The 110,473-nt window shown below is 69.8% G+C and carries 108 protein-coding genes, 1 tRNA gene and 1 riboswitch (1 of these 110 only partly in view); of the genes, 39 read left to right on the top strand and 70 right to left on the bottom strand.

The genetic code is table 11. The annotated features are described in order from the left end of the window. Positions 1–117: 117 nt before the first annotated feature. Entirely contained in the window at positions 118–1,008 is an 891-nt protein-coding gene (locus tag RWQ91_RS14520) for a DUF817 domain-containing protein (protein ID WP_314507356.1), read from the bottom strand. 120 nt (positions 1,009–1,128) lie between these two features. On the opposite strand from RWQ91_RS14520, the gene RWQ91_RS14515 reads away from it, so the two are divergent. Next, positions 1,129–1,548: an SHOCT domain-containing protein gene (locus tag RWQ91_RS14515; RefSeq protein WP_314507353.1), complete on the top strand. Its 420-nt coding sequence runs from the start codon at positions 1,129–1,131 to the stop codon at positions 1,546–1,548. Between the two features lie 63 nt (positions 1,549–1,611). Here RWQ91_RS14515 and RWQ91_RS14510 read toward each other — a convergent pair whose 3' ends face one another. Continuing rightward, entirely contained in the window at positions 1,612–2,475 is an 864-nt protein-coding gene (locus RWQ91_RS14510; RefSeq protein ID WP_314507349.1) for a PHP domain-containing protein, read from the bottom strand. An 84-nt stretch (positions 2,476–2,559) separates the two neighbouring features. Here RWQ91_RS14510 and RWQ91_RS14505 point away from each other — a divergent pair, with 84 nt between their 5' ends. Genes RWQ91_RS14505 through RWQ91_RS14495 form a run of 3 tightly spaced genes read left to right on the top strand, consistent with a single transcriptional unit; the run spans position 2,560 to position 6,809 of the window. Beyond that, positions 2,560–3,579, top strand: a complete 1,020-nt coding sequence (locus tag RWQ91_RS14505) for an endonuclease/exonuclease/phosphatase family protein (RefSeq protein ID WP_314507347.1) — start codon at positions 2,560–2,562, stop codon at positions 3,577–3,579. Between the two features lie 27 nt (positions 3,580–3,606). Next, positions 3,607–5,037, top strand: coding sequence for an aminopeptidase P family protein (locus tag RWQ91_RS14500; protein ID WP_314507345.1), 1,431 nt, complete (start codon positions 3,607–3,609; stop codon positions 5,035–5,037). Continuing rightward, positions 5,034–6,809 carry a gamma-glutamyltransferase gene (locus tag RWQ91_RS14495; protein ID WP_314507343.1) on the top strand — a complete coding sequence of 592 codons (1,776 nt, stop codon included), beginning with the start codon at positions 5,034–5,036 and terminating at the stop codon, positions 6,807–6,809. The genes RWQ91_RS14500 and RWQ91_RS14495 overlap by 4 nt, the downstream gene beginning before the upstream one ends. 73 nt (positions 6,810–6,882) lie before the next feature. On the opposite strand, the gene RWQ91_RS14490 is transcribed toward RWQ91_RS14495, so the two are convergent. Beyond that, positions 6,883–7,563: an alpha/beta family hydrolase gene (locus RWQ91_RS14490; RefSeq protein ID WP_314507340.1), complete on the bottom strand. Its 681-nt coding sequence runs from the start codon at positions 7,561–7,563 to the stop codon at positions 6,883–6,885. After that, positions 7,560–8,252 (bottom strand): general stress protein, encoded by a 693-nt coding sequence (locus RWQ91_RS14485; protein WP_314507337.1) that lies wholly within the window; start codon positions 8,250–8,252, stop codon positions 7,560–7,562. The genes RWQ91_RS14490 and RWQ91_RS14485 overlap by 4 nt, the downstream gene beginning before the upstream one ends. Positions 8,253–8,339: 87 nt before the next feature. On the opposite strand from RWQ91_RS14485, the gene RWQ91_RS14480 reads away from it, so the two are divergent. The 3 genes from RWQ91_RS14480 to RWQ91_RS14470 are packed head-to-tail and all read left to right on the top strand — an operon-like array spanning position 8,340 to position 11,388. After that, positions 8,340–9,659 (top strand): magnesium transporter MgtE N-terminal domain-containing protein, encoded by a 1,320-nt coding sequence (locus RWQ91_RS14480; protein WP_314507336.1) that lies wholly within the window; start codon positions 8,340–8,342, stop codon positions 9,657–9,659. After that, positions 9,659–10,222, top strand: a complete 564-nt coding sequence (locus RWQ91_RS14475) for a DUF1003 domain-containing protein (protein WP_314507333.1) — start codon at positions 9,659–9,661, stop codon at positions 10,220–10,222. The genes RWQ91_RS14480 and RWQ91_RS14475 overlap by 1 nt, the downstream gene beginning before the upstream one ends. Beyond that, on the top strand, positions 10,219–11,388 hold the full coding sequence (locus tag RWQ91_RS14470; RefSeq protein ID WP_314507331.1) for an Mrp/NBP35 family ATP-binding protein: 1,170 nt from the start codon (positions 10,219–10,221) through the stop codon (positions 11,386–11,388). The genes RWQ91_RS14475 and RWQ91_RS14470 overlap by 4 nt, the downstream gene beginning before the upstream one ends. Before the next feature lie 11 nt (positions 11,389–11,399). Here the strand turns inward: RWQ91_RS14470 and RWQ91_RS14465 are convergent, their stop codons facing one another. Then, the gene (locus tag RWQ91_RS14465) at positions 11,400–11,789 is read right to left on the bottom strand and encodes a Sec-independent protein translocase TatB (protein ID WP_314507330.1); all 390 of its coding nucleotides are present in this window, start codon (positions 11,787–11,789) and stop codon (positions 11,400–11,402) included. Between the two features lie 72 nt (positions 11,790–11,861). On the opposite strand from RWQ91_RS14465, the gene RWQ91_RS14460 reads away from it, so the two are divergent. Continuing rightward, entirely contained in the window at positions 11,862–12,497 is a 636-nt protein-coding gene (locus tag RWQ91_RS14460; protein WP_314507328.1) for a class I SAM-dependent methyltransferase, read from the top strand. A gap of 74 nt (positions 12,498–12,571) precedes the next feature. Here RWQ91_RS14460 and RWQ91_RS14455 read toward each other — a convergent pair whose 3' ends face one another. The 3 genes from RWQ91_RS14455 to dapE all read right to left on the bottom strand — a co-directional run bounded on the left by RWQ91_RS14455 (position 12,572) and on the right by dapE (position 15,105). Next, positions 12,572–12,745 (bottom strand): DUF3117 domain-containing protein, encoded by a 174-nt coding sequence (locus RWQ91_RS14455; protein ID WP_314507326.1) that lies wholly within the window; start codon positions 12,743–12,745, stop codon positions 12,572–12,574. Positions 12,746–12,823: 78 nt separating this feature from the next. Next, the gene (locus RWQ91_RS14450; RefSeq protein WP_314507325.1) at positions 12,824–14,047 is read right to left on the bottom strand and encodes a hypothetical protein; all 1,224 of its coding nucleotides are present in this window, start codon (positions 14,045–14,047) and stop codon (positions 12,824–12,826) included. After that, positions 14,029–15,105 (bottom strand): succinyl-diaminopimelate desuccinylase, encoded by a 1,077-nt coding sequence (dapE, locus tag RWQ91_RS14445; RefSeq protein WP_314507323.1) that lies wholly within the window; start codon positions 15,103–15,105, stop codon positions 14,029–14,031. Before dapE ends, RWQ91_RS14450 begins: the two co-directional genes overlap by 19 nt. A 58-nt stretch (positions 15,106–15,163) precedes the next feature. Here dapE and dapD point away from each other — a divergent pair, with 58 nt between their 5' ends. Further along, positions 15,164–16,120, top strand: a complete 957-nt coding sequence (gene dapD, locus RWQ91_RS14440; protein WP_314507321.1) for a 2,3,4,5-tetrahydropyridine-2,6-dicarboxylate N-succinyltransferase — start codon at positions 15,164–15,166, stop codon at positions 16,118–16,120. Positions 16,121–16,173: 53 nt separating this feature from the next. After that, positions 16,174–17,082, top strand: coding sequence for a polyphosphate kinase 2 (gene ppk2, locus RWQ91_RS14435; protein ID WP_314507319.1), 909 nt, complete (start codon positions 16,174–16,176; stop codon positions 17,080–17,082). Between the two features lie 24 nt (positions 17,083–17,106). Here the strand turns inward: ppk2 and RWQ91_RS14430 are convergent, their stop codons facing one another. The 8 genes from RWQ91_RS14430 to RWQ91_RS14395 all read right to left on the bottom strand — a co-directional run bounded on the left by RWQ91_RS14430 (position 17,107) and on the right by RWQ91_RS14395 (position 25,419). After that, positions 17,107–18,405 (bottom strand): citrate synthase, encoded by a 1,299-nt coding sequence (locus RWQ91_RS14430; protein ID WP_314507316.1) that lies wholly within the window; start codon positions 18,403–18,405, stop codon positions 17,107–17,109. Between the two features lie 194 nt (positions 18,406–18,599). Beyond that, complete coding sequence (gene dapC, locus RWQ91_RS14425; protein WP_314507312.1) at positions 18,600–19,706, bottom strand: succinyldiaminopimelate transaminase; 1,107 nt, start codon at positions 19,704–19,706, stop codon at positions 18,600–18,602. 7 nt (positions 19,707–19,713) lie between these two features. Further along, positions 19,714–20,034 (bottom strand): ferredoxin, encoded by a 321-nt coding sequence (gene fdxA / locus RWQ91_RS14420; RefSeq protein WP_314507308.1) that lies wholly within the window; start codon positions 20,032–20,034, stop codon positions 19,714–19,716. Between the two features lie 4 nt (positions 20,035–20,038). Continuing rightward, positions 20,039–20,422, bottom strand: coding sequence for a DUF6113 family protein (locus tag RWQ91_RS14415; protein WP_314507394.1), 384 nt, complete (start codon positions 20,420–20,422; stop codon positions 20,039–20,041). Positions 20,423–20,452: 30 nt separating this feature from the next. Then, a complete protein-coding gene (locus RWQ91_RS14410) occupies positions 20,453–20,767 on the bottom strand; it encodes an AzlD domain-containing protein (protein ID WP_314507306.1) in 315 nt (104 codons plus the stop codon). A 13-nt stretch (positions 20,768–20,780) separates the two neighbouring features. Beyond that, complete coding sequence (locus RWQ91_RS14405; protein WP_314507303.1) at positions 20,781–21,530, bottom strand: AzlC family ABC transporter permease; 750 nt, start codon at positions 21,528–21,530, stop codon at positions 20,781–20,783. 66 nt (positions 21,531–21,596) lie between these two features. Next, complete coding sequence (gene typA, locus RWQ91_RS14400) at positions 21,597–23,510, bottom strand: translational GTPase TypA (RefSeq protein WP_314507300.1); 1,914 nt, start codon at positions 23,508–23,510, stop codon at positions 21,597–21,599. A 103-nt stretch (positions 23,511–23,613) separates the two neighbouring features. Then, complete coding sequence (locus tag RWQ91_RS14395) at positions 23,614–25,419, bottom strand: ABC transporter ATP-binding protein (protein ID WP_314507297.1); 1,806 nt, start codon at positions 25,417–25,419, stop codon at positions 23,614–23,616. Between the two features lie 32 nt (positions 25,420–25,451). Here RWQ91_RS14395 and RWQ91_RS14390 point away from each other — a divergent pair, with 32 nt between their 5' ends. Then, positions 25,452–26,060: a PH domain-containing protein gene (locus RWQ91_RS14390; protein ID WP_314507295.1), complete on the top strand. Its 609-nt coding sequence runs from the start codon at positions 25,452–25,454 to the stop codon at positions 26,058–26,060. 11 nt (positions 26,061–26,071) lie between these two features. On the opposite strand, the gene RWQ91_RS14385 is transcribed toward RWQ91_RS14390, so the two are convergent. The 3 genes from RWQ91_RS14385 to RWQ91_RS14375 form a co-directional block, all read right to left on the bottom strand. After that, positions 26,072–27,256 carry an ABC transporter permease gene (locus RWQ91_RS14385; RefSeq protein WP_314507292.1) on the bottom strand — a complete coding sequence of 395 codons (1,185 nt, stop codon included), beginning with the start codon at positions 27,254–27,256 and terminating at the stop codon, positions 26,072–26,074. Beyond that, on the bottom strand, positions 27,253–28,773 hold the full coding sequence (locus tag RWQ91_RS14380) for an ABC transporter permease (protein WP_314507289.1): 1,521 nt from the start codon (positions 28,771–28,773) through the stop codon (positions 27,253–27,255). The genes RWQ91_RS14385 and RWQ91_RS14380 overlap by 4 nt, the downstream gene beginning before the upstream one ends. Before the next feature lie 175 nt (positions 28,774–28,948). Then, positions 28,949–30,781, bottom strand: a complete 1,833-nt coding sequence (locus RWQ91_RS14375; protein WP_314507391.1) for an ABC transporter family substrate-binding protein — start codon at positions 30,779–30,781, stop codon at positions 28,949–28,951. Positions 30,782–30,996: 215 nt separating this feature from the next. Here RWQ91_RS14375 and RWQ91_RS14370 point away from each other — a divergent pair, with 215 nt between their 5' ends. Continuing rightward, positions 30,997–31,779 (top strand): CPBP family intramembrane glutamic endopeptidase, encoded by a 783-nt coding sequence (locus RWQ91_RS14370; RefSeq protein WP_314507285.1) that lies wholly within the window; start codon positions 30,997–30,999, stop codon positions 31,777–31,779. 183 nt (positions 31,780–31,962) lie between these two features. Further along, positions 31,963–32,955 (top strand): hypothetical protein, encoded by a 993-nt coding sequence (locus RWQ91_RS14365; RefSeq protein ID WP_314507283.1) that lies wholly within the window; start codon positions 31,963–31,965, stop codon positions 32,953–32,955. Between the two features lie 84 nt (positions 32,956–33,039). Here the strand turns inward: RWQ91_RS14365 and gcvP are convergent, their stop codons facing one another. The 4 genes from gcvP to RWQ91_RS14345 form a co-directional block, all read right to left on the bottom strand. Further along, positions 33,040–35,856: an aminomethyl-transferring glycine dehydrogenase gene (gene gcvP / locus RWQ91_RS14360; RefSeq protein ID WP_399546545.1), complete on the bottom strand. Its 2,817-nt coding sequence runs from the start codon at positions 35,854–35,856 to the stop codon at positions 33,040–33,042. Positions 35,857–35,942: 86 nt separating this feature from the next. Beyond that, entirely contained in the window at positions 35,943–36,326 is a 384-nt protein-coding gene (gcvH, locus tag RWQ91_RS14355; RefSeq protein WP_314507278.1) for a glycine cleavage system protein GcvH, read from the bottom strand. Between the two features lie 33 nt (positions 36,327–36,359). Next, positions 36,360–37,502 (bottom strand): glycine cleavage system aminomethyltransferase GcvT, encoded by a 1,143-nt coding sequence (gene gcvT / locus RWQ91_RS14350; RefSeq protein WP_314507276.1) that lies wholly within the window; start codon positions 37,500–37,502, stop codon positions 36,360–36,362. A gap of 157 nt (positions 37,503–37,659) precedes the next feature. Further along, positions 37,660–37,756: riboswitch (glycine riboswitch) on the bottom strand. A 52-nt stretch (positions 37,757–37,808) separates the two neighbouring features. Beyond that, complete coding sequence (locus tag RWQ91_RS14345; RefSeq protein WP_314507273.1) at positions 37,809–38,984, bottom strand: MarP family serine protease; 1,176 nt, start codon at positions 38,982–38,984, stop codon at positions 37,809–37,811. 147 nt (positions 38,985–39,131) lie between these two features. Between RWQ91_RS14345 and RWQ91_RS14340 the strand changes: the two genes are divergently transcribed. The 7 genes from RWQ91_RS14340 (at position 39,132) to RWQ91_RS14310 (ending at position 46,955) form a co-directional block, all read left to right on the top strand. Then, complete coding sequence (locus RWQ91_RS14340; RefSeq protein ID WP_314507270.1) at positions 39,132–39,869, top strand: NrtR DNA-binding winged helix domain-containing protein; 738 nt, start codon at positions 39,132–39,134, stop codon at positions 39,867–39,869. Positions 39,870–39,898: 29 nt separating this feature from the next. After that, on the top strand, positions 39,899–41,239 hold the full coding sequence (nadA, locus tag RWQ91_RS14335) for a quinolinate synthase NadA (RefSeq protein ID WP_314507267.1): 1,341 nt from the start codon (positions 39,899–39,901) through the stop codon (positions 41,237–41,239). After that, positions 41,236–42,897 carry an L-aspartate oxidase gene (gene nadB / locus RWQ91_RS14330; RefSeq protein ID WP_314507264.1) on the top strand — a complete coding sequence of 554 codons (1,662 nt, stop codon included), beginning with the start codon at positions 41,236–41,238 and terminating at the stop codon, positions 42,895–42,897. Before nadA ends, nadB begins: the two co-directional genes overlap by 4 nt. After that, the gene (gene nadC / locus RWQ91_RS14325; RefSeq protein ID WP_314507263.1) at positions 42,897–43,748 is read left to right on the top strand and encodes a carboxylating nicotinate-nucleotide diphosphorylase; all 852 of its coding nucleotides are present in this window, start codon (positions 42,897–42,899) and stop codon (positions 43,746–43,748) included. Before nadB ends, nadC begins: the two co-directional genes overlap by 1 nt. A gap of 16 nt (positions 43,749–43,764) precedes the next feature. Next, entirely contained in the window at positions 43,765–44,910 is a 1,146-nt protein-coding gene (locus RWQ91_RS14320) for a cysteine desulfurase family protein (protein WP_314507388.1), read from the top strand. Beyond that, entirely contained in the window at positions 44,907–45,872 is a 966-nt protein-coding gene (locus tag RWQ91_RS14315; RefSeq protein WP_314507260.1) for a glycosyltransferase family 2 protein, read from the top strand. Before RWQ91_RS14320 ends, RWQ91_RS14315 begins: the two co-directional genes overlap by 4 nt. A 174-nt stretch (positions 45,873–46,046) precedes the next feature. Further along, on the top strand, positions 46,047–46,955 hold the full coding sequence (locus tag RWQ91_RS14310; RefSeq protein ID WP_314507257.1) for a hypothetical protein: 909 nt from the start codon (positions 46,047–46,049) through the stop codon (positions 46,953–46,955). Positions 46,956–46,986: 31 nt separating this feature from the next. On the opposite strand, the gene RWQ91_RS14305 is transcribed toward RWQ91_RS14310, so the two are convergent. Next, the gene (locus tag RWQ91_RS14305) at positions 46,987–48,987 is read right to left on the bottom strand and encodes an ABC transporter ATP-binding protein (protein ID WP_314507386.1); all 2,001 of its coding nucleotides are present in this window, start codon (positions 48,985–48,987) and stop codon (positions 46,987–46,989) included. Positions 48,988–49,070: 83 nt separating this feature from the next. Continuing rightward, positions 49,071–49,712: a DUF1345 domain-containing protein gene (locus RWQ91_RS14300; RefSeq protein ID WP_314507255.1), complete on the bottom strand. Its 642-nt coding sequence runs from the start codon at positions 49,710–49,712 to the stop codon at positions 49,071–49,073. A gap of 125 nt (positions 49,713–49,837) precedes the next feature. Here RWQ91_RS14300 and RWQ91_RS14295 point away from each other — a divergent pair, with 125 nt between their 5' ends. Next, positions 49,838–51,361 carry a DHA2 family efflux MFS transporter permease subunit gene (locus tag RWQ91_RS14295; RefSeq protein WP_314507252.1) on the top strand — a complete coding sequence of 508 codons (1,524 nt, stop codon included), beginning with the start codon at positions 49,838–49,840 and terminating at the stop codon, positions 51,359–51,361. A gap of 53 nt (positions 51,362–51,414) precedes the next feature. On the opposite strand, the gene RWQ91_RS14290 is transcribed toward RWQ91_RS14295, so the two are convergent. From RWQ91_RS14290 to RWQ91_RS14245, 10 genes are all read right to left on the bottom strand, one after another. Next, positions 51,415–51,927: a hypothetical protein gene (locus RWQ91_RS14290; protein ID WP_314507250.1), complete on the bottom strand. Its 513-nt coding sequence runs from the start codon at positions 51,925–51,927 to the stop codon at positions 51,415–51,417. A gap of 72 nt (positions 51,928–51,999) precedes the next feature. Then, positions 52,000–52,125, bottom strand: a complete 126-nt coding sequence (locus RWQ91_RS14285) for a hypothetical protein (protein ID WP_314507248.1) — start codon at positions 52,123–52,125, stop codon at positions 52,000–52,002. A 43-nt stretch (positions 52,126–52,168) separates the two neighbouring features. Next, positions 52,169–53,017: a DNA-formamidopyrimidine glycosylase family protein gene (locus RWQ91_RS14280; RefSeq protein WP_314507246.1), complete on the bottom strand. Its 849-nt coding sequence runs from the start codon at positions 53,015–53,017 to the stop codon at positions 52,169–52,171. A gap of 93 nt (positions 53,018–53,110) precedes the next feature. Then, positions 53,111–53,464 carry a hypothetical protein gene (locus RWQ91_RS14275; protein ID WP_314507244.1) on the bottom strand — a complete coding sequence of 118 codons (354 nt, stop codon included), beginning with the start codon at positions 53,462–53,464 and terminating at the stop codon, positions 53,111–53,113. Between the two features lie 101 nt (positions 53,465–53,565). Beyond that, a complete protein-coding gene (locus RWQ91_RS14270; RefSeq protein ID WP_314507242.1) occupies positions 53,566–54,276 on the bottom strand; it encodes a GAF and ANTAR domain-containing protein in 711 nt (236 codons plus the stop codon). Then, positions 54,273–54,983 (bottom strand): GAF and ANTAR domain-containing protein, encoded by a 711-nt coding sequence (locus RWQ91_RS14265; protein ID WP_314507240.1) that lies wholly within the window; start codon positions 54,981–54,983, stop codon positions 54,273–54,275. The genes RWQ91_RS14270 and RWQ91_RS14265 overlap by 4 nt, the downstream gene beginning before the upstream one ends. A 42-nt stretch (positions 54,984–55,025) precedes the next feature. Further along, positions 55,026–55,520 (bottom strand): metallophosphoesterase, encoded by a 495-nt coding sequence (locus RWQ91_RS14260; protein WP_314507238.1) that lies wholly within the window; start codon positions 55,518–55,520, stop codon positions 55,026–55,028. 28 nt (positions 55,521–55,548) lie between these two features. Beyond that, positions 55,549–56,112, bottom strand: coding sequence for an alpha/beta hydrolase (locus tag RWQ91_RS14255; protein WP_314507236.1), 564 nt, complete (start codon positions 56,110–56,112; stop codon positions 55,549–55,551). 55 nt (positions 56,113–56,167) lie between these two features. Next, positions 56,168–57,241 (bottom strand): redox-regulated ATPase YchF, encoded by a 1,074-nt coding sequence (ychF, locus tag RWQ91_RS14250; protein ID WP_314507234.1) that lies wholly within the window; start codon positions 57,239–57,241, stop codon positions 56,168–56,170. Between the two features lie 42 nt (positions 57,242–57,283). Next, a complete protein-coding gene (locus RWQ91_RS14245) occupies positions 57,284–58,033 on the bottom strand; it encodes a class I SAM-dependent methyltransferase (RefSeq protein ID WP_314507233.1) in 750 nt (249 codons plus the stop codon). Positions 58,034–58,097: 64 nt separating this feature from the next. Here RWQ91_RS14245 and RWQ91_RS14240 point away from each other — a divergent pair, with 64 nt between their 5' ends. Next, positions 58,098–58,712, top strand: a complete 615-nt coding sequence (locus tag RWQ91_RS14240) for an exonuclease domain-containing protein (protein WP_314507229.1) — start codon at positions 58,098–58,100, stop codon at positions 58,710–58,712. 3 nt (positions 58,713–58,715) lie between these two features. On the opposite strand, the gene RWQ91_RS14235 is transcribed toward RWQ91_RS14240, so the two are convergent. Beyond that, positions 58,716–59,123 (bottom strand): VOC family protein, encoded by a 408-nt coding sequence (locus tag RWQ91_RS14235; protein WP_314507228.1) that lies wholly within the window; start codon positions 59,121–59,123, stop codon positions 58,716–58,718. Between the two features lie 10 nt (positions 59,124–59,133). Beyond that, the gene (locus RWQ91_RS14230) at positions 59,134–59,574 is read right to left on the bottom strand and encodes a helix-turn-helix transcriptional regulator (protein ID WP_314507226.1); all 441 of its coding nucleotides are present in this window, start codon (positions 59,572–59,574) and stop codon (positions 59,134–59,136) included. Between the two features lie 53 nt (positions 59,575–59,627). On the opposite strand from RWQ91_RS14230, the gene RWQ91_RS14225 reads away from it, so the two are divergent. Then, a complete protein-coding gene (locus RWQ91_RS14225) occupies positions 59,628–60,968 on the top strand; it encodes a DNA recombination protein RmuC (RefSeq protein WP_314507223.1) in 1,341 nt (446 codons plus the stop codon). An 11-nt stretch (positions 60,969–60,979) separates the two neighbouring features. On the opposite strand, the gene RWQ91_RS14220 is transcribed toward RWQ91_RS14225, so the two are convergent. Beyond that, positions 60,980–61,189: a UDP-N-acetylmuramyl pentapeptide phosphotransferase gene (locus RWQ91_RS14220; protein ID WP_314507222.1), complete on the bottom strand. Its 210-nt coding sequence runs from the start codon at positions 61,187–61,189 to the stop codon at positions 60,980–60,982. Between the two features lie 152 nt (positions 61,190–61,341). Then, positions 61,342–62,331: a class II fructose-bisphosphatase gene (gene glpX / locus RWQ91_RS14215; protein ID WP_314507220.1), complete on the bottom strand. Its 990-nt coding sequence runs from the start codon at positions 62,329–62,331 to the stop codon at positions 61,342–61,344. Between the two features lie 182 nt (positions 62,332–62,513). Here glpX and fbaA point away from each other — a divergent pair, with 182 nt between their 5' ends. Then, positions 62,514–63,542 (top strand): class II fructose-bisphosphate aldolase, encoded by a 1,029-nt coding sequence (fbaA, locus tag RWQ91_RS14210; RefSeq protein ID WP_314507219.1) that lies wholly within the window; start codon positions 62,514–62,516, stop codon positions 63,540–63,542. 3 nt (positions 63,543–63,545) lie between these two features. On the opposite strand, the gene RWQ91_RS14205 is transcribed toward fbaA, so the two are convergent. Genes RWQ91_RS14205 through RWQ91_RS14195 form a run of 3 tightly spaced genes read right to left on the bottom strand, consistent with a single transcriptional unit; the run spans position 63,546 to position 65,771 of the window. Continuing rightward, positions 63,546–64,097, bottom strand: coding sequence for an MOSC domain-containing protein (locus RWQ91_RS14205; RefSeq protein WP_314507216.1), 552 nt, complete (start codon positions 64,095–64,097; stop codon positions 63,546–63,548). 37 nt (positions 64,098–64,134) lie between these two features. Further along, positions 64,135–64,713, bottom strand: coding sequence for a DUF6264 family protein (locus RWQ91_RS14200; RefSeq protein ID WP_314507214.1), 579 nt, complete (start codon positions 64,711–64,713; stop codon positions 64,135–64,137). Then, positions 64,710–65,771, bottom strand: a complete 1,062-nt coding sequence (locus RWQ91_RS14195) for a 4-hydroxy-3-methylbut-2-enyl diphosphate reductase (protein ID WP_314507213.1) — start codon at positions 65,769–65,771, stop codon at positions 64,710–64,712. Before RWQ91_RS14195 ends, RWQ91_RS14200 begins: the two co-directional genes overlap by 4 nt. A 91-nt stretch (positions 65,772–65,862) precedes the next feature. Here RWQ91_RS14195 and xseA point away from each other — a divergent pair, with 91 nt between their 5' ends. The 7 genes from xseA to RWQ91_RS14160 are packed head-to-tail and all read left to right on the top strand — an operon-like array spanning position 65,863 to position 72,341. Continuing rightward, the gene (gene xseA, locus RWQ91_RS14190) at positions 65,863–67,137 is read left to right on the top strand and encodes an exodeoxyribonuclease VII large subunit (RefSeq protein WP_314507384.1); all 1,275 of its coding nucleotides are present in this window, start codon (positions 65,863–65,865) and stop codon (positions 67,135–67,137) included. A 20-nt stretch (positions 67,138–67,157) separates the two neighbouring features. Next, positions 67,158–67,397, top strand: coding sequence for an exodeoxyribonuclease VII small subunit (locus RWQ91_RS14185; protein ID WP_314507210.1), 240 nt, complete (start codon positions 67,158–67,160; stop codon positions 67,395–67,397). Further along, the gene (locus tag RWQ91_RS14180) at positions 67,397–68,053 is read left to right on the top strand and encodes a DUF4245 family protein (RefSeq protein WP_314507208.1); all 657 of its coding nucleotides are present in this window, start codon (positions 67,397–67,399) and stop codon (positions 68,051–68,053) included. The genes RWQ91_RS14185 and RWQ91_RS14180 overlap by 1 nt, the downstream gene beginning before the upstream one ends. Positions 68,054–68,085: 32 nt before the next feature. Beyond that, the gene (locus RWQ91_RS14175; RefSeq protein WP_399546544.1) at positions 68,086–68,697 is read left to right on the top strand and encodes a carbonic anhydrase; all 612 of its coding nucleotides are present in this window, start codon (positions 68,086–68,088) and stop codon (positions 68,695–68,697) included. 35 nt (positions 68,698–68,732) lie between these two features. Beyond that, complete coding sequence (locus RWQ91_RS14170; protein ID WP_314507203.1) at positions 68,733–70,127, top strand: class II fumarate hydratase; 1,395 nt, start codon at positions 68,733–68,735, stop codon at positions 70,125–70,127. Positions 70,128–70,173: 46 nt separating this feature from the next. Further along, complete coding sequence (locus RWQ91_RS14165) at positions 70,174–71,688, top strand: HAMP domain-containing sensor histidine kinase (protein WP_314507200.1); 1,515 nt, start codon at positions 70,174–70,176, stop codon at positions 71,686–71,688. Continuing rightward, positions 71,685–72,341, top strand: a complete 657-nt coding sequence (locus tag RWQ91_RS14160) for a response regulator transcription factor (RefSeq protein WP_314507199.1) — start codon at positions 71,685–71,687, stop codon at positions 72,339–72,341. The genes RWQ91_RS14165 and RWQ91_RS14160 overlap by 4 nt, the downstream gene beginning before the upstream one ends. Positions 72,342–72,429: 88 nt before the next feature. On the opposite strand, the gene RWQ91_RS14155 is transcribed toward RWQ91_RS14160, so the two are convergent. From RWQ91_RS14155 to RWQ91_RS14140, 4 genes are all read right to left on the bottom strand, one after another. Continuing rightward, on the bottom strand, positions 72,430–72,999 hold the full coding sequence (locus RWQ91_RS14155) for a hypothetical protein (RefSeq protein WP_314507198.1): 570 nt from the start codon (positions 72,997–72,999) through the stop codon (positions 72,430–72,432). 189 nt (positions 73,000–73,188) lie between these two features. After that, the gene (locus RWQ91_RS14150; protein ID WP_399546521.1) at positions 73,189–74,544 is read right to left on the bottom strand and encodes a PhoH family protein; all 1,356 of its coding nucleotides are present in this window, start codon (positions 74,542–74,544) and stop codon (positions 73,189–73,191) included. Between the two features lie 207 nt (positions 74,545–74,751). Beyond that, the gene (locus RWQ91_RS14145; RefSeq protein WP_314507380.1) at positions 74,752–75,870 is read right to left on the bottom strand and encodes an aminotransferase class V-fold PLP-dependent enzyme; all 1,119 of its coding nucleotides are present in this window, start codon (positions 75,868–75,870) and stop codon (positions 74,752–74,754) included. Between the two features lie 56 nt (positions 75,871–75,926). After that, complete coding sequence (locus tag RWQ91_RS14140; RefSeq protein ID WP_314507196.1) at positions 75,927–76,706, bottom strand: isoprenyl transferase; 780 nt, start codon at positions 76,704–76,706, stop codon at positions 75,927–75,929. A gap of 131 nt (positions 76,707–76,837) precedes the next feature. Between RWQ91_RS14140 and RWQ91_RS14135 the strand changes: the two genes are divergently transcribed. Next, positions 76,838–77,542 (top strand): hemolysin III family protein, encoded by a 705-nt coding sequence (locus tag RWQ91_RS14135; RefSeq protein WP_314507378.1) that lies wholly within the window; start codon positions 76,838–76,840, stop codon positions 77,540–77,542. 4 nt (positions 77,543–77,546) lie between these two features. Here RWQ91_RS14135 and RWQ91_RS14130 read toward each other — a convergent pair whose 3' ends face one another. Further along, a complete protein-coding gene (locus RWQ91_RS14130; RefSeq protein WP_314507195.1) occupies positions 77,547–77,849 on the bottom strand; it encodes a hypothetical protein in 303 nt (100 codons plus the stop codon). A gap of 98 nt (positions 77,850–77,947) precedes the next feature. Here RWQ91_RS14130 and RWQ91_RS14125 point away from each other — a divergent pair, with 98 nt between their 5' ends. Further along, positions 77,948–78,340, top strand: coding sequence for a DUF4307 domain-containing protein (locus RWQ91_RS14125; protein WP_314507193.1), 393 nt, complete (start codon positions 77,948–77,950; stop codon positions 78,338–78,340). 114 nt (positions 78,341–78,454) lie between these two features. Then, complete coding sequence (gene greA, locus RWQ91_RS14120; protein WP_314507191.1) at positions 78,455–78,946, top strand: transcription elongation factor GreA; 492 nt, start codon at positions 78,455–78,457, stop codon at positions 78,944–78,946. A 33-nt stretch (positions 78,947–78,979) separates the two neighbouring features. On the opposite strand, the gene ilvA is transcribed toward greA, so the two are convergent. Next, complete coding sequence (gene ilvA, locus RWQ91_RS14115) at positions 78,980–80,206, bottom strand: threonine ammonia-lyase (RefSeq protein WP_314507190.1); 1,227 nt, start codon at positions 80,204–80,206, stop codon at positions 78,980–78,982. Then, a complete protein-coding gene (locus RWQ91_RS14110) occupies positions 80,203–81,396 on the bottom strand; it encodes an AI-2E family transporter (RefSeq protein ID WP_314507189.1) in 1,194 nt (397 codons plus the stop codon). Before RWQ91_RS14110 ends, ilvA begins: the two co-directional genes overlap by 4 nt. Positions 81,397–81,502: 106 nt before the next feature. Here RWQ91_RS14110 and RWQ91_RS14105 point away from each other — a divergent pair, with 106 nt between their 5' ends. Then, complete coding sequence (locus RWQ91_RS14105; RefSeq protein ID WP_314507187.1) at positions 81,503–82,786, top strand: DNA glycosylase AlkZ-like family protein; 1,284 nt, start codon at positions 81,503–81,505, stop codon at positions 82,784–82,786. 7 nt (positions 82,787–82,793) lie between these two features. On the opposite strand, the gene RWQ91_RS14100 is transcribed toward RWQ91_RS14105, so the two are convergent. The 15 genes from RWQ91_RS14100 to nhaA form a co-directional block, all read right to left on the bottom strand. Then, positions 82,794–83,891 carry a DNA glycosylase AlkZ-like family protein gene (locus tag RWQ91_RS14100; RefSeq protein ID WP_314507185.1) on the bottom strand — a complete coding sequence of 366 codons (1,098 nt, stop codon included), beginning with the start codon at positions 83,889–83,891 and terminating at the stop codon, positions 82,794–82,796. Between the two features lie 28 nt (positions 83,892–83,919). Continuing rightward, positions 83,920–84,804: a M48 family metalloprotease gene (locus tag RWQ91_RS14095; protein WP_314507183.1), complete on the bottom strand. Its 885-nt coding sequence runs from the start codon at positions 84,802–84,804 to the stop codon at positions 83,920–83,922. Between the two features lie 14 nt (positions 84,805–84,818). Further along, complete coding sequence (locus RWQ91_RS14090) at positions 84,819–85,388, bottom strand: LemA family protein (protein WP_314507181.1); 570 nt, start codon at positions 85,386–85,388, stop codon at positions 84,819–84,821. A gap of 101 nt (positions 85,389–85,489) precedes the next feature. Next, positions 85,490–86,803 carry a D-arabinono-1,4-lactone oxidase gene (locus RWQ91_RS14085; protein ID WP_314507180.1) on the bottom strand — a complete coding sequence of 438 codons (1,314 nt, stop codon included), beginning with the start codon at positions 86,801–86,803 and terminating at the stop codon, positions 85,490–85,492. Then, on the bottom strand, positions 86,800–88,029 hold the full coding sequence (locus tag RWQ91_RS14080) for an alanine racemase (protein ID WP_314507375.1): 1,230 nt from the start codon (positions 88,027–88,029) through the stop codon (positions 86,800–86,802). The genes RWQ91_RS14085 and RWQ91_RS14080 overlap by 4 nt, the downstream gene beginning before the upstream one ends. Before the next feature lie 168 nt (positions 88,030–88,197). Beyond that, a tRNA-Leu gene (locus RWQ91_RS14075) sits at positions 88,198–88,271 on the bottom strand. A gap of 31 nt (positions 88,272–88,302) precedes the next feature. Then, on the bottom strand, positions 88,303–89,697 hold the full coding sequence (locus RWQ91_RS14070; protein ID WP_314507371.1) for an FAD-dependent oxidoreductase: 1,395 nt from the start codon (positions 89,695–89,697) through the stop codon (positions 88,303–88,305). A gap of 53 nt (positions 89,698–89,750) precedes the next feature. Beyond that, the gene (locus tag RWQ91_RS14065) at positions 89,751–91,028 is read right to left on the bottom strand and encodes a S8 family serine peptidase (protein ID WP_314507178.1); all 1,278 of its coding nucleotides are present in this window, start codon (positions 91,026–91,028) and stop codon (positions 89,751–89,753) included. After that, positions 91,025–91,543, bottom strand: coding sequence for a DUF501 domain-containing protein (locus tag RWQ91_RS14060; protein WP_314507176.1), 519 nt, complete (start codon positions 91,541–91,543; stop codon positions 91,025–91,027). The genes RWQ91_RS14065 and RWQ91_RS14060 overlap by 4 nt, the downstream gene beginning before the upstream one ends. A 59-nt stretch (positions 91,544–91,602) precedes the next feature. Beyond that, positions 91,603–92,142: a septum formation initiator family protein gene (locus RWQ91_RS14055; protein ID WP_314507174.1), complete on the bottom strand. Its 540-nt coding sequence runs from the start codon at positions 92,140–92,142 to the stop codon at positions 91,603–91,605. A gap of 27 nt (positions 92,143–92,169) precedes the next feature. Continuing rightward, positions 92,170–93,450 carry a phosphopyruvate hydratase gene (gene eno, locus RWQ91_RS14050; RefSeq protein ID WP_314507172.1) on the bottom strand — a complete coding sequence of 427 codons (1,281 nt, stop codon included), beginning with the start codon at positions 93,448–93,450 and terminating at the stop codon, positions 92,170–92,172. Positions 93,451–93,552: 102 nt separating this feature from the next. Next, positions 93,553–94,257, bottom strand: a complete 705-nt coding sequence (locus RWQ91_RS14045; protein WP_314507169.1) for an O-methyltransferase — start codon at positions 94,255–94,257, stop codon at positions 93,553–93,555. A 48-nt stretch (positions 94,258–94,305) separates the two neighbouring features. Next, positions 94,306–95,574: a histidine--tRNA ligase gene (gene hisS / locus RWQ91_RS14040; protein WP_314507369.1), complete on the bottom strand. Its 1,269-nt coding sequence runs from the start codon at positions 95,572–95,574 to the stop codon at positions 94,306–94,308. A gap of 39 nt (positions 95,575–95,613) precedes the next feature. Beyond that, complete coding sequence (locus tag RWQ91_RS14035) at positions 95,614–96,243, bottom strand: MazG family protein (RefSeq protein WP_314507168.1); 630 nt, start codon at positions 96,241–96,243, stop codon at positions 95,614–95,616. Beyond that, the gene (nhaA, locus tag RWQ91_RS14030) at positions 96,240–97,403 is read right to left on the bottom strand and encodes a Na+/H+ antiporter NhaA (protein ID WP_314507165.1); all 1,164 of its coding nucleotides are present in this window, start codon (positions 97,401–97,403) and stop codon (positions 96,240–96,242) included. The genes RWQ91_RS14035 and nhaA overlap by 4 nt, the downstream gene beginning before the upstream one ends. Positions 97,404–97,565: 162 nt before the next feature. Between nhaA and RWQ91_RS14025 the strand changes: the two genes are divergently transcribed. Next, on the top strand, positions 97,566–100,238 hold the full coding sequence (locus tag RWQ91_RS14025) for a phosphoenolpyruvate carboxylase (protein WP_314507163.1): 2,673 nt from the start codon (positions 97,566–97,568) through the stop codon (positions 100,236–100,238). Between the two features lie 12 nt (positions 100,239–100,250). Here the strand turns inward: RWQ91_RS14025 and RWQ91_RS14020 are convergent, their stop codons facing one another. The 4 genes from RWQ91_RS14020 to mfd form a co-directional block, all read right to left on the bottom strand. Next, complete coding sequence (locus RWQ91_RS14020) at positions 100,251–100,850, bottom strand: gamma carbonic anhydrase family protein (RefSeq protein ID WP_314507161.1); 600 nt, start codon at positions 100,848–100,850, stop codon at positions 100,251–100,253. A gap of 99 nt (positions 100,851–100,949) precedes the next feature. Further along, positions 100,950–101,666 carry a DUF2652 domain-containing protein gene (locus tag RWQ91_RS14015; protein ID WP_314507158.1) on the bottom strand — a complete coding sequence of 239 codons (717 nt, stop codon included), beginning with the start codon at positions 101,664–101,666 and terminating at the stop codon, positions 100,950–100,952. A 46-nt stretch (positions 101,667–101,712) separates the two neighbouring features. Next, positions 101,713–103,404, bottom strand: a complete 1,692-nt coding sequence (locus RWQ91_RS14010) for an MFS transporter (protein ID WP_314507155.1) — start codon at positions 103,402–103,404, stop codon at positions 101,713–101,715. A gap of 68 nt (positions 103,405–103,472) precedes the next feature. After that, the gene (mfd, locus tag RWQ91_RS14005) at positions 103,473–107,081 is read right to left on the bottom strand and encodes a transcription-repair coupling factor (RefSeq protein ID WP_314507153.1); all 3,609 of its coding nucleotides are present in this window, start codon (positions 107,079–107,081) and stop codon (positions 103,473–103,475) included. 82 nt (positions 107,082–107,163) lie between these two features. On the opposite strand from mfd, the gene RWQ91_RS14000 reads away from it, so the two are divergent. Next, complete coding sequence (locus RWQ91_RS14000) at positions 107,164–107,892, top strand: hypothetical protein (RefSeq protein ID WP_314507151.1); 729 nt, start codon at positions 107,164–107,166, stop codon at positions 107,890–107,892. Positions 107,893–107,895: 3 nt separating this feature from the next. On the opposite strand, the gene pth is transcribed toward RWQ91_RS14000, so the two are convergent. Together pth and RWQ91_RS13990 are read right to left on the bottom strand one after the other, a co-directional pair. Beyond that, positions 107,896–108,480: an aminoacyl-tRNA hydrolase gene (gene pth, locus RWQ91_RS13995; RefSeq protein WP_314507150.1), complete on the bottom strand. Its 585-nt coding sequence runs from the start codon at positions 108,478–108,480 to the stop codon at positions 107,896–107,898. Between the two features lie 102 nt (positions 108,481–108,582). Next, entirely contained in the window at positions 108,583–109,239 is a 657-nt protein-coding gene (locus RWQ91_RS13990; RefSeq protein ID WP_314507147.1) for a 50S ribosomal protein L25/general stress protein Ctc, read from the bottom strand. A 262-nt stretch (positions 109,240–109,501) separates the two neighbouring features. Between RWQ91_RS13990 and RWQ91_RS13985 the strand changes: the two genes are divergently transcribed. Continuing rightward, positions 109,502–109,627 carry a hypothetical protein gene (locus tag RWQ91_RS13985; protein ID WP_314507145.1) on the top strand — a complete coding sequence of 42 codons (126 nt, stop codon included), beginning with the start codon at positions 109,502–109,504 and terminating at the stop codon, positions 109,625–109,627. Positions 109,628–109,837: 210 nt separating this feature from the next. Continuing rightward, positions 109,838–110,473, top strand: the 5' portion of a protein-coding gene (gene gndA / locus RWQ91_RS13980) for an NADP-dependent phosphogluconate dehydrogenase (RefSeq protein WP_314507367.1). Its footprint extends 852 nt past the window's final position; 636 of the gene's 1,488 nt are visible here — the first part of the coding sequence; its start codon is at positions 109,838–109,840; its stop codon lies beyond the right edge, outside the window.

Here is a 110,473-nt window from a genome sequence, read left to right as displayed (position 1 = left end):
GCCGTCGCCGGCGCCGCCGCGGCGGCTCGCGCCCGAGCGGCGCCCCCGCGGGCGCCTGATCCGCGGCATCCCTCCGCTCCCCGATGAGAACAGGTGATCTCACCGGCGCAGGACGATCTAGGCAGATGCGTCCTGTGCTGGTGAGATCACCTGTTCTCGTGCGGTCGGCGGCCGCGGCGGGTACACCCAGGCCACGAGCACGACCGAGATGATCATGAGCAGGAACCACGACACGAGCTTCGTGACCGAAACCGGCTGCCACCCGTCGAGCTGATCGGGGTAGAGCCACGCGCCCGACCACGTGCCGATGTTCTCCGCGAGGTAGATGAACACCGCGACCCCGCCGAACGCCGCGAGCAGCGGCATCCGGATCACCCTCCGCCAGACGCGCGCGTACATGACCGTCCGCGACCACAGCAGCACGACGGCGAGCAGGAGCACCCACCGCAGGTCCCAGATCCAGTGGTGGGTGAAGAAGTTCGCGTAGATGGCGACCGCCACGACCGCGGTGAGCCATCGGCGCGGGTATCGGACGAATCCGAGGTCGAACAGGCGGTAGACGCGGACCAGGTATGAGCCGACCGCGGCGTACATGAAGCCGCTGAACAGCGGCACCGCTCCGAGGCGTAGGACGCCGTCCGCCTCGTACGTCCACGAGCCGACATCGGTCTTGAACAGCTCCATGGCGGTGCCGGTGAGGTGGAACAGGACGATCACCCACAGTTCCCGGCCCGACTCCAGCCGGGTGGTCACCATCACGACCTGGATCACGATCGCCGCGATGGTCAGGAAGTCGTTGCGGGCCAGCGCCGCGTCATCGGGATACCACAGGCGCGCGCCCACGATCACGAACAGCAGCGCGGCGCCGAAGATGCATGCCCAGGCCTGCTTGAGCACGAAGACGCCGACCTCGATGCACACGGCACGCACGCCGTGCGAGGGGGCACCGGCGAGGAGGCGGTGCGCGAACCCGTCGATCCGCCGTTCGAGCGGCGTGGGCTGGCGCATCTCCCGACGCTAACCGAGGAGGTCTGCCCGGCGCGGGACCCGCTTCCCGTGAGAAACCTGGGAAGGCGCTAGTCTGATCGGCGCGGCGACCGGGCCGCGTTCCTCGCATGAAAGGCAGTGATGAGAATCATCGACGCAGTGGAGTACCAGGGTTTCTGGGGCTCCTTTGGGGACTTGATCTGGTGGTTCCTGTGGGCTTTCGTCTTCTTCACCTACCTGATCGCGCTGTTCGCCGTCATCGGCGACCTTTTCCGCGACCACAAGCTCAGCGGCTGGTGGAAGGCGGTGTGGATCATCTTCCTGATCTTCGTGCCGTTCCTGACGCTGCTGGTGTACCTGATCGCGCGCGGCAAGGGCATGTCCGAGCGTGGTGCCGCACAGGCCAAGGAGTACAAGGCGGCCCAGGACCAGTACATCAAGTCCGTCGCGGGCGCGGGCGCGAGCCCGGCCGAAGAGATCGGGAAGGCCAAGTCGCTGCTGGATTCCGGCGCGATCACGCAGGCCGAGTTCGACCACATCAAGACCAAGGCGCTCGGCTGAGCCCATCCGCACGAACAGAGGGTCCCGGTGCCGCGCGCGCCGGGACCTTCTTGTCGTCCCCGGTCAGGGGTAGACGGGAGTCGTGCCCGTCCCGCGCTCGATGATGCGGGCCACCATGTCGTCGCTCGTGGTGTGCTCCCCCGGCTGATTGGGCTTGCCGAGGCCGTGGTAGTCGCTGGATCCGGTGACGATCAGGTCGCGCTCGGCGCAGATGCGCCGCAGAGTGCGGATGCCGGGCTCGAGGTTCTCGCGATGACCGAGCTCGAAGCCGGCGAGTCCGGCGTCCAGCATCCGCTCCATGAGGGGCGTCGGAAGCAGGCCGGCGCGTCCCGCGGGGTGGGCGATGATCGGCACTCCCCCGGCACCGACGACCAGGCGAACCGCCAGCACCGGGTCCGGCGCGTACAGCGAGACGTAGTAGTCGCCCCGCGGGCTCAGGATGTCCGAGAACGCCTCGGCGCGATCGCGTACGTGACCCTTCGCAATGAGCGCGTCGGCGATGTGCGGGCGCCCCACCGTCGCGCCGTCCGAGGTCTGGGCGAGGATGTCGTCCCAGTGCAGGTCGTAATCCCGCCCGATCCGGTCGGCCATCGTCCGCGCCCGATCCAAGCGCGATGAGCGGATGCGGTCGGTCATGGCCCGCAGGGCCGCGTCATCGGGGTCGATGAGGTAGGCGAGCACGTGGACGCTGCGCCACTCGTGCTTGGCCGACAGCTCCATCCCGGGAATGAAGGTCATGCCGAGGGATGCCGCGGCTTCGGCCGCATCGGCCCACCCCGACGTCGTGTCGTGGTCGGTCAGCGCGGCGGTGCGCAGACCGTGGCGGTGGGCCGCGGCCAGGACCTCGGCGGAGGATTCCGTGCCGTCGGAATGCCGGGAGTGAAGATGCAGATCGCTCGGCCCTTCGAAGCGTCGCGTATCCGGCATCCATCGAGCGTAGCGCGCGACGAAGAGCTCGCCGCAGGCCCGCCCGGGCGGCTCTCTCTCAGACTGCTGACATAGAGTCGCCGAGTGCTTCGCCTGTGGGGGATCCTGGGAACCGTGGTGTTCCTGATCGCTGCGGCGATCCTCACCTGGCCCTCGTTCTTCCGGGTCGAACGCACGTTCCCGATGGCCCAGATCGTGTCGTTCCGGGGCCTGCTGGCACTCGCTTTCGCCGCGGTCGCGGTGCTCGCACTGCTGCTGGCCCTCGCGCGTCCGCTGCGGGGTCTCGCCCTGGCTGTCGCGACGGTCGCGCTCGTCGCCGCGGTCGGAAACGCCGCGATCATCTCCTCGCGGGGCATCGGCACCGACACGCTTCCCGCGAAGACCGACCGCAGCATCCGGGTCATGACGTGGAACACCGCGGGCGACGCGACGGCACCCGACACCGTCGCCCAGATCGCCGTCGCGATGGATGCCGACATCGTCACGCTGCCCGAGACGACGATCGAGACGGGTGAGAAGGTCGCCCTGGCGATGCGCGACCTCGGGCACCCGATGTGGGCGCACTACACGGACTATCCGACCACGCAGTGGGATGCCGGCTCCACGACCCTGCTGATCTCGCCGGAGCTGGGCGACTACGCCGTCATCGAGTCCTCCCTCGACGGCTCCAGCAACACCTCGACGGTGCCGAGCGCCGTCGCGATGCCCACGAGCGGCGACGGGCCCATCGTCGTGGCCGCCCACGCGGTCGCACCGCGCCAGAGCTACATGAAGTACTGGCGCGATGACCTGCAGTGGCTGGCCGACCAGTGCGTCGATGACAACGTGATCATGGCCGGTGACTTCAACGCGACGATCGATCACATGACCAACCTCGGCGTGGATGGCGGCACCCTCGGGCGCTGCGTCGATGGCGCCGCCGAGACCGGCAACGGCGGCGTCGGCACGTGGACGGCGCAGATCCCCCCGCTGGTGGGGGCGCCGATCGACCACGTGATGGCCTCGAGCCACTGGCGACCGACCGGCTCGCTGGTGCTGCAGTCGATGGACGCGTCCGGGAGCGATCACCGTCCGCTGATCGTCCAGTTCGAACCGGTCGACTGACGCGGGTGCCGGTGCGAGACTGGAACGATGAGCAGCACAGGCGATGCCGAGACGACACAGCTGGCCCCCGAGGCCGGCGAGATCCCCACGAACAGCACGGTGAACCGCCGCCAGGGCTTCGGTGACGGCTTCCTGAGCACGATCTCGACCGGATGGGCGGACCGGCCCGAGATCCTCCCCGAACCGCGCGAGCAGGCGGCCTTCACGGCGCGCCGCCGCGCCGCGGTCTCCGCAGCTTTCCCCGGCAAGCGGCTGGTCGTGCCCGCCGGTCCGTATCGGGTGCGCAGCAACGACACCGACTACCCGTTCCGCGCGCATTCGGCCTTCGCGCACCTGACCGGGTGGGCCTCCGACGCGGTGCCCGATTCGGTGCTGGTGTTCGAGCCGCGCGAGGCGGGCGGCCACGACATCACGCTGCACTTCCGCGAGCGCGCGGACCGCACGACGGCGGAGTTCTACGCCGATCCCTCGATCGGCGAGTTCTGGATCGGGCCGCGGCCCGCGCTGGCGGGCGTCGCCGCAGACCTCGGCCTGGCGACAGCCCACATCGACGCGTTCCAGGGCTCCGACGCCGATCTCGTGGTGGATCAGGACGCCGACCTCACGCGGTTCGTATCGGAGCTGCGCCTGCGCAAGGACGAGTACGAGATCGCACAGCTGCAGCTGGCGGTCGATGTCACCGCCGACGGATTCGACGACATCGTCGCGAATCTGGCCGGCATCGTGGAGCACCCCCGCGGCGAGCGGGTGGTCGAAGGCGTCTTCCATCGCCGCGCCCGTAGCGACGGCAACGGCGAGGGCTACGACACGATCGCGGCGTCGGGACCGCATGCCTGCTACCTGCACTGGACCCGCAACGACGGAGCTGTCGCTCCCGGCGACCTCATCCTCATCGATGCCGGCGTCGAGGTCGACAGCCTGTACACCGCCGACATCACGCGCACCATCCCGGTGAACGGACGCTTCAGCGAGGTGCAGCGTCGCGTGTACGAAGCCGTGCGTCAAGCCGCCGACGCGGCCCTGGCCGCGGCGCGGCCGGGCGCGAAGTTCAGCGAGCTCAATGCCGCCGCCTGGCGGGTCATCGCCCACCGCATCGAGGAGTGGGGATTCCTTCCGGTCTCGGCGGAGGCATCGCTCGACCCGGCGACGGGCCACCACCACCGGCGGTGGATGGTGCACGGCACCAGTCACCACCTGGGATTGGACGTGCACGACTGCGCGCAGGCTCGCCGCGAGCTCTACGCGGGCGGCACGCTGGAGCCCGGCATGGTCTTCACGATCGAGCCCGGGCTGTACTTCCAGATCGATGACCTCACCGTGCCCGCGGAGTACCGCGGCATCGGCGTGCGCATCGAGGACGACATCCTGATGACCGCTGACGGGCCGGTCAATCTGTCTGCGGCCATCCCGCGCACGGCAGACGAGGTGGAGGCCTGGGTCGCACGGCTGAATCCGTGAGCTTCACGACGCCGCCGGCCTTCACGACGCGCCCGACGCTCACGGGCACGTTCGGCATGTCGGCATCCACCCACTGGCTCGCCACCGCGAGCGCGCAGGCAGTCCTCGAGCGCGGTGGCAACGCGTTCGATGCGGCAGTGGCGGGCGGGTTCGTGCTGCACATCGTCGAGCCTCACCTGAACGGTCCCGGCGGCGATCTGGTCGGCATCTTCGCGACCGCGGAGGACCCCGGCACACCGGTCGTGCTGATGGGTCAGGGCCCGGCTCCGGCCGGCGCTTCGATCGAGCACTACCGGGGCGAGGGCCTGGAGCTCGTCCCCGGCGCAGGCGGCCTGGCCGCCGCGGTGCCGGGATCGGTGGACGCCTGGCTCACGCTCCTGCACGACCACGGGACGTGGGAGATCGCCGACGTCCTCGCGTTCGCGATCGGGTACGCGCGCGACGGTCATCCGCTGCTCGCGCAGGCCGCTGCGACGATCGGGCGCGTCGCGGAGCTGTTCACCTCGCACTGGCCGACGTCGGCGGCGCTGTGGATGCCGCAAGGCCGCGTGCCCGAGGCGGGCACCATGATGCGCAATCCGGCGTACGCGGACGTGCTCGAGTCCCTCGTCGCAGCCGGGCACGCGATCCGCGACGACGGTCCGGTGGGCCGCGAGGAGCGGATTCAGGCGGCCCGCAGGGAGTGGAAGACCAGCCTGGTGGCGCAGGCGGCCTCGGAATTCCTGTCCGTCCCGCACCGCCACTCCGACGGTGCCGACCACGCGGCGGTCATCACCGCCGAGGACTTCTCGGCCTTCGACGCCGGCTACGAGCCGGCGGTCTCGATCCCGTTCCGCGGGCACACGATCGCCAAGGCGGGGGCGTGGACGCAGGGCCCGGTCCTGCTGCAGGCGCTCCGCATCCTCGACGGGTGCCCCGGCCTCGATCCCTCGACGGAAGCCGGGGCGCACGCGGTGATCGAGGCGCTCAAACTCGCGCTCGCCGACCGCGACGCCTACTACGGCGATGCGGATGTGCCGTTGGACCTTCTCCTGTCGGCGGAGTACGCCGCGACGCGACGCGCACAGATCGGCGAGTCCGCCTCCCGCGAGTGGCGGCCGGGCGAGCTCGCGGGGCATGAGCCGTTCCGCCCGCCGCTGCGCACCGCCGGAGCCGACGGAAGAGCCGGCCTCGGCGAGCCGACGCGCGGCGACACCTGTCACATCGACGTCGTCGACCGGTGGGGCAACATGATCGCGGTCACCCCGTCCGGCGGCTGGCTGCAGTCCTCCCCCACGATCCCCGAACTTGGTTTCTGCCTCGGCACGCGGCTGCAGATGATGTGGCTGGATCACGCTTCGCCGGCTGCCCTCCGCCGCGGCGGCCGCCCGCGCACCACCCTCAGCCCGACCCTGGTCCTGCGCGACGGTCGCTCCGAGATGGCGCTCGGGACGCCCGGCGGCGACCAGCAGGAGCAGTGGCAGATCCCGGTTCTCCTGCGCATGATCGCGGGCGGCTACACGGCCCAGCAGGCGATCGATGCGCCGTCCCTGCACACGACGGCCCTCGTCGACTCGTTCTGGCCCCGCGGGTGGACCCCGGCCGGAGTGGTGGTCGAGAACCGCCTGGGTGCCGAGGTCATCTCGGGGCTGCAGCGCCGCGGACACGACGTGACGGCTGCGGGCGACTGGTCGCTCGGGCGGGTGTCTGCCGTGGGCCGGGATGCCGCGACCGGCGGTGTCTGGGCGGCGGCCAATCCGCGCGGCATGCAGGGCTACGCCGCGGGACGCTGACACCCCCTCATCCGTCACCGGGGTACGCCGCGCACCGCCGTCAACGTGCACGGGTGACGGATGAACCGATGGATCAGGTCCGCGAGCGCACGAACTCGCCGACGAGGGGTGCCAGTCCCGCGCCCACCTCGGCGGGCGGGCGCGGGCGGCCCTTGACCTCGAAGGAGTGTCCGCCGCCGTCGATCCAGGCGATCGCCGCGTCCTGACACGAGGCCACCGCCTCGTCGAGCTGCGCGTGCGGATCGATGAAGGGATCGTTCGTCCCCTCGACGAACAGCTGCGGCGCGGTCACGGCCGGCAGGTGCGCGACGCGCGGCTTCGACGGTGCTCCAGGCGGATGCAGCGGGTATCCGAGGTACACGAGCCCGGCCGGATCGATCGCCCCCTCCGCCGCCGCCATCGAGGCCATCCTGCCGCCGTACGACTTCCCGGACGCCCAGATCGGGCCGTCGGCGCTCGCGGCGGCGAATGCCATCGCCCCGACCCAGGCGGCGACGGCATGCGGAGCCGGGCCGGGCATCCGCCGCCCGGCCTCCAGGTAGGGGAAGTTGAACCGCAGCGTCGCGATGCCCTGGTCGGCGAGGCCGCGGGCGAAGCCGAGGAGGAAGGGATGCCGGTACCCCGAGCCCGCACCGTGCGCGATCACGACCGTCGCCCAGCACCCCTCGGGTCGCGCGAGATCCGCCGAGACCTCGACGGACCCAGACGGCAGATCGACGGCGAACCGCTCCTGGGTCTCGGCGGTCGCTGTCACGTCCGGGGCGGTCCGGATGGGTCCGGACCGCCGGCTTCCCCGTCTGACGGCTCCTTCGCAGGGCTCTGCGGCTCGGCCGGAGGGGCGATGCGCTCGCCGTAGCGGGGCGGCGCGGCGTCGGCATCCGGAATCGGGGTCGCAGGCGCGGACACCGGAGCATCCGTGCTCGAGTGCTCCGGCGCCGTCGCGGTGCTCGGAGTCGCACGGGGCGCCGGCACGCCCGGTCGACCGAGCACCTCGCGCGCCCGCTGGACGCTCGCCGTGGCGACGGTGATCTCGTAGTGGTCCGCGACGACCTGCATCACGGAGGCGAAATCCCTGCGCCGGCGCACGAACGAGTACGTGATGATGCTCAGGAGCATCCCCAGCGCGATGCCGACGAAGATCACGCCGACGAACGCCTGAATCGGCACGGACGGCGAGCCGATCACCAGGATCGCGCTGAACAGCAGTCCCAGCAGCACCCCGTTCGTGGCGCCGGCCCGCGCGGCCGTCGCATACCCGAGTCGCCCGGTCACTTTCTCCACCGAACGCAGGCCCTGCCCGACGATCGCGATGTCGCGCGCAGGGACCTCCGCCGCCACGAGCGTGGACACCGCCTTCTGAGCGGCTTCGTAGTTCGGGAAGCTCGCCACGTTCTGTCCCAGCTCGCCGACGCTCTGCGGGAATCGTCCGCCGTTCATGCTCATGCCCCCATCCTCCCACTCGACCCGACGGACGCCATCCGGCCCCGTCGCCTCCTGCCCGGACGCGAACGCCGGACTACGCTGGAACGCGTGAGCACGCAGAGGGTCTTCGTCGCACGCCTGTCGGGGTGCTCGGTCTTCGACCCCGCCGGCGACCGCCTCGGCAAGGTCCGCGACGTCGTGGTGATCTACCGCAAAGACGACCCGCCCCGCGTGGTGGGACTCGTCGTGGAGATCCCCGGCCGGCGGCACGTCTTCGTCTCGATCGGACGCGTCACCTCGATCGCCACCGGTCAGGTGATCACCACCGGACTGATCAACGTGCGCCGCTTCCAGCAGCGCGGCGGCGAGGTGCGGGTCCTCACCGAGCTGGTCGGACGACGCGTGTTCCTCAGCGACGGATCCGGCACCGCGGTCATCGAGGACGTCGCGATCGAGCGCAACCGACTCGGCGAATGGGATGTCGGACAGCTGTTCCTGCGGCGGCCGCGCACGAGCGCGTCGCCGTTCGCGAAGGGACCCACGACGTTCGCGAATTGGTCGGAAGTGCGCGAGCAGCAGTCTCCGGGGGAATCCCAGTCCGCCGAGCAGCTCGTGGCGACCTTCGCGGATCTGCGCCCGGCCGACCTGGCCAACACGCTGCTCGACCTCTCCGACGAGCGCATGATCGAAGTCGCCGAGGAGCTCTCCGATGAGCGCCTCGCCGACGCCCTCGAGGAGATGCCCGAGGACGAGCAGGTGCACATCCTCGAACAGCTCGGCGACGAGCGCGCCGCCGACATCCTCGACGCCATGGAGCCCGACGACGCTGCCGACCTCCTCGGTCAGCTGCCCGACGCGCGCTCCGAGCAGCTGCTCGAACTGATGGAGCCCGAAGAGGCCGAAGACGTCCGTGCGCTGCTGCAGTACGGCCCCGACACCGCCGGCGGACTCATGACGAGCGAGCCGATCGTCCTGTCGGCCGATGCCACCGTCGCCGAGGCGCTCGCGCTGATCCGCCGGCACGAGCTGCACCCCGCCCTGGCGGCATCCGTGTTCATCACCCTGCCGCCGTACGAGACTCCGACGGGGCGGCTGCTGGGCACGGTGCATTTCCAGCGGATGCTGCGCTACCCGCCGCACGAGCGGCTCGGTGCCATCATCGATGACACCCTCGATCCGGTGCCGGCCACCGCGACGGCGGCGGAGGTGGCGCGCATGCTCGCAAGCTACAACCTCGTCTCGCTCCCCGTCGTCGACAAGGCCCGGCGTCTCGTGGGTGCGGTGAGCGTGGACGACGTTCTGGACTATCTGCTTCCGGACGACTGGAGATCGTACGGCGGTGAGGACGAGCCGCGATCGCCGGCGGTGCCGGTCACGACGGTCAGTGCTGCGGCGAGCAGCACGCGCAGCACAGGACGGAGGCGCTGATGGCACGCACCTCCCGCCAGCCCTCGCTGGATGCTCCGCGCGGCCGGACGGGCATGCTCAGCCGCAACCCGCAGCCCTCCCGCGACCGCTTCGGCCGGTTCTCCGAGGCGTTCGCCCGCGGCATGGGCACGTCGGGGTTCCTCATCGGCATGACGGTGTTCGTGGCGGTGTGGCTGCTGTGGAACACCTTCGCGCCGGTCCCCCTGCAGTTCGACCCGCGGGCGACCAACTTCACGCTGCTCACGCTGATCCTCTCGCTGCAGGCGTCGTATGCCGCCCCGCTCATCCTGCTCGCGCAGAACCGCCAGGATGACCGTGACCGCGTGCAGATCGAACAGGACCGACAGCGCGCCGAGCGCAACCTCGCCGACACCGAATACCTCGCCCGCGAGATCGTCGCGCTGCGGATGGTCGTCACCGACGTATCGGACGACATCGTGACCAAGGACGTCCTGCGCGCCGAGATCAAGTCCCTCCTCGAGCAGCTCGACGAGCGCAGGTCCGGGGACCATCGCGAGAGCCGTCATCTGGAGACCCGCCGCACGGACGCCGCAGAACGGTGAGCGGCTCGCCATCCTCGGCGGAGTCCAGTGCCGCCGTCCGCCACGCCGTCGGCGCGGTGATCGATCCCGAGCTGCGCCGGCCGATCGCGGAGCTCGGGATGCTGCGCGAGATCTCGGTCACCGACGGCGTGGCCTCCGTGGGAGTCGCCCTCACGATCGTGGGGTGCCCCGCGGCGGATCGGATCTCGGCCGATGTGCGCGCGGCGGCGGCATCCGTCCCCGGCGTGACCGGGGTCGCCCTTGAGATCGGCGTCATGTCGCCGGCCGAGCGTCGCGAGCTGACCGAGCGACTGCGGGGCGGAGCCGCGGCGCGCCAGATGCCGTTCACGCCCGACACGCTGACCCGCGTGATCGCGGTCACGAGCGGAAAGGGCGGTGTCGGCAAATCCACGGTCACGGCGAACCTCGCCGTCGCGCTCGCTCGCCGCGGCCTGGCGGTCGGACTCGTGGACGCCGACGTGCACGGCTTCTCCATTCCCGGCCTGCTCGGGCTGGTCGACGCCGACGGCCGCGTGCCCCAGCCCACCCGGATCGACGAGCTGATGCTTCCGCCCGTCGCCCACGGGGTCAAGGTGATCTCGATCGGCATGTTCCTGCGCCGATCCGGGACGGCCGAGCCGCTCGGCGCCGTGGCCTGGCGGGGGCCGATGCTGCACCGCACGCTGCAGCAGTTCCTGACCGACGTGTACTTCGGCGATCTCGACGTGCTCCTGCTGGACATGCCCCCGGGCACGGGCGACATCGCCATCTCGGTCGGACAGCTGCTCCCCCACGCCGAGGTCGTCGTGGTCACCACGCCGCAGTCGGCAGCCTCCGATGTCGCGGTCCGCAGCGGTCTCGTGGCACGGCAGACCGGGCAGCGGGTGGTGGGAGTGGTGGAGAACATGTCAGCGATGACCCTGCCGGACGGCACGACGCTCGAGCTGTTCGGCTCGGGTGGCGGCGAGGATGTCGCCGCAGCCCTCTCGGCCGAGGATCAGCCGGTGCCGCTCCTGGCGTCCATTCCGCTGAGTCCGCTGCTGCGGACAGACGGCGACGCCGGGACACCGACGGTGCTGGCGCATCCCCAGGACTCGGCGGCCGTCGCGATCAGCGCGCTCGCCGACCGGCTGGTGGCATCGGGCCGCGGGCTCGCGGGGCGCTCACTGCCCCTCCGGCCCCGCTGAACCGCATCGGCTCAGGTCGCCTCGTTGTCGAAAGGCGGCGGATCCTCCGCGGTGAACGGCATCGTCGCGCTGCGCGGCTTGGTCAGCGCGGCCGCGGACGTGACCGCGGCCGCCGCGCTCGCGGCACGTACGGTGGGGACGGGAGCGTCATCGAGCAGGGCTTCGCGGATGATGCGGCGCGGGTCGTACTGCCGCGGGTCGAGCGTGCGCCAATCGACGTCGTCGAAGTCCGCGCCCATCTCGTCCTTCATCTTGGTCTTCGCCGTCGTCACGTACTCGCGGGCCCGCTTGACGAACTTGGTCAGGCTCTCGACATAGCGAGGCAGCCGCTCGGGTCCGATCAGCAGCCCGGCGACGACACCGATCAGCAGAAGCTTCTCGATCGTGAGCCCGAAGAACATGCACCAAGGTTACCGCCGCGCCTGAGCGTTCGGTGCCGCGGGTCCACGTAGGCTGGCCGCGAAGGAGCACCGATGGGCGAGCACGACGCGAACTACCGGTTCGCCGCTGAGGCGACGATCGAACCGGATCACATCGCCCGGGCGCGGGCACACGCGCTCGAGCTGGGCGCGGCGCCGATCAGCCCTCCGGTCGGCGCGCAGTGCGCGGTGATCGCCGCCGCATCGCAGGCGCTGAACATCGTGGAGATCGGCACGGGTGCGGGCGTGTCCGGACTCTGGCTGCTGCACGGATCACCACGGGCGACGCTCACGACGATCGACAGCGAGCCCGAGCACCTCGGCGCGGCGCGTCAGGCCTTCAGCGAAGCCAAGATCCCTCCCGCCCGGGCCCGGTTCATCACCGGTCGGGCGGCCGAGGTGCTTCCCCGCATGAACGAGGCGTCGTACGACATCGTCCTGGTGGACGCGGATGCGGACGGCGTGATCGAGTACGTCGAACACGGCCTGCGCCTCGTCCGCGCCGGCGGAACCGTGCTGATCCCCCGGGTCCTCGGCCACGGCGCGGTCGCCGATCCGGTGCGCCGGGATGCGGTGACCGCCGCGTACCGCTCGCTCATCCAGGAGACGCAGGCCTCGGCCGCGGTGATCGGCGCCCTGTCGATCGTGGGCGAGGGACTGCTGCAGCTGACGACGCGCCCCACCGCCTGATCCCCCCGTCCGACGGGGCCGGCACACGAAACGGCCGGTCCGAAGACCGGCCGTCGGCGTGCGCGGGGTCGTGCTCAGGTGGGATTGACGACCCCACCGAGCACGTCGTAGAGCTCCTTGGCCTCAGCGTCGTTGACCGAGACGACCAGGCGTCCCCCACCCTCGAGCGGGACCCGCACGATGATGAGTCGACCTTCCTTCACGGCCTCCATCGGCCCGTCTCCGGTTCTCGGCTTCATGGCTGCCATCGTGGCTCCCTTTCGTCGTAGTATGCCTGTCAAGTTTATCCCGCAGCCCGGACAGGGGATAATCCGCGCGCTCGGCGATCACGGGATCTGCCAGTAGGCGTTGCCGAGGGCGTACATGTTGTAGATCCACCACCACTGGCCGAGCAGGCACGCCGCGAGCACGCCGACGCGCCAGCCGGTCGATCGCGGCATCGCGACGGCTCCCCACATCGGCGACAGCGGCACGAGAAGCCGGAAGATGCTGGACTGCGGAAAGAACACCGCCAGCAGGTAGAGCAGATAGCTCGCCGACCAGAGTCGGGCCTCCGCTCCCATCCGCCGCACGTGCGGCTCGAACAGCAGGAGCGCTGACGCGCCGACGACGGATGCGGCGAGCACGATGTATCCGGCGACCGCGCCCAGGCCCCAGGAACCGAACCAGAACGCCGCACCACGCACGAAGCCCTCGAACGGGATGAACGCCGCAGCGGGCTCGCCGAGCCAGGTGCGCCGCCAGGCCAGCTCCGTCGCCAGGTACGCGCCGGAATCGCCGGTCACGAGCCCTGCCACCACCTGCCAGGCGAAGCCGGTGATCACCGCCAGCACGCCCAGTGACATGATGTGCAGCACCTCTGCGCGCCCCAGGGGCTCGCGTCGCCGGCCGATCCACCGCCAGATCCCGAAGAGTCCGAGGAAGAGTGCGAAGGCGAGCACGCCCGGGCGGGTGAACGCCATGAGCGGGATCAGCAGATAGAGCCACCCGTACGTGCGCTGCATCACGAGCCAGAGCGACACGAAGAGCCAGAGGAGGAACAGCGACTCGGCGTAGCCCACCTGGAACAGCGCGGCCAGCGGCGCGCAGGCGAAGAAGACGACAGCCCACGTGGCGACGTCCGCGGGGGCGCGCATCAGAACCATCCGGTAGAGCACCAGACACGCCAGATACCCGGCGACCAGCGAGACCACGACCGCCGCAGCGCCCCACGAGCCGAGCAGGAGGCTCAAGGCCTTCGCGAGGTATGCGTACACCGGCATGAAGGCCCACTGGTTCTCGGCGACCACTCCGGTGTCCGTGAGCGGCAGATCGGTGGGGTACCCGTTCTCCGCGAGGAACCAGTACCACTGCGCATCCCATCCCAGCGCGAGCGACCCCAGGGTCGCTCCTTCGCCGAATCGGGAGCCGACACCGGAGAGCTGCGCAGCGGCGAAGAGGAATGCCGTCGTGACGAGGCGGGCGAGGAGGTACAGGATGCCGATGCGCAGCGCCACCGGGATGGCCGACCACCGGCGCGCGCCGGTGGCGGTCAGACCGTCCGCAACCACGCCCGCAGTCCGCGTTCCACGTCATCGATCTGCGCGTGCGAAACCCGCTCCTCGTCGTGGTGGGCCAGGTGCGGGTCTCCCGGACCGTAGTTGACCGCCGGAACGCCCATCGCGGAGAACCGCGCGACGTCCGTCCACCCGTACTTGGCGTGTGCGTGTCCGCCGACGGCCGCGACGAACTCCTGGGCCAGCGGCGCATCCAGGCCCGGTCTGGCCCCGGCGGCGACGTCGACCACCTCGACCTCGAAGCCGGCGAAGACATCGCGCACGTGCCGCTCGGCATCCTCCGCGGTGCGGCTCGGAGCGAACCGGTAGTTCACCTCGATCTCGCAGAGGTCGGGGATCACATTTCCGGCGATGCCGCCGCTGATGCGCACGGCATTCAGACCCTCGCGATAGACGAGCCCGTCCACCGGCACCTCGCGGGGCCGGTACTCGGCGAGCCGGGCGAGAACCGGCGCCGCCTTGTGGACCGCGTTCTCACCGACCCACGCGCGAGCGCTGTGCGAACGGACGCCGTGCGTGCGGACGATGACGCGCATGTTGCCGTTGCAGCCGCCTTCGACCGCGCCGTCGGACGGTTCGCCGAGGATCGCGAAATCGGCGGCGAACAGATCGGGACGCGTGCGCGAGAGCCTCGTGAGGCCGTTGAGGTCGGCATCCACCTCTTCGTGGTCGTACCACATCCACGTGATGTCGATCCGCGGATCCACCAGCTCGGCCGCGAGCTTGAGCTGGACGGCGACCCCCGCCTTCATGTCCACCGTGCCCCGACCCCAGGTGAACGGCGCTCCGTCGATCTGCATCTCGCGCGTGGGCACGTTGCCGTTGATGGGCACCGTGTCGATGTGGCCCGCGATCACCACACGCTGCGCGCGGCCGAGGGAGGTGCGCGCCACAATCGTGTCGCCGTCGCGGAAGAAGTCCAGGTGCGCCAGCGGCCGGATCGCCGCTTCGATCAGATCGGCGAGGGTCTTCTCGTCGCCGGAGACGCTCGGGATGTCGCAGATGGTCCGTGTCAGGTCGACGGAAGTGGCGGTCAGGTCGAGCGGCGGCATCCCCCGAGTCTACTGAGGGCGTCCCTGGCACTTCCCGCCGGTTCGGTACCGTGGAGGCATGAGCGGTGAGCGGTGGGTCTGGGGTGTCGGTCTTTCCACGACGGCGGCGGACGGTACGGTGCTGGACACCTGGTACCCCTCGCCGGAGCCCGGCCGCATTCCGCTGGGGCTGGATCCTGCGATGCCGCCGGGCGATCTGGACCGGCACGCCGTGCCCGACCCCCGCCGCGCCGTGCGCCTGGATGTCGTCGTGGTCGAGGTCGACCTGGACGCCCCGCCCGCCTCGACACCCGACGCCTACCTGCGCCTGCACGCGCTGTCGCACCGCCTCGCGGCGCCGAACACCGTGAATCTCGACGGGATCTTCGCGTTCCTGCCCACGGTCGCCTGGACCACCGCCGGCCCCATGCATCCGGACGACGCGAGCCGGCTGCGGCCGTTCCTGACGCGCGAGGGCATCCAGGTGCAGGGACTGGACAAGTTCCCCCGGCTGCTGGATTACGTCTCCCCGCCCGGCGTGCGGATCGCGGATGCCTCGCGGGTGCGGCTCGGCGCTCATCTGGCCCCGGGAACCACCGTCATGCACGAGGGCTTCGTCAATTTCAACGCCGGAACGCTCGGCACGTCCATGGTCGAGGGGCGCATCTCGCAGGGCGTCGTCGTGGGCGACGGCAGCGACATCGGGGGCGGCGCCTCCATCATGGGCACCCTGTCGGGTGGCGGCGAGCACCGCGTCTCCATCGGCGCGCGCACCCTTCTCGGCGCGAATGCCGGCGTCGGCATCTCCCTGGGTGACGACTGCGTCGTCGAGGCGGGCCTGTACGTCACGGCCGGATCGAAGATCGTGCTGGCCGACCGGCCCCCGCGGCCCGACGGCACCCCTGTCACGGTGAAGGGGGCCGAGCTGTCCGGCCGGGACGGAATCCTGTTCCGGCGCAATTCGCTCAGCGGCGCGATCGAGGCCGTGCAGCGCGCCGGTGCGGGGGTCACCCTGAACGACGCCCTGCACGCGTAAAGTCGGAGCATCCGCGAACGGCTCGTGGTGGAGGCACGGGACGAGGGAGTCGCATGAGCGCTCGCATGGCGAAGAAGCTGTACGAATCGGAACTGATGGTGCTGCAGGCCAAGCTCGTCGACATGCAGGCGTGGGTCCAGGCCTCCGGTGCGCGCATCGTCGTGATCTTCGAGGGCCGGGATGCCGCGGGCAAGGGTTCCACGATCAAGCGCGTCGCCGAGTACCTCAATCCCCGTGTGACGAAGGTCGTCGCGCTGAACACGCCGAGCGAGCGCGACAAGACGCGCTGGTACTTCCAGCGCTACGTCCCGCACCTGCCGGCTGCCGGTGAGATCGTCCTCATGGACCGGTCCTGGTACAACCGGGCCGGCGTCGAGCATGTCATGGGCTTCTGCACCAGCGAGGAGTATCACCGCTTCCTGCACCAGACGCCGATCTTCGAGCGGATGCTGGTGGAGGACGGCATCATCCTGCTGAAGTACTGGTTCAGCGTGTCGGACAAAGAGCAGGAGAAGCGCTTCCAGGATCGCGCCGAGGATCCGATGCGACGCTGGAAGCTGAGTCCCAACGACGTCCTCGCGATCACCAAATGGGAGGACTACTCCCGCGCGAAGGACACCATGTTCGTGCACACCGACATTCCCGAGGCCCGCTGGTACGAGGTGGACAACGAGGACAAGCGGCGCGGCCGCATCAACACCATCGCGCACTTCCTCTCTCAGATCCCGTACGAGATCGTCGAACGCGAAGACGTCGTCATCCCGCCCCGTCCGCCCTCGGGAGGGTACGAGCGCCCGCCGCGCGACATGAGCGCGTCTGTGCCGGACTACGCGAAAGAGCTCGAGAAGCGGCACAAGGCCGAGCGGATCGCGTCCAAGAAGGGCAAGAAGGACCGCGAGGCCGACGCTGCGGAGATCGCAGACAAGGAGCAGAAGAAGGACGGCACGCCCGACGCGGCCTGACCGAGCGTCGGGGTCCCCCGCGCGTCAGACGCCGCCGGGGTAGTCGCGCTTGGCGGCGCCGATGTACAGCTGCTGAGGGCGGCCGATCTTCGTCTGCGGATCGGACTGCATCTCGCGCCAGTGCGCGAGCCACCCGGGCAGACGGCCGATCGCGAACAGCACCGTGAACATGCGCGTGGGGAAGCCCATCGCCTTGTAGATCACGCCGGTGTAGAAGTCGACGTTCGGGTAGAGGCGGCGCTCCTTGAAGTAGTCGTCCTCCAGGGCGAGCTGCTCGAGCTCCTTGGCCAGATCCAGCAGCGGGTCGCTGACACCCAGAGCGGTCAGCACCTCGTCCGCCGATTCCTTCACGAGCTTGGCGCGCGGATCGTAGTTCTTGTAGACGCGGTGACCGAAGCCCATGAGCTTCACGCCGTCTTCCTTGTTCTTGACCCGCTCGACGAAGCGCTGCACGCTCTCACCCGAATCGCGGATGCGCGCCAGCATCTCGAGCACGGCTTCGTTCGCGCCGCCGTGCAGGGGGCCGTACAGCGCGTTGATGCCGGCCGAGATGGACGAGAACTGGTTCGCGCCCGTCGATCCGACCAGGCGCACCGTCGAGGTCGACGCGTTCTGCTCGTGGTCTTCATGCAGGATCAGCAGGCGCTCCAGCGCCCGGGACATGACGGGATTGATCTCGTAGATCTCCGAGAGCACGCCGAAGTTCAGCTTCAGGAAGTTATCCACGAAGCCGAGCGAGTTGTCGGGGTACAGGAATGCCTGGCCGATGCTCTTCTTGTGCGCATATGCCGCGATCACAGGCAGTTTCGCGAGCATCCGGATCGTATTGAGCTCGACGTGCTCGGGATTGTTCGGGTCCGACTCGTTCTCGTAGTACGTCGACAGCGCCGCGGTGGCAGAGGAGAGCACCGACATGGGGTGCGCGGTGGTGGGCAGCGACGAGAAGAAGCGCTTGAGGTCTTCGTGCAGGAGGGTGTGGTGGCGGATGCGCTCATCGAAAGCCGCCAGCTCGTCCGCGGTCGGCAGCTCGCCGTAGATGAGCAGCCACGCCACCTCGAGGTACGTGCTGTTCTGCGCCAGCTGCTCGATCGGGTAGCCGCGATAGCGCAGAATGCCCTGGTCGCCGTCGATGAAGGTGATGGCGGACTTGGTCGCCGACGTGTTGACGAAGCCGTAGTCGAGGGTCGTGTGCCCGGTCTGACGCGTGAAGGTGGAGATGTCCACACTCGGCACGCCGTCGGTGCCGCGCAGCAGCGGGAACTGAGCCGTCTGCTCGCCGATCGTGAGGGTGGCCTTCTCCTGCTGGGTACCCGCGTCGCTCACGGCGCCTCCTCGCGATTCCTGGTCGTTCCGGGGGTTCGGATGCCCTGCAGATCACACCGGAGCGCGAATTCCGAGAGCCGGCGTGATGACGTGGGATGCCGCGCCACCGCGCCTTTACAGCCTAATGGGCGCGTCGGCATACTGCGGACACCGCCAAAGGCCAGCGGCATCACCTGGAGGAATGCTCTTATCGGTCAGAGTGATCTGAGCCGCTGCGCCGCGGCGCCGACACGCTCGTCGGTCGCGGTGAGCGAGAGGCGGATGTGCTGCGGGAAGTGCCGGCCGTAGAAGTGGCCGGGGCCGGCGAGGATGCCGGCCTCGGCGAGGCGGCCGAGGCTGTCCCACGCGTCCTGTCCCTCGGTCGCCCAGAGGTAGAGCCCCGCCTCGCTTTGGTCGATCCGGAATCCGGCCGCCTCGAGCGCGGGCCGCAGCACGGCGCGGCGAGCACGGTACCGCTCCTTCTGGTCCGCGACGTGCCCGTCATCGCCGAGGGCGGCGATCATGGCGGCCTGCACGGGGGCGGGCAGCATCAGCCCGAGGTGCTTGCGCGCGGTCAGCAGGCGCGCGAGGATCTGCGGGTCCCCCGCGAGGAAGGCGGCTCGGTAGCCCGCCAGATTGGACTGCTTGCTCAGGGAGTACACCGACAGGATGCCGCGCGTGTCGCCGCCGGTGACCTCCGGGTCCAGCGCGGACGGGATTGGCCGGCCGTCCCACGGAGCGTCCCAGCCCAGCTCCGCGTAGCACTCGTCCGAGGCGAGCACGGCGCCGAGCTCGCGAGCGCGCCCGACGGCAGAACGCAGGAATGCGGCATCCAGCACGCGTCCGTCGGGGTTGCCCGGCGAATTCAGCCACACCAGGCGCGTGGCCTTCGGCCAGGAGGCGGGGTCGTCGGCTGCGACAGGTGTCGCGCCGACCAGATGCGCCCCCACCTCGTACGTCGGGTAGGCGGCTTGCGGGTGCACGACGACGTCCCCGGGTCCCACATCCAGCAGCAGCGGCAGCAGGGCCACGAGCTCCTTCGAGCCGATCGTGGGCAGCACGTGGTCGGGCGAGAGCCCGCTCACCCCGCGACGGCGTGCGTACCAGTCGACGATCGCCTCGCGAAGCGCCGGCGTGCCGACCGTCTGGGGGTAGGCGTGCGCGTCGGTGGCCGCGCGGAGCGCGTCTGCGACCACCGCGGGCGTCGGGTCCACCGGCGAACCGATGGACAGGTCCACGATGCCGTCGGGGTGCGCGCGGGCACGCTCGGCATACGGAGCGACGGCGTCCCAGGGGTAGTCGGCGAGGTCAGCGACGCCCATCGTTTCGCTACGGAACCTGCGGCGGGAGAGCGTCGATGATCGGGTGATCCTTGTGGATCACCCCGACCTTCGCGGCACCGCCGGGCGAGCCCACGTCTTGGAACCACTCGACGTTGGCCTTGTAGTAGTCGGCCCACTCTTCGGGGAGGTCGTCCTCATAGTAGATCGCCTCGACGGGGCAGACCGGCTCGCAGGCACCGCAGTCCACGCACTCGTCGGGGTGGATGTACAGCATCCGGTCGCCCTCGTAGATGCAGTCCACGGGGCATTCGTCGATGCAGGCGCGGTCTTTCACATCCACACAGGGAAGAGCGATCACATACGTCACGTGGCTAGTCTAATTCGCCCACGGGGGCGCCGTCGGCTTCGACCGGCCGCGCGCGGCTGGGCCATGCGACCACGAGCACGACGAGGATCGGCACCGAGACCGTCCACACGATCGCCAGCTCCGTCTGCTCCACGATGACCGAACCCCCGGGCCCGGTCCCCGAGAAGACGAGGGTCGCGATGATCATGCCGACGCCGCTCGCGAGCGCGGCCCACCGATCCGCCGTCAGCAGCCGGACCGCTGCCAGCAGGGCCGCACTGCCGATGATCGCCAGCACCAGGCCGAGCGGGAACCAACCGAGACGGTAGGCATGCGCGATCGTGCCGGCGAGCCCGTACACGGCTCCCACGAAGAACGCGACCAGCAGAGTCGCCAGGCGCGGGAGCATCGTCTTCACGCGGGCAAGCCTATGCGCATGCTAGGCGGCCCAGCCCCACAGGCGCAGCAGTCCGGCCGTGAGCGCTGCTCCGGCGACCACGACCAGGAACGGCGCGCGCAGCAGCAGCAGACCCGCCGCGACCAGCACCGCGGGAATGCGCGCGTCGATCTCGATCGCCTGGCCGTGACCCAGGGTCTGCACGGCGACGAGCGCGGACAGCAGCGCGACCGTCAGCAGGTCGGCGATCCGCGCCGGTCGCGGAGCCTCGAGGAACCGCTGCGGAATGAGATAGCCGAGCGTTTTCAGTGCGACGCAGATGATGGCGGCGACCAGCACCGCGCTCCACAGCGTCATCCTCGCCCGCCCTTCATGGCAGACCCACCCGCTCGGGGGAGTCGTCCGGCTCGTCGGGGGCGGCATCGGCTTCTCCCAGCCAGTTGAACCACCCCACCACGACGGCCACGATCGCCGCGACGATCACGGGGATGCCGGGCATGAGCACCGGAGTGAGCATCGTCGCCACCACGGCGGCGGCGATGCCCACCGCGATGGGCTGTCGATGCTTCAGCCTCGGCCACAGCAGCGCCAGGAAGGCCGCCGCGGCCGCGGCATCCAGTCCGTACGCCCGCGGATCGCCGAGCACATCGCCCAGCAGCGCGCCGGCGAGGGTGGAGATGTTCCACCCGACATAGATCGCGATGCCGGTGACCCAGAAACCGTGGATGCGCGCCCGCCGCGTCGTCTGCGCGAGCGCGACCGCGGTGGACTCGTCGATCGTGAACTGAGCTGCGGCGGCGCGCCGCCAGAACCCGGTGCCGATCACGGGAGACATCCGCATGCCGTACGCGATGTTGCGGACGCCGAGGAGGGATGCCGATGCGATCGCGGCCGGAGCGGCCGGCAGACCGCCCGCGGCGATCACTCCGACGAACGCGAACTGCGAACCGCCGGTGAACATCACCAGGCTCATGACGCACGTCTGCCAGACATCCAGGCCGGCCGCCACGGCCAATGCGCCGAAGGACACCCCGTAGGCGCTCGTCGCCAGAGCGACACTCAGTCCCTGCCTGCGGGCACGCCGGCCCTCGGCATCCGGTGTCGCGGGCTCGGCGGTCACCCGCCCGAGCCTACCGAGGGGCGCGGCCCGTCGTCACAGGCCGCACGTGCACCCGTGGACCGGACCTCAGACGCCGGCGTCCTGGCGCTTCAGGCGCGAGGTCGCGCGGGCGCGCTCGGTCTGATCGAGGTTCACCTTGCGGATGCGAACGATCTCGGGGGTCACCTCGACGCATTCGTCATCACGCGCGAACTCGAGGCTCTCCTCGAGCGACAGCTGGCGCGGAGGGGTCATCGACTCGAACGTGTCGGAGGTGGACTGACGCATGTTGGTCAGCTTCTTCTCCTTGGTGATGTTCACGTCCATGTCGTCGTTGCGCGAGTTCTCGCCGACGACCATGCCCTCGTAGACCTCCTGGGTCGGCTGGACGAAGAACGACATGCGCTCCTGCAGCGCGATGATCGCGAAGGGGGTCACGACGCCGGAGCGGTCGGCCACGATCGAGCCGTTCTGCCGGGAGACGATGTGACCGGCCCACGGCTCGTAGCCGTGCGAGATGGCGTTGGCGATGCCGGTGCCGCGGGTGGTCGTGAGGAATTCGGTGCGGAAGCCGATCAGACCGCGCGAGGGCACGATGAACTCCATGCGCACCCACCCGGTGCCGTGGTTGGTCATGTTGTCCATGCGGCCCTTGCGGGCGGCGAGCAGCTGGGTGATCGCCCCGAGGTACTCCTCGGGCGCATCGATCGTGAGGTGCTCGAAGGGCTCGTAGGTCTTGCCGTCGATCTTCTTGGTGACCACCTGCGGCTTGCCGACGGTCAGTTCGAATCCCTCTCGGCGCATGTTCTCGACGAGGATAGCCAGCGCCAGTTCGCCGCGGCCCTGCACCTCCCACGCGTCGGGACGCCCGATGTCGACGACCTTGAGCGACACGTTGCCGACCAGTTCGCGGTCGAGGCGGTCCTTGACCATGCGCGCGGTCAGCTTGTGACCCTTGACCTTGCCGACCAGCGGGCTGGTGTTCGTGCCGATCGTCATCGAGATGGCGGGGTCGTCGACGTGGATCTGCGGCAGCGGACGCACGTCGTCGGGGTCGGCGATCGTCTCGCCGATCGTGATGTCGGGGAAGCCGGCGATCGCGACGATGTCGCCGGGAGCGGCGCTCTCGGCGGGGTAGCGCTCGAGCGCGCGGGTCTTGAGCAGCTCGGTGATGCGGGCGCTGCTGACGGTGCCGTCGGCGCGCACCCAGGCAACCGTCTGCCCCTTCTTCAGCGTTCCGTTGAACACGCGCAGGAGCGCAAGGCGACCGAGGAAGGGACTGGAGTCGAGGTTGGTGACCCAGGCCTGCAGAGGAGCCTCGTCGTCGTAGACCGGCGCGGGAACGTGCTGGAGGATCGCCTCGAACAACGGTTCGAGGTCGTCGTTGTCGGGCAGCGTGCCGTTCTCGGGCCGGTTGCGGGATGCCGCGCCGGCGCGACCGCTCGCGTAGACGACCGGGACATCCAGCAGAGCATCGACGTCGAGGTCGGGCACGTCATCGACCAGGTCGCTCGCCAGGCCCAGCAGCAGGTCGTGCGCCTCCTCCTCGACCTCCGCGATGCGGGCGTCGGGGCGGTCGGTCTTGTTGACCAGGAGGATGACCGGAAGCTTCGCCTCAAGCGCCTTGCGCAGGACGAACCGGGTCTGGGGCAGCGGGCCCTCGCTCGCATCGACGAGCAGCACCACGCCGTCGACCATCGACAGGCCTCGCTCGACCTCCCCGCCGAAGTCCGCGTGACCGGGCGTGTCGATCACGTTGATCGTGACGGGGCCATCGGTCGCGTGCAGGCCGGAGTAGGTGATCGCCGTGTTCTTGGCGAGGATCGTGATGCCCTTCTCGCGCTCGAGATCGTTCGAGTCCATGGCGCGCTCCTCCATGTGCTCGTGCGAGCCGAACGAGCCCGTCTGACGCAGCATGGCGTCGACGAGGGTCGTCTTGCCGTGGTCGACGTGGGCAACGATCGCGACGTTGCGGAGGTCTGAACGGAAAGCGCGCACCATGAAAAATCCTTGCGAAACGGGGAAGCGCCCGGAGCCGGGCACCCCCAGTCTACCGGGCGCTTCCTGAGCGTCCCTCTTCCGCCCCGCGCGAGGCGGGTGCTGCTCACTCCGAGGCGCGCTCCGCGGACAGGAGAAGTGCGCGCGCCTCGCGGCGCTCCTTCTGCTGGGCGGGGTCGGGCACCGGCACGGCGGCGATGAGTCGCTGCGTGTACGCATCCGTCGCACCGCGCAGGATCTCGTCGCGGGTGCCGATCTCGACGAGCTTGCCGAGGTGCATCACCGCGATGCGGTGGGCCAGGATGTCCACGACCGCGAGGTCGTGGCTGATGAACAGGCAGGCGAACTGCAGCTCCTGCTGCAGTTCCTGCAGCAGATCGAGGAACCGCGCCTGCACCGACACATCCAGCGCCGACGTCGGCTCGTCGGCGACGAGCAGCTCGGGCGCGAGTGCGAGCGCGCGGGCGATGCCCACGCGCTGGCGCTGACCGCCCGACAACTCGTGCGGGAAGCGGTTGCGGTAGGAGCGGGGCAGCTCCACCTGGGAGAGCAGGGTCTCGACCCGTCGGTCGAGATCCTTGCCCTTCGCTTCGCCGGCGAGCAGGATCGGCTCTCCGATGGACTGCCCGATCGGCATGCGGGGATTGAGCGAGGAGGCCGGATCCTGGAAGACGATGCCGGTGCGCCGGCGGATAGCGAACAGGTCCTTCTGCGACGCCTGGGAGATGTCGTGGCCGACGGCGGTCAGCTTGCCCTCCGCGATCGGGATCAGGCCGATCGCGGCGCGCCCGAGCGTGGTCTTGCCCGAGCCGGACTCCCCCACGAGGCCGACGATCTCGCCCGGAAAGATCTGCAGGTCGATGTGCTCGGCCGCGCGGAAGGCGGGCACGCGGCCGCGCTTGGGGTAGTCGATCGCCACGTCCTCGAACGAGAGCACGGGAGCCCGGATCTCGCCCGGCTCCTCCGCGGCGGCATCCGTCGCCCGCTCGCGGATGGCCGCGATCGCCGGAACCGTCGAGGTGTCGCTGGCGACCTCGGACTCCTCGATGTCGACCTCTTCGAGCACGCCCAAGCCGAGGTGCGGCACCGATGCGAGCAGCTGCTGCGTGTACGGGTGCTGCGGGTCGTGGAAGATCTGCGCGACGGTTCCAGATTCGACGACCTCGCCGCTCTTCATCACCATGATGCGGTCCGCGAGGTCGGCGACCACGCCCATGTCGTGTGTGATCAGGATGATGGCCGAATCCAGGCGCTTATGGAGGTTGCGCAGCAGATCGAGGATCTCGGCCTGCACTGTCACATCCAGCGCCGTGGTGGGCTCGTCGGCGATCAGCAGCAACGGGTCGCACGAGATGGACTGGGCGATCATGGCGCGCTGACGCTGGCCGCCGGAGAGCTGGTGCGCGTACTTGTTGAACGACACCTCGGGGTTCGGCATCTCCACGAGGCGCAGCAGCTCGATCGCGCGCTCCTTCGCGACCGAGGGCGCCATGCCGCGGTCGTGTGAGCGCAGTGCCTCCATGATCTGGAAGCCGATCGTGTAGACGGGGTTCAGGGCCGTCATCGGCTCCTGGAAGATCGGCGCGATCTCATTGCCCCGCAACGAGCGCAGCGTGGCGTCGTCGACTCCGCGCAGCTCGCGACCGAGCAGCTTGATCGACCCCGTCACGCGCGCGTTCTCGGGCAGCAGGCCCAGCAGCGCCATGGCGCTCGTGCTCTTGCCCGAGCCGGATTCACCGACGATCGCGAGCACCTCGCCGCGGCGGACGACGTAGTTCATGTCGATCGCGGCGGGGTAGAACTCCCCCTCCACCCAGAACTCGACGCCCAGCTTGTCGACCTCGAGGATCATCTCGGGGAGGGCCTGGTGCGACGCCGCGATCTCGGCGGCGATGCCCGTCGTGTCAGTCATTTCGATGTGTCCCATCTGCGAAGCTTGAGGTCATGGCGTTCCAGGAGGTTCTGTACCGGCCGGCATTCGGCCGCACGCTCGCTGTCGTGACCGTGGTGGTGTGCGCATTCGGTGTGGTCGCGCTGTTCTGGGGGGATGCGGCATCCGCGATCCGCTACGTCTGGCCGATCATCCTGATCGGAGCGGTCGCGTGGGCGCTGTTCTGGCGACCGAGCCTCCGGATGCAGGAGCACGGCGTCACGGTCGAGAACGTCTTCCGCACCTTCTTCATCCCCTGGCCCTCGATCCAGGACATCGACACCCGATACTCGCTGACGATCCACACCACCCGCGGAAACGTGCCCGTCTGGGCGACGCCGGCGCCCGGGCGCCACCGCGCCTTCGGGCTCGCGCCCAAGGACTTCGACGGCGTCGGTCAGACCGCCCGCGGCGAGCACGGGAGCCTCCGTCCGAGCGACGCGCTGAGCACGCCGTCCGGCAATCTGGCGCAGGCGATCCGTGGCCACTGGGAGCAGCTGAGGGATGCCGGCGCCTTCGCGAGCGGAGAGGATCCCGACGCGTTCACCATCACGTGGCACTATGCCACGGTCACGGTGATCGCGGCGCTGTCCGCGGCGACGGTGATCGGTCTGCTGGTCTAGCAGCGTCACCGTCACCGCTCCGGATTGAGGGGCTCGCCCTGCGCGTCGCCGGGCTCCTCGGGTCGCGGGTCGTGATAGTTCGCGACGTCCCCGGTGTAGACCGCCTCCAGGGGCATCGTCACGCTGTGCGGCTGCTGCGGCTCGGTGCGGTCGAGGATCGGAGCCACCGGTCCCCCGGCACGGCCGGCGCGGCGCATCGCGCGTTCGCTCGGCATCTTCTTCTGGCGCGGGTCGAACGCGTCGCGGAGGCCGTCGCCGATGAAGTTGACGCACAGCGCGATCGCGATGATGAAGATGCCGGGCCACCAGAACAGCCAGGGACGCGTCGAGAACGCGGCCTGGTTGTCGGAGACGATCTTTCCGAGGGAGGTGTCGGGCGGCTGGACCCCGAAGCCGAGGTAGCTCAGCGCCGACTCGAGCAGGATGGCACCGGCCATGAGCAGCGTCGCGTTCACGACGATCACGCCCACGGCGTTGGGCAGGATGTGGCGGAAGATGATCCTCCGGTCCCGCGCACCCGACACTCGTGCGGCATCCACGAATTCGCGCTCGCGCAGGGTGAGGAACTCGCCGCGCACGAGGCGGGCCATCGTCGTCCAGGCGAACACGCCGATCACGATGCCGAGCACCGAGGCGCCCAGGCTGCCGAACGTCTTGCCGAGCACGGCGCCGATGACGATGAGCGGGATCGTGATGATGACGTCGGTGAAGCGCATGAGCACCGAGTCCGTCGCCTTGCCGTAGTAGCCGGCCACGGCGCCGATCACGACGCCGATCACCGTCGCGACCACGCCGGCGATGACCATCACCATGAGCGACTGCTGCGCACCGCGCATCACGACCGCGAAGATGTCGCGGCCGACCTCGTCCTGACCGAACGGGTGCTCGCCCCAGTTGAGGGGGATCAGGCTCAGCGTGGGGATGCCGTTGTTCAGCTTGGGGGTGATCTCGGTCCAGGTGTAGATCCACCAGCCCGGGATCTTGATGCCCCAGAGGTCGACGCCGACGGAGGTGAATGCCAGGACGACGATGAACGCGAGCACGATCATGGCGATGAGCGCGCCGCGGTGGCGGAAGAACCGGCGCCGGACGATCTGTCCCTGGCTGAGGCCCTCGGTCTCCTTCTGCTCGATGGAGATCTCGGCGACGGCAGCTGCGGCGTTGACGTCGGGACCCTGCGTGACTGTGGTGTTCATGAGCCCACCTTGATTCTCGGGTCGAGGGCCGCGTAGACGAGGTCCGCGATGAGGTTGAAGAGCACGGCGAGCGTGCCGGTGACGACGAAGAACGCCATGACGGGGTTCGGATCGACGTGGTTGATGCCGTCCACGAACAGGCGGCCCATGCCGCTCCAGCCGAACACGGTCTCGGTCACGACCGCGCCGCCGATGATGGCACCCACGTCGAAGGCGATGATCGTGGTGATCGGGATGAGCGCATTGCGGAAGGCGTGGCGGACGATGACGGTGCGCTGGGTGAGGCCCTTGGCCCGCGCCGTGCGGATGTAGTCCTGGTTCATCACCTCGAGCAGGCTCGCCCGGGAGTACCGCGTGTAGCTCGCGAAGGAGATCAGGATGATCGCGATCGTCGGCAGCAGCAGGTGGGTGAACAGGTCGATCCCCTGCACCCAGAAGTTGCCGCCGAGGCCGGGGGTGGAGGCGCCGACGGTGGCGATCGGACGCCCGCGCACCCGACTGGAGTTCGAGTAGACCTCCCAGTAGGACATGTACTTGTCCAGCGCGATCAGACCGGCGGTGAGGAAGCCGACGATCGCGGTGGTGCGCACGACGGGCCCGCGGTCGGCGCCGCCCATGAAGAAGCCGATCAGGCCGCTGACGACGATCGAGAGCACCATGAGCAGCAGGAAGAACCAGATGGTCATGCCGTTGAGGATGTAGTTGACCATCGGGAAGTACAGGGCGATGCCCAGCAGCGCGACGACGAGCGACGCGTAGAGCGCCCGGCGATTGCGCAGACCGGTGGAGATGGCCGTGACGCCGAACGCGATGCCGATGGCCGACGCGCTGTACACGACGATGCCGATGGTGGGATCGGCGAACCAGTGCGTCGCCGACAGGTAGGCCAGCACGGCGGCCGTGGCGACCGCGGCGGCCCCGAACACGATGAGGCGCTTCCTCGCCTTCCCGCCCAGCAGCGACATCCAGAGGAAGCCGGCGATGATCGATATCAGGATGATCGCCGGTATCGCTATCGTCGGATCGGCCAGCCAGTCGTTCAGCCGGATCGCACCGTACTGCTTCAGCAGCACGGCCACCCAGAAGATCGGCAGCGAGAAGAACAGGAACGACACCAGCGTCACGCTGTAGTCGAAGCCGCTGTACTGGCGCAGAGCCGAGACGATGCCGACCGTCAGGCCCAGGATGATGGCCACCACGGTCGCCGTCGTGACCAGCGTCAGCGTTGACGCGATCGCGTTGGAGAGCAGGATGTTGACCGGCTGGTTCTGGACGCTGACGCCGAAGTCACCCCGGAACAGCGCTCCGAGCCAGAGGAAGTAGCGCAGCGGGGGCGGGACGTCGAGGTTGAGGAGCTTGGTGCGAGCTTCGATGAGCTCGGCTTTGTTCGGGGCATTGCCCTGTCTCAGCTCTTCGAGGGGATCGCCCGCGAAGGTGGTGAGGATGTACATCAGGAACGTCGCGGCGAAGAGCACGAAGATCGACGCGATCAACCGCCGGATGATGAATGAAGCCATGTTGTGGCCGCCTGCCAATCGGTGAGTCAGCGGGAACAGGCCGCGCCGGCGTCGTCACCGGCCGCATGCTCTACCACTGCGAGAAGTGTAACGGGTGAGGTGCAGGCCCCCGGGAGGACCTGCACCTCACCTCGGTCGATCCGAGCCGAAGCTCAGAGCGGAACCGCTACAGCTGTCAGCCCTCGTCCGAGCCGCTGTCCGTCACTGCCCAGTCCCAGGCGTTCCAGAAGATCGTGGGGGCGAGGATCGACGGGTCGATGCCCTCCACACGGTCGCTGAAGGCGGTGACGCCGGGGAACTGGAAGATGGTGACTCCGTAGAAGTCACTCCACAGGATCTTGTCCATCTCCTGCTGCAGTTCGATCTGCTTGTCTGCGTCGAACTCGACGTTCAGCTGCTCGACGAGAGCATCCACGTCGGGGTTCGAGTAGAACGTCAGGTTGTTGATGCCACCGGTCTGGAACGTCGGCAGCGAGTTCGTCACGCCGAGGCTCGTCGACTGCCATCCGAAGAAGGCTGCGTCGTAGGCACCGGGGGTGCCCAGCAGGCCGCCCCACTGGTCCGAACCACAGTCGGTCACGTTGAAGCCGGCCTGGTTGGCCGACGCCTGGATGAGAGCGAACTCGTTGACGCGGCGGGGGTTGTTCGTCGCGTAGAGGATGCAGACCGAGGTGTCGGTGATGCCCGACTCGGCCAGCAGCGCCTTGGCGCCCTCGATGTCGACGTCCGCGAACGCCTCGGAGCCGTTGTTGGCGACCGACTCGTCGTAGCCCTCGGCACCCGGCACGAACAGCTGCGAGCTGCGCAGGAGCGCGTCCTCGCCGGCGATCGGGACGATGAGCTTGTCGAGGATCTCCTGGCGGGGAACGGTCTTGAGGAACGCCTCACGGACCTTGGGGTTCGAGAAGATGTTCTCCGGGTTCTTGCCCTGGTCGAACTGCAGGTCGAGGTGCTCGTACGTGCCCTCCGAGCCGGTGATGACCGTGATGCCGTCGAGCGCATCGAGGGCCGTCTTGATGTCGGCGGTCGCCTGCGGCGAGATGATGTCGACCTCACCGTTCTCCAGCGCCTGAACCGCGGCGAGCGGGTCGGGGATGAAGCGGATCGTGATCTCCTCGATGTTCGGCTTGTTGTCACCGGTGTACTCGGGGTTGGCGGTCAGCGTGATGTACTGCTCGGCGACGAAGTCGCTGATCACGTAGGGGCCGCTCGCGAGGTAGAGCTCGGTGTCATCCGGCAGCTCGGTGAAGTTGAAGCCCGAGTTCCAGAAGGACGAGATCGGCGCGAGCGCTGCGTCGTCCTTGTTCTGGATCGCGTCGATGACGGCCTGCTTGGCCTCGGCGTTGTCCTCGATGCCGAGCGCGTTCTTGCCCACGACGTGCGCCGGCAGCGGCGACGGGAACGACAGCTCCCAGTCGACGAACTGCGCGTCGTACTTCATCGTGATCGACTTGCCGTCGTCGCCGATCTCGGGGGTCTCGGTGACCAGGCCCAGGCCCGCGGTGGGCGTGGCGCCGGAGTCGAAGTAGACCACGTCGGTCGGGAAGGCGTCGGTGAACTCACCCGTGTCCGGGTCGGTGAAGTCGGCCGGGTCGAAGTCCGGGGTGTCGAGCGAGCGCGAGAGCGCCGCCCACTCCAGCAGCAGGTCGGCCGCGTCGATGTCCGTGCCGTCCGACCACTTCACGCCGTCGGCGATCGTGTACTTGACGGTCAGCGGGTCCTCGTTGACGACCTCGTACGAGCCGAAGGACGTGTCCTTCACGAGCTCGGGCGTGTTGTTGTAGTAGTTGAAGCCCGCGAGCGTCAGGTAGGTGATGTTGTTGTTGGCGGTCGCGTTGCCGAACGAGGTGTTGCCGTTGTACGAGTAGAACGGCTGATTCCACGCGGCGGTGATCGACGATCCCTCGACCAGTCCCGAGTCGTCGCCGCCACCTTCGGTGGCCGCGCAACCTGAGATGACGAGTGCGCCGACTGCGGTGAGAGCCACCGCCGCCGAGATGCGCTTCATTCTCACTGATTCCTCCTGTGCAGGGTTTGTGCGCACACGACAGCACAGAGTCTGCCCGGGGCGCGGATAGGGAAACGATAAGCACGCCGCCTGTGATGTTCATAACGACTCGCGAAAACGTTACAGAGCCTTAACTCAATCGACGTTGAATGTGGCAATCTGACAAGATGACCTCCTCGTCGGGTGCCTCGGATGTGAGGTTTACCACTGGCCCGATGGACCGCGTCCGCATCCGGTGGGAGATCGGCATCGTCCTGGCCATCACGGTCGGGCAATCCGCGCTGTATTCGGTGCTCTCGCTGGTGCGCGCGTCGCTGCGGACGACGCCGATCGGGCAGCAGCAGACGCAGCTGAATCCGAATCGGGATGCCGAGATCCTGTGGAACGTGCTGTACCAGTTCCTGGGCATCGTGTTCGCCCTGGCGCTGGTGGCCCTGGTTCTCTACCTTCTGTGGGAGCCCGGGCAGAACGCACTGCGACGCATCGGACTGGACTTCACGCGTTTCGGCGGGGACCTCGGACGCGGCATCCTGCTCGCCGCCGTCATCGGCATTCCGGGCCTCGGCCTGTACGCGGTCTCGCGGTTGCTCGGGATCAACGTCGCGGTCGTGGCCTCGCCGCTGGATGCCGCGTGGTGGACGGTGCCCCTTCTGCTGCTGTCTGCCGTGCGCGCGGGCCTGACGGAAGAGGTCATTTTCATCGCGTACCTGTTCGACCGGCTTCGGCGCCTGGGGTGGTCGTGGTGGGCGATCATCCTGTCGACCGCGGCGCTTCGCGGCGCGTACCACGCCTACCAGGGGCTCGGAGCGATCGTCGGCAACTTCGTGATGGGCGTGGTGTTCGGCTGGTGCTATCGCCGGTGGGGCCGGGTGATGCCCCTCGTGATCGCGCACACGCTCCTGGACATCGTCGCCTTCGTCGGCTATCCCCTGGCCGCCGCGCTGTGGCCGGGAATCTTCGCTCCGGCGCCCACCCCGTCCCCGACCCCGAGCCCCTAGCCCTCTTCTCGCTGAGACGACAACTGCGCGTCGAAACGATGGGGATCACCCACGGTCTCGCCGTGCAGTTGTCGTTTCACCGTGCCAGAGGCCCCTCCTGCACACGGTGCGCCCGCGTAGTCGTTGTCCACAGGTCGGGCACGGGCCGCTCCGAACCGTCCCGGCGCGGACGACAGTGCAGGGATGACGCTCACCATCGAGGCGGATGCCGGGCACGGCGCCGTCGTCACCTCTCCGATTCCGCTCCTGCCTTCCGCCAGCGTGTCGCACGCTGAGCGCGAGATCTCCGCAGGACGCCTGGTCCGCGTTCGCCGAGGTGTGCTCGCGTCAGCGGCCGCATGGCAGGCCCTCACGCCCTGGGATCGCTACACGGCACGCGTGCACGCGGTGGCGATGATGCACCCGGAGGCGGTGTTCTGCCTCGAATCCGCCGCTGCCCTGCTCGGCGCGCCAGTCTTCGGCCACCCACGAGACGTGCACGTGCTGGATCTCCCGAGCGCGAACGCCCGACTCTCCGGAGGGGTGCGCTGCCACACCACGATGCAGGATCGCCTCATCGTCGACGCGGGCGGCCTGTTCGTCACCTCCATGGTGGACACCGCCGTGGACATCTCGCGCTCGCGCCACGGCGCCCTGGCTCTGGCCGTCGCCGACGCGTCGCTGCGGCGCCATCCGTCGGCATCCGTCGAAGTCCTCGTCGCCCGTAACGAGAGCCGACTGAGCAAGCGCGGGCGGCGAATGGCGCGTTGGCCGCTGCACCGCGCAACCCCCGAGGCGGAGACGGCGCTCGAGTCTCTGAGCCGAGCGGTGATCGAGTGGCTCGGATTCGACGAGCCCGAGCTTCAGAGGGAGTTCGTCACGAATGGCGCGCTGGACCGGTGCGACATGTGGTGGGAGGGCGCGCGGGTGATCGGCGAGGCTGACGGCGAACTGAAGTACGACGGGTCATTGCGGCCGACGGCCGACGCGATGCGCAACGAGAAGGCGCGCGATCGGCGCCTGCTCGCCCATGTCCACCGGATCGTGCACTGGGGGTGGACGGATGTCGTGCACGTCGATCCGCTTCGGGGCATTCTCCGCCGAGCCGGACTCGCCCAGCGTCGACCGGAGTCCTCGCGGGAGCTCTACGCTCTGACAGCCCTGCTCGGACGGCGCCCCTCACCCGAAGCACCGTGAAACGACAACTGCACGTCGAGACCGAGGGTAAACCCCATAATCTCGCCGTGCAGTTGTCGTCTCAGCGCCAAAAAGGAAACCGGGCTAGGCGAACGCCTCCACGGGCGGGCACGCGCACACCAGGTTGCGGTCACCGTATGCCTGATCGATCCGCCGCACCGGCGGCCAGTACTTCGTCCGCACGAGCGAATGCACCGGATACACCGCGAGCTCGCGCGAGTACGCGTGCTCCCACGAACCCGACACCACCGACTCCGCGGTGTGCGGGGCGTTCACGAGCGGATTGTCGCCCGCGGGCCACTCCCCCGCGGCCACGGCCGCCGCCTCGGCGCGGATCGCGATCATCGCCTCGATGAAGCGCTCGATCTCCGCCAGGTCCTCGGACTCGGTCGGCTCGACCATGAGCGTCCCGGCGACCGGGAAGGACATCGTCGGGGAGTGGAACCCGTAGTCGATCAGCCGCTTCGCGACGTCGTCCACGGTCACGCCGGTCTCCTCGCGCAGCGGCCGCAGGTCGAGGATGCACTCGTGCGCCACGAGCCCGCCCTCGCCGGTGTAGAGCACCGGGTAGTGCTCCTTCAGGCGCGTCGCGATGTAGTTGGCCGACAGCACGGCGGCGGCGGTCGCGTCGCGCAGGCCGTCCGCGCCCATCATGCGCACGTACGCCCACGAGATGGGCAGGATGCCGGCAGACCCGTGCGGCGCGCCGGAGACCGCACCGCCGTCGAAGGCGAACCCACCGGCGTGATCCGCCCGCTGAGAGAACGGATGACCGGGCAGGTACGGGGCCAGGTGCGCCTTCGCGGCGACCGGTCCCACACCCGGCCCGCCGCCTCCGTGCGGAATCGCGAAGGTCTTGTGCAGGTTCAGGTGCGACACGTCGCCGCCGAGATCGCCGAAGCGGGCGTAGCCCAGCAGCGCGTTGAGGTTCGCGCCGTCGACATAGACCTGGCCGCCCGCATCGTGCACGGCCTGCGTGATCTCGAGCACGTCGTGCTCGTACACCCCGTGGGTGGACGGGTAGGTGATCATCAGAGCGGCGAGCGAATCGGCGTGCTGCGCGATCTTGGCACGCAGGTCGTCGAGATCGACATTGCCCGCCTCGTCGCATGCCACGACGACGACCTTCATGCCGGCGAGGACCGCGGATGCCGCGTTCGTGCCGTGCGCGGACGACGGGATGAGACAGACCGTGCGGTCCGCATCGCCGTTCGCGCGGTGCCATCCGCGGATCGCGAGCAGCCCGGCCAGCTCGCCCTGGGAGCCGGCGTTGGGCTGCAGCGAGACCGCGTCGTATCCGGTCACTTCGGCCAGCCAGGTCTCGAGCTGCTCGATCATCGCCAGATACCCGCGCACATCGGCCTCCGGCGCGAAGGGATGAACGCGGGAGAACTCCGGCCACGAGACCGCCGCCATCTCGCTCGCGGCGTTGAGCTTCATCGTGCAGGACCCGAGCGGGATCATGCCGCGATCCAGCGCGTAGTCGCGGTCGGCGAGCTGCTTGAGGTAGCGCATCATCGCCGTCTCGCTGCGGTGCGTGTTGAAGACGGGATGCGTGAGGTATTCGTCATCGCGCAGGAGCGAGTCCGGCACCCCGGCGAGCGGCGCGGCATCCGCGAACGGGAGTTCCCGGTCCTGCTGCTCATCGGGCAGTCCGAACGCCCAGGCGACGGCGGCGAGGTCGGCCACCGTCGTCGTCTCGTCCACCGAGACGCCGACCGTCGCGTCATCGGCCCAGAAGAGCTGGTAGCCGCGAGAGCGCGCCCGGTCGATCACGCGCTGCGACGGACCGGGCGTGGTGACACGCAGGGTGTCGAAGAAGGAATCGGACGCGAGCGACAGCCCGTACGAGCGCAGCAGATCAGCGAGGGCCTCGGTCTTCCGGGCGACTTCGGTCGCGATCCCGCGGAGCCCGTCGGGGCCGTGGTACACGGCGTACATCGCGGCCATGACGGCCAGCAGCACCTGGGCGGTGCAGATGTTGGAGGTCGCCTTCTCGCGGCGGATGTGCTGCTCGCGGGTCTGCAGCGACAGGCGGTAGGCGGGGTGCCCGGCGGCATCCTGCGACACGCCCACCAGTCGGCCCGGAAGCTGCCGCTCCAGTCCGGAGCGGACGGCCATGTACCCGGCGTGCGGTCCGCCGAAGCCGAGCGGAACCCCGAAGCGCTGGGTCGTGCCGACCGCGACGTCCGCACCGAACGAGCCGGGCGAGCGCACCAGTGTGAGCGCCAGCAGATCGGCGGCGGCGACGGCGAGGCCGCCAGCGAGGTGGGCGGCATCGACGACACCGGACGGATCCCAGATGCGTCCCGAGGCTCCCGGGTACTGCACGAAGACGCCGAAGAGCTCCTCCGGCAGAGTCGCACCCCGGGCGAAGTCGAGTTCGACCAGTTCGATGCCGAGAACCGAGGCGCGCGCTCGCAGCACCGCCTTGGTCTGCGGCAGCGCGTCGGCATCGACCGCGAAGACGTTCGAGGCGGACTTGGACGCACGGCGTGCGACGAGCATCCCCTCCACGACCGCCGTCGGCTCGTCGAGCATCGACGCGTTGGCGGTCGCCAGGCCGGTCAGGTCGGTGACCATCGTCTGGAAGTTGATGAGCGCCTCGAGTCGACCCTGCGAGATCTCGGGCTGGTACGGCGTGTAGGCCGTGTACCACGAGGGGTTCTCCAGCACGTTGCGCGCGATCACGGACGGCGTGAACGTGTCGTAGTACCCCAGGCCGATCATCGGACGAGCGACCCGATTATGGGCCGCGAGCTCGCGCAGTTCGGCGAGCGCTTCGGCTTCGGTCGCGGCGGGCGGGATCGCGGAGGTCGCGCGGGCGTCCACGTGAATGGATGCCGGCACGGCGGCCTGGACGAGGGCGTCGACCGAGTCGTAGCCCACGGCGTCCAGCATGAGAGCCTGGGCCGAGGCATCCGTCCCGATGTGCCGATCGACGAAGCCGCGTGAACCGGCGCCGCCGAAGGCGTTCGTGCGTCCGCTCACTCGTCGCCACCCGTGAGCGCCACGTACGCCTCGCGATCGAGGAGTTCGGCGGGCGCCGATCCGTCGATGCGGATCTTCACCAGCCATCCCTGGCCGAACGGGTCGCTGTTGACCAGCGACGGGTCATCGACCACGGCCTCGTTCGCGCCGACGACATCTCCCGTGAGCGGCGCGTACAGCTCGCCCACGGACTTGGTCGACTCGATCTCGCCGACGACCTGACCGGCGGAGACACCGGAATCCACGGCGGGCAGCTCGACGAAGACGACGTCGCCGAGCTTGTCGGCGGCGTAGTCGGTGATGCCGACGGTGGCGACATCGCCGTCGATGGCGATCCACTCGTGCTCGGCGGTGTACTTGAGGGCGTTGAGGTCGGTCACTTCATCCTCCGAAGGTGGTCGGGTCGAGCCGGGTCAGGTGGTGCGGCGGTAGAACGGCAGAGCGGTGACGGTCGCGGGAATGCGCGTTCCGCGCACGTCGATGCACAGTTCGGTTCCGGGGGCGCTCATCGACGGTGCGACGAACGCCATCGCGATCGGGTGACCGAGCGTCGGGCTCAGTGCACCGCTGGTGACCTCGCCGACCGGGGTGTCGGCATCCATCACGGCGTAGCCCGCGCGTCCGGCGCGCTTGCCGGCGGAGACCAGGCCGACGAGCACCGAGGCATCTGTCGCGACGACCGAGGCGAGCCCGGCGCGGCCGACGAAGTCCGCTTTGTCGGCGGCCACCGCACGGCCGAGCCCCGCCTGGGCCGGCACGATGTCCAGAGACAGTTCGTGACCGTACAGCGGCATGCCGGCCTCGAGCCGCAGCGTGTCCCGGGCGGCGAGTCCGGCCGGCACGAGGCCGAGCGGCCTGCCGGCGGCGAGGAGCGCATCCCAGAGCGCACCGGCGGAGGCGTTGGGGACGAGCAGCTCGTAGCCGTCCTCACCGGTGTACCCGGTGCGCGCGACGAGGACGGGGTGCAAGAGGAACGACGCCGCGACGGCGGCGTAGTACTTGAGCTGGTCCAGGGGGTGATCGAACTCGCCGAGACCGGGGGTCGCGTCCAGAACGGCCCGAGCGAGCGGCCCCTGCACCGCGATCAGCGAGTAGTCGTCGGTGCCGTCCAGGACCTCGACCGGCCTGCCCGTGGCGCGTTCGGCCAGCGCCACCGCGACAGGATCCCGGTTGCCCGCGTTGGCGATCACGAGGAACCGCTCGTCGCCCAGACGGTAGACGATCACATCGTCGATGATGCCGCCCGTGTGATCGAGCACGAGGGAGTACTTCGCCCTGCCGAGTGCCATGGTGGACAGCCGTCCGGCGAGGGCGTAGTCGAGGTATTCGGCGGCGCCGGTACCGCTCACGAAGAACTCGGCCATGTGGGAGATGTCGAACAAGCCCGCCGCCGTGCGCACAGCGTGGTGCTCCGCCAGGTCGGAGCTGTACCGCACCGGCATCGCCCACCCGCCGAAGTCGGTGAACGAGGCACCGAGCGCTTCGTGGCGCTCGCGCAAGGGCGTGTAGCGAGGCTGCGGCGCGCTTTCGGGCGGCGCCGTGCGGGGGTCGGTCATGAGTTCTCCCGGTCTCGTGCGGGCAGACGCCGAACGGCGCCTGTGAACTCCCCCTCTGTCATGGGCCTGAGAGTTTCATCGCGGCATCCGATCGCAGGAACGGATGCCGGGACTTTCACCGTCGGCGGATTCTCGAAGAATCGCTTTCCAGAGCGGCCGAGCCCGGGCGGTACGCGTGACCTGAGAGATTGGCGGGGAGGCTTGCTCCTTCGGTGCCCGGCAGTACTGCGCCGAGGCTCTCCCGTCCGGGTTGATGGCCTGTGTTGACTTGCGATGCCAGCATAGCGTCCGCGCCCGGCCGACGCGTCACCGCGCGCAGTCTCCGCTCGAGACCGCCTGCGTCCAACCCGGCGCGCCGGCGAGCACCGGCTCGAGTTCGGCGCTGGTCATCGCGTAGCCGCGGTCGGCATCCGCCTCGGCGCGGGCGAACACGACCCCCGCGACGTCGCCGTCCGCCGTCAGAAGTGGTCCCCCGGAGTTGCCGGGCTGCACCTGGGCCGCCAGTGCGTAGATGTCGCGCAGGGCGTTGGACGCGCCGTAGATGTCGGGCACGAGCACCGAGCCGGACGAGATCACCTCGGCGTTCACCGTGGTGAACGGACCTCCGAACGGATAGCCCTGCACGACCGCGGCAGTTCCCGGTGTCAGCGGCGCCACGACCGGGATCGGGGCGGCACCGAGGTCATCGACGGCGATCACCGCGAGATCGTCGATCGGGTCGAAGTAGACGATGCGCCCTTCCCGCGCGGGGAGCCCGGGCAGTTCGACGATGGGAGCGGTGACGCCGGCGACCACGTGCGCGTTGGTCACGATGCGGTCGGCAGCCAGGACGAAGCCGGACCCCGTCGCGCTCGTGCCGCACGCGTATGCGACGCCGGAGACGCGGGCGACGGATGCGGCAGCCTCGGACAGTTCGGGGTCATCCAGCGCCACGGGAGGAGCCGTCGGCTGCACGTCGAGATCGAGCAGTTCGCCGAGCCTCGGCAGTCCGTCGTCCATCACCGCCGATCGGACCCGGGCGAGGGTCTCGGCCACCGGGCGCGGCGTGAGCGAGTCGATGGTGCGCACCACCTGCGAGGACCCCAGCGCGGAGGAGATGACAGGCGCGCCGGTCGGGATCACGCTCAGGGCGATCAGGCTGATCGACAGGGCGGCTGCCGCGACCGCCAGCACGCCGCCGAGCACCCGGTCGATCACTCGCAGGGGCGCGCTGCGGTCGACACCGCGCCGCAGAGCAGCACCCATCGCGCCGAGGGCGGCCGCGCCGCCGACCAGGAGGACCAGGATCAGGCCGATGACCGCCACGACCCGCGTGCTCTGCCACGGCCACAGGTCGTTGACGATCGGGACGAGCCAGAACGCAGCGACGCCGCCCAGGACGATGCCGATCAGGACGCCGAGACTCGCGAGCAGTCCGCGCTGGATGCCGACGATGAGCGCGACCAGCAGCACGGCGATGAGGACGACGTCGACGATGAGCACGCGGCGCGTCCCTTCTCTCGTCGGTTGCTTCGGTCGTTCAGCGTACGCACCGCCGGCTGTGGGCTCGCTCGGAAACGCAGGGCACGCGCGATCGGTTTGCACTTCGTGTCAGTGTGACACTAAGATCGAACCGAGGTAATGGTCACCATGACAAGAACAATCCTGAGTCCCCGCACTCCGGGCGTCGCGTCCGAGGACGACGCATCGACGCGCGTCGCCGTCTCGACCGTGATCTTCACCCTGCGCCGAGATTCCGACACCGACTCAGCCTCCATCGTGCTGCCGCTCGTGCGTCGCACGCGCGATCCGTACGAGGGGCTGTGGGCGCTCCCGGGAGGGTGGCTGGACGCATCCGAGAGCCTCGACGCCGCGGCATCCCGTACCCTCGGCGAGACCACCGGCATCGCGCCGACCTATCTCGAGCAGCTCTACGCGTTCGGAGCGGTCGACCGCTCCCCCAGCCGGGTCGTCTCCATCGTCTACTGGGCGCTCGTGCGGCCGGACGAGATCCCCGATCACGGCCTCGTCGAGGACGAGGTCGAGAACGTCTCGTGGTTCGATGCGGCCGAACTGCCCCTGCTCGCATTCGATCACAACGAGATCGTCGAGTACGCCCTGTGGCGCCTGCGCAACAAGGTGGGCTACAGCAGGATCGCGCACGGCCTGCTCGCCGACGAGTTCACCCTCGCCGAGCTGCGCGAGGTCTACGAGTCGATCCTCGGCCGGCGTCTGGACCCGGCGAACTTCCGCCGGCAGGTCGAGAACTCCGGCACTCTCATCCCGACCGACCGCTTCCGCACGGGCAGCCACCGACCTGCCCGCCTCTACCGCTACAACCAGGACGTCGAGCTCGCCGACCGCGGCCCCCTCGTCGTTCGCCACTGAACCTCTTCGAGAATCGAATCGAGCACGCCATGTCCCTTCTTCTGCCGCCGCTTCCCGTCGACCCGTCCGTCGATCACGAGATCCAGGCGATCGTCTCGGGGGCCTCCACCGCCGAGACCTGCAACACGGACCTGGCCGCCGGCCCGTGGAACTTCGACGACCGCCCCGGGTACGGACCGGGCTCCTCGATGGGCGATGTGATTCCCGTCGGGTCGCCCCGGCAGGGCGATCTGCCCCTCGAATACCGCGAGGCCTCGCCCGAGGAATTGGACCGGCGCGTGCGGGCCGCGAAGGCGACGCTCGGCGATCGCGTGATGATCCTCGGCCACTTCTACCAGCGCGAAGAGGTCGTCCGGCACGCGGACTACGTCGGAGACTCGTTCCAGCTCGCCAACGCCGCGAAGGCGCACCCCGAAGCCGAGGCGATCGTCTTCTGCGGCGTGCACTTCATGGCCGAGACCGCCGATCTGCTGTCGACCCCCGCTCAGGCGGTCATCCTGCCGAACCTCGCCGCCGGCTGCTCGATGGCCGACATGGCCGACATCGACCAGGTCGAGGAGTGCTGGGAGCAGCTCGCCGAGGTCTACGGCGACATGGACGCGCCGGATGCCGACGGGCTGGTGCCCGTGATCCCCGTGACCTATATGAACTCCTCCGCGGCGATCAAGGGCTTCGTGGGTCGCCACGGCGGCATCGTCTGCACCTCCTCGAACGCCCAGACGGTGCTCGAGTGGGCGTTCGAGCGCGGCCGTCGCGTCCTGTTCTTCCCCGACCAGCACCTGGGGCGCAACACCGCGAAGGCGATGGGCGTGCCGCTCGAGCAGATGCCGATGTGGAATCCGCGCAAGCCGCTGGGCGGCGCATCCGCTTCCGATCTCGAGCAGGCGCGCGTGATCCTGTGGCACGGTTTCTGCTCGGTGCATCGCCGCTTCACGGTCGACCAGATCGAGAAGGCACGCTCCGAGCACCCGGGCGTGCGCGTGATCGTGCATCCGGAGTGCCCGATGGCCGTGGTCGACGCCGCCGATGAATCCGGATCGACCGACTACATCCGCCGCGCGATCGAGGCGGCCACGACGCCTACGACGTTCGCGATCGGCACGGAGGTGAACCTGGTGCAGCGCCTTGCGGCCGCGAATCCGCAGCACACGATCTTCTGCCTCGATCCGGTGGTGTGCCCGTGCTCGACGATGTACCGCATCCACCCGGGGTACCTTGCCTGGGTGCTGGAGGGTCTGGTCGAGGGCGAGGTGCGCAACCGCATCGTGGTGCCGCAGGACGTCGCCGACCCCGCCCGGCTCGCACTCGAGCGGATGCTGGCCGCCAAGCCCCCGGCAGCACCCGCCTCGGGATGGGAGAACGCGTCATGACCGCATCCGCGTCTGTTCACGCCGTCGTGGTGGGCAGCGGCATCGCGGGGCTCACGGTGGCGCTGCATGCCGTCGAGCGCGGCTGCCGTGTGACGCTCGTGACCAAGGACGTGCTCGAGCACGCCAACACCCGGTACGCCCAGGGCGGCATCGCCGGCGTCATGTTCGACGACGACCGCGCCGAGGACCACATCCGGGACACGCTGACCGCGGGCGCCGGACTGAGCGACCCCGAGGCGGTGCGCGTGCTCGTGAACGAGGGTCCGACCCGCATCCGCGAGCTGATCGCGCTCGGCGTCGCCTTCGACCGCGGTGCCGACGGGGATTTCGTCAAGGGCCTCGAGGCTGCGCACTCGTACCCGCGCATCCTCCACTCCGGAGGCGACGCGACCGGGACGGCGATCGAGAAGGCGCTCGTGGCACGGCTGCGCGCGAGCGACGTCCGTGTCATCGAGCACGCGTTCCTGATCGACCTGGTGCTCGATGACGGCCGCGCCACCGGCGTCGATCTCCTGATCGGGGACGTACCGGCATCCGCGACGTCGCGGCAGGTCGCGGGCGCACGCGAGCGGGTGGATGCCGACGCGGTGGTGCTGGCCACCGGCGGGGCCGGCGAGCTCTACTCCCATACGACCAATCCGCCGGTGGCCACCGGCGACGGGATCGCGGCGGCGCTGCGTGCCGGCGCAGAGGTGACCGACCTGGAGTTCTTCCAGTTCCATCCCACCGTCTTGGAGGGCAAGGCCGGCGCCGCCGGACTGGAGGCCGGCGAATCGTTCCTCGTCTCGGAGGCCGTCCGCGGCGAGGGCGCGACCCTCGTCGACGGGAACGGCCGCCGGTTCGCGTTCGACGCGCATCCGGACGGCGAGCTGGCGCCGCGTGACGTGGTTGCCCGGGCGATCGCCCATCAGATGGAGGCGCAGGCAGGCCGCCCGGTGTTCCTCGATGCGACGCACCTGCGCGCGACGCCAGAGGAAACCGCCGAGTTCCTCGCCCGCCGCTTTCCCACGATCGATGCCGCGGTCCGCGACCGCGGCCTGGACTGGGCGCGTGAGCCGATCCCGGTCACTCCCGCCGCGCACTACCTGATGGGCGGCGTCACGACCGACCTCGACGGCCGCACCAGCCTTCCCGGCCTGTACGCGGTCGGCGAGGTCGCGCGCACGGGCGTGCACGGCGCGAACCGCCTGGCATCGAACTCGCTGCTGGAGGGCGCCGTCTTCGGTGCGCGCGCCGGCGACGCGATCGCCGGGGACGCGGCATCCGGAGCCTGGCCCTACGCCCGCACGCGCGCGGCCGCGCTCCCGGTGGAGCCCGTCTCGCCTCCGGCCGCGCCGGCGGATGTGCCGCCCTTCTCGCGGACGGCGCTGCAGGATCTCCTCTGGCTGGATGCCGGGCTGGTGCGGGATGCCGCCGGGCTGGAGCACGCGGCAGCCCTCATCGCCGCCTGGCGACGTGCGCAGCGCGCGCCCGTCACCGAGGCAGAGTTCGAGGACGAGAATCTGCTGCTGGTCGGTGAGCAGCTCGTCGCCGCCGCCCGGCAGCGCGGGGAGTCCGTCGGCGCCCACTATCGCTCGGATGCACCCGCAGGCAGCGAGCGGGAGCACGCTCACGAGGGCGCAGGTGCGGCAGTCCCGGCCACCAGCAGGGTCGCCTGATGCTGACCAGAACCGTGATCGACCGTGCCGTCGCCGCAGCGCTCGAGGAGGACGCCCCGTGGGGCGACATCACGAGCGAAATGCTCATCCCCGAGAGCTCCACCGCCCGCGCCGACCTCATCGCGCGCGAGCCCGGCGTGTTCAGCGGCGGCGAGGTGTTCGCGGCGGCCTTCCGGCTGACCGAGCCGGAGATCAGGGTGGAGCTGAGGGTGCGCGACGGCGAGGCCTTCGACGCCGGCGCGGTGCTCGCGGTCGTCTCCGGTCCCGCCCGCGGGGTGCTGACGGCTGAACGCATCGGCTTGAACTTCGTGCAGCGCATGGCCGGGATCGCCACGCTCACCGCGCGCTACGTCGCCGAGGTGGAGCACACGGGCGCCCGCATCGCCGACACCCGCAAGACCACCCCCGGGCTGCGGGCTTTCGAGCGGCATGCCGTCGTCGACGGCGGAGGGCACAATCACCGGTACTCGCTCTCGGACGCGGTGATGGCCAAAGACAACCACCTGGCCGTGCTGTCCGAGCGAGGCGTCTCGGTCACCGCGGCGCTGCAGGGCGCCATCGCCCGGCTTTCGCACACGACGCACGTCGAGGTCGAGGTCGACCGGCTCGATCAGATCGACGCCGTCCTCGCGGCGGGGATCGGCACGATCATGCTCGACAACTTCTCCCTCGCCGACCTGCGGCGTGGAGTGGAGCAGGTCGGCGGCCGAGCGATCGTCGAGGCCTCGGGCGGAGTCTCGCTGGAGACCGTCCGCGCGATCGCCGAGACCGGGGTCGACGTCATCTCCGTGGGCGCTCTGACCCATTCCGCCCGCGCGCTGGATCTGGGCCTGGACGTGCGCATCTCGTGAGGCGGTCGCCGTGAGCATGCTCTACCTCGACAACGCGGCGACCACGCCGGTGCGCCCCGAGGTGCTCGAGGCGATGATGCCGTACCTGACGCGCTGGTTCGGCAACGCCTCCAGCCACCACACCGTCGGCGAAGCGGCAGCGGGCGCGCTGGCGGACGCGCGAACCCGCGTCGCCCGCGTGCTGGGCATGCGGGCGGGCGACATCATCTTCACCTCGGGCGGCACCGAGGCCAACAACCTCGCGATCAAGGGCATCTCGATCGCGGCGCGCGCGGCGCGCGGCGCGGCTCACCTCGTGACGACGCCGATCGAGCACGAGTCGATCCTGGAGTCCGCCGCCTATCTGCAGCGCCTGCACGGGTTCGAGATCGCACACATCGATGTGGACGGTCTCGGCCGGGTGGCCGCATCCGACATCGCCGCCGCGCTGCGGCAGGACACCGCCCTGGTCACGTTGGGCTACGCGAACAACGAGGTCGGCACCGTGCAGGAGGTCGCCGCCATCAGCGCCCTCGCCCGCGAGCGCGGCGTCCCCGTGCACATCGATGCCGTGCAGGCGGCGGGCTGGCTGCCCTTGGATGCCGGCGCCCTCGGCGTGGACGCGGTCTCGCTCGCCGGACACAAGCTCGGCGCCCCGAAGGGAACCGGCGTGCTCGCCGTGCGTGGCCGGATCCCCCTTGAACCGCTTCTGCACGGCGGCGGTCAGGAGCGCGGAAAGCGCAGCGGCACCGAGGACGTCGCCGGCGCGGTCGGCTTCGCGACCGCGCTGGAACTGGCCGAGGCCGAGCGCGCGGAGTCCTCGGCTCGCGTCGCGGCGCTGCGCGACCGGTTCATCGCACAGGTGCTGCACGACGTGCCGAGCGCGCTCCTGACCGGCGACCCGGTCCACCGTCTGCCGGGCACCGCCAGCTTCACGTTCGCCGGCACGAGCGGCGAGGCGGTGCTGCTCGAACTCGAGCGTCGTGGGGTCGTCTCCTCGAGCGGATCCGCCTGTGCGGCCGGCAGCGACGAGCCCTCGCACGTTCTCCTGGCGATGGGGATAGCACCGGACCTCGCGCAGACGGCGGTGCGCTTCACGCTCCCCCGCACGTTGCGCGAGCCGTTGGATGCGGTGGCCCAGGCGGTCGCGGCATCCGTCGTCGCCGTACAATCGGGCGGATGAGCACCCCCGCCGCGGTCACCGTCATCGTGCCGGGCTACAACGTCGCTCCCTACGCCGCCGAGGCGCTGGAATCGCTCCGCCGGCAGAGCATGTCGGACTGGACCGCCGTCCTGATCGACGACCACTCGAGCGACGACACCGCGCGCGTCTTCGCGCGCACGGCGGACGCAGACCCGCGGTTCCGGCTCGTGCGCAACGACCGGCAGGTGGGGCTGGGCGCCGCCCGCAACATCGGCTTGGACCTGGTGTCCACGCCCTTCGTCGGCTTCCTCGACGCCGACGACGTGCTGACTCCCCCCGCTCTGGAGCGCCTCGTCGGCACGCTCGATCAGACCGGCAGCGACTTCGCGCTCGGCGCCTATGTGCGCCTGCGCCCCGACGAGGCGGGCGGCTATCGCGCGGGCGAGGTGCAGCCCTGGGTCGCGGCCTCGACCTCCCCGGAGCGTCGTCGCACGACGATCGATGAGCACCCCGACGCCTCCGGGAACATCGTCGCCTGGTCCAAGGTCAGCCGCACGGACTTCTGGGTGCGCACCGGACTGCGCTTTCCGGAAGGACGCCTCTACGAGGATCAGGTCGTCGCGCAGCAGATGTACGCGCGGGCGCGCCATTTCGACACGATTCCCGACGTCGTGGCGCACTGGCGTGTGAGAGCGGACGGCTCCTCGATCACGCAGCGCGAGGCGCAGCTGAACGTCCTGGAGGACTGCATCGCCGCGATGGATGCCGGGCTGCACGTCCTGGAATCGACCGGCCATCCGCTCGCGGCGCAGGCGCGCATCGGTCAGATGCTGCGCATGGACATCCCCCGTCTCACCGACATCGCCCATCGGCATCCCGACGACGCCTACCGTCGCGCCCTCGGCGCCTTCACCCGGGACATCTGGTCTCGCGCCGGTACCGCACGCACCGAGGTGGACGAGGCATCCGCCGCCGCCGTCGCGGCCGCGCGGCTGTGGTGAGCGCGGGCTTCGGCCGAGGTGCGGCGAACGGTCGGTGTCGGCGGCCGTTTTACGACCGATCGGCGCACTTCACTTGCGGGGACGACTCCTCCCCAGCTGCGGAACGGACCTGATCCTGCACAATGGGGCATCCACGGCGCCCGGCGGCTGCCCTGCGGGACGAGGCTCTGGCCCATGTCGCGTCAACCCGCCCCGCTGCCGAGCCACCTGGCCGGCGAGCCGTTCACCACCGCCGAGGCCGCGGCGGCGGGTGTCAGCCGAGGCCGCACTCGCGCCGGCGACCTCCGCTCACCCTTCCACGGTGTCCGCGTGCCGGCGGGCGAGATCAGCCTGGTCGCCGCCTGCCGTGCGCGGCTCAAGCCCCTCCGCGATGACGCGGTCATCAGTCACATCACGGCCGCGCGCCTCCACGCCCTGCCCCTGCCCCTCCTGCTCGCTCGCGCCCAGGTCCTCCACGTCAGCGTGCCGGCAGGAAAGCGGGCGCCCGTCGGCAGAGCGACAGTGGGCCACCATGTCGTGCTCACGCCCGCGGACTGCCAGTTCCAGCTCGGCATCCCGTGCACCACGCCCGAGCGGACGTTCTGCGACCTCGCTGCGATGCTCGACGTCGCTCAGCTGGTCGCGGTCGGCGACTACCTGCTGCATCACGGCATCGTCGGTCGGGGCGCGCTCGCCGACGCGATCAGCGCATACCCCGGACGGCGCGGAAGAGCCAACCTGCGTCGGGCCCTCGATCTGCTCGACGAAGGTTCGGAATCCCCGAAGGAATCCGAGCTTCGCGTCCTGCTCATCGAGGGCGGCTTCATGCGACCCGTCGCCAACGGTGTCGTGCGCGACGAGCACGGGCGATTCATCGCGCGCGTAGACCTGTCCTACCCCGACCTGAAGATAGCCATCGAGTACGAGGGCGACCACCACCGCGAAAAGATCCAATGGCGTGCCGACCTCGCTCGGCGGCGGCGGCTCGAGGCACTCGGGTGGATCTACCTCCCCGTCACCCAGGCGGACCTGGAGAGGCCCGAAGACCTGTTCAGCGATCTGCGGTCCGCGATCTCTCGTCGACGTGCGGCGAACGGCCGCTGAGCAGTGCGCTCAGGCGACCGAATGACGCATGTCACATGCGCGGGAGCTCGACGGAGCCGGTGAGGACCGCCACCGGATCGTCCACGGGAACAGGCACCGGCTCATCCGGCGCCCGATCCGCGCGGCGCGCGGGGCGCCCGACGGCCGGCTCGGTGGCCTCCACCTCGAGGATGCGCGATGCCGCGAGCTGCTGCGCGGCGAGGTCTGCGTACAGTCCGTTCTCCGCGAGCAGAGTCGCATGCGTGCCGGACTCGACGATGCGCCCGCCGTCGACCACGTGGATCACATCGGCTCCGATCACCGTGGAGAGGCGGTGCGCGATCGAGAGGGTCGTGCGGCCGCGGGCCGCGGCATCCAGCGCCTCCTGCACGACGCGCTCCGACACGGTGTCCAGCGCAGAGGTCGCCTCGTCCAGCAGCAGCACCGGCGGATCCTTCAGCAGCACCCGCGCGATCGCGATGCGCTGCTTCTCTCCGCCCGAGAGCCGGTAGCCGCGCTCGCCCACGATGGTGTCGTAGCCGGATTCGAAGCCCGTGATGATGTGGTGGATGTTGGCCGCGCGGCAGGCCTCTTCCAGCTCTTCCTGAGTGGCATCCGGCTTGGCGTACAGCAGGTTCTCGCGGATCGTGGCGTGGAAAAGGTAGGTCTCCTGCGAGACGATGCCGACGTGATCGATGATCGATTCCTGCGTGAGGCGGCGGACGTCCTCGCCGGCGAACAGGACTGCGCCGCCGGAGGCCTCGTACATGCGCGGAGTCAGGTACAGCACCGTCGTCTTGCCCGCACCGGACGGCCCGACGAACGCCACGTGCTGACCGGGATCGGCCGTGAACGAGATCCCCTGCAGGGTCGGGCGGCCATCGGCCGCGGCATCCGGGTACCGGAAGACGACATCGCGGAATTCGATCCGCCCGATCGGTCCCGGTGCCTCTGCCACCGTGGTCGCGTCCGGGGCATCGCTGATGGCCGGCACGAGGTCGAGGTACTCGAAGATGCGAGCGAACAGGGCCGCGGAGGTCTGCACGTCCAGCGCCACCCGCATCAGACCCATCAGGGGCATGAGCAGGCGCGCCTGCACCGTGGTGAACGCGACGATCGTGCCGGCGGTGATGACGTCGGTTCCTCCGGTGATGAGGTAGCCCGAGACCAGGTAGATCACGGCGGGGACGCTCGCCATCAACACCTGGACGACCGCGAAGAAGCCCTGGCCGCTCATCGCCCGCCGCACCTGGAGACGGACCTGGTTCACGTTCTCGGCCCCGTAGCGGGCGGACTCCGTGCGCTGCCGGTTGAAGGACTTCGACAGCAGGATGCCGGACACACTGAGCGTCTCCTGCGTGATGGAGGTCAGCTCCGAGAGCGACTCCTGGGTCTCGCCGGCGATCCGCGCGCGCACCTGCCCGACCCGTCGCTGCACGATCACCAGGAACGGCATGAGCACGACGGCGATGAGCGTCAGGCGCCAGTCGATGATGATCATCGCGACGAGCGAGGCGATCACGGTGACGACGTTGCCCAGGATGCTGGTGACGGTGTTGGTGAGCACCCCCGAGACCCCGCCCACGTCGTTCTGCAGCCGTGACTGGATCACACCGGTCTTGGTCCGGGTGAAGAAGCCGAGCTCCATGGCCTGCAGGTGCTCGAAGAGCTTCACGCGCAGGTCGCCGGTGACCCGGTTGCCGACGGTCGAGGTGAACCACGTCTGGAGCACGCCGAGTGCGGCCGAAAGCACGAACAGGCCGACCATGATCAGCACGAGCCGGAGCAGAAGCGCGAGATCAGGCGGACCGCCGTCAATCGGGAACAGCGCCTGGTCGAAGATCTGCTGGACGATGAGGGCAGGCACGACCGCGATGGCCGCGCCCGCGATCACCAGGATGCCCGTGACGAGGATCCGGAACCGGTAGGGGTGGAAGAGGGCGATCACCCGTCGGCCGAGATGCGGGATGCGCGGAGCCTCGGCGTTCAGCTTCTTCTGGGCGTCGATGTCGACCGGGCGGAATCCCCCTCCGCCACCGCCCCTGCCGCCCATGCTCACGCCCGTAAGCCTACGGTCGTGCGCCGACTCGGGGGTTGGTGCACGCTCTCGGCGGAATCTCGCGGCGAGACGCGGGATCAGCCGAGATCGATCACCAGGTTGACCACGGTGCCGATGATGACGGCACCGAACAGGTACGCCAGCAGCGACTGGGCGATCACGAGGCGCCGGATCTCGTTCGTGCGGACCGCGCTGTCCCCCACCTGATAGCCCATGCCGATGCCGAGGGAGAAGTAGGCGAAGTCGGTGTACGAGGGATCCTCCGCCTGGTTGAAATCGATGCCCCCGACCGGGTCGCCGTAGTAGAGGTGGGCGACGCGCAGCATGTAGTCGGCCTGGATGAGCGCCCACGACGCTCCGACGCTCACCACCGCGATCGCCGCGAGCAGATACGACTCCAGCTCGGAGGTGTTCTGGGTCTGTACGAGGGCAACCGCGACGGCGGCCAGGCTCGCCACGCTGCCGATCAGCGCCACGAGGCGCGCAGCCGATCGCCCCGGGTCCTCCTCCCTCGCGTGCGCACGGGTGCGTGCGGCATCCATCGGCCAGATCAGGATCGCCAGCCAGGCGACGCTCGTCCCCGCGAATCCGGACCACCCGGCGAGCAGTCCGGCCGCGATCCCGAGGAAGGGCATCACCACGATCGCCGCCACCACGCCGACCAGGACGGCGACGATCGAACGAGTGAGCACGCCGGCGCGGACGGAACTGACAGCCATACCGCATGTTTTCACGCGAACCGGGAATGCCGTGTCCGACGGGGCCGTTATGTTGGGGGCTTGTACTTTTCGTGTGACCCGCCTACGGGATGGCTGTCGTGCACGCCGACCTCCAGGAGACGCCCATGGCCACCACCGACACCGCCCCGGGAACCGACAGCATCCGTGTTCCCGCCGCTGCGAACGCCGTACTGAGCCGCGCCGACAGCCGGATCATCTGGCTGCTTCTGGGCGCGGCCTTCGTCGCGATCCTCAACGAGACGACGATGGGTGTGGCGATTCCGCACCTCATCGACGACCTCGGCATCACCGCCGTGGCCGCGCAGTGGCTCACGACGGCCTTCATGCTCACGATGGCCGTGGTCATCCCGATCTCCGGCTTCCTGCTGCAGCGCTTCACGACTCGGCAGGTGTTCATCGCCGCGATGGGGCTCTTCTCGCTCGGCACGCTGATCGCCTTCCTCTCCCCCGGCTTCCCGATGCTCCTGGTCGCGCGCGTCGTGCAGGCTTCGGGCACCGCGATCATGATGCCCCTGCTCATGACGACGCTGATGACCCTGGTTCCCGCGCATTCCCGCGGCCGGATCATGGGCCGCGTGAGCATCGTGATGTCGCTCGCGCCGGCGATCGGGCCCACGATGTCGGGTCTTCTGCTGGACTCCGTGGGCTGGCGCTGGATCTTCGGCATCGTCCTGCCCATCGCGCTGGTCGCACTCGGGGTCGGCATCCGCTGGATCCACAACCTCGGCGAGCCGACCGCGGCGCCGATCGACGTCCCTTCGATCATCCTGTCCGCCCTCGGGTTCGGCGGCATCGTCTTCGGGCTGAGTCAGCTGGGCGGCGGTGCTGCGCACGGCGACAGCGGAGCGGATGCCGCAGCCGCGGATGCCCTGTCGGCCATCACCCTGTCGGTCTCGTTCGGCGTGGGCGTGATCGCGCTCGGCCTGTTCATCTGGCGTCAGCTGATCCTGCAGAAGACCGACCGCGCTCTGCTGGACCTGCGGGTGTTCCGCTCGCTCAACTTCTCGCTCGCGATCGCACAGATGGGGCTGCTCTCGCTCGCATTCTTCGGCGCGATCACCGTCGTGCCGCTGTACATGCAGAGCGTCCTGCAGGTCTCGGCCCTCACCACGGGCCTGGTCGTCTTGCCGGGAGCCCTGGCGATGGGCCTGGCGGGTCCTGTCATCGGCCGCATCTACGATCGGTGGGGCACGCGAGTGCTGCTGATCCCCGGCTCGATCATCGCGAGCGGCATCCTGTGGTTCTACACGACCTTCGACGAGTTCACGCCGATCTGGGTCATCGCGGTCTCGCAGACGGTGCTGTCGATCGGCCTGGCCCTGTCGTTCACACCACTGTTCACGGCGTCCCTGGGCTCGCTGCAGCCGCGCTTCTACTCCTACGGGTCGGCGGTCCTGGGCACCGTTCAGCAGGTCGCCGGTGCGGCGGGCATCGCGCTCATGATCACGATCATGGCATCGGTCACCGCTGGCGCGATCGAGGGCGGCGCGGGCGAGGCGGCGGCCGGGGCGCAGGGCGCTCAGGCCGCGTTCACCATCGCCGCGATCGTGTCGCTGCCCCTGATCATCGGCGCTTTCCTGATCCGCAAGCCGGCCGACCAGCAGGGGCCCGTTCCCGCCGCCCACTGACCGCGTTCGTCGGGTCGTGAAGTGAGCGACGGACCGACACGGCGCGCAGGATCTCAGTGGTGGATGAAGGCCTTCAGGAAGATCAGCACGCCTCCGAAAGCGGCAGTCAGCAGGGCGCTGGCCAGGCGCAGCCAGAAGTGCCTGGTCCACTTGGCAACGGCCAACCAGCCGAGGATTCCGAGGGCCAGTGAGTCGATGAACAGGGCGAACCACACCGCGCGGTCATCATCCACGACGCGGGTAACGCCGAGCAGCAGCACCGCCACCGGAGCGAGCGAGATCAGCAGCATCCCGAGTGAATGGTGTACGGCGCCGCGGATGCTCTCGGGCAGTCCGGCCTTGCCGTCGGTCGCCGCGAGGCGCGCGAGGGTTCCCGCGTAGACGTGTGCGCAGAAGAAGACCAGCACCGTTACGACCACCGTCACCAGGGCACTCAGAGAAGTGCCCGTGAGGTTGTAGCTGACGACGATCATGCCTGAGACGAGGATCAGTCCATAAATGGCCTCTTCGGACATGAGGATGCGGGTCACCTTGGGCGTCGTACCCAGCAGCTTCTCGTCACTCATCGCACACCTCCTCCGCCACTGCGGCAGAACGACGCGGTGTTCTCAGTCGCCCCAGTGGGGCGACCGCGAACCTCAGTTGCCGGTGCCGCAGGCGGAACCGCCGCAGCACGAGGCACCGGACTCGGTCACCGTGAGCAGATTCTTGTCCTCGCCGACGGGGAGAAGGGTCAGGGGGGAAGGCTGCTGCGACGTGGTCATGGATCCATCGTAGCCGCGCCCGTGCCGACGTCGCGTCAGTGGGTCAGGCGAGTACTGTTCCGCCGGTCTGGCACGTCGGACAGTACTGCGCGGCGGCGCCGGACGACGTGAACTCGCGGATCTCATCGCCGCAGACCGGGCAGGCCGCTCCGGTCTTGCGGTGCACGTGAAGTGCGGCGTGCTTGGCCGCCCGCAACTCGGAGGGCGCGACCCCGACTCGAGCCGCTGTCGCCTCCATCAGCACCGCACGCGTCGCATCCGCCAGCCCAGCGACCTCGCGGGGAGAGAGGCGGGCGGCGTGCGTGAGAGGTGAGATCCGCGCGGCGTGCAGGATCTCGTCCGAGTATGCGTTGCCGATGCCCGCCAACGCGGTCTGATCCTGCAGCAGGGCCTTGATCTGCTTCTTGCGGTTCCCCACGATCGCACGGAACCGGTCGGCGTCGAATTCCTCCGACATCGGGTCGAGGCCGAGCTTGGCGACAGCGGGGACGTCGGAGGGATCCGCGACGAGGTGGATCGTCAGCATCTTCCACTGCCCGGCATCCGTGAGGTCGAGACCTGACCCGTCATCGAGCCGAACCCGCGCCATAAGGGTCGCGTCGCCGGCTCGCTTCAGATCCTCGGGCACGAGATCGTGCCACAGGACCCATCCGTCGTGGCCGAAGTGGACGATCACGTGCAGCGGTGCGCCCGCAGCGTCGAGCGTCGCCACATCGATCATCTTTCCCACCCGCGAGACGCGGGCGATGCGGCGGCCGACGAGATCGCCGGGCGATGGCTGCGACGTCTTCAGCGCCTTCGGCAGCAGGACATCGAAGGAACCCACCGTTCGACCGGTCGTGTGGGCGGTGAGGAACGAGGCGAGCTCCTGCACCTCGGGTGACTCGGGCATGCCCCCATGCTGGCATGAACCCCCGACCGGTGTCGGAGTCGCCGGGCTGCGCAGACCGCGTCCGACCCCGCCCGCAGCAGGCTCGAGCGAGGATCAGATCAGTTCGTCCCAGTCGGGTTCCCGAGCTCCCAGAGGAGGCACGTACGCCGGCACGAGCACGGCGGAGTGGCGTCGAGCACCGAGCTGGACAGCCTTGTGCTGCATCGTCAGGACGGTCTCGATCTCCGTCGGCTCGTCGTCGAAGTGGGGACCCGAGACCGCCGCGGTGTCGGTGAGCCAGCCGATCCTCAACTGGATGCGCCGACGAGTGCCGTCGGTGGCGATGAAGGGCAGGTCGACGACATCGACCGCGTGGCAGCGGGCGAGTGCGAGAGCGTAGTCGGTGACGGCGTCGGCGATCTCGGTTCCGGTGGCGAAGGACCCGATCGTGGTCACGATGGTCTTCATGCAGACCTCCCGGTCAGACGTTGAACACGCCACCGGGGCCTGGGATGACTCTTTCGAGTCTACGAGGTCGGCTCACGGTGCACCAGGGCACCCCCGAAGGGTCAGAGGTGCAGCGTCCGGTTCACGATGCGGGCGGCAACGAGACTCAGGCCCGTGCTGTGACTGCGGGCGTATCCGCGGATGAGCGTGAACGCCTCGTCGATGCTCACCCCGCGCGTGTGAGAGACGACCCCCTTGGCCTGCTCGATCACGATGCGGCTGTTCAGCGCGGACTGAAGCTGCTCCGTGAGGACGGTGCTCTCGCGGACCGTGCGCTCGTGCAGGATGCCGATCGTCGCGACGTCCGCGAAAGCCTGTGCGGCCGCGACGCTCTCCTCGGGAGCGGCGCCGGGGCTCTCGCGCATCAGATTCAGTGTGCCGATCGTCGTGTCGCGCAGCCGCAGAGGCAGCGCGTCCATGGAGTGGAACCCCTGTCGCAGCGCACTGCCGCGGAATTGCCACCACTCCTGTTTGGAGTCGGCGATATCGGGCACCGACACGCGTCGCCCGGAGCGGAAGCTCTCGATGCAGGGACCTTCCTCTGCGCTCAGCTGCATCACCTCGACCAGCCGGCTCGCCTCGCTCGTCGAGGCGATCACCTCGAGTTCCCCGTTCTCGTCGGCGAGGAGGATTCCCGCGGCCGTGGTGTCCAGCACATCCCGACAGGTGTCCACGAGCAGCTGCAGCAGGTCGACGACGTCGTAGTCGGCGACCAGTGTGTCGGCGAGCGTGACGAAGGTCTCGAGCAGGCGCCGCTGCATGGCCTCGTTCATTCGGCGACCTCGATCCGGCTCCCGTCGCGGACGAAGCGCAATCTGCCGTCGATGATGTCCTGCGCCACCTCCATCATGGGCCTGCTGGTGGCGAAGGCCTGCCCCTGGATCACGAGTCGTGCGTCGTCGGCCGAGAGGTCGAGCTGCGCAAGCACCACGCCCGAGGCCTGATGCACGATCCGACGCGAGAAGGCGGTGACCGCCTCGCCCTCCTCCGCCCCGATGGCGTTCAGCGCCCGCCGGAGAACGTGTCGGCTCACGACCTGGGCGAGCGCGCCGGCCTGGCGCGCCTGCGCGCCACTGAGGTGCACGGGATGAACCGAGTAGAGGTCGACGGCGCCGAAGCGGACGGGGCCGACACCCAGCGGAAAGGCGAACAATGACGCGACCCCGTCTCTCACTGCCGACTCGGCGAACGCAGGCCACCGCGCCGAGGCGCCGGAGCGGATCTCCGGCACGAGCACCGGCTGGGCCGCCCGCATCGCGTCCCAACAGGGGCCCTCGCCCAGGTCGAACTGCAATTCATCCAGCCGGGCAGCGAGAGCGTCGGAGGCTGCGAGGGTTTCGCTGCCGAGGACCTCGCCGACCGTCGAGACCGCGGCGCCGCCCACGGGAAAGACCGACAGGAACGCCTCGTAGTACCCTTCCAGCCGATCCGGCTGGCTCTCGAGCACCTCCATCGCACCGTCGAATGCCTCGCTCGTCATGATTCCACGGTACCCCTCGCGGTTCGAGACGTCATCGACCGCTCAGATCTGGTGCAGCTCGACGTCGATGAGTGCTGCGTCGCTGACGACCGCCGTCATCATCGTGCAGCGAGGCTGGCGTCGGCGATCCGTCGGCGAGCCCGGGTTGAGCAGTCGGAGCCCGCCGGGCGTGACGGTGTCCCAGGGGATGTGACTGTGACCGAACACCACGACGTCCGCGTCGGAGTAGGCGGCATCCGCCCGCGCGTGGCGGCGCTGCGCGTCACCGGTCTCGTGTACCACGGCGAACCGGACCCCCTCGATCTCCCGTCGGGCGACCTCCGGAAGGCGCGCCCGCAGGTCGGGGCCGTCGTTGTTGCCGTACACGCCGAGCACGTCGCCATGCTGCTCCAAATCGTCCAGGACGGATGCCGCCACCCAGTCCCCCGCGTGGACGATCAGGTCCGCGGCATCGGCGGCGGTGCGAACCGCCGCGGGCAGCGCGCGGGCACGCCCGGGGATGTGGGTGTCGGAGATGAGGAGCAGACGTGTCGACACCGACCCGAGGCTACGTCATCCGCCTCGCTCAATCCCAGTCCAGGTACTCCTCGATGATGAAGGCCGTCTGGATGGGATGCGTCCGGGGGAAGTGGTGGCCGGCGCCGTCGAGATTCTTCACGCTGGCGCGTTCGGGTGCCGTGGCCTGGAGCCTCTCGCCGTTCGAGCGCGGGGTCAGCTCGTCCTCGCTGCCCTGGATGATCAGCACCGGCATCAGCGGGGGCAGCGCGCGTTCGTCATCGTCGACTCCGAGCAGGAGCAGGCCGTTCGTGCGCTCGGTGTGGGATTCGGCGAAGCTCCGGGCGACCGCACCGCCGGCGCCATGACCGCCGACCCAGGTGTGCTCCAGACCGATCTCCGACAGCACCGCCACCGCGCCCTCGACGCGCTCCTCCAGGCTCGGGGAGTCCGCCGGGGACCCGATTCGCACGACGTGGAAGCCGGCTTCCTCGACGAGGTAGTGCGAGATGACAGCCAGCCCGTCCGTCTCGAGGTCGCTCTCGGAGAACAGCACAAGCGAGACCGGGCCCTCGCCCTCGACCGCGAACGGGATGGCGCGGCCGGCGGGCTCGAAGATCGTGGTGACGGTCATCGAAGGATCCTTTCGGAAGGGTGGCGGTGCGCACGGGCGGCAGCCCGGTGCACGATCAGACGTTGAAGCGGAACTCCACGACATCGCCGTCGTGCATGACGTACTCCTTGCCCTCCAGGCGCGCCTTGCCGCGATGACGCGCTTCGAGCACCGAGCCGGCCGCGACGAGGTCGTCGAACGAGATGACCTCGGCCTTGATGAAGCCCCTCTCGAAGTCCGTGTGGATGACCCCGGCAGCCTGCGGGGCCTTGGCGCCCTGGGGGATGGTCCACGCGCGCGCCTCCTTCGGCCCGGCCGTCAGGTAGGTCTGCAGGCCGAGGGTCTCGAAGCCGATGCGGGCGAGCTGGTCGAGCCCGGACTCGTCCTGGCCGGTGGAGGCCAGCAGCTCTGCGGCGTCCTCGGGATCCAGGTCGATCAGCTCGGATTCGATCTTCGCGTCGAGGAAGACGGCGTGGGCCGGCGCGACGAGCGCCTCGAGGGCGTCCTTGGCGGCGGCATCCGTCAGAATCGCCTCATCGACGTTGAAGACGTAGATGTAGGGCTTGGCCGTCAGCAGTCCCAGCTCCTTGATCGGCGCGAGATCCAATCCGGAGTGCGAGAGCAGGATGCCGCGCTCCAAGGCATCCTTCGCCGCGACGGCTGCCTCGAGCACTGACGCATCGGCCCTCTTGGTCTTGACTTCCTTCTCGATGCGCGGAATCGCCTTCTCGAGGGTCTGGAGATCGGCGAGCTGGAGCTCCGCGTTGATCGTCTCGAGGTCGTTCTTCGGATTCACTCCGCCTTCGACGTGCACGACGTCATCGTCGGTGAAGCCGCGCACGACCTGCGCGATCGCATCGGCCTCGCGGATGTTGGCGAGGAACTGGTTGCCGAGACCCTCACCCTCCGATGCGCCCCTCACGATGCCGGCGATGTCCACGAACGAGACTGTCGCGGGGAGGATGCGCTCGGAGTGGAACACCTCGGCGAGCTTCGCCAGCCGCGGATCAGGAAGGCTCACGACGCCGACGTTCGGCTCGATCGTGGCGAACGGGTAGTTCGCGGCGAGCACGTCGTTCTTGGTCAGCGCATTGAAGAGGGTGGACTTGCCGACGTTGGGAAGACCGACGATTCCGATAGTGAGAGCCACGGGAGTCCAGTCTACGTGGGGCGGCGGTGCCCGCTTTCGGGCCTACGGTCGGACGGACCGGTAGGCGCGCGTGACGTACGGCAGATCGACGACCCGGTCCCCGACCGCTCCGATCTCATCGAAAAGCGTCTCCAGGCGCACCTCGATCGCCGCCCGGTCATCGGGTGCGGCGGTGATGAGGTAGCTGCGCGAGCGGGCCATCGCCAGGAGGGTCTCCCGGTTCATCGGTCGCGTCCACCGCCATTGCTCGGCTTCGAGCTCGCCGAAGGGCTCTGCCACGAGCGGGTCGCCCTCGGCGAGCACCTGTTCGGCGTGACTGCCGTGCATGATCTCGGTGAGCCGCGCCACCCAGGGCACCGCCTCGTCGCGGATGTTCCACACCAGCCCGAGCACTCCCCCGGCCCTGAGCACACGACCGGCCTCCGCCGAGCCCGCGGCCGCGTCGACCCAATGCCACGCCTGTCCGAGCAGGACGGCATCCACGCTCGCATCGGGAAGCGGCAGGCGCTCCGCCGAGCCCACGAAGGTGGGAACCCCGTGCACGTGCTCGCGCAGCACCGCGAGCATCTTCGGGTCCGGGTCGACGGCGACCACCTCGGCGCCGAGTTCGACCGCGGCCCGGGTGAGCTTGCCCGTCCCGGCTCCCACGTCGGCGACCCGGATGCTGCGCTCACCGCCGACGACGGGCTGCAGCATCCAATCCACCGCCTGGATCGGGTAACCGGGCCGACCCGACTCGTATGTCCGGGCCTCGGACCCGAACGACAGCGACATGTCCTCGTTGCTGGCCATGTGCAGAACACTATGCCCGGCGCGCCTGCGCCGCCGGGGGCAGAGCCGAGGCGACGCTGAGGGGGTGTCCCTGGATTTCACCGCGATCGACTTCGAGACGGCGAATTCCAGCAACGCGTCGGCGTGCGCGGTGGGCCTCGCCCGCGTCCGGGACGGTCGCGTGGTGGCCACCGCCGGTTGGCTGATCCAGCCTCCACCCGGCCACGACCGGTTCTTCGAGCTGAACACCGGCATCCACGGGCTGCGCGCCGAGGACGTCAGAGGGGCCAAGACGTGGAGTGAGCAGCTCGGCGACCTGGCCGCGTTCGCCGGGGCCGATGTGCTCGTCGCCCACAACGCGGGCTTCGACATGATGGTGCTGCGGCGCGCGTGCGAGGCGACCGGAGACGTTCATCCGCCCTATCGCTACGTCTGCAGCCTGCAGGTGGCGCGCAAGCTCTACGACCTGGACTCCTACCGGCTGCCCTCGGTCGCCGCGGCCGCCGGTTTCATCGACTTCGCGCATCACGATGCCGCGGCAGACGCGCTGGCGTGCGCGCACATCATGATCCATGCGGCCGAGCTGGTCGGAGCCAAGGACATCGCCGGTCTGGCGGAAGCCGCGTCCGTCCGCGTCTCGCGCGTGCACATCCCCGAGTCCGCCGACCAGCTGCTGCCCCTGGTCGGCGCGGTCGCCTGAGGGCTAGGCGGGCGCCTGGGCGATCCGCAGCATGTTGCCCGACGGGTCGCGGAACGCGCAGTCCCGCTGGCCCCAGCCCATATCGATGGGCTCCTGCAGGACTTCGGCTCCCGAGGCGCGCACGCGCTCGAACGTCTCGTCGAGGTCGTCCGTGTTGAACACGAGCATCGGCAGCACGCCCTTGACCAGCAGCTCCTGCATCGCGTCGCCGTCAGCCTGCGATCGGCCGGCGTGCGGATCGGACAGCACGATGCCCAGGCCCGGCTGCGCGGGCGTGCCGAGCGTGACCCAGCGGTGCCCTCCCGAGGCGACGTCATTGGTGACTTCGAGCCCCAGGGCATCCCGGTAGAAGCCGATCGACTCGTCGATGTCGGCCACGGTGACGTTGGTGAACTGCAGTGCGATCGTCATGCCTGCGACGCTACGCCGCGCTTCTGGCCCGCACTTCTCCGATCGTGCTCGATGATCCCCGCGCCGGTCGGGTGTGGGCCTTGGCCACGCACGAGGGCATGGCCTCGACCGCCGAGTGCTCGCGCGCGCGGTACGCCGAGGCGGTTTCGCCGACGACCTCCGCGAACCTCGAGCTGAAGGAGCCCAGCGAGGTGCAGCCGACGGCCATGCAGGCATCCGTCACCGTCGTCCCCGCGCGCAGGAGCGCCATCGCACGCTCGATGCGGCGGGTCATCAGGTAGCTGTAGGGCGTCTCGCCGTATGCGGCGCGGAACTGCCGGGAGAAGTGCGCCGGCGACATCAGGGCCTTGGCCGCCATGGTGGGCACGTCGAGCGGCTGGGCGTAGTCCCGGTCGATCAGATCGCGCGCACGCCGGAGGTGCGCGAGATTCGCGAGCTCCTGCGGTGTCATGAAACCGACGGTATCACCGGCCCGATGTCGGCTGCACAGGGCATCATCGGCACATGGATGCACTCACCGTCTCGATTCTCGTGCTCGGCTGCCTGGCCGCCGGAGCCCTGGCGGGGTGGTTCGCCGGCGGCGCACGAGCCACGACCCGAGCCGGGCTCGCCTCGGGAGAGCTGCGGGCCCGGCTGGCTGCGAGCGACGCCGCGCGGCAGGGTGTGCAGGCGCAACTCGACCACCAGCAGCTGCTTTATCGCGAGCTGGCGGCCCAGGCGCGCGGCGACCAGGCGCTGCGCGAAGAGCGCGAGCGCCGCGAGCAGACGGTGCTGCGAGCCCTCGCTCCGGTGCACGAGACCCTGCAGTCCATGCAATCCAAGGTCGACGACCTGGAACGCGACAGGCACGCGCAATTCGGCACGCTGGCCGAGCAGCTGCGGCAGGCTCAGCAGTCCGGCGAGGCGCTGCGGGCCACCACCGAGTCGCTCGCGAGCGCGTTGCGATCGGGCAGCGTGCGCGGGGTGTGGGGCGAGACGCAGCTGCGGCGCGTCGTCGAAGCAGCGGGTCTCACCCGGTACATCGATTTCGATACCCAGACATCGATCCAGTCGGATGCCGGGGCCGGCCGCCCCGACATGGTCATCCGCCTGCCCGGCGACAAGGCGATCGCCGTCGATGCGAAAGCACCCCTGGACGCGTACCTCGAGGCCAGTGCGATCCCGCTCACCGCAACGGGAGAGGAGGGTGCACGGCGGCGGGCGCTGCTTCAGAAGCACGTCAAGGCAGTCCGGGCGCACATCGACGCGCTCGCCCGGAAGACGTACTGGGCGGGTCTGGCCTCGAGCCCCGAGTTCGTCGTGTGCTTCGTGCCGAGCGAGTCCCTCCTGGCCGCCGCCCTCGAAGAGGATCCCGCCCTGCTGGATTACGCGTTCGGCCGGCGCGTCGCGCTCGCATCGCCCGTGAATCTGTGGGCGGTGCTCAAGACGGTCGCCTACACCTGGACGCAGCAGGACGTGTCGCAGGAAGCGCGCGCGCTGTTCGACCTCGGCAACGAGCTCTACGACCGGCTCGGAACGCTCGCCGGCCACGCCGATGACCTCCGCCGGGCGCTGGAGCGGACGGTGGACAGCTACAACCGCTTCGCCGGTTCGCTGGAGTCCCGGGTCCTGGTCACGGCCCGGCGGTTCCCCGGCATCGACCAGACCAAGCTCGATGCGCTGGCTTCGCCTCCGGTGATCGCGCGCGCACCGCGTCGGCTCACGGCACCCGAGATGCTCGATGGCGCGCTCTCCGACGACGACCTCGCGCGGAGTGATCCGGATGCCGGGGAATCGGCATCCCGCGGGAGGGTGGCCACCGCGGATCTGGGCGAGGTGCGCGGCCGGATCACCTCGGCGGACTGAGCACGATCAGGTCAGGCGCCGCCGGGGACGAAGCTGAGCAGCGCCACCACCGCGACGGACACTGCGGCGAAGGCGCCGATCATCCACCACGCCGAGATCTGGTGATCCTCGTCACGCCGGACGCGGAAGAGCACGTCGGGCCGGCGAGCGGGATCCGTCGCGTCGGCGACCACGGCGATCGCGCCCGTCTGCGGCTTGGCACCGCCGGCCTGTGCTGACATCTGGGCCCCCTCGGGTCTGAGAACACTGCTGCATCCTCATCGACACCGTCACGATTCTGCCAGAGATCGCCGCGCGAAGACATCACGACTCAGCTTCGAACACGCGATCCGTCACCCGTCGACACTGACGTGACCGCCGCTCGCGGATCCCGTCAGAGCCACTTCGAGGTGAGGTGCTCCGAGACGATCCGCCGCAGGGTGCCGGACCGTCCGCGCAGGACGACGCTCTCGCTGTAGATGAAGTCGCCCTCGCGGCGCACCCCGGCAACGAGCTGGCCGTCGGTGACCCCGGTGGCCACGAAGATCGTGTTCTGCCCGGTCACGAGCTCGTCGGCCTCGTACACGTAGCCGTCGGTCTTGAGGCCGTGATCGGCGCCCTTCTGCTTCTCGTCGTCGTTGCGCGGCCAGAGGACGCCCTGGATGTGGCCGCCGAGCGCCTTGATGGCGCAGGCTGTGACGATGCCCTCGGGGCTGCCGCCGACGCCCACGCACATGTCGGTGCGCGCATTGTGGCGCGCCGCATTGATTCCGCCGGCGACGTCGCCGTCGGACATGAGCCGGGTCCCGGCTCCCGCCTCGCGGATCTGTGCGATCAACTGCTCGTGCCGCGGTCGGTTGAGCACCGAGACCACCATCTCGTCGATCGGCTTGCCCAGCGCCTGGGAGAGCAGGCGGATGTTCTCGCCGATCGGCAGGCGGATGTCCACCACGCCCACTCCGGCCGGCCCGGTGACGAGCTTGTCCATGTAGAAGACGGTCGAGGCGTCGAGCATCGTGCCGCGGTCGGAGACGGCGATCACCGACAGCGCGTTCTGGCGACCGGCTGCCGTGAGGGAGGTGCCGTCGATCGGATCGACCGCCACGTCGCACTGCGGGCCGCGCCCGTTGCCGACCTTCTCGCCGTTGAACAGCATGGGCGCTTCGTCCTTCTCGCCTTCGCCGATCACGATCGTGCCGTCGAAGTTGACGGTCGTGAAGAAGGCGCGCATCGCGTCGACTGCCGCGGCATCCGCGGCCAGCTTGTCCCCCCGCCCGATGAAGGGCACCGCGCGGATCGCGGCCGCCTCCGTGGCACGCACGAGCTCGAGTGCGAGGTTTCGGTCGGGATGCAGCGGACTCATGTCGGCGTTAAGGCTCACCATGACGTCAGCCTAGCCAGTGGTGTCCGGGCCACTCCGAGGATTCGACCCTCGTCCGAGCGAAGGAATCGGCAATCTTTCGACGTGGATATCTCGGGCGCTCCGGCCCGACGGTCATCGCCTCTCGACCGGCGGGCGCCCTTCGCTAGAGTGACGTGGGAACCCCGCACACACAAGGAGCCGTCATGCCCGTCGCCACCCCCGAGCAGTACGCTGACATGCTGGACCGCGCGAAGTCGGGCGGTTTCGCCTATCCCGCGTTCAACGCGTCCAGCTCGCAGAGCGTCAACGCGATCCTGCAGGGCCTGACCGAGGCCGGGTCCGACGGCATCATCCAGGTCACCACCGGAGGGGCGGATTACTTCGCCGGTCACACCGTCAAGGCGCGCTCGACCGGCGCGCTCGCCTTCGCGAAGTTCGTCCACGAGGTCGCCAAGAGCTACCCCATCACGGTCGCGCTGCACACGGACCACTGCCCGAAGCCGGCGCTGGAGGATTTCGTCCTCCCGCTCATCGCCGAGTCGGAGAAGGTCGTCGCCGACGGCGGTCAGCCGATCTTCCAGTCGCACATGTGGGACGGCTCGGCCGTCCCGCTCGATGAGAACATCGAGATCGCCAAGGAGCTGCTGCCGCGGCTGAAGGCCATCAACGCGATCCTCGAAGTCGAGATCGGGGTCGTCGGCGGCGAGGAGGACGGCGTCAAGCACGAGGGCTCCAACGAGGCGCTGTACACGACGGTCGCCGACGTCACCAAGGCTGTGGAGGGTCTCGGCCTCGGCGAGAACGGCCGCTGGATCGCCGCGCTGACCTTCGGCAACGTGCACGGGGTCTACAAGCCCGGCAACGTGAAGCTGCGGCCCGAGCTGCTCGGCGAGATCCAGGAGGGCATCGCGGCGAAGTTCGGCACCGGCCCCAAGCCCCTGGATCTGGTCTTCCACGGCGGCTCCGGGTCGACGGACGAGGAGATCGCGCTGGCGGTCGCCAACGGCGTGATCAAGATGAACATCGACACCGACACGCAGTACGCCTTCACCCGTGCCGTCGCGGGATTCATGTTCCAGAACTACGACGGCGTGCTCAAGGTCGACGGCGAAGTGGGCAACAAGAAGGCCTACGACCCCCGCGCCTGGGGCAAGGTCGCCGAGTCGGCGATGGCCGCCCGCGTGCTGCAGGCCACGCAGCAGCTCGGCTCCGCGGGCAAGTCGGTCAGCTGAGCCCTACGCGGGATCCACGTACGCGTCGAGCAGGCCCGGGGCGCCGTCCGGACGCGAGAGCACCTCGATCGGGTCCCCGGCCTGAACGAAGCCGTTGCGCCGCACGCGCAGATAGGGTCCGAGACGGCGCTCGGCGGAGAAGCGCTTCACCCAGCCGCGCTGCTCGGGACCGCCGACCCAGCGGGCGAACGTCTGACACGGCGTGCGGGGCATCGTGACCTCGACGGTGCACGCCTCCCCGATGCGCCACACCTCGCCGATCCGCGCCGCGTTGACATCCAGTCCCTGGGTGCGCAGGTTCTCCCCGAAGAAGCCCGGCGGCAGCTCTCGGCCCAACTCGGACTCCCAGAAAGCGGCATCCTCTTCGGCGTAGGCGTAGAGCGCCTTGTCGAGCCCGCCGTGATGCGTGCGGTCCGCCTGCACGTCGGGGCCGACGCCGAACCGGCCGATCCTCACTCGGCCCTGCAGAGGCCGCTTGTCGATCGCGGTGACGCGATCTCGGCCGCCGTCCGGGTGCAGCTCGGCGACGGCGCAGACAGCGACAAGACGGGGCATCCGGTCATCCTACGACGGGCCGGTCTTCCCGCCGGAGTCAGCGCGCGCTGTCGAGGATGGCGTTCCACAGGGTCGGATCGGACACGATCGGCACCATCAGGAGCACTCCGGTGATGACGGTGAAGACGGCGCCGGCCACGAGGGGAATCCACCACGTGATGCGTCCGCGTGCCAGAGACCGCCACGACACATACGCCGTCAGCAGCCAGCCGATCGCCAGGACCAGTGCCGCCGTCACTCCCCACGGCCGACCCGCGGCCGGGTCGGCGAGCTCGCCGTCGACGCCCAGCAGGTTCAGCACGGTGCTCACGTAGCCGCCGTAGTCGATCATGCTCGGGATGCTGGTCACCACGTTCACGAGTGCGTAGACCAGCAGCGCGATCGTCACCACGCGGTCGGTGAACCGTCCCCGCGTCATCGCGCCCGCAGCGGGCGCCGTTGCGGGCTTGGTCGCCAGTGACGGCGAATCGGCCGGTACGGCGCCGTGCAGAGCGTCGGGGTCCTGACCGGTCTCTAGCAGGCGAGTGAGGTCGGGCTGCTTGATGCGTGCGCGCTGCTCCTCGGGAGTCGCATACTCGCCGTACTGCGGGCGCGGGCGCTCTCCGGGCTCGCTCATCCGGTGGTCCGTCCCCCGAGGGCGCGCTCGTCGCGTCGACCCGCGGCATCCTGTCGGAGTTCCTTCGGCAGCGAGAACATGAGGTCCTCCTGTGCGGTCTTGACCTCTTCGATGTCGCGGTATCCCGCGTCGGCGAGGTCGTCCAGCACCTCCTGGACCAGAACCTCGGGCACGGACGCGCCGCTGGTCACACCGACGGTCTCGACGCCGTCGAACCACTCCTGCTTCACCTCGTGCGCGTAGTCGACCCGGTAGGCGGCCTTCGCGCCGTACTCGAGCGCGACCTCGACCAGGCGCACGCTGTTGGAGGAGTTGGCCGAACCCACGACGATCACCAGATCGGCATCCTTCGCGACCTTCTTGATGGCCACCTGGCGGTTCTGGGTGGCGTAGCAGATGTCATCGGACGGCGGGTCCTGCAGCTGCGGGAAGCGCTCGCGCAGACGGCGCACCGTTTCCATCGTCTCGTCGACCGAAAGGGTCGTCTGCGAGAGCCAGACGACCTTCGAGGGGTCGCGCACCGCGACGATGTCGGCGTGCTCGGGCGAATTGACGATCGTGACGTGCTCGGGCGCCTCGCCGGCGGTGCCCTCGACCTCCTCATGACCCTCGTGGCCGATGAGGAGGATCTCGAAGTCGTCGCGGGCGAATCGCACAGCCTCGCGGTGCACCTTCGTCACGAGAGGGCACGTCGCGTCGATGGCCTGCAGGCCGCGATCGGCGGCCGCCGACACCACGGCCGGGGACACACCGTGAGCACTGAAGACGACGTGCGCGCCCTCGGGGACTTCGTCCACCTCGTCGACGAAGATGGCGCCTGCCGCTTCGAGCTCGGTCACGACGTGGATGTTGTGCACGATCTGCTTGCGCACGTACACCGGAGCGCCGAAGCGCTCCAGAGCTTTCTCGACCGCGATGACGGCACGGTCGACGCCGGCGCAATAGCCGCGGGGGGCCGCCAGCAGCACCTTCTTCTGTCCCTGGACCGGGATATCCTGGAGGCGCTCGCGCCGCCGCGGGATGCGGGGGACGGGCAGACGGACAGCCGAAGTGCTCACATCCCGAGTCTACGGGGGCGGCCTGTGCGGGGGCCGTGCACACAGCCCCCTCGACTGTGCTCAGAGCGGACGGATGACCCGAGAGGACCGGATGACGACGTTCCAGGCAGACCCCGTTCCCGGCGAGCCTCCTCCCCCCGACTCGGTCCGTCCGCGCGAGTCGACCTCCGAGGCTCCGACCTCCGTCGCACGGCTCAATGACACGATCCGCGGCTTCATCGAGACGTGGGGCTCCGTGTGGGTCGAAGGCGAGATCACCTCGTGGAACGTGCGCACCGGCAACGTCTTCGGGCGCATGAAGGATCTGGCCACCGATGCCACGATCTCGTTCCGCATCTGGTCGAGCACACGCCAGCGCCTGCCGGCGGACCTGTCGGTGGGCGACCACGTGATCGCCTGCGTGAAGGCGGACTACTTCGTCAAGTCCGGTGACTTCAGCTTCTCGGTGTCCGCCATGCGCCACGTCGGACTCGGCGACCAGCTCGAGAAGCTCGAGCGCCTGCGCTCCGCGCTGCGCGCCGAAGGCCTCTTCGACGCGGCACGCAAGAAGCCGCTTCCGTTCCTGCCGCATGTGATCGGTCTGATCACCGGGGAGCGCTCCGACGCCGAGAAGGACGTCCGGCACAATGCCGAGCTGCGCTGGCCGCACGTGCGCTTTCGCACCGCTTATGCGTCGGTGCAGGGCGACCGCTGCGTACCCGAGACCATCGGCGCGCTCAAGGCGCTCGATTCGGACCCCGCGGTGGATGTGATCATCATCGCGCGCGGCGGCGGAGACCCGCAGCACCTGCTGGGGTTCAGCGACGAGCGACTGCTTCGCGCCGTGGCGGCGGCATCCACCCCCGTCGTCAGTGCGATCGGCCATGAGAACGACCACCCACTGCTCGACGACGTCGCCGACCTGCGCGCGTCGACCCCGACGGATGCCGCCAAACGGGTCGTTCCGGACGTCGTCGAACAGCGCGCAGTGGTCGCCCAGCTGCGGTCACGACTGACCAGCCGGCTGTCCCAGCGGGTCGGCCACGACATCGCCCAGCTCGAGCAGCTTCGCTCGCGGCCGGTGCTGCGTGCCCCCGAATCCATGATCGACGCCCGCTCGCAGCAGCAGTGGCTGCTGATCGCGCGCGGGCGGGACGTGATCGACCGCCGCCTCGAGTCGCAGGCGCGGCGTACGGCCGAGCTGCGCGCGGCGCTGAGGACGCTCTCGCCCGCCTCCACTCTGGCCCGGGGATACGCGATCGCGCATCTGACCGATGGAGTGATCGTGCGGGATGCCGAACAGGCGCCGCCGGGAGCGGCCGTCCTCGTCACGGTCGGGCGAGGGTCGTTCGCCGCCCGTTCCGACGGGCCGATTCCCGAGCCGTAGACCGACTTAGAATGGATTCCATGAGCGCAGCGGACGAAGGCGTGATCGATGTGGCGGGCCTCTCGTTCGAGCAGGCCCGCGACGAGCTGGTCCGCGTGGTCGCCGAGCTCGAGCAGGGAGCCCCGACCCTCGAGCACTCGCTCGCGCTGTGGGAGCGCGGCGAAGCTCTCGCGGCTCGCTGCGAGGAGTGGCTGCTGGGTGCGAAGCGCCGGCTCGAGGAAGCCCGCAGCGGGTCATCCCAGGCCCGCGAGGGCGCGTGATGGCTCAGAACCCCAAGATCGTCGCCGAGCTGGGACGGCCCGAGACCCCCGACGAGACCGCAGCGCGCAAAGCGGAGTCCTCGCGGATCTACCGTTCCAGCCAGAACACCCGCAACCTGATCGCCGCGCTGCTGGTGACCCTGGCCGTCGTGGCGGTCATCATCTTCGGTGTACCGCGCGGAGCTCCGCCGGCCGCTGAGCCCATCGATGTCGCCGCGGTCGCGCAAGCGGTCGAGACCGCCGAGGGACGACCGGTCATCGTCCCGGGCGTGCCGGAGGAATGGCTCGTCAACCGCGCCTCGATCGAAGGCGATGCGACCCCGGCGTGGACGATCGTGTACGTTCCGGACGAGACGGCCGGATTCCTGCGCGTCGCGCAGGGCTTCGACGCCGATCCCGCCTGGACCACCCGCGTGCTGGGCGGCGCCGCCGTCGATGACACCGTGACGATCGGCGGCATTGAGTGGGACCGCTACGACATCGCCGATCCCTCACGGGCGGGCAACATCTCCGGCGCCCTGAGCACGCAGGCAGGGGCGGACATCGTTCTGGTCTACGGGTCCACGGACGCTGCGACGCTGGAACTGGCGGCCGAATCCGTCGCCGATCAGATCATGCAACTGCGCGCTCTCGCCGCGGACGAGGAGTCGAAGTGAGCGCACCCAGCCCGCTGAAGGCGTGGCGAGAGATGCAGCGCGGCAATGCCCGCTTCGTCGCAGGCGAGCCGCGGCACCCGCGGCAGGACGTGGAACGTCGGGCTGAGCTCGCCCTGGGTCAGCGTCCCCGCGCTGCCCTGTTCGGCTGCTCGGACTCGCGTCTGTCCGCCGAGATCATCTTCGACAAGGGGCTGGGCGACCTGTTCGTGGTGCGCAACGCCGGCCAGGTCATCTCCGACTCCGTCGTCGGCAGCCTCGAGTACGCCGTCGCCGTTCTCGAGGTGCCGCTGATCATCGTGCTCGGCCACGACGCCTGCGGCGCGGTCAATGCCGCGATCGACAGCGTCGCGATCGACGCTCCGGCCCTTCCGCCGCACATCTGGCGCCAGATCGCGCCCATCGTCCCGGCGGTGCGCCGCGTGCAGCGGGAGAGCATCGTCGACGGGAGCGTCCCGGAGGTCATCGACCCGGATCTGGTCGGGCGCGAGCACCTCCGCGACACGGTCGCCGAGCTGCTTCATTCGTCGGAGCTCATCAGCGAGGCCGTGGAGAACGGGACGCTCGCCATCGTGGGGGCGAACTACCGGCTCGCCGAAGGTACGGCGATCCCCGACATCATCCTGGGCGTCGACACCGACGCCTAGCAGCAAGCAGTCATATTCTCAGGAGGAACGACGACGTGACCGACATCGAGTATCGCATCGAGCACGACACCATGGGCGAAGTCCGGGTGCCCCGCGATGCGCTCTACGCCGCGCAGACCCAGCGCGCGGTGGAGAACTTCCCGATCTCGGGCGATGCGCTCGACCCCGCCCAGATCGTCGCGCTGGCGCGCATCAAGAAGGCCGCCGCTCTCGCGAACAAGGAGCTCGGCACGCTCGATGGCGCGATCGCGGATGCGATCGCGCGCGCCGCCGACCGGATCATCGCCGGCGAGTACGCCGACCAGTTCCCGATCGACGTGTACCAGACCGGCAGCGGCACCTCCTCGAATATGAACATGAACGAGGTGCTGGCCACCCTTGCCTCGCGCGACCTCGGCTCGCTCGTGCACCCGAACGACCACGTGAACGCGTCCCAGTCCTCGAACGACGTCTTCCCCACCTCGGTTCACATCGCCGTCACCCAGGAGCTCATCGACGATCTGATACCCGCACTGGATCACCTCGCCGTCGCGTTCGAGAGCAAGGCCGACGCGTGGAAGACCGTCGTGAAGTCAGGTCGCACCCACCTGATGGATGCGACGCCGGTCACGCTGGGCCAGGAGTTCGGCGGCTACGCCCGGCAGATGCGGCTGGGCATCGAGCGGGTGCAGGCCGTGCTCTCGCGCGTGGGCGAAGTGCCCCTGGGCGGCACGGCCGTGGGCACCGGAATCAACACTCCCCTGGGCTTCCCGCAGAAGGTCATCGAACTGATCGCCGCCGACACGGAGCTGCCGATCACCGAGGCGAAGGACCACTTCGAGGCGCAGGCGAACCGAGACGGGCTGGTGGAGGCATCCGGTGCCCTGCGAACCATCGCCGTCTCGCTCACCAAGATCAACAACGACCTGCGGTGGATGGGCTCGGGACCGAACACGGGCCTGGGTGAGCTGCACATCCCCGACCTGCAGCCCGGCTCGTCGATCATGCCCGGCAAGGTGAATCCGGTCGTCCCCGAGGCGACGCTCATGGTCTGCGCGCGCGTCATCGGCAATGACGCGACGGTCGCCTGGGCCGGTGCCTCCGGGTCGTTCGAGCTGAACGTCGCCATCCCGGTGATGGGCACCGCGGTCCTGGAGTCGATCCGCCTGCTTGCGAACTCGATGCGCATCCTGGCGGACAAGACCATCGACGGCCTCGAGGCCAACGTCGATCGGGCTGCCGCCTACGCGGGCATGTCGCCCTCCATCGTCACCCCGCTGAACAAGCTCATCGGCTATGAGGCGGCTGCGAGGATCGCCAAGCACTCGGTGGCTGAGGGCATCACCGTCCGCGAAGCGGTCATCGGGCTGGGCTATGTCGAGCGCGGCGAGCTCACCCTCGCGCAGCTGGACGAGAAGCTCGATCTCCTCTCGATGACCCACCCGGGCTGACAGACCCGGCATATCGCGCATGGCTCTCCGGCGGGATAATCGGGAGGTGGCTCGTCCGGTCCGCCCCTTATCGGCGCGCGCCCGCATCCTGGGCGCGATCCTGGCCGTGGCCTGCATCGGCCTGGCGATCGTCGGGAGCGTCACCTTCCTGGTGCAGCGCGAACGCGTGCTGAACGAGGTCACCGATCGTCTCGACACCCAGACCGAACGCCTCATCACCGTCGCCGGCGGAGAGCAGGCGCCGACGGACGCGTCCGGTTCGGGAGCGACGACCGCCAGCGAGAACCTGGACGTCGAGGACTTCACCTCGGTGCAGGACTACCTGTACACCGCTGTGGCGCGCCTCGTGCCGGCCCGCAACGAGGCGGCCCTCGCGATCATCGACGGCAAGGCACGCTATCGCCCCTCCACCCTGTCCGGATTCGACATCTCCGGCAATCAGCAGCTGATCGACCGCGTCGTCGCCGAGACCGCCGACGGCACGTCCAGAACGGGCACAGCGGTGACCGATCAGGGATCCCTGAGGTACATCGCCATCCCCGTCTCGATGGCGGGCGACCCGCAGACCGGGATCTACGTCCGCGCAATCGATCTGGGTGCGGAGCTCAGTCCCGTCACGGCCGCGATCACGACCTACTCCCTCGCGGCGATCGTGATGGTCGGCGCCATCGGGTTCGTCGGGTGGTTCGTGGCGGGGCGCCTGCTCTCCCCCATCCGCGATCTGCGCGACGCGGCCGATGCGATCACCCTCGATGACATGTCGCCGCGTCTGGCACCGCAGGGCAACGACGACATCTCCGACCTCACGCGCACGGTCAACTCGATGCTGGACCGCCTCGAGGGCTCGGTGGATGTGCAGCGTCAGCTGCTGGATGACGTGCGGCACGAACTGAAGACCCCGATCACGATCGTCCGCGGTCATCTGGAGCTGATGGATCCCTCGGATGCGGCCGACGTGGCGAGCACCAGGGAGATCGGCATCGCGGAGCTGGACCGCATGACCAGGCTCGTCGACGACATCGACCTGCTCGCCACCGTCGAGGGCGACGGCTTCACGATGACCGAGGTCGACCTCGCCGCCCTCACCTCCCGGATCGGCGAGCTGGTCGCGGTCATCCCCGGGCATGCCTGGAGTGTGGAATCGGTCGCAGACGGACGCATCGAGGGCGACTCCGACAGACTCCTGCAGGCGTGGCTGCAGCTGGCGGACAACGCCGCGAAATACACCCCGGACGGCGGCCGAATCGAGCTGGGCAGCAGCCTGGACGCGTCGGGCGCCCGACTGTGGGTCGCAGACCACGGCCCCGGCATCCCGCCCGCTTCGCGCCATCGCATCTTCCGGCGTTTCGACCGCGCGCAGGGCGCCCGGTCGGTGGGCGGCTCGGGACTCGGACTGGCGATCGTGGATGCGATCGCGAAAGGTCACGGCGGTCTGTGCCAGGTCACCGACACGCCTGGCGGCGGAGCGACTTTCACGATCCACCTGCCGCTGCCGACGGCCGAGCTGCCCGCACCGGTTCGCGCCGGCGACGTGGTGATGCAGCGGGAGGCGGCCGGATGACAAAGATCCTCCTCATCGAAGACGAGCCCCGGATCTCGGCGTTCGTCAGTCGCGGCCTCGACTCCGCGGGGTACGCGACGGTCATCGTCGACGACGGCGCCGAAGGGCTCGCCCGGGCGCTGAAGGAGGACATCGATCTGGTGCTGCTCGATGTCGGACTCCCGTCGATGGACGGCTTCGAGGTATTGCGCGAGCTGCGCGCCCAGGGCTCGACGGTTCCGGTCATCATGCTCACGGCGCGCTCGAGCACCCGCGACACGGTGGAGGGACTGGACGCGGGAGCGAACGACTACGTGTCGAAGCCGTTCACGTTCGAAGAGCTGCTGGCACGCGTGCGCTCGCGACTTCGTGAGAGCGCCTCCAGTGGCGGCGTCGCCGTGGCGCACGGTGGCGTCGCGCTGGACATCCTGGCGCGCCGGACGACCGTCGATGGGCGGGAGGTGGAACTGTCCGCGCGCGAGTTCGCGCTGGCGGAGCAGTTCCTGCGCAATCCCGGCCGGGTTCTCAGCCGCGAGCATCTGCTGAGGACCGTCTGGGGACTGGACTTCGATCCCGGTTCCAACGTCGTCGACGTCTACGTGCGATATCTGCGCGGCAAGCTGGGCCCCCAGCACATCGTGACAGTCCGCGGGGCCGGCTACCGCTGGGAGTAGTGGGCGGGCACGAAGAAGCCCCCGGTGTTGGGGGAACACCGGGGGCGGGGAGAGACCGGTCTTGGGGGATGCCGGCCAGGCAATCGCATCAGCCTGGGGGGACCTGCGATTGCTCTCTCTTCTTGCCGGACGGCGGACCAGAACGGTCGCGTCCGGACGCCTTGCCCGACGGTGGGGGCTCGATGCGCGAATCGGCATCGGGGGTCTTGAGCTGCCGGGAGGATTCCGCGTCATCCGCGTGCTGCTGGGCGAGGTCGGCCTCGAGCCGGGCGATCCACGCATCGGTTCGCCCCTGCGGCCAGCCGTGGGCGCTCGCCCAGGCGTACGCGTCGGCCCATGAGCCGGACTCCTCAGCCTGCGCCAGCATGCGCTCCTCGACCGCCGGCGCGGTCGGCACCGACTCGTCCGCGGCGTGGACGGGAGCCGCGACGTCCTCGGGTTCCGGTGCCGGCACGGTCTCGGGCTCGTCCTGCGCGAGCTGCGGTGGAGCCGGAGGCTCGGCGGCGGGCGCGGGCTCTGCGGAAGCGGCGACCGGCTCGGCAGGAGCAGGCACGAGGACCGCGGCGCCCGCGGGCGCACCGGGAGCGTCGGCCAGAGCCGCGGAGGTGGACATGGCGACCGCGCAGACGACGGCGACACTGGCGGCCACGGTGGCCATGCCACCGAGCGTCAGGCGCGTTCGAGACTCCACGCGATTCCTCCGGTTCCGGGCACGATCGCGGGCCCTCCCCCATCGTGACAGAAGGGATGCCCGGGGCGCGGCGATCCGCATGAGACTCTTCTCATGCGGGAGGGGCCGGGATGCGGCATCCCGGCCCCTCCTCAGGGAATCAGCGAACGCGTCGCCTCAGGCGAGTTCGCCCGCCTCGAGCAGATCGGTCACGAGCGCCGCGATGGCCGAGCGCTCGGAGCGCACGAGCGTGACATGTCCGAACAGGTCGTGCCCCTTCAGGGTCTCGATCACGGAGGCGACGCCGTCGTGGCGGCCCACCCGCAGATTGTCGCGCTGGCCGACGTCGTGCGTGAGGACGACTCGCGAGTTCTGACCCATGCGGCTGAGGACGGTCAGCAGGACGTTGCGCTCCAGGGACTGCGCCTCGTCGACGATCACGAAGGCATCGTGCAGCGACCGGCCCCGGATGTGGGTCAGCGGCATCACCTCGAGCAGCCCTCGCGCGATCACCTCTTCGACGACGTTTCCCGTGACGACGGACCCGAGCGTGTCGAAGACGGCCTGACCCCACGGATTCATCTTCTCGCCCTGGTCGCCGGGCAGGTAGCCGAGCTCCTGGCCGCCGACGGCGTACAGGGGGCGGAAGACGATGACCTTCTTCTGCTGCTGTCGCTCGAGCACCGACTCCAGGCCGGCGCAGAGTGCGAGCGCGGACTTGCCCGTGCCTGCGCGGCCTCCGAGCGAGACGATGCCGACCTCCGGATCCAGCAGCAGGTCGATCGCGATCCGCTGCTCGGCCGAGCGTCCGTGCAGACCGAAGACGTCGCGGTCGCCCCGCACCAGCCGATACTCGCCGTCACCGGTGACGCGACCCAGCGCCGAACCCCGCTCGGAGTGGATGATCAGGCCGGTGTTGACCGGCAGTCCCCGCGCTTCGTCGCCCGTGGCGATCTCGGTCTCGTACAGATCGCTGATGTCGTCGCCGGAGACGTCGATCGTGGCGATGCCGGTCCACCCCGAATCCACCGCCTGCTCGGCCAGATACTCCTCCGCCGTGATGCCCAGGGATGCCGCCTTCACCCGCATCGGAAGGTCCTTCGAGACGACGGTGACGTCCTGACCATCCTGTGCCAGGTGCATCGCGACAGCGAGGATGCGGCTGTCGTTGTCGCCCAGGCGCATCCCCGAAGGCAGCACCCCCGCCTCGGTGTTGTTCAGCTCGACGCGCAGGGTGCCCCCCTCGCCGACCTGCACGGGAAAGTCCAGCCGGCCGTGCTCGACCCGCAGCTCGTCGAGGTGGCGCAGTGCCTGCCGTGCGAAGTAGCCGATCTCGGGGTCGTGCCTTTTGCCCTCGAGCTCGGTGACCACCACGATCGGGATCACGACGTTGTGCTCGGCGAAGCGGAAGAACGCCCGCGGATCGCTCAGGAGCACGGAGGTGTCCAGGACATAGGTGCGCAGATCCGTCGATTGCTCACCGGCCTCATCGTGGTGCTGACGGTGCTGCTGCTGTGATGCTCGTGTGGTCACAACCCACTCCCGACCCGGGTGTCTCACCCGGCAGTCACGAGTCGACCAAGGGGTCACGAGTCGCGATCCGAAAGGCCGACCCGACCGGGCACCGTGCCCGATGACTCGACGGTACGACCGGCGCGAGTCCGTCCGGTTACCGACACGCTGGCGGATGTTACCGGCGGGTGAATTCCCCGCGCACGAGCGGAGTCGCCGGGCGCGCTCTCACCACACCCGCGCGGAGGAGAAGGCTGCGAGCGCGTCGCCGAACAGACGCAGCGTGTCGGCACCTGTGCCGACGTGCGGGGCGACGCGGACCAGTCCCGAGCGGACCGTGACGGTGATGCCGTGATTGGCCAGCGACGCAGCCAGAGGTCCCGCGTCGTGCGGCGCGGGAGCGAGCGTGACGATGCCGGCGCGTCGCTCCGGCTCCCGGGGGGTCAGGACGGGGACGTCGTACCGGTCGGCGAAGAACATGACGTCGCGCGCGCGTTCGGACAGCGCTTCGTCGATCCGATCGATGCCGACATCGCGGACGTCGCGGAGGGCCGTCGCCAGTCGAGCGATGGCGAGATGATCGGGCCTGCTCACCGTGAACGCCTGAGCGCTGGCCGCCGGCGACGGGACGACGTCGACCGGCAGGGCACCGTCAACCCCCGCCCAGCCCGACAGGACCGGTGCGATGCGCTCCAGGGCGCGGTCGCTGAAGCGCGCGAACCCGGTGCCGCGGCCGGCCCGGAGCCACTTGTAGCCGTTCCCGCAGACCACGTCGGCGGCGGCGTAGTCAGCCGAGACAGCGCCGAACCCCTGCATGGCGTCCACGATCAGCATCCGATCGCCGATCACGTCCCGCAGTGCCGAGAGATCGGCACGGTAGCCGGTCCGGAAGTCGACCAGGCTGACCGCGACCGCATGCGTCTCGTCGGTCAGCGCCTCGCGCACCGCTTCGGGTGTCACCAGGCCGTCCTCCGGGTCGAGCCACTGCAGGTCGATCGACCCGAGGGCGTCCGCCGCGCGCGTGGCGGTGACGGTGAGGCTGGGGAACTCGCCGCGAGAGAGCATGAGCCCGCCGGCCAGTCCGTAGAGGGCCTGCATCATGCCGTAGGTGGTCGAGGGCTGCAGGGTGACCTGATCGACCTCGGCATACATCAATTCCGCCAGCAGCTCGCGTGCTTCGAGCACATGCTCGGCGACCAGGTCCATCCCCGTGGGCCGCCCGGAGCCCAGCAGTTCGGCATCGGCGTGCACCTCGCTGCGCACGGACGGTGAAAGGGGACCGAAGGCCGCCCAGTCCAGGTAGCCCGGTTCACCGTCGAACGAGGCGACAAACGAGTCCAGGTCCATCACCGTCACATTCTGGCACGGAGCCGGGGCGGGGCGGCGGGAAGCGGCACCGCCCCTCAGCTGCCGTAGCGCCGATCCCGCGTGGTGTAGTCCCGGATGGCACGCAGGAAGTCGACTTCACGCAGATCGGGGCCGAGCGCTTCGACGAAGTAGAACTCGCTGTGCGCCGACTGCCACAGCAGGAAGTCGCTCAGCCGCTGCTCCCCCGACGTGCGGATGACCAGGTCGGGATCGGGCTGGCCGCCGGTGTAGAGGTGCTCCCCGATCTGCTCGGGCGTGAGACTCGCCGCCAGTTCCTCCAGCGAGCCGCCCTCCTCGTCGTGCTTGGCGATGATGCTGCGGACGGCATCCACGATCTCCCCGCGCCCGCCGTACCCTACGGCGAGGTTCACGTGCAGGCCGGAGTGGTCCCTGGTGCGCTCCTCGGCCTCGGCCAGGACGCGGGCGAGATCGGGTGGCAGCAGATGCGCCCGCCCCATGTGATGGACGCGCCAATCCCGCTCGTGCGAGAGCTCCTGGGCCAGTTCCGCGATGATCTCGATGAGCTCGGCGAGCTCTGTGGATTCCCGCTTGACGAGATTGTCGTTCGAGAGGAGGTACAGGGACACGACCTTCACACCCACGTCGTCGCACCACTCCAAGAACTCGCGCATCTTGGCGGCGCCGGCCCGGTGTCCGTGGGCTGCCGACTCGTATCCGAGCTGACGCGCCCACCGGCGGTTGCCGTCGATCATCATGGCGACGTGGTGAGGGACTGCGGACGGCTCCAGACCGCGTCGAAGGCGGTTGATGTACAGCCGATAGAGAGGTCCTCTGCCCTCGCTCGACGCACTCACACGCCTACGCTACCGCCGCGGGGTCGCGCGCGTGCCACCCTCGGCATACAGCGACGCGTAGGCTCGGGAGCGTGGCCCGCAGCACGAGTTCCGACGCGAGAGCGGACGACTCTGCGGACGACGGAGCGGACCTGCCGCAACTGCCCCTCCTCGAAGAAGCCGCCTACGACGCGCACGTCGAGCTCAAGCCCACGTGGCGCGGCTGGCTGCACGCCGGCACGTTCCCCGTCGCGATAGCGGCCGGCATCGTGCTGATCGCCGTCGCGCAGGGCGCCGCGGCGAAATGGGCCGCTGCGGTGTTCATGATCACCTCGATGCTGCTGTTCGGTGCGTCCGCGGTGTACCACCGCTTCACGTGGGGGCCGACCGCCAAGGCGGTGCTCAAGCGCATCGACCACGCGAACATCTTCCTGCTGATCGCCGGGACCTACACCCCCATCGCCGTCCTCGCGCTGCCGCCGGAGAAGGGGATGCTGCTGCTCACGCTGGTGTGGACCGGCGCGCTGATCGGCATCCTGTTCCGCGTCTTCTGGGTCGGCGCTCCGCGCTGGCTGTACGTCGCGCTGTACCTCGTGCTCGGCTGGGCGGCGGTGATGTACATCGTCGATCTGTTCCAGGCCAATGCCGCGATGATGATCCTCGTGATCGTCGGCGGGGTCCTGTACACCGTCGGAGCCGTCGTGTACGCGCTCAAGCGGCCGAACCCGTGGCCGGGTAGCTTCGGGTTCCACGAGATCTTCCATGTGTGCACGGTGGTGGCGTTCCTCTGCCACTGGACGGCATGCCTGCTGATCACGCTGCAGCCGCTGTCGCCCTCTCTGGGCGTCCCGGCCTGAGAAGTCAGGTGCGAGGCGACCCGTCCGCGTCGTCCGAGCGCTCGATGTCCTGGTCGTCGACCTCTGTCGCCAGGGTGGCCGCGGTCGCCTGGCGCTCGGCATCCAGTTCTTCCCTGATATCGGCGCGCACCCTTCCTCGCCGGATGCGGCGCATCATGTCCCACACGAGGGCCACCACGATCAGCGCGAGGAGCGCGATCACGACGAACCCGGCCGGACCCGGTGTGACCAGAGTCGGGTCGACGGTCTGCTCGGGTGCGGGCGTCGCGGTGATCGCCCGGGCGAGGGCGGCGAACGCGTCGTGCATGGGTGTCCTCGTTCCGCGCGCGAGCGCATAGCCTGGAGACACCAGCCTAATCTTCCCCGTGGTGCGCACCGCCGCACCGCCTGTCCAACGGACCCGTGATGACCACTCAGGACATGCTCGACGAGCGGTACGGTCGCGCGAGCTCACCGAGGCGCCGCTGGACCATCGGCATCGTGGCCGCCATCGCGGTCGTCCTGGTCGCGCTCTTCGCCTGGATGACCGTCTCCTCGACCCTCGACGACGTCGATGTCGACACGACCGGCTTCACGGTCGACGACGCGCGCAGCGTCACCCTCGCATTCCAGATCACCGCGCCGCAGGGCCGTTCGGTCGCCTGCGTGCTCGAGGCCCAGGACGAGGAGCACGGCATCGTCGGCTGGAAGGTCCTCGAGCTGCCGGCCTCGGACCTGCGTGCGCGGGCGTTCCGCGAGGTCATCCCCACCACCGCCGAGGCGACCACAGGTTTGGTCAACGACTGCTGGGTGACGTAGTCTGGGCGGACACTTTCGACAGACGCCCTGGCCGGAGCCGGGGCGTTTTGCCATCCGAGTGCTGCTCGGATCCGGCAAGACCGAGCCCCCTCGCCGCGACCGAAGGAGACCCGCGTGTCCAACGATGCCCCGGTGACGTTCCTCACCCAGGACGCCTACGACCGTCTCGCCGCCGAACTCGACCGGCTGTCCACGACGGGCCGCGAAGAGATCGCGAAGCGCATCGAGTCCGCGCGCGAAGAGGGCGACCTCAAGGAGAACGGCGGCTACCACGCCGCGAAGGATGAGCAGGGCAAGCAGGAGGCGCGGATCCGCACGCTGCAGCACCTGCTGAAGAACGCCACGGTCAGCGAAGCACCGCAGAGCACGGGCGTCGTCGAGCCCGGCACCGTCGTGACCGCCGTCGTGGCCGGAGGCGAGGAGGTGTTCCTGCTGGGAAACCGCGAGATCGCCGTCGATTCCGAGCTCGACGTCTACAGCGAGGCGTCGCCGCTGGGTGCGGCCATCCTGGGGCTCAAAGAAGGCGAGAAGACCTCGTACACCGCGCCGAACGGCCGTGAGATCTCGGTCGAAGTCGTGAAGGTGGAGACCTACTCGGGTCAGTAGGCCTGCCGCGGCGGACCGGCCGCCCGCGCGTGCTCAGTCGGGCACGACGGTCGGCCCAAAGCCCGCGTCCCGCAGGATGCCCATGACGTGCGCCCGGTGCTCTTCGCCGCGCGTCTCGACGCTCAGCTGCAGGATGACTTCGCTGATCTGCAGCCCCTGGCCGTGCCGGGTGTGCATCACCTCGATCACATTCGCGCCCGCCTGCGCGAGCAGCTCCGAGACGCGCGCGAGCTGTCCCGGCCGATCCGGAAGCGGGATGCGCAGGGTCATGTACCTGCCCGACGCGGCCAGTCCGTGCGAGACGACCCGCTGCAGCAGCAGAGGGTCGATGTTGCCGCCGGACAGGACCGAGACGGTCGGTCCGGTGCCCGTCACCTTCCCGGCCAGGATCGCGGCCACTCCGACCGCGCCCGCCGGCTCGACGACCTGCTTCGCGCGCTCCAGGAGCATGAGCAGGGCTCGGGCGATGTCGTCGTCGGTCACGGTGACCACATCGTCGACGAGTTCGTGGATGATCCCGAACGGCACGTCGCCCGGCCGGGCGACCGCGATGCCGTCGGCGATCGTGGGCCGGGTCTCGACGGCGAGCGGGTGACCGGCGGCCAGTGACGAGGGGTAGGCGGCCGAGTTCTCCGCCTGCACGCCCACGACGCGTACGCTGCGCCCGACCGCCGCCGCGCGCGCCTTGACCGCCGCTGCCACTCCGGCCGTGAGTCCGCCCCCGCCGATGCCGACCAGGACGGTCTGCAGATCCGGGACGGCATCGAACAGCTCGAGGCCGAGCGTGCCCTGACCCACGATGATGTCGCGGTGGTCGAAGGGGTGGATCAGCACCGCACCCGTGCGCTCGGCGAACTCCGCCGCGAGGCGCAGCGGCGTCTCGACCGTCGCCCCCTCGAGCACGACGTCCGCGCCGTAGCCGCGGGTCGCGAGCAGCTTCGGAACAGGCACGCCCAGCGGCATGAAGATCGTCGCGGGGATGCCGAGAGCCTGCGCCGCCAGCGCGACTCCCTGCGCGTGGTTGCCGGCGGAGGCTGCCACCACGCCTCGTGCCCGCTCCTCGGCCGTGAGCCGGGACAGGCGGTAGGTCGCGCCGCGGATCTTGAACGAGCCGGTGCGCTGGAGGTTCTCGAGCTTGAGGTAGACGGGCACGCCCAGCAGCTCGGAAAGGTAGTGCGACCCATCGATCGGGGTCCGCGTGATGACGCCGTCGAGCGACGCGGCGGCATCCTCGAATTCCGCCAGCGTGGGGATGCTCACGAACGAACCCTCCTCGGGCGCGGAACAGTCGTCCAGATGAGGTCGTTCGAAGGTGGGCGCGCCCCCGCCTCCCACGCGCGATCGCCGATGTAGACGGCGACCACGTTGACGAAGGCGGCGAGCGGCACCGCGAAGAGGGCGCCGGGGATGCCGGCGATCATCGCGCCGCCGGCGACGACGAGCACGACCGCGAGCGGGTGGACCTTGACGGCCGATCCCATCAGAAGCGGCTGGAGCACATGACCCTCGATCTGCTGGACGCCGAGCACGACCACGAGCATCCACAGGGCGATCCAGGGACCGTTGTAGACCAGTGCCAGGAAGACGGCGACCGCGCCCGTGACCACGGCGCCGACGATGGGCACGAAAGCGCCGAGGAAGACGAGGACGGCGACCGGGATCGCGAGCGGCACGCCGAGGAAGAAGGCCCCCAGTCCGATGCCGACCGCGTCGATCGTGGCGACCATCAGCTGGGTGCGCGCGTAGTTGACCACCATGACCCACCCGGCGCGGGCGGACCCGTCGACCGCCGGACGCGCCTTCGTCGGGAAGAGCCGCGTCGTCCAGCGCCATATGCCGCCGCCGTCGGCGAGCAGGCACAGGAGGATGAACAGCGACAGCAGTGCACCGACCGCGACGTGGCCGAGGGTGGTGCCGATCGCGAGGGCACCCGACAGCAGGAGCTGCGCCTGCTCCTGGATGAGCGCGAGCCCCTGCGAGAGCAGGTCGTCGATCTGTCCGGTGGTCAGGTGCAGGGGTCCGTCAATGAGGTATGTGCGCAGCTGCTCGACCGCACCCACCGTCCGTTCCTGCACCGACGCCCACTGGCGGGTCACCTGCCAGACCACGAGCCAGATCAGACCCCCCACGATCGCGAGGGTGCCGAGCACGACGATCGCGATGCCCAGCCACCGCGGCACGCGATGGCGCAGAAGCCAGCTGAATGCCGGCCACAGCAGCGCGGTAACCAGGATCGCGATGAGCAGCGGGATGACCAGCAGCTTGAGCTGGATGATCACCCAGATCGCGACGCCGATCGCCGCCGCGACAACCAGGAACCGCCAGGAATACGCCGTGGCCAGCTTCAGTCCGCGCGGGACCGACCCGGAGACGTCGCTGGAGACGACCCGGCTGCGATCCCGCAGCGAATCCAGGAACGAGCCACGGGGCTTGTCGTCGGATCCGCTCATCCCGCCAGTTTAGAGGGCGGCGCACGCGCCGCCGGGGCGCGCGCCGCAGGTTGCCCGCGGCGGGAGGCCGCCGGCGGTGTCGGAGCGCGCGGCTAGGCTGACCGGCGTGAAGCAGTCCCTGAGTGCCGCCGAGGCGCGGCGCGTCGCGCTCGCCGCCCAGGGCTTCGCTCAGAAGCGACCTCCCTCGACCGGCACGAGGCAGCTCAACCTCGCCATGGCGCGGATGCGCACGCTGCAGATCGACTCGGTCAACGTCTTCGCCCGTTCCCACTACATGCCGCTGTACTCCCGGCTCGGAGCGTACGACACTGCCGCCCTCGACCGGCTGCTGTTCGCCCGTCGCGCCCCGTACGTGGAGTACTGGGCGCACGTGGCCGCTTTCATCCCGGCCGCGGACTGGGGCCTGTTCCGGTTCCGCATGGACGACCTGCGCGCCAAGTACGGCTCAGCCGGTGGCTGGTTCGACACCCATCGTGAGATCGTCGACTGGGTCCGCGCCGAACTGTCCGATCGCGGCCCGCTGCGCCCTGCTCAGATCGAGCACGATGCCGAGAAGGCCTCGCGCGGCCCGTGGTGGGATTGGGACGTCGTCAAGCATGCCTTGGAGTACCTGTGGCTGTTCGGCGAGGTGGCGATCGCCGGACGCCAGGGGTTCGAACGGCGTTACGGGCTGGCAGAGCACGTGCTCCCGTCCGACGTCGCGTTGCATTCGGTTCCCCGGGCGGATGCGATCCGGGAGCTGATGGCACGCGCGGCGCTGGCATACGGGGTGGGCACCGCCTCGGATCTCACCGACTACTGGCGCATCAAGGACCGCCGCGCCGCGATGGCGGCGATCGCGGAACTGCAGGATGCGGGAGTGCTGCGACCCGTGACGGTGGAGGGCTGGCACTCCGCCGGGCGGCCCGCGCGTGCGTGGATGCATCGCGACGCGACGCTCCCCCGGCGCGTGGACGCCGCCGCGATCCTGACGCCGTTCGACCCGCTCGTGTGGTTCCGCGACCGCGCCGAGCGGCTGTTCGGCTTCGCCTACCGCATCGAGATCTACACGCCCGCCCCGAAGCGTCGTTTCGGGTATTACTCGCTCCCCGTGCTGATCGGCGACGACATCGTCGGGCGTGTGGATCTGAAAGCCGGCCGGGCGTCATCCACGCTGCTCGTGCAGTCCGCGTGGTGGGAGCAGGGGCGTGCGGCGGATGCGGCAGCCCGCCTCGCGGAGGAACTGCGCGGCGCTGCCCGCTGGCAGGACCTGTCGTCGATCTCGATCTCACGCTGGGGCGACGCGACCGACGACCTCGCCCGAGTGCTCCCCGAGGCACGCCGTCACGATGTCGGCTCCGGTGAGCCGGTCGCACTCGGAAAGGACGAGCCCGACGGTCTCGGCGCCTGAGCGACGGTCAGGATCCCGGGATGCCGGTCACCTCGAGGCCGAGCCACGACGCGAGCTCGCGGATCTCGGCATCCACCGCTTCGGACATGTCGGCGGTGAAGGGGTCGTCCTCGTGGATGGCCGACACCCGCAACAGTCCGGCCTTGCGGTCGGCGGAGGCATCCAGCTTGCCGACGAGGCGATCCGCGTGCAGGATCGGCAGGGCGAAGTAGCCCCAGCGCCGCTTGGCCGCCGGCTTGTACATCTCCACGATGTACTCGAATCCGAACAGCTCCTGCGCGCGGACGCGGTCGAACACGAGGCGGTCGAAGGGCGACAGCAGCGCCGTGCGGGGCTCGAATTCCGACACCGCGTCCCGTTGCGCCGGATCCACGCGCCAGCTCCCGGGGACACCCTCGATCATCGCCTCCTCCCCCGCCTCTCCCACGTCGATCGGCTCGATCGGCTGCTTGATCGCCTTCGCCCGGGCGATCCCGAGGGAGCCCAGCCGGCGATCGGCGCGCAGCGCGGCCGCCTCATGATCCGACAGCTCGGGAAGATCCGCGGGGTACACCCGCTCGGCGAGGTCCCACATCCTGTCGCGTCCCTCGCGCCGTGAGACGGCGATCGCACCCCCCATCGCGAGGAACTCGAGCATCTGGGTCACGTTGCGCTCGTTCGTCCAGCCCGTCGACTTCCACGGCACCTGGCTCGTGTCGGGGATCTCTCCCCCGCGCAGCGGTCCCTCCGCACGCAGTCGGTCGAGCACGTCCCGGCGGAAGCGGTCGTTCGCCTCGAGCCACTCCCGCTGGGCGCGGTAGCGCGGCCAGGCGCGCATCATCGGGCGGTAGAGCGGGAGGTCCGCCATCGACCGGTAGAACCCCGCCCATTCGAAGACGGCCCGGTCGTCTTCGACCGCACGCCGCAGATCCGCTTGCTGATACGGCCAGCCGATCCTGCTCCACAGGATGTGGTCGGCGCTCGGGGCGACCGCGGAGGTCGGATCGATGTTCACCAGCCACAGTCCATCGACCGCCTCCACGACGCCGCCCGGGCGTTCGGCGGTCAGCAGCTGCGCGCGGACGGCGATCCGTCGCGCCTGCTCGCGGGTCAGGGTGCGCGGCATGTGACGAGCGTAGAGCCCATCGCCGACCTCAGAACCGGCCGCCCATCGTCGTGAGTCGCTCGATCCGGTCGGCGATCGGCGGATGGGTGGCGAACAGCCGTGTCAGTCCGCTCGGTCTGAGCGGGTCGGCGATCCACAGATGCGCCATGGAAGTGTTGGCGCGTGCGAGCGGCGCGCCGAACTCGCCGAGCTTGCCCAGCGCCGAGGCCAGAGCGTCGGGGTCGCGGGTGGTCATGGCGCTGGTGGCGTCGGCGAGGTACTCGCGCTGGCGCGAGATGGCCGCCTGGACGGCCCCGGCCAGCAGCGGCGTCACCAGCGCAGCCACGAGGCCGAAGATGAGGAACAGCAGCTGCGCCTGCCCATTGCCGCCGCGCCTGCCGCCGAAGAAGGCGAATCGCAGGAACAGATCGGCGAGGATGCCGACGGCCACCACGAGGCCGAAGACGATCAGGGAGACCCGGATGTCGTAGTTTCGGATGTGGCCGAGCTCATGCCCGAGGACGCCCTCGAGTTCCCGGTCGGTCATGAGCTCGAACAGGCCGGTCGTCACCGTGATCGACGCCTGTTCGGGTGTGCGACCGGTCGCGAACGCGTTGGGAGCCGGGTCCTCCACCACATACAGCTTGGGCATCGGCGTGCCCGTCGCGATGCAGAGGTTCTCGACGAGCCGGAAGAAGCGGGGCGCATCCTCGCTGCCCACCTCGACGGCGCCGGACATCGCGAGCGCCTCGCGGTCGGCGAAGAAGTACTGGAACGTCGCATACGCGGCCGCGAAGATGAGGATGAACGCGGTGATCCACCAGTTGTTGCCCGCCAGCCATCCGGCCACAAGTCCGATCGCGCCCAGCAGCAGCACGAACGCACCGAGGATGAACCACGTGTTGCGCTTGTTGCGCGCGATGGCGCTGTACATCCGCCGCTGTCAGGTCAGAACTGGACCCTGGGCGGCTCCGAGATCGCGGCGCCGTCCACGACCTCGAAGAACTCGCGCTCGCTGAAACCGAGGTTGCGGGCGAACAGGTTGTTCGGGAACACCTTGATCTTGGTGTTCAGTTCGCGCACGCCGCCGTTGTAGAACCGGCGCGAGGCCTGGATCTTGTCTTCGGTATCGACGATGGACTGCTGCAGCTGCAGGAAGTTCTGGCTGGCCTGCAGCTGCGGATAGGCCTCGGCGACGGCGAACAGGGACTTCAGCGCCTGCTGCATGTGCCCCTCGGCCACACCCGCCTCCGCGGGTCCGCCCGCCGTCAGGGTCTCCGCTCGAGCACGGGTGACGTTCTCGAAGACAGCCTTCTCATGCGCCGCGTAGCCCTTCACCGCCTCGATCAGATTCGGCAGCAGATCGGCTCGTCGCTTGAGCTGCACGGTGATGTCGCTCCATGCCTCATCGACGCGCACATTCAACGCGACCAGAGAGTTGTACGTCGCCCACAGGTAGATACCGGCGATGACGAGCAGCGCCACGACGATCAGTACCGGGATCAGCCATTCCCACATGCCTGTGACTCCGTTCGAGGTTTGCCCTCATCCTAGCCAACGTCGCCCGGGGGTATGAGAGCCGTCTCACGACTCTCAGCCCATACCCACCCGGACCCCGACTACGCGCCGAGCACCCGATCGAGGTAGCGGTTGGAGAACATCCGCTCGGGGTCGAGCCGGTCGCGCAGGGCGACGAAGTCGCCGAAACGCGGGTAGCGGTCGCTCAGCAGCGCGGCATCCAGCATGTGCATCTTCCCCCAGTGCGGCCGGCCGCCGTGAGCGAGCATGATCTGCTCGACCGCGGCGAAGTACTCGGTGGGATCCTCGCGCCAGTAGCGGTGCACGGCGATGTAGGCCGACGCGCGGCCGTGCGCGGTCGAGAGCCAGAGGTCATCGGCGGCGGCGAAGCGCACCTCGACCGGGAACGAGATGCGCCATCCCCGGTCCGAGATGAGTGTTCGCAGCGCATCGAAGGCGGGCCGGACGTCCTCCACCGGCAGTGCGTACTCCATTTCGCGGAAGCGCACCGAGCGCTCGGTCGCGAACACCCGGTGCGAGACGTCGGTGAATTCCCGATCTCCCCACAGGCGCACCGAGGCTCGGCTGATCGCCGGGACGGTCGGCGGCACGGTGCGCGCAACGCTGCAGGCGACCTGATGCAGCGCATTCCCGACGACGACATCATCGACCCAGGTGCGAACGCGCGGGAGCGGCCGGCGCACCGCGCTTTCGGGCAGTCGCGTGTTCGTCTTGGTCATCGCCCGGTCCGTGTGCGGGAACCAGTAGAACTCGAAATGATCCGATGCCGCGACGCGTTCATCGAGTCCGTCGAGGGCTTCGTCGAGGTCCTCGGGCCGCTCGACCGCGTGCAGCAGGAACGCCGGGACGCACTGGAGGGTCACCTCGACGAGGATGCCCAGCGCTCCGAGGCCGAGCGCGACCGCCGGGAGCAGTTCGGCGTTCTGATCCGCCTCGACCACCAGCAGTTCACCGTCAGCGGTGACGAGCTTGGCTCCGGTCACCTGCGTGGCGATGCCGCCGAAGCGCGCGCCGGTCCCGTGGGTGCCGGTGGAGATCGCCCCCGCGAGGGACTGCCGATCGATGTCACCCAGGTTGGGCATCGCCAGACCGTACGGCGCGAGCAGCGCGGGGATCTGGTGCAGGCGCGTGCCGGCGCGGAGCGTCACGCGCCCGGCCGCCGCATCGGCCGAGACCAGGCCGGTCAGATCGCTCAGATCCAGCAGGACGCCGGGAGCGACGGCGATGCCGGTGAAGCTGTGACCGGCGCCGACGGCCTTGACCGGGATGCCCCGCGCGGCCGCCGCTGTGACGGCCCGCTGCACCGCCGCCGTGGAGCCGGGGAACTCCACCCGCTGCGGCCGCACACGAGCGGACCGCGCCCAGTTCTGCCACTCGGCGCCCGGGCGGGTCACAGGAACGCCTGCCCCTCGCCGCGATAGGTCGGGGCCGTGCCGACGAGACGACCGCCGTCGACGAGGTGGTAGCGCTCCACACGTTCGGCCAGCTCTCCGCTCTTGGCGTGTCGGAACCACACCCGGTCCCCCACGCGCAGCGATCGGGCGGACTCGCCCTGCAGCGGTGTCTGCACCTCGCCCGCGCCCTCACGCCCAAGGGTCTTCAGACCGGCCGGCCACACCGGCAGCGGCTGCCGGGACGCGACCGGTGGCCCCGAGGCGATCCACCCGCCGCCGAGGACGGTCGCGATGTCGGCCTGCGGCTTGCGCACGACCTCGAGGGCGAAAGCGGCGGCCGGTGCGGGATCGAACGCACGATACCCGTCGAACAGATGCCCGGCGAGCAGTCCGCTGCCGGCGGTCAGCTCGGTGACGGCGAGGTCGGATGCCGTCAGCTCGAGTGAGCCCGTACCGCCCCCGTTCACGAACTCGAGCGGCGCGATCTCGCGCAGCGCCCCGACGATCTCGGCGCGACGCTCGAGCAGCTCCCGTCCGGAGCGGTGCTGCATCCAGCGGACCACGCCGTCGCCGGCGCCGGTCGCATCGCCCTGCCCCGCGATCTGCGCTTCGTACATCATGAGTCCCACCAAGCGGAATCCCGGTCGCGCGGTGATGGCGCGCGCCAGATTCGCCACTTCGCCGGGACTGTGCACCGGCGAGCGGTGCACACCGATGTGACCGAGCCCGGGTGCCCGCCACGACGCGTCGGCGTCGATCGCCACCCGCAGCACCGGGCGCGCGGAGGGCGGGAGGACGGCATCGACCACGTCGAGCTGCGCGATGTCGTCGACCATGAGCGTGACGCGACCGACCGCTCGCTCGTCGGCGACGAGCGCGGCCAGTGCAGTCCGGTCGACGCTGGGGTAGCCCAGAACCACGTCGTCATGCGTCTGCGACAGCCACAGCGCCTCGGGCAGAGTGAAGGCGAGGATGCCGCGGTATCCGGGTACCGCGAGCGTCGCGTCGAGGACCTCGCGGACGCGCACGGATTTGCTCGCCACGCGGATGGGGACGCCGGCCGAACGGACCACCATGTCCAGAGCGTTGTAGCGGAGAGCGGCGAGGTTCAGCGCGGCGACGGGCCCTGAGACGTCGGCGACCGCATCCGTCATCGCCGCCCAGTAGGAGGCGGCATCCGCCCACGGCGTGCCGGCGTCCACGGCATCCAGCAGGTCCATCGTCATCGCATCACGCAGGCGGGCGTCGGGCTCATCGTCACGGGGGCGCACATGCGCTCCAGCCTACGACTCGCGGGAGCCGCGCACCGGACCGCGTGAAGGGTACCCCCGCCGGGATTCGTCCCCGCTGCCACTCGGCTGAACCTGCTGCCCTCCGGGCAGCGTGTTCAGCCGTACCCCCGCCGGGATTCGAACCCGGACTCGAGCGATTTTAAGTCGCCTGCCTCTGCCGGTTGGGCTACGGGGGCGTGCGTGCGGACGCACCCTCCACGGTACCGGTCAGCTGCGGGCGGCGACCTTCTCGGCGGGCGCGGCGGAGACGGCGGGGGCCGGAGCGCTCTCCGCCGGCTGCGGAGGCCGCGGACGCGCGGCGAATTCCTCGAAGACGTAGCGCGGGTCCTGGACGGCCTGCAGGTTCACCAGATCGCGGCCGAGCCAGAAGTTGTTCCACCAGTCGCCGACGACGCGGAACTTGCGCTCCCACGAGGGCATCGCGAGGCCGTGGTAGCCGCGGTGGGCGATCCAGGCGAAGAAGCCCGTGATCCCGATCTTGCCCGACTGGAAAGCGCCGTTGTACAGGCCGAGCCCGGCGACCGCGCCGAGGTTCTTGTGGAAGTACTCCTTCGGCACCTCCCCGCGCAGCACCGCGACCAGGTTCTTCGCCAGCAGCTTCGCCTGGCGCACGGCGTGCTGAGCGTTGGGCACGCAGTACCCCCCGACTCCACCGCCGGACAGGTCGGGAACGGCCGAGACGTCGCCGGCCGCCCAGGCGCCCTCGACGAATTCCTCTTCGGTGCCGACGCGCAGATCGGCGCGGGTGCGGATGCGGCCCCGCTCCTCCACCGGCAGGTCCCCGCCGCGCACGACGGTCGGGTTGGCCATGACGCCCGCGGTCCAGATGATCAGATCGCTCGGGATGACCTCGCCCGTGGACAGCTCGATGTTGCCGTCGACGGCGCCCGTCACCTGCGTGTCCAGGTGCACCGACGCGCCGCGCTTGGCGAGATCGCGCAGCACCCACTCGCTCGTCTTCAGCGAAACCTCGGGCATGATCCGGCCCATCGCCTCGATCAGGTGGAAGTGGGTGTCGCTGAAGGTGACCTCGGGATAGTGGCCGACCAGCGCGGACGCGAAGGAGCGCAGCTCGGCGAAGACCTCGATGCCCGCGAACCCGCCGCCGACGACCACGACGGTCAGCAGGCGATCGCGCTCGGGTCCGGGCGGGAGGGTGGAAGCCTTGTCGAAGTTGGACATGAGCCGGTCGCGGATCGCAACGGCCTCTTCGATCGTCTTGAGTCCGATCGCGTTGTCGGCGATGCCCGGAATCGGGAACGTCCGCGACACGGCACCGGCCGTGACGACGATCTGGTCGTACTCCAGCTCGTAAGGGTCACCGGCGATCGGGGTGATGGTGGCCACCTTGTCGGCGTGACGGATGCCGGTCACCTTCGCCGCGACCACCTTGGTGCGCTTGAGGTGACGGCGCAGGGCGACCACGGCGTGGCGCGCCTCGATGCCGCCCGCGGCGACCTCCGGGAGGAAGGGCTGGTAGGTCATGTAGGGAAGCGGGTCGACGATCGTGACTTCCGCTTCACCCCTGCGCAGATGCTTCTCGAGCTTCCAGGCGGTGTAGAACCCGGCGTAGCCACCACCGACGATGAGGATCTTCGGCACGTGCTTGTTCACAGGCGCAGTGTTGCTCACGGTGGGGAGTACTCCTGGGGGTGTCAGCGGCTCGGCGTCCGGGACGCCAATCGGTATCGTCGGACAGCTGCGGTGACGCCGAGAGCCACCAGTATAGCCGCCGCCGAACCTGCCATCAGCGGAAGCGTCCCGTACAGGAGCGTGTCCGAAGTCGGCAGGAGCGGCGAGGCCGCACGCGTCGCCGTGTCCGCCGGGGGCAGCGCTTCGATCGCGATCGGTTCCGAGGTCGGCACGGGTGCCGGCCCGGCGTCGGCCCGGCGGTACAGCCGGATCCAGTCGGTGAGGCTCCCCATCGGGTTGGCGGTCACCGACGGCACGGTCGCCGACACCGCGGCTGCGGCATCCACCAGTCCGGCGCCGTACAGCAGCGAGCTCGCGCTGCCCGTCGCGCCCGAGGGAGGACGCGCCGTCTCGATGATGCGGTTGATCACGTTGTTCGCGTCGAGGTCGGGATGCGCCGCACGCACGAGCGCGGCGATGCCGGCGACGATCGGCGCTGCACCGCTCGTGCCGTTCCACAGCACGAGCCGTCCGTCGGCGGACACTCCCACGAGGTCCTCGCTCGGCGCCGACACCCCCAGCGTGATGCCCTGCGTGGAGGCCTCGACGCTCGCCTTACCGGCCTTGTCGACGCCGGCGACCGTGAGAACGCCCGGGATCGTCGCCGGCGCTCCGACCCGCGATGTCCCGCTCCCCCGGTTGCCGGCCGCGACCACGACGACGACGTCGTTCTCGAACGCGTAGAGGAATGCCGAGTCCCAGCTCTCGTCCCAGTCGGGCGTGTTCGTCGTGAGCGACAGGTTGATCACGTCGGCGCCGTTGTCGACCGACCAGCGGATCGCCTCGGCGATCTGCTCGGTGAAGGGCACCTTCGCCGAGGAGCCGAACCCCACCGATACCGCGAGCAGCTCCGCCTGCGGCGCGACGCCGATCATGCCCGTGCCCGAGCCGGTGCCCCGCGCGGCGGCGAGCGAGGCCACCCAGCTGCCGTGGTTGGCATCGACCGCTCCCACCGGCGTGCGCCCATCGGCTGAGCCGATGCCCGACACGTCGGTGCCTCCGACGACGGCGCCCTCGAACTCGACCGGACCGCGCGCGACACCGGTGTCGATGATCGCGATGCGCACTCCTGCGCCGCGGGTCGTCTGCCACGCGTCACGGATGCCGGAGGCGTCCAGCCAGTACTCCGCCGCCCGCACCGGGTCCGGGTTCGGATCGGGGGCGACCGGCGATACGCTCGCGCCGGTGAGCATCGCGGCCGCGACGAACGCGCCCGCGATGGCGAGGACGCGCCGGATCATCCGCCCACTCCCGGTTCGGCGCACACGCAGCGCTGCGGCGACCAGGCGCCGAGCGACAGCGCGCGATCGCCGATCGGGTTCACCCCCGTGCCGGCGGCGAGGGCGTGCGCGGCGAGGGCGTGCAGGCACTTGACGCGCGTGGGCATTCCGCCGGCCGAGATCCCCGCGATCTCCTCGACATCGCCGAAGGCGGAGCGGTCGCGCAGATAGGCCTCGTGCGCGCGTGCGTAGGCGTGCGCCACTCCGGCATCCTCAGCAAGCTCCTCGCTCAGCGTCCGCATCACCTGAGTGGCCTCCAACCCCGACATGGCTGCCGTCGCCGCCGGGTGGGTGAGGTAGTAGAAAGTCGGGAACGGAGTGCCGTCTTCGAGTCGGGGGGCGGTCGCCGCGACAGTCGGGTTGCCGCACGCGCATCGGGCGGCGATCCCCACCACGCCCCGCGCCGGGCGTCCGAGCTGCGCGCGCAGCACCGCCAGATCGGTGTCGCTGACGGGCGGGAACGGCGGCGTGGTCACACCGGTCAGGGTACCCGGCGCTGCTGAGCCCACGCTGGAGAAACCGGCGGCGCTGACTCTCAGGGACTCACGGCGGGCGAGCCGCTGGGAGCGGGGTCGGGCACACCGATCGTCGGTGCCTTCACCGTCTGCGCGATGCCCGCCTCCGTGACCGAGCGCACGAACTGCGACATCCAATCCGTCCGGGTCTGCTCGACGTCCTCGCTCACGGCTGCCTGCTCCTGCGGCACGAGCGCCGGGGGCAGATCGTCGTCGACGAGATAGACGACCTCGCCCGGCCGCACGTAGTAGAGCCGTTCGCGGGCCTGGGTGGTGATGTAGGCGGGGTCGGTCCATCTGTCCCGCTGCGCCTCGAGGTCGGCGACGTCTTCGCGGCTGACTTCGACCGACGCCTGCAGCGCGGCGATCTGCTGACGCTGATCGACGTAGGTTCCGATCGTCGGAACCAGGACGAAGGCGGCCAGCACCACGAGCCCCATCATGATGACCATGAATCCCGACAGCCGGATGCCGCCGAGCCAGCCGCGGACATCGACCGGTCCGCGGGGGGCGCGGCGCCGCCGCGGGGCGCGAGAAGGGGGAGCCGTCGTGTTCGCCACGGCTCCCCCTCTCGACTGCAGATCGTCCTACGCGGTGTACCTCGGGAACGCCGAGCGCCCGGCGAACTCCGCCGCGTCGCCCAGCTCCTCCTCGATGCGCAGAAGCTGATTGTATTTCGCGACGCGTTCGCTGCGGGCGGGCGCGCCGCTCTTGATCTGACCCGAGTTCACGGCCACGACCAGGTCGGCGATCGTGGTGTCCTCGGTCTCTCCGGAGCGGTGGGAGAACATCGTGGTGTAGCCGGCGCGGTGGGCCATGTCGACGGCATCCAGGGTCTCGGACAGCGTTCCGATCTGGTTCACCTTCACCAGCAGCGAGTTGGCGACTCCCCGCTTGATGCCGTCCGCCAGCCGCGTGGGGTTGGTCACGAACAGGTCGTCGCCGACGAGCTGGATCTGCGTCCCGAGCTTCTCGGTGAGATGCTTCCACGCATCCCAGTCGTCTTCGGCCAGGGCGTCCTCGATCGTGATGATGGGGTAGGCGCCGGCGAGCTCGACGTAGTAGTCCGTGAGCTGCTCCGCCGTCCAGGCCTTGCCCTCGAACTGGTAGGCGCCGTCGCGGAAGAACTCCGTCGCGGCGACGTCCATGCCCAGGGCGATCTCAGTGCCGGGCGTGAAGCCCGCCTTCTCGATCGCCGTGATGAGGAAGTCCAGCCCCTCGCGGTTGCTCGGCAGGTCGGGGGCGAAGCCGCCCTCGTCGCCCAGGCCCGTCGCGTAGCCGGCCTTGAGCAGCTCGCCCTTCAGGACGTGGTAGGTCTCGGTCCCCCAGCGCAGGGCCTCGGCGAACGATGAGGCGCCGATCGGGGCGAGGAAGAACTCCTGCATGTCGATGCCGTTGTCGGCATGCGACCCTCCGTTGATCACGTTGAACAGCGGCACGGGAAGGATGTGCGCGTTCGGGCCGCCCAGGTAGCGGAACAGCGGGAGGTCGGCGCTGTCGGCGGCCGCCTTGGCGACGGCGAGGCTCACGCCGAGGATGGCGTTCGCGCCGACGCGACCCTTGTTGTCGGTGCCGTCGACCTCGATGAGGATCTCGTCGATGATGCGCTGTTCGGCGGCATCCACGCCCTCGATGGCGGGGCCGAGCTCGTCGATGACCGCGGCGACGGCCTTGAGCACGCCCTTGCCGCTGTAGCGGGTCTTGTCGCCGTCGCGCAGCTCGTATGCCTCGAAGGCGCCGGTGGACGCCCCGGAGGGGACGGCCGCGCGCTGGACGATTCCATCGTCGAGCAGGACCTCCACTTCGACGGTGGGGTTTCCGCGCGAATCCAAGATCTCGCGTGCGTTGACAGCCTCGATTAGTGCCACAGAGGACTCCTTGTGTGGTGGAGGGTGGATCGGGAGCGTCGTCGGTCCGTGGGCCAGTCTAGCCAGGAGGATGCCGCTGCACCGGGTGCGTGTGCGGCGGCTTCACGGTGCGGGAGCGGCGGCGGCATCCGTCACCACGGCGATCGCGACGCCGTCCCAGCCCTTGAGATCCAGCGTCTGCAGCGCGGTGGCGTCGAAGCGGGGATCGCGGCCGAGCATCTCGAGCCCCCGCTGGGTGCCGATGACGTTCGCGGCGGTCGTCGCGGGGTTGGCCACCTCTCCCCCGCGCCCGATGTTGTCGACCACGATCACGGTGCCGGGGTGCCCGAGTCGCGCCGCCCAGTCCAGGTAGATCGTGTTGGACTCCTTGTCCGCGTCGATGAACACGAAATCGAACGGCTGCTCCTCGCGCAGCGTCGGCAGCACGTGCTCGGCACGCCCCACCCGGATCTCGACCTTCGCACCGACACCCGCCCGATCGAGATTCGCGCGCGCGACCGCCGTGTTGGCGGGCTCGGCTTCGATCGTGACGACGGCGCCGTCCTCGGGAATGCCGCGGGCCATCCAGATGGTCGAGTACGCGCCCAGGGTGCCGACTTCGAGCACCCGCCGAGCACCGCTGATGCGCACGAGCAGCTGCAGGAGCTTGCCCGACACCGGGGCGACCTCGATCGCGGGCAGCCCCGCCTCGTGCTGCGCGGCCACGGCCGTCTCGAGGTCGGCGTCGTGTCCGACGAGCGTCTCGGTGAGGTAGGCGTCGAGCCGACGCCAGGCGTCAGGGGTGGGTGCGGGCGGAGGTTGGGCCATGCCGACAGCCAACCCGCCGCGCCCCCGGACGTCAACCGTGGGTGCGGGTCAGGCCAGGGGCTTGAATGCCACCGTGTCGACGGTCTGGCCCGTCGCGACCGTCGCGAAGGAGGTGTAGCCGTCGGATGCCGCCCGCTCGAGCAGCGCCTTGAGGTTCTTCGGGCGCTGCTCGAGCCGCACCCGCGCGCCCTCGCTCGCAAGAGCCGCCTTCAGCGCGAGGAGCTCGCCGAGCGGCATGTCGCGGTCGTGCACCAGGACGACCGCGCGCTCCTGCCCGTCGTCGGTGTCGGAGACGAGGTCGACGAGCCGCTCGAATCCGAGTGAGAAACCGACCGCTGGAACGTCCTGGCCGAGGAAGCGCCCGATCATGCCGTCGTAGCGGCCGCCGCCCCCCAGCGAGTAATCCACGCTCGGGTGGGCGAGCTCGAAGATCGTGCCGGTGTAGTACCCCATTCCGCGGACGAGGAACGGATCGAACACGAGCGGGATGCCGCCTCCCGCGTCCTCGGACGCTCGCGTGGCCGCCACGGCATGGCCGATCCCCACCAGGTCGGCGATGACCTCGTCCGGCGCGCCCTCGGGCAGCGCCTTGCGGATCTGCCGCTCGCCGTACGGGTTGTATTCCAGGGTCTGCGGCCGTTTCAGGAAGGCTTCGAAGGCCTCGACGGCCGGGGAGGTCGCTGCGCGCTCGCGCAGTTCGGCGACGACTCCGTCGGGACCGATCTTGTCGAGCTTGTCGATCGTGATCAGCACGCCCGGCCGCTCGTCTGCCGTGAAGCCGAAGCTCTCCAGCATCCACTCCAGCGCACGACGATCGTTGACCCGCACTGTGGCCCCCTCCAGGCCGAGAGCGTCGACGGCGTCGAGCGTGGCGACGATCAGCTCCGCCTCGGCCCGCGGGGAGCCGTCGCCGAGGATGTCGATGTCGCACTGCACGAACTGGCGGTACCGGCCCTTCTGGGGGCGCTCGGCGCGCCAGACCGGCGCGATCTGCACCGAGCGGAAGACCGCCGGCAGCTCGCTGCGATGACTGGCGTAGAAGCGCGCCAGTGGCACCGTGAGGTCGTAGCGCAGTCCGAGATCGGCGAGGTCCTCGGGTGTCTCGGCCGCAGCGCGGATCGCCTGAGCGTCCAGGCCGCGCTTGAGGACGCTGTAGGCGAGCTTCTCGTTGTCGCCGCCGATGCCGGCGTGCAGACGCGCGTGATCCTCCATGACGGGAGTCTCGATCTCATCGAATCCGTGCGCGCGATAGCGCCGGCGGATGACGGCGAGCACGCGCTCGCGACGGGCCTTCTCGGCGGGGAGGAAGTCGCGCATGCCGCGCGGCGGATTGACAGGTGCCACTCGACAAGTGTGTCAGGCCCGCTCGGCGTCGCGGATCTGCTCCTGCAGCTCCCGGAGCCGCTCCCGGAGCGCCCGCTCGGCATCCCACCCGTTCCGGCGGGCAGTCGCGACCAGACCGAGCAGCGCGTCACCCAGTTCGGCCTCGGTGCGCGGCTGCTCGACGGGTTCGGCTTCCACGCCCACCTGTGACGCCCTGCCGAGGAGCTTCTGCGCGAGCGCGAGCGAGGGCATCCGCTGCGACACGCCGTCGAGCACGCTCGTGCGTTCGTGCTTCTCGGCGGCCTTCGCGGCGTTCCACAGCACGAGCACCTGCTCGGGCGTCTCCGCGACCTCGCCGGCGAACACATGGGGATGCCGGCGCACCATCTTCTCGGTGAGCCCGCGGGCGACATCATCGATGTCGAACGGGTCGTCGGGGTCGCGCGAGGCGATCTCGGCATGGAACAGCACTTGCCAGAGCAGGTCGCCGAGCTCCTCACGCAGCTCGGCGCGGGTGCCCTCCTCAACGGCGTCGATGAGCTCGGCGCTCTCCTCGACCAGGTACGGAACGAGCGCGCGGTGGTCGATCTGCTGCGTCCACACGCAGCGCTCGCGCACGTCGTGCATGGTGTCGGCAGCCGTGCGCAGCGGATCGCCGCTCATGCGGTCACCTTCTCGGCATCGGGTGCGACCCGGCGGTAGTGGCGCGCGCGCTGCGCCACGAGCACGCCGGCGATGATCAGGGAGATCAGCGACCCGCCGAGCACGCCGAGGGTCGCCTCATCGCGCAGCAGCGGATCGCCGGCGAAGGCCAGTTCGGACAGCAGCAGCGACACGGTGAAGCCGATGCCGCCGAGCGCGCCGGCCGAGAGCAGATCCGCGAAGGACAGGTGCGGCGCGGCGCCGCGGTTGCCGACGCGCAGACTCACCCAGCCGAACAGCGTGATGCCGATGATCTTGCCGACCGGCAGCGCGATGAGCACTCCCCAGAAAGCCGGAGCGAGCTGCGACGGAGCGACGGAGGGGATGATCACCAGAGCCGCCGAGAAGGCGAACAGCGGCAGGACGACCCCGTTCACCCACGGCTCGAGCGCGTGGCGCGCGTGCAGGGCCGGCTGCTGCGCCATCGCCAGGCCGAGAGCGACGCCGGCGATCGTGGCGTGCACCCCGGATTCGTAGACGAGGACCCAGGTCGCGATTCCGAGGATCACGAGCGCGATCGTGATCGGGATGCGGGCGCGCGTGTCGATCTGACGGCTGAGCACGCCGAAGACCGTGACAGCCAGGGCGGCCAGCGCCAGCATCCCGAAGTCGACCCCGTCGGTGAACAGCACGGCGATGAAGACGATCCCGACGATGTCGTCGAGGATCGCCAGGGCCAGCAGGAAGATCCGGATGCCGGCGGGCAGGCCCTTGCCGAAGACGGCCAGCACCCCGAGCGCGAACGCGATGTCGGTCGCCGTCGGGATCGGCCAGCCGCGCGCGGAATCGGTGCCGGCTGAGACGAGCAGGAAGATGACGATCGGCACGATGACTCCGCCGGCGGCGGCGATTGCCGGCTGCATGGCCTTGCGGGCGGAGTTGAGCTCGCCGTTCGTGAGCTCGAACTGCAGCTCGATGGCCACGATGAAGAAGAAGACGGCCAGCAGCCCGTCCTGGACCCAGTGGCCCACCGACAGCTCGAACACCCCGGGGATGCCGATGTACGCATCCTTGACGGCGAGCACCGCCGGCCCGATCGGCGAGTTGGCCAGCACCAGCGCGAGGATCGCCGCGGCCAGGAGGACGATCGCCGGGAAGCGTGCGGAACGAAGCAGGGACACGCGTGTCCTTTCATCGGGGATGGGCGATGGGCGCGCGCGCACCGCCGCCGACCAGACTTCCCGGCACTCCAGCTTCCGAGTGTAACGACGGTGGGCCCGGGCGGTGTCACGCGGCCGTCACACGTGACGAGCAGGAAACACAACCGCACTACCTTGGAGCGCATGCGCGAGTTCACCCAGACCGAGGCGATCGACCTCGTCGGACGCTTCGAGGCCGGCCAGGAGATCCCCGAAAGGATGCGGGGGGATGTCCGCATGCTCGGCGCGCTCCTGGGACGTGTGCTGCGCGAGAGCGGCAGTCCCGGCCTCTACGACGATGTCGAGCGCCTGCGCGTCGCGACGATCCACGCCTACACCGACGAATCGCCGGAGGCGTTCGCGAGCGCCGCGCAGATCGCCGACTCGTTCACGATCGAGCGGGCCGACGAGGTCGCCCGCGCGTTCACCGCGTACTTCCACCTGGTGAACCTCGCCGAGGAGCACCAGCGGGTGCGGATCCTGCGGGAGCGCGACGGACGGCCCGACCGCGAGGATGCGACGGACTCGGTCGCGGCCGCGTTCGTCCGGCTGGCAGCAGAGGTGGGAGACGACACGGCGCTGACCCGGCTGCAGAACCTCAGATTCCACCCGGTCTTCACCGCGCACCCGACCGAGGCCCGCCGCCGGGCGATCTCGACGAGCATCCGGCGCCTTGCGACGTTCCTGGAAGAGCACGACGCCTCGCTGCGCAACGGAGCCGACCAGCGGCGGGCCGAACGGCGGATGCTGGAGGAGATCGACACGCTGTGGCGCACCGCTCCGCTGCGGCCCGAGAAGCCCTCGCCCACCGACGAGGTGCGCGCCGTCATGGCCGTCTTCGACGAGACGCTGTACACCGCCGTGCCGCACGTGTACCGCCGCGTGGACGACGCGCTGCAGGGGCCGGGAGCCGGTGGCCGCGCACCGGTCGTCCGGCCCTTCGTCCGGGTCGGATCGTGGGTGGGCGGAGACCGCGACGGCAACCCGTTCGTCACGGCATCCGTCACGCGCAAAGCCGCCGCGATCGCGAGCGAGCACGTCCTGCTCGGTCTGGAGCGCACCGCCAACCGCATCGGGCGCGGACTGACGCTCGACGCGTCCACCACGCCGCCGAGCGAGGCGCTGCTCGCCCTGTGGCAGCGCCTGAAGGCCGCCGACGAGGAGGCCGCGACCGAGATCGCCAAGCGCTCGCCGAACGAACCGCACCGGCGCATCGTGCTGCTCATCGCCCGCAAGATCGCCGCCACCCGTGCCCGCGACGCCGACCTGGCGTACGTCGACCCCGAGGAGCTGCTGATCGATCTGCGGATCGTGCAGGACTCGCTCGTGAAGGCGCGCGCCCCGCGCCAGGCGTACGGGCACCTGCAGCAGCTGCTGTGGCAGGTCGAGACGTTCGGCTTCCATCTCACCGAGCTCGAGGTGCGCCAGCACTCCGCGGTGCACGCGACCGTGCTGGCCGAACTGGATGCCGGGGGTCCGCGGTCCGAGCTGGCCGAAGAGGTCCTCGACGTGTTCCGCGCCGTCGCATTCCTGCAGAAGCGCTACGGTCCGCGCGCGGCCGGTCGCTACATCGTCTCGTTCACCCGGTCCGCGCAGGATCTGGCGAACGTGCACCGCCTCGCCCGCTACGCCGCCGGCGAGGGCGCCGCACCGGTGCTGGAGGTCATCCCGCTCTTCGAGACCTTCGCCGATCTGCAGGCAGCCCCGAAGATCCTCGCCGAGATCGTCGAGCACCCGGAGTTCGCGGCGCGACTGGAGGCGACCGACCGCCGCCTCGAGGTCATGCTCGGGTACTCCGACTCGTCGAAGGACGTCGGACCGGTCGCGGCGAACCTGGCCCTCTATGTCGCGCAGGCCGAGATCGCCGCGTGGGCTCAGCGCAGCCGCATCGAGCTGACGCTCTTCCACGGTCGCGGCGGGGCGCTCGGCCGCGGCGGCGGCCCGGCGAACTCCGCGATCCTCGCCCAGCCGCCGCACTCGGTCGACGGACGCTTCAAGCTCACCGAGCAGGGCGAGGTGATCTTCGCCCGGTACGGGGATCCCGCGATCGCCATGCGGCACATCGATCAGGTCGCCGCCGCCATCCTGATGGCCTCCGCGCCCTCGATCGAACGGCGCAACAGCGAGGCCGCCGAGCGCTTCTCGGAGGTCGCCGCGACCATGGACGCGGCATCCCGCGCTCGGTTCTTCGACCTCGTCAAGGCTCCCGGTTTCGCGCCGTGGTTCGCTCAGGTCACGCCGATGGAGGAGGTCGGCCTGCTCGCGCTCGGATCGCGGCCGGCTCGGCGTGGGCTGTCGGTCGAGTCGCTCGAGGACCTCCGAGCGATCCCGTGGGTGTTCGCGTGGACCCAGGCGCGCATCAACCTCGCCGGGTGGTTCGGGCTCGGCAGCGCCCTGGACGCGGTCGGCGACGAAGAACTCCTGCGCCAGGCCTACCGGGAGTGGCCGCTGTTCCAGACGATGGTCGACAACGTCGCCATGAGCCTGGCCAAGGCCGATCCGCGGATCGCCCGTCGTTATCTCGACCTGGGCGACCGGGAGGACCTCGCCGAACTGGTCATGGAGGAGATGGAGCTCACCCGCCTGTGGGTCGTGCGCGTCACCGCCGGTGACGACGTGCTGGACAACAAGCCCGTGCTCCAGCGCGCCGTGAAGATGCGGAGCCCCTACGTCGACGCGCTCTCGCTGCTCCAGCTGCGGGCGCTGCGGGCGCTGCGCGCCGATGCCGCCGCCGGCGGACCGGCGGACCCCGAGCAGCAGCGCCTGCTGCTCCTGTCGGTCAGCGGGGTGGCGGCCGGCCTGCAGAACACCGGATGAGCTGCGGCGGCCTCAGTCGAGCCGCACGTCCCGGTCGTGGCGCGCCAGGCTGCGGCCGTACCGCTCCGTGAGCTGCACCATGAGGTCAGGGGTCTCCCGGTCGATTCCGAAGACGTAGCCGGGGAAGTCGAGCTCCTTCTGGGCCGCCCAGATCTCGTCATGGCGCTCGGCGGGCAGGATCCGGGCGGGATCGCCCACGGCCACCCAGCCGATCGGCACGACGCTCTCCGGCGGCAGCACCGAGCGCAGGTGCACCACGGCGTTGATGCGCACTTCGCTGCGTTCACCGATGCGTGCGCCGTTGAAGACGCGCGTGCCGGTCGCGAGGAACACCTCGTCGCCGATCGTCGCCCCGGATACGCTCGCCATCGGCCCCACGAGCGTGTGCCCGCCGATGTGCACGGCGTTGGCCGCGGTCGCGCGGATGAGCGCGTTCTCCATGACGATGACGTTCACCCCGAGCGTGATCGGCCCGCCCTCTGCCGTGATCACCGCTCCGTGCAGGACCTGGCAGTCCGCGCCGATGACGACGTCGCCGCTGATGACCGCGGTCGGCGCGATCACCGAATCCGGGTGAATGCGGGGCCGCGCCCCGAGGTGCTCGTACTGCACGGCTGCTCCATCCGTCGGCGGCGACCAGCGATCACCGCCAGCGTAGCGTCGGCGGTGCGCCTCTCGCAGGCGAGGGCGGACGCCGTCCGCAGGATGCGGTCATCTCGCGTGACGCGGGCGTCGCGGCTGCTTCACGCCGAGCATGTAGGGCAGACCCTGTCCGACGGCGGAGAACGTGTTGCCCAGTCGGGTGCGCCACGACGGCGAGGCGAGGGGCGGAGCCGAGTCGTCCAGGTCCGCGACGTCGACGAAGTACGCCCGGACGGTGCCGATCCCCTCGAGCTCCGGTGTGATCTGCTGAACCGGCTCGGGCACGGCGGCTTTCTCGGTGCTGTAGAGCTCTTCCGACAGCAGCACGTACTCGGGGATCGGCACGGAGTTCTTCAGCAGGCGGTGCACGAGGATCACATCGATTCCAATCAGCTTGCTGCGGCCGCGGATGCTCTGCGTGGCGACCTCGCCCACGTGAGCCACGAACTTCAGCTTCAGGTTGCCCGCCTCACGGCAGCCGCCGCACGGGCAGAGGTTGGTCGAGACGTACTGCCGCTCGAGGTGGAACGCGCGGTGCATCGCCACCGCGACCTGCAGGATGTCGGTCACCGTCGTCTCGGGTGCGCGGGTGCCGGTGCGGCGTGAGAGGAAGGCGGCGTCGCCCTCGATCTCCACGAGGTCGAAGCCGGGAGCCGCCTCGATCATGCGCTCCAGCATCCGCGCGGTGTTGACCTCGGCATGCGCCAGCGTCATCCGGTGGGTGCTCATGTATTCGGTGTACCCGCCGATGTCCGCGATCAGCAGCGCAGTCCGCTCGGATGTCATGGCTCACGATCCCATCTGCTGCGGTGCAGCTCAAGCGGCCGGCCCCTCACGGCGACCCCGACGCGTCTTCCGACGGACGGTCTGGCGCGTAGCGGCCGAGCTGGTCGTCGACGCCGGCGGCCGCAGCCGTGGCGCTCGGCGTGTACCCGAGGACGACCGCGATGAACCGGTCCGACTCCAGGGCGCGCAGCTCCAGCGGTGTGCGGGCGACCACGGTCGCGGTGCGCCGGCTGCTGCGCAGCAGTGCGATCTCACCGAACCCCTCCCCCGGGCCAAGAGACGCGACGACGCGGCCGTCGCCCAGCACGTCTGCTTCGCCCGACTCGATCACGTAGTAGCGGTCGCCGATCTCGCCCTGGGTGATCACGGCCCGTCCGGCGGGCACGTCGACGCTCTCCAGCCCTCGGGCCAGCTGCTCGATCGACGGAAGCGGCAGCGGCTGGAACATCGGCACGCGCTGCAGCAGTCCGATGTCCACGTCGAGGTCACCGACGGTGCCGTCCATGCGGCGCAGCCGGCGCAGCGCCAGCAGCGCCAGGACGGGGCACATCAGCCCGATCGCGATCAGTGCCGCAGGGATCCCGAACCAGCCGATCAGCGCGGACGCGAGGATCGCCCCCACTCCGATCGAGACGGCGACGAGACTCTCGAGCACGCCGAAGACGCGCGCGAGCACTTCGTCCGGCGCCAGCCTCCCGATCAGCGTGAAGCCGGCGACGTCGATCAGCGCGTTGCCGACGCCCACGAAGGACAGCAGGAAAAGCGCCGCAGCCTGTTGCGGGAAGACGCCGATCAGGGCCACTGGCAGCCCCCACAGAGTGACGCCGACGGCGAACCACACCCCCAGCCGGCCGGTGCCGACCAGGAGCGACGCCGCGAGCGAGCCGATCACCGCGCCGACGCCGACCGCCGCCATCAGAGCACCGGCGCCGGATTCGCCGGTCCCCAGCAGTTCGATCGCGACGACGACGGAGAAGACCGTCAGCGCTCCACGGGTCAGCGACTGCGCCGAGGCCAGGCCGAGGATCAGCTGCAGGTCCCGGCTGCGGGTGACCGCGCGCACACCTTCGACCGCCTCGGTGATGAGGCGGGTCCGACGCTCGGCCGACGGGCGGGGAGGGGCGTCGTACCGCACCCGCAGCAGCAGGACGGCGGCCCAGAACGAGGCGGCGGCAGCCACGGCGAACACGACGGACACGTCGGTGAAGGCCAGCAGCACCGCGGCGAGCAGTGGCCCGACGAGGGTTGCGACGGAGTCGAGCAGCCCGCGTACGACGTTGGCGCTGGCAAGTTCGTGCCCGGTGCGGCACAGCGTCGGCAGCAGCGCGGAGTGCGCCGGGCGGAACATGGTCGCCGCGATCGTCGAGACGACGGCGAGGGCGTACACGAGGAACACCGGACCGGACAGAGCCACCGTCAGCGCCGCCACGGCCGTGGCGGCGCCGCGCAGGGTGGAGACGACCACCAGCACGCGCTCGCGGCGCCCGCGGTCGGCGAACGGCGAGAGCAGCGGAGCCAGCAGTGCGGAGGGCAGCATCCGCAGCAGGCCCACCAAGCCGAGCGCGAGGGCTCCTCCGGCGTTGTAGGCGACGATCCCGAGCGCGACGGTGAAGGCCCACTCCGCCGTCCACGCCCCGAGGAAGCTCAGCTGCGCGCGGCGGAGATTGGGGTTCTGCCAGTTGCTCGTGAAGGCGGCAGCGGCCTCGCCGAGCCGGCCCCGGCTGCCCCCCACGTCCATCCGGCGACTCTATGGCCTGACGAGCGCCGGCGCCATGGACGCTGGCCCGGTGTGCCGCCGCAGGCGCATCACGAGGCGCTCGCGCCGTCCGGGGCGAGCTCCGCGGCCGGCAGCGGGAACAGCTGGTCCAGCAGCTGTCGCACCCAGGCGATGAGATCGGCATCCGACACGCGTTCGTCGCCGGCACGCGGCATCGGGATCACGATCGCCTCTCCTCCCGAGAGCACCTTCGAGCTCGGGTACAGCCGCTGCAGGCGCACGCGCATCGAGTCGGCGAGGTTCGCGGGGGCGATGCGCAGGTTGGGTCCCATCGCGACGACGTCGGCTAGTCCCGCCTGAGCGGCCCGACGGCGCAGGCGCGCGACGGCGAGGAGCCCTTCGGTCTCTGACGGCAGTTCGCCGTAGCGGTCGCGGAGCTCGTCGACGACGAGGTCGATCGCGTCATCCTTGGCGGTGGCGGATGCCGCGGCCGAGAGCTTCTGATACGCCTCCAGTCTGAGCCGTTCACTGTCGATGTACGACTCGGGGATGCGCGCCTGGACGGGCAGCTCCAGGCGCAGCTCGGTCGGCCCCTCGGTCTCCTCGCCGCGGAACGTCGCCACGGCCTCGCCGATCATGCGCAGGTACAGGTCGAATCCGACGCCGGCGATGTGTCCGGCCTGCTCGGCGCCGAGCAAATTGCCCGCGCCGCGCAGCTCCAGGTCCTTCAGCGCCACCTGCATGCCGCTGCCGAGGTCGTTGTTGACCGCGATCGTCTCGAGTCGGTCCGCCGCGGTCTCGGACAGGGGCTTGTTCTCGTCGTAGAGGAAGTAGGCGTACGCGCGCTCGCGGGCGCGGCCGACCCGCCCCCGCAGCTGATGCAGCTGGGAGAGGCCGTACTTGTCGGCGCGGTCGATGATGATCGTGTTCGCGTTCGCGATGTCCAGTCCGGTCTCGACGATCGTCGTGGAGACGAGCACATCCGCCCGGCGCTCCCAGAAATCGTCGACGACCTGCTCGAGGGCGTGCTCGCCCATCTGACCGTGCGCGACGGCGATCCTCGCCTCGGGCACGAGCTCGGCCAAGTGCGCGGCGACGCGCTGGATCGACTGCACCCGGTTGTGGACGTAGAAGATCTGCCCCTCGCGCAGGAGCTCGCGGCGGATCGCGGCGGCGATCTGCTTGTCGTTGCGGGCGCCCACGTACGTCAGGATCGGATGCCGGTCCTCGGGAGGGGTCTGCAGCGTGGACATCTCCCGGATGCCGGTCACCGCCATCTCGAGCGTGCGCGGGATGGGGGTGGCGCTCATCGCCAGGATGTCGACGTTGGTCTTGAGCTTCTTGAGCTTGTCCTTGTGCTCGACGCCGAAGCGCTGCTCCTCGTCGATGATCAGCAGTCCGAGGTCCTTGAAGATCACTCCCTCGGTGAGGATGCGGTGGGTGCCGATCACCATGTCGACCGTGCCGTCCGTCAATCCGGACAGGGTGTCGCGGGCCTGCTTGTCGGTCTGGAACCGCGACAGCGCGCGCACCTGCACGGGGAACCCGGCGAAGCGCTCGGTGAAGGTCTCGAGGTGCTGCTTGACCAGCAGCGTGGTCGGCACGAGCATCGCGACCTGCTTGCCGTCCTGGATCGCCTTGAACGACGCTCTGACCGCGACCTCGGTCTTGCCGAAGCCGACGTCGCCCGAGAGCAGCCTGTCCATCGGGATGGGCTTTTCCATATCCGCTTTGATCTCGTCGATCGTCTGCAGCTGGTCGGGCGTCTCGGCGAACGGGAACGCCTCTTCCAGTTCGCGCTGCCACGGCGTGTCGGGTCCGAAAGCGTGCCCCTTGGCCGCCATGCGCGCCGAGTACAGCTTCACGAGCTCCACCGCGATGTCGCGTACGGCCCGGCGCGCGCGGCCTTTCGCCTGCGCCCAGTCGCTGCCGCCCATCTTCGAGAGCGTCGGCGCTTCTCCGCCGACGTACTTCGAGAGCAGGTCGAGCTGGTCGGTCGGGACGTAGAGCTTGTCGCCCGGGTACCCGCGCTTGGACGGTGCGTACTCCAGGACGAGGTACTCGCGCACGCTCTTGACCGGATTGCGCCCCCCACTGGAGACCTCGCGCTGGGTCAGCTCGACGAATCTGCCGATGCCGTGCGTGGCGTGCACGACGAAGTCGCCGGTCTTCAGCTGCAACGGGTCCACGACGTTGCGCCGTCGCGACGCGAGCTTCTTCACCAGGCGCTGATCACCGCCGATCGTGCGGCCGTAGAACTCGGTCTCGGTCAGCACCGCGAGTTTCGCGTCCGCGGATTCGAAGCCGCGCTCGAGCTCGCACAGCACGACGTGGGCCACCCCGGGCTCGGGGGCGGTCAGCACCTCGTCCACCCGGCGCGCGGCGATGCCGCGTTCAGCCATCACGTCGCGGGCCCGCTCGACCAGCCCCGCGCCGGAGGCGGCCACCACGACCCGCCAGCCGGCGGCCAGGAGGTCCCCGACGTGCGCCGTCGCGCCGTCCACGTTGCCCTGGAACGAGGGCACCGACGAACCCGGGACACGCACACCGGAGCCGGCGGCGACCTCGAGCAGGCCTTCGGCCGCGGCATCCGCTTCACCCGAATCGAATGCGCTCAGCGTCCACCACGCGATGCCGCGCTGACCCGCCGCGTCGCGCAGGGCAGGCAGACTGACGAAGTCCCCGGAGCCGATGTCGACGGGGCTCGCCGCGCCGGCGGTGGCGGCGCTCCACGCCGCCTCGAGGAACTCCCTGTTGGTCTCCAGGAGCGTGATCGCCCGGGTCACCGCCCGCTCCGGATCGACCAGCGCGATCGCCGAGTCCTTCGGCAGGTAGTCCACCACGGTGACGATGTCATCGACCAGGGCCGGGATGAGCGATTCCATCCCCTCGGCCGGGATGCCCTCGGCCATCTTCTCCAGCATGCCGCGGATGCCGGGGAATTCGTCCTTCAGGCGGCGCGCGCGGTCCCGGACGGCCTGGGTCAGCAGGAGTTCGCGGCTCGCGGGCAGATCGACGGCGCGGACCTCGCCGGGAAGCGAGCGCTGATCGGCGACGGAGAAGGCGCGGATCTGATCGACTTCGTCACCGAAGAACTCGATGCGCAGCGGATGGTCGGCGATCGGCGGGAAGACGTCGAGGATGCCGCCGCGCATCGCGAACTCGCCGCGGCGCGAGACCATGTCGACGCGGTGATAGGCCAGCTCCACCAGGCGCGCAGAGACCTGCGCGAGGTCATGACCTCGTTCGCCGACCGCCAGGTGCACGTCGACGGCGTCCGCGAGCCCTGCGGCGAGCGGCTGCAGCGCGCCCCGTACCGAGGCGGTGACGACCAGCGGGGCCTGCCCGCTCCATCGTGCGATGCGCTTGAGCACGTCGAGGCGGCGCCCCACGGTCTCGGGACTCGGGCTGAGCCGCTCGTGCGGCAGGGTCTCCCACGCCGGGAAGTGCATGACCTCGGCTCCGGGCAGCAGCGCCTCCAGCGCCGGACCCAGCGACTCTGCCCGCCGCCCGGTCGGGGCGACGACGAACAGCGCGCCCTGCCGGCCGCCGGCCCTGCGCCGCTCGAGAAGGGAGGCGAGCAGGGGCGCGTCGAGGCCTTCGACGAGCGAGAAGTCGGCATCGACGGATGCCGAAGCCACGGCATCCCGGAACGACTCCGCCTGTTCGAGGGCGCGCACGATCCCGGGAACTGTCACCGGACGATTCTACGGGCGCTCGCCGACACTCGGCTCGCCCGGGGTGGACGGCGACGCACGCCCTGCTTCTAGGATGAGTGCCGTGACCGAGAACCCGGCCGGCGAAGAGGCGACACCTGAACAGACCGTGCCGCCGCAGCGGCCCGCCGGCATCCCCCCGGTCCCTCCCCTGCCTCCGCTGCCGCCTGCCGCGCAGGCCGCCGCAGCGCCGCCGGCGCCGCCGTACGCGACCGAGCAGTATCCGACGCTGCCCTACGGGTCATCGGCGCCGCACGGTTACGACCGCACTGCCTGGCAGCCCTCCGGCCCGGTGCAGGGATACGCTCCCCCGCAGATGCACGGGTACGCGCCCCCCGAGGGCTACACGGCGCCCGTGCAGGGATACGGTCCCTACGTCGCGGCGCCGGGGCCCGCCGCTCCACGGGGCGGGGCGACGCTCGGGATCGTGGCGCTCGTCCTCGCCGTGCTCGCGACGGTCGCAGCGACGATCGTCGGTTCGATCGCCGCGTTCAGCATCGGGGTGGGCACCGGTCGACAGCTGGTGGTCGACCCCGCCGACATCGACTTCGACTGGTCCATCCTCACACCGGTGCGCGAGTGGGTGCTGGTCGGCGAGCTCTCGTTCTGGGCCGGCACGATCCTCGGTGTCTGGGCGCTCGTGCAGGGCATCGTCGCGATCGTGAAGAATCGCGGCCGGGGGTGGGGCATCGCCGCGGTCGTGGTGGCCGCGATCGGTCCGATCGCTTTCGCGATCGCCGTCCAGGTGTTCCTGACCACCGGCTTCGCCTCGGGAGCGTCAGCCGGCGGCTGAGCTCTACAGCCGCGGCGCGTGGTGCTTCTGCTGCGCGGCGAGCAGACCCTCGTCCACCAGCTGCTCGACGGCGTCCGCGGCGTCGGACACGAGGATCGGCAGGTTCTTGCGCTCGCTGGGCCCGAACGGGTCGAGAACCCAATCGGCGGCATCCTGACGGCCGATCGGCCGGCCGATGCCGACGCGCACGCGAGCGAACTCCGGTGAGTTCAGGGCCTTCGCCACGTCGCGCACGCCGTTGTGGCCACCGTGCCCACCGCCGGTCTTCAGCTTGACCGTGTCGAAGGGGATGTCGAGCTCGTCGTGCACCACGACCACCCGGTCCGGCTCGATCCCGTAGAAGGCGGCGAGCCCTGCGACCGGGCCGCCGGAGACGTTCATGAACGTATTCGGCTTGGCGAGCACGAGCTTGGCGCCGCCGGGGCGCAGCCAGGTCTCCACGACGCGGGCGTTGGCTTTGTGGGAGCGGAAGGCCTCCCCGCGACGAGCGGCCAACTCGTCCACGACGAGCTGACCGACGTTGTGCCGCGTCAGCTCGTAGCGCGGACCGGGGTTGCCCAGTCCGACGATCAGCCACGTGTCTGCCATGTCTCACATCCTGCCAAAGCGGCGCGTTCGCGCCGTCGAGGCGACGCTGCAGAACGCAAGAGGGGGATGCGGCGGCCGCATCCCCCTCTCACGCACGGCGACCTACTCGGAGTCGCCCTCGGTCTCGCCCTCGGCCTCGGCCTCGGCCTCCAGCGACTGGGCGGCGGCCACGGCCGCATCCAGCTCGGCGATCTCATCCTCGGCGGCGAGGGTGGAGGACGGCACCGAGATCGCGACGATCAGCGTCTCGGGGTCGACGATGAGCGACGCGCCGCGAGGCAGCGTGAGGTCGGCAGCCGTGATGTGCGTTCCCTCCTCGAGGCCTTCGACGTCCAGCTCGATGCGCTCGGGGATGTGCGTGGCCTCGACCTCGAGCAGCACCGTGTTGGCATCCTGCGCGGCGATCGTGCCGGGGGCGGACTCGCCGATGATCGAGATGGGCACGTCGACCTGGATCTTCTCGCCCTTGCGCACCACCAGCAGGTCGATGTGCTCGATGATCTGGTGCACGGGATCCTTCTGCACGTCCTTGACGAGGGTCAGCTGCTGCTTTCCGTCGACGTCGAGCTCGAGCACCGCGTTGGCGCGGCGGATGAGCAGCGCGACCTGGTGGCCGGGCAGGGCGACGTGCACCGGGTCGGAGCCGTGGCCGTAGATGACGGCGGGGATCTTGCCGGCGGCGCGCAGGCGTCGGGCGAAGCCCTTGCCGAAGTTCTCGCGAACCTCTGCGACGACCTTGGTGTCGGTCTCGGTAACCATGGTGATTCTCCTTGCGGGCACACGGCCCGTTCGATGTCGGGCCCACCGGGCCCAGGTATTGGGGTCTGCATTCGACTCGAACGCGAGCGCGTGAGGAAAGCCGTGAGCCTGCATCACTGCGTCGATCACGGATGCCGCACCCAGGCCTTCCGGCCGGTGCGAGGCATCCCTCGCCGAAGTTCAATCGCCTAGTCTACCAGCGGCGGACGCGGGCGCCGCACCGCTACCATGGGGGACGCCCGTCTCTGCCTCCGGAGGAATGATGATCGACAGCCAGACTGCCTCAGCGATGCTCCTCGGCGTGATCGGCGTCATCTCCGCACTGGGCCTGGTGGGCACCGTGCTGGCTTTCTGGTCGATGGGCCGCGCCAGCTACCGCAAGGACTGAAGCGCGACAGCAGATGCGCCCGGCCGCGCGCCGCGCGACCGGCACGTAACGCGCCCCGGCCAGACCCTAGGCTGGAATCCAATCCCCGTTGACGGCAAGGAGCTAGGCGTGTCCTCGAACGAGAACCCGGCACAGACGAACATCTCGACGGATCGTGATCAGCATCCCGGATCCACGGAGGTGCACGAGGGCGCTCCCAGCCGCCAGGACGTGCCCCGCCCGGCGCCCTCGCCTTCCGGTCCCCGGGCCTCGACCCGGCCGACCGCCAACATCGGCGTCGTGGGCCTTGCGGTGATGGGCTCGAACCTCGCCCGCAACCTCGCCAGCCGCGAGGGCAACACCGTCGCGATCTTCAACCGCAGCCACGACAAGACCGCGCATCTGGCGAGCACACATCCCGAGGCGGAGTTCGTTCCGGCCGCCTCGTACGAGGAGTTCGCGGCGTCTCTGTCGCAGCCGCGCACGGCGATCATCATGGTGAAGGCGGGTGCGGGGACGGATGCCGTCATCGACGCGCTCGTGAACGTGTTCGAGCCCGGCGACATCATCGTCGACGGCGGGAACGCGCTGTTCACCGACACGATCCGTCGTGAGAAGGCGGTGCGCGAGACGGGGATCAACTTCGTCGGGGCAGGGATCTCGGGGGGCGAGGAGGGCGCCCTGCTGGGCCCGTCGATCATGCCGGGCGGCTCGGACGAGTCGTGGGTGACCCTGGGACCGATCCTGAAGAGCATCGCCGCGATCGCGGAGGGTGAGCCGTGCGTCACCCACGTCGGTCATGACGGCGCCGGGCACTTCGTCAAGATGGTGCACAACGGCATCGAGTACGCGGACATGCAGCTGATC

Origin of the sequence: uncultured Microbacterium sp. (assembly GCF_963524805.1) — a bacterium.
Taxonomy (GTDB): domain Bacteria; phylum Actinomycetota; class Actinomycetes; order Actinomycetales; family Microbacteriaceae; genus Microbacterium.
This window is presented reverse-complemented; position numbering and strand designations above follow the sequence as displayed.

What these genes read in the sequence shown, in the direction of transcription:
- RWQ91_RS14520 (WP_314507356.1), bottom strand. Translation starts at nt 1,008, where the DNA reads ATGCGCCAGCCCACGCCGCTCGAACGGCGGATCGACGGGTTCGCGCAC.
- RWQ91_RS14515 (WP_314507353.1), top strand. Translation starts at nt 1,129, where the DNA reads ATGAGAATCATCGACGCAGTGGAGTACCAGGGTTTCTGGGGCTCCTTT.
- RWQ91_RS14510 (WP_314507349.1), bottom strand. Translation starts at nt 2,475, where the DNA reads ATGCCGGATACGCGACGCTTCGAAGGGCCGAGCGATCTGCATCTTCAC.
- RWQ91_RS14500 (WP_314507345.1), top strand. Translation starts at nt 3,607, where the DNA reads ATGAGCAGCACAGGCGATGCCGAGACGACACAGCTGGCCCCCGAGGCC.
- RWQ91_RS14485 (WP_314507337.1), bottom strand. Translation starts at nt 8,252, where the DNA reads ATGAGCATGAACGGCGGACGATTCCCGCAGAGCGTCGGCGAGCTGGGA.
- RWQ91_RS14475 (WP_314507333.1), top strand. Translation starts at nt 9,659, where the DNA reads ATGGCACGCACCTCCCGCCAGCCCTCGCTGGATGCTCCGCGCGGCCGG.
- RWQ91_RS14465 (WP_314507330.1), bottom strand. Translation starts at nt 11,789, where the DNA reads ATGTTCTTCGGGCTCACGATCGAGAAGCTTCTGCTGATCGGTGTCGTC.
- RWQ91_RS14460 (WP_314507328.1), top strand. Translation starts at nt 11,862, where the DNA reads ATGGGCGAGCACGACGCGAACTACCGGTTCGCCGCTGAGGCGACGATC.
- RWQ91_RS14455 (WP_314507326.1), bottom strand. Translation starts at nt 12,745, where the DNA reads ATGGCAGCCATGAAGCCGAGAACCGGAGACGGGCCGATGGAGGCCGTG.
- dapE (WP_314507323.1), bottom strand. Translation starts at nt 15,105, where the DNA reads ATGCCGCCGCTCGACCTGACCGCCACTTCCGTCGACCTGACACGGACC.
- dapD (WP_314507321.1), top strand. Translation starts at nt 15,164, where the DNA reads ATGAGCGGTGAGCGGTGGGTCTGGGGTGTCGGTCTTTCCACGACGGCG.
- ppk2 (WP_314507319.1), top strand. Translation starts at nt 16,174, where the DNA reads ATGAGCGCTCGCATGGCGAAGAAGCTGTACGAATCGGAACTGATGGTG.
- dapC (WP_314507312.1), bottom strand. Translation starts at nt 19,706, where the DNA reads ATGGGCGTCGCTGACCTCGCCGACTACCCCTGGGACGCCGTCGCTCCG.
- RWQ91_RS14415 (WP_314507394.1), bottom strand. Translation starts at nt 20,422, where the DNA reads ATGCTCCCGCGCCTGGCGACTCTGCTGGTCGCGTTCTTCGTGGGAGCC.
- RWQ91_RS14410 (WP_314507306.1), bottom strand. Translation starts at nt 20,767, where the DNA reads ATGACGCTGTGGAGCGCGGTGCTGGTCGCCGCCATCATCTGCGTCGCA.
- typA (WP_314507300.1), bottom strand. Translation starts at nt 23,510, where the DNA reads ATGGTGCGCGCTTTCCGTTCAGACCTCCGCAACGTCGCGATCGTTGCC.
- RWQ91_RS14395 (WP_314507297.1), bottom strand. Translation starts at nt 25,419, where the DNA reads ATGACTGACACGACGGGCATCGCCGCCGAGATCGCGGCGTCGCACCAG.
- RWQ91_RS14390 (WP_314507295.1), top strand. Translation starts at nt 25,452, where the DNA reads ATGGCGTTCCAGGAGGTTCTGTACCGGCCGGCATTCGGCCGCACGCTC.
- RWQ91_RS14385 (WP_314507292.1), bottom strand. Translation starts at nt 27,256, where the DNA reads ATGAACACCACAGTCACGCAGGGTCCCGACGTCAACGCCGCAGCTGCC.
- RWQ91_RS14380 (WP_314507289.1), bottom strand. Translation starts at nt 28,773, where the DNA reads ATGGCTTCATTCATCATCCGGCGGTTGATCGCGTCGATCTTCGTGCTC.
- RWQ91_RS14375 (WP_314507391.1), bottom strand. Translation starts at nt 30,781, where the DNA reads ATGAAGCGCATCTCGGCGGCGGTGGCTCTCACCGCAGTCGGCGCACTC.
- RWQ91_RS14370 (WP_314507285.1), top strand. Translation starts at nt 30,997, where the DNA reads ATGGACCGCGTCCGCATCCGGTGGGAGATCGGCATCGTCCTGGCCATC.
- RWQ91_RS14365 (WP_314507283.1), top strand. Translation starts at nt 31,963, where the DNA reads ATGACGCTCACCATCGAGGCGGATGCCGGGCACGGCGCCGTCGTCACC.
- gcvP (WP_399546545.1), bottom strand. Translation starts at nt 35,856, where the DNA reads ATGCTGGACGCCGTGGGCTACGACTCGGTCGACGCCCTCGTCCAGGCC.
- gcvT (WP_314507276.1), bottom strand. Translation starts at nt 37,502, where the DNA reads ATGACCGACCCCCGCACGGCGCCGCCCGAAAGCGCGCCGCAGCCTCGC.
- RWQ91_RS14340 (WP_314507270.1), top strand. Translation starts at nt 39,132, where the DNA reads ATGACAAGAACAATCCTGAGTCCCCGCACTCCGGGCGTCGCGTCCGAG.
- nadA (WP_314507267.1), top strand. Translation starts at nt 39,899, where the DNA reads ATGTCCCTTCTTCTGCCGCCGCTTCCCGTCGACCCGTCCGTCGATCAC.
- nadB (WP_314507264.1), top strand. Translation starts at nt 41,236, where the DNA reads ATGACCGCATCCGCGTCTGTTCACGCCGTCGTGGTGGGCAGCGGCATC.
- nadC (WP_314507263.1), top strand. Translation starts at nt 42,897, where the DNA reads ATGCTGACCAGAACCGTGATCGACCGTGCCGTCGCCGCAGCGCTCGAG.
- RWQ91_RS14320 (WP_314507388.1), top strand. Translation starts at nt 43,765, where the DNA reads ATGCTCTACCTCGACAACGCGGCGACCACGCCGGTGCGCCCCGAGGTG.
- RWQ91_RS14315 (WP_314507260.1), top strand. Translation starts at nt 44,907, where the DNA reads ATGAGCACCCCCGCCGCGGTCACCGTCATCGTGCCGGGCTACAACGTC.
- RWQ91_RS14310 (WP_314507257.1), top strand. Translation starts at nt 46,047, where the DNA reads ATGTCGCGTCAACCCGCCCCGCTGCCGAGCCACCTGGCCGGCGAGCCG.
- RWQ91_RS14305 (WP_314507386.1), bottom strand. Translation starts at nt 48,987, where the DNA reads ATGGGCGGCAGGGGCGGTGGCGGAGGGGGATTCCGCCCGGTCGACATC.
- RWQ91_RS14300 (WP_314507255.1), bottom strand. Translation starts at nt 49,712, where the DNA reads ATGGCTGTCAGTTCCGTCCGCGCCGGCGTGCTCACTCGTTCGATCGTC.
- RWQ91_RS14295 (WP_314507252.1), top strand. Translation starts at nt 49,838, where the DNA reads ATGGCCACCACCGACACCGCCCCGGGAACCGACAGCATCCGTGTTCCC.
- RWQ91_RS14290 (WP_314507250.1), bottom strand. Translation starts at nt 51,927, where the DNA reads ATGAGTGACGAGAAGCTGCTGGGTACGACGCCCAAGGTGACCCGCATC.
- RWQ91_RS14285 (WP_314507248.1), bottom strand. Translation starts at nt 52,125, where the DNA reads ATGACCACGTCGCAGCAGCCTTCCCCCCTGACCCTTCTCCCCGTCGGC.
- RWQ91_RS14280 (WP_314507246.1), bottom strand. Translation starts at nt 53,017, where the DNA reads ATGCCCGAGTCACCCGAGGTGCAGGAGCTCGCCTCGTTCCTCACCGCC.
- RWQ91_RS14275 (WP_314507244.1), bottom strand. Translation starts at nt 53,464, where the DNA reads ATGAAGACCATCGTGACCACGATCGGGTCCTTCGCCACCGGAACCGAG.
- RWQ91_RS14270 (WP_314507242.1), bottom strand. Translation starts at nt 54,276, where the DNA reads ATGAACGAGGCCATGCAGCGGCGCCTGCTCGAGACCTTCGTCACGCTC.
- RWQ91_RS14265 (WP_314507240.1), bottom strand. Translation starts at nt 54,983, where the DNA reads ATGACGAGCGAGGCATTCGACGGTGCGATGGAGGTGCTCGAGAGCCAG.
- RWQ91_RS14255 (WP_314507236.1), bottom strand. Translation starts at nt 56,112, where the DNA reads ATGACCGTCACCACGATCTTCGAGCCCGCCGGCCGCGCCATCCCGTTC.
- RWQ91_RS14245 (WP_314507233.1), bottom strand. Translation starts at nt 58,033, where the DNA reads ATGGCCAGCAACGAGGACATGTCGCTGTCGTTCGGGTCCGAGGCCCGG.
- RWQ91_RS14235 (WP_314507228.1), bottom strand. Translation starts at nt 59,123, where the DNA reads ATGACGATCGCACTGCAGTTCACCAACGTCACCGTGGCCGACATCGAC.
- RWQ91_RS14230 (WP_314507226.1), bottom strand. Translation starts at nt 59,574, where the DNA reads ATGACACCGCAGGAGCTCGCGAATCTCGCGCACCTCCGGCGTGCGCGC.
- RWQ91_RS14225 (WP_314507223.1), top strand. Translation starts at nt 59,628, where the DNA reads ATGGATGCACTCACCGTCTCGATTCTCGTGCTCGGCTGCCTGGCCGCC.
- RWQ91_RS14220 (WP_314507222.1), bottom strand. Translation starts at nt 61,189, where the DNA reads ATGTCAGCACAGGCCGGCGGTGCCAAGCCGCAGACGGGCGCGATCGCC.
- glpX (WP_314507220.1), bottom strand. Translation starts at nt 62,331, where the DNA reads ATGGTGAGCCTTAACGCCGACATGAGTCCGCTGCATCCCGACCGAAAC.
- fbaA (WP_314507219.1), top strand. Translation starts at nt 62,514, where the DNA reads ATGCCCGTCGCCACCCCCGAGCAGTACGCTGACATGCTGGACCGCGCG.
- RWQ91_RS14205 (WP_314507216.1), bottom strand. Translation starts at nt 64,097, where the DNA reads ATGCCCCGTCTTGTCGCTGTCTGCGCCGTCGCCGAGCTGCACCCGGAC.
- RWQ91_RS14200 (WP_314507214.1), bottom strand. Translation starts at nt 64,713, where the DNA reads ATGAGCGAGCCCGGAGAGCGCCCGCGCCCGCAGTACGGCGAGTATGCG.
- xseA (WP_314507384.1), top strand. Translation starts at nt 65,863, where the DNA reads ATGACGACGTTCCAGGCAGACCCCGTTCCCGGCGAGCCTCCTCCCCCC.
- RWQ91_RS14185 (WP_314507210.1), top strand. Translation starts at nt 67,158, where the DNA reads ATGAGCGCAGCGGACGAAGGCGTGATCGATGTGGCGGGCCTCTCGTTC.
- RWQ91_RS14180 (WP_314507208.1), top strand. Translation starts at nt 67,397, where the DNA reads ATGGCTCAGAACCCCAAGATCGTCGCCGAGCTGGGACGGCCCGAGACC.
- RWQ91_RS14175 (WP_399546544.1), top strand. Translation starts at nt 68,086, where the DNA reads ATGCAGCGCGGCAATGCCCGCTTCGTCGCAGGCGAGCCGCGGCACCCG.
- RWQ91_RS14160 (WP_314507199.1), top strand. Translation starts at nt 71,685, where the DNA reads ATGACAAAGATCCTCCTCATCGAAGACGAGCCCCGGATCTCGGCGTTC.
- RWQ91_RS14155 (WP_314507198.1), bottom strand. Translation starts at nt 72,999, where the DNA reads ATGGCCACCGTGGCCGCCAGTGTCGCCGTCGTCTGCGCGGTCGCCATG.
- RWQ91_RS14145 (WP_314507380.1), bottom strand. Translation starts at nt 75,870, where the DNA reads ATGGACCTGGACTCGTTTGTCGCCTCGTTCGACGGTGAACCGGGCTAC.
- RWQ91_RS14130 (WP_314507195.1), bottom strand. Translation starts at nt 77,849, where the DNA reads ATGCACGACGCGTTCGCCGCCCTCGCCCGGGCGATCACCGCGACGCCC.
- RWQ91_RS14125 (WP_314507193.1), top strand. Translation starts at nt 77,948, where the DNA reads ATGACCACTCAGGACATGCTCGACGAGCGGTACGGTCGCGCGAGCTCA.
- RWQ91_RS14110 (WP_314507189.1), bottom strand. Translation starts at nt 81,396, where the DNA reads ATGAGCGGATCCGACGACAAGCCCCGTGGCTCGTTCCTGGATTCGCTG.
- RWQ91_RS14100 (WP_314507185.1), bottom strand. Translation starts at nt 83,891, where the DNA reads ATGCCGCGCACCCTGACCCGCGAGCAGGCGCGACGGATCGCCGTCCGC.
- RWQ91_RS14095 (WP_314507183.1), bottom strand. Translation starts at nt 84,804, where the DNA reads ATGTACAGCGCCATCGCGCGCAACAAGCGCAACACGTGGTTCATCCTC.
- RWQ91_RS14090 (WP_314507181.1), bottom strand. Translation starts at nt 85,388, where the DNA reads ATGTGGGAATGGCTGATCCCGGTACTGATCGTCGTGGCGCTGCTCGTC.
- RWQ91_RS14080 (WP_314507375.1), bottom strand. Translation starts at nt 88,029, where the DNA reads ATGACGATGGACCTGCTGGATGCCGTGGACGCCGGCACGCCGTGGGCG.
- RWQ91_RS14065 (WP_314507178.1), bottom strand. Translation starts at nt 91,028, where the DNA reads ATGATCCGGCGCGTCCTCGCCATCGCGGGCGCGTTCGTCGCGGCCGCG.
- RWQ91_RS14045 (WP_314507169.1), bottom strand. Translation starts at nt 94,257, where the DNA reads ATGGCCCAACCTCCGCCCGCACCCACCCCTGACGCCTGGCGTCGGCTC.
- hisS (WP_314507369.1), bottom strand. Translation starts at nt 95,574, where the DNA reads ATGCGCGACTTCCTCCCCGCCGAGAAGGCCCGTCGCGAGCGCGTGCTC.
- RWQ91_RS14035 (WP_314507168.1), bottom strand. Translation starts at nt 96,243, where the DNA reads ATGAGCGGCGATCCGCTGCGCACGGCTGCCGACACCATGCACGACGTG.
- RWQ91_RS14025 (WP_314507163.1), top strand. Translation starts at nt 97,566, where the DNA reads ATGCGCGAGTTCACCCAGACCGAGGCGATCGACCTCGTCGGACGCTTC.
- RWQ91_RS14015 (WP_314507158.1), bottom strand. Translation starts at nt 101,666, where the DNA reads ATGACATCCGAGCGGACTGCGCTGCTGATCGCGGACATCGGCGGGTAC.
- RWQ91_RS14010 (WP_314507155.1), bottom strand. Translation starts at nt 103,404, where the DNA reads ATGGACGTGGGGGGCAGCCGGGGCCGGCTCGGCGAGGCCGCTGCCGCC.
- pth (WP_314507150.1), bottom strand. Translation starts at nt 108,480, where the DNA reads ATGGCAGACACGTGGCTGATCGTCGGACTGGGCAACCCCGGTCCGCGC.
- RWQ91_RS13990 (WP_314507147.1), bottom strand. Translation starts at nt 109,239, where the DNA reads ATGGTTACCGAGACCGACACCAAGGTCGTCGCAGAGGTTCGCGAGAAC.
- RWQ91_RS13985 (WP_314507145.1), top strand. Translation starts at nt 109,502, where the DNA reads ATGATCGACAGCCAGACTGCCTCAGCGATGCTCCTCGGCGTGATCGGC.